92 protein-coding genes, 1 tRNA gene and 5 pseudogenes (2 of these 98 running past the window's edge) are annotated in these 115,343 nt (G+C 60.8%); 67 read left to right on the forward strand and 31 right to left on the reverse strand.

The features are described from left to right. A protein-coding gene (locus tag A0257_02570; GenBank protein AMR29596.1) for a transposase crosses the window boundary here: on the forward strand, positions 1 to 395 show its final stretch. It extends 505 nt beyond the left edge of the window; only the last 395 of its 900 coding nucleotides appear in the window; its start codon lies off the left edge, out of view; its stop codon occupies positions 393 to 395. Here A0257_02570 and A0257_02575 read toward each other — a convergent pair. Then, positions 335 to 1,621: a hypothetical protein gene (locus tag A0257_02575; GenBank protein AMR26088.1), complete on the reverse strand. Its 1,287-nt coding sequence runs from the start codon at positions 1,619 to 1,621 to the stop codon at positions 335 to 337. The genes A0257_02570 and A0257_02575 overlap by 61 nt on opposite strands. 90 nt (positions 1,622 to 1,711) lie before the next feature. Between A0257_02575 and A0257_02580 the strand changes: the two genes are divergently transcribed. Next, entirely contained in the window at positions 1,712 to 2,719 is a 1,008-nt protein-coding gene (locus A0257_02580) for a fructose-bisphosphatase (GenBank protein AMR26089.1), read from the forward strand. A 107-nt stretch (positions 2,720 to 2,826) separates the two neighbouring features. Here the strand turns inward: A0257_02580 and A0257_02585 are convergent, their stop codons facing one another. The 3 genes from A0257_02585 to A0257_02595 form a co-directional block, all read right to left on the reverse strand. Continuing rightward, positions 2,827 to 3,330, reverse strand: coding sequence for a hypothetical protein (locus tag A0257_02585; GenBank protein AMR26090.1), 504 nt, complete (start codon positions 3,328 to 3,330; stop codon positions 2,827 to 2,829). 109 nt (positions 3,331 to 3,439) lie between these two features. Then, positions 3,440 to 3,808, reverse strand: coding sequence for an energy transducer TonB (locus tag A0257_02590; GenBank protein AMR29597.1), 369 nt, complete (start codon positions 3,806 to 3,808; stop codon positions 3,440 to 3,442). A 151-nt stretch (positions 3,809 to 3,959) separates the two neighbouring features. Then, positions 3,960 to 4,577, reverse strand: a complete 618-nt coding sequence (locus A0257_02595) for a YihA family ribosome biogenesis GTP-binding protein (GenBank protein AMR26091.1) — start codon at positions 4,575 to 4,577, stop codon at positions 3,960 to 3,962. Positions 4,578 to 4,991: 414 nt separating this feature from the next. Between A0257_02595 and A0257_02600 the strand changes: the two genes are divergently transcribed. From A0257_02600 to A0257_02615, 4 genes are all read left to right on the forward strand, one after another. Beyond that, positions 4,992 to 7,229 carry a hypothetical protein gene (locus A0257_02600; protein AMR26092.1) on the forward strand — a complete coding sequence of 746 codons (2,238 nt, stop codon included), beginning with the start codon at positions 4,992 to 4,994 and terminating at the stop codon, positions 7,227 to 7,229. Between the two features lie 138 nt (positions 7,230 to 7,367). Further along, the gene (locus tag A0257_02605) at positions 7,368 to 8,096 is read left to right on the forward strand and encodes a bifunctional demethylmenaquinone methyltransferase/2-methoxy-6-polyprenyl-1,4-benzoquinol methylase (protein ID AMR26093.1); all 729 of its coding nucleotides are present in this window, start codon (positions 7,368 to 7,370) and stop codon (positions 8,094 to 8,096) included. Between the two features lie 41 nt (positions 8,097 to 8,137). Continuing rightward, a complete protein-coding gene (locus A0257_02610) occupies positions 8,138 to 8,872 on the forward strand; it encodes a hypothetical protein (protein AMR26094.1) in 735 nt (244 codons plus the stop codon). Positions 8,873 to 8,959: 87 nt separating this feature from the next. Then, complete coding sequence (locus tag A0257_02615; protein AMR26095.1) at positions 8,960 to 9,700, forward strand: NAD(P)-dependent oxidoreductase; 741 nt, start codon at positions 8,960 to 8,962, stop codon at positions 9,698 to 9,700. A gap of 6 nt (positions 9,701 to 9,706) precedes the next feature. On the opposite strand, the gene A0257_02620 is transcribed toward A0257_02615, so the two are convergent. The 3 genes from A0257_02620 to A0257_02630 form a co-directional block, all read right to left on the reverse strand. Continuing rightward, positions 9,707 to 9,898, reverse strand: coding sequence for a hypothetical protein (locus tag A0257_02620; protein ID AMR26096.1), 192 nt, complete (start codon positions 9,896 to 9,898; stop codon positions 9,707 to 9,709). A 659-nt stretch (positions 9,899 to 10,557) separates the two neighbouring features. Beyond that, positions 10,558 to 11,226 carry a YggS family pyridoxal phosphate enzyme gene (locus tag A0257_02625; protein ID AMR26097.1) on the reverse strand — a complete coding sequence of 223 codons (669 nt, stop codon included), beginning with the start codon at positions 11,224 to 11,226 and terminating at the stop codon, positions 10,558 to 10,560. A gap of 56 nt (positions 11,227 to 11,282) precedes the next feature. Then, positions 11,283 to 12,164, reverse strand: a complete 882-nt coding sequence (locus A0257_02630; protein ID AMR29598.1) for a hypothetical protein — start codon at positions 12,162 to 12,164, stop codon at positions 11,283 to 11,285. A 340-nt stretch (positions 12,165 to 12,504) separates the two neighbouring features. Between A0257_02630 and A0257_02635 the strand changes: the two genes are divergently transcribed. Next, positions 12,505 to 13,185: an ABC transporter ATP-binding protein gene (locus A0257_02635; protein ID AMR26098.1), complete on the forward strand. Its 681-nt coding sequence runs from the start codon at positions 12,505 to 12,507 to the stop codon at positions 13,183 to 13,185. On the opposite strand, the gene A0257_02640 is transcribed toward A0257_02635, so the two are convergent. From A0257_02640 to A0257_02650, 3 genes are all read right to left on the reverse strand, one after another. Further along, a complete protein-coding gene (locus A0257_02640; GenBank protein ID AMR26099.1) occupies positions 13,182 to 13,754 on the reverse strand; it encodes a hypothetical protein in 573 nt (190 codons plus the stop codon). The genes A0257_02635 and A0257_02640 overlap by 4 nt on opposite strands. A 15-nt stretch (positions 13,755 to 13,769) precedes the next feature. Beyond that, positions 13,770 to 14,027 carry a hypothetical protein gene (locus A0257_02645; protein ID AMR26100.1) on the reverse strand — a complete coding sequence of 86 codons (258 nt, stop codon included), beginning with the start codon at positions 14,025 to 14,027 and terminating at the stop codon, positions 13,770 to 13,772. A gap of 108 nt (positions 14,028 to 14,135) precedes the next feature. Next, complete coding sequence (locus tag A0257_02650) at positions 14,136 to 16,616, reverse strand: DNA topoisomerase I (protein AMR26101.1); 2,481 nt, start codon at positions 16,614 to 16,616, stop codon at positions 14,136 to 14,138. A gap of 222 nt (positions 16,617 to 16,838) precedes the next feature. On the opposite strand from A0257_02650, the pseudogene A0257_02655 reads away from it, so the two are divergent. From A0257_02655 to A0257_02680, 6 genes and pseudogenes are all read left to right on the forward strand, one after another. Next, a pseudogene (locus tag A0257_02655) lies at positions 16,839 to 20,429 on the forward strand (Two-component hybrid sensor and regulator). A 262-nt stretch (positions 20,430 to 20,691) separates the two neighbouring features. Further along, positions 20,692 to 21,210: pseudogene (locus tag A0257_02660) on the forward strand (hypothetical protein). A gap of 149 nt (positions 21,211 to 21,359) precedes the next feature. After that, positions 21,360 to 21,740: a histidine kinase gene (locus tag A0257_02665; GenBank protein AMR26102.1), complete on the forward strand. Its 381-nt coding sequence runs from the start codon at positions 21,360 to 21,362 to the stop codon at positions 21,738 to 21,740. A gap of 206 nt (positions 21,741 to 21,946) precedes the next feature. Continuing rightward, the gene (locus A0257_02670) at positions 21,947 to 23,602 is read left to right on the forward strand and encodes a chemotaxis protein CheA (GenBank protein AMR26103.1); all 1,656 of its coding nucleotides are present in this window, start codon (positions 21,947 to 21,949) and stop codon (positions 23,600 to 23,602) included. Between the two features lie 84 nt (positions 23,603 to 23,686). Next, complete coding sequence (locus A0257_02675; protein ID AMR26104.1) at positions 23,687 to 24,316, forward strand: hypothetical protein; 630 nt, start codon at positions 23,687 to 23,689, stop codon at positions 24,314 to 24,316. Positions 24,317 to 24,421: 105 nt separating this feature from the next. Further along, the gene (locus tag A0257_02680) at positions 24,422 to 25,534 is read left to right on the forward strand and encodes an agmatinase (protein ID AMR29599.1); all 1,113 of its coding nucleotides are present in this window, start codon (positions 24,422 to 24,424) and stop codon (positions 25,532 to 25,534) included. A gap of 216 nt (positions 25,535 to 25,750) precedes the next feature. Here the strand turns inward: A0257_02680 and A0257_02685 are convergent, their stop codons facing one another. Together A0257_02685 and A0257_02690 are read right to left on the reverse strand one after the other, a co-directional pair. After that, positions 25,751 to 26,326, reverse strand: a complete 576-nt coding sequence (locus A0257_02685; GenBank protein ID AMR26105.1) for a phosphoprotein phosphatase — start codon at positions 26,324 to 26,326, stop codon at positions 25,751 to 25,753. A 187-nt stretch (positions 26,327 to 26,513) separates the two neighbouring features. Beyond that, positions 26,514 to 27,509: a tryptophan 2,3-dioxygenase gene (locus A0257_02690; protein ID AMR26106.1), complete on the reverse strand. Its 996-nt coding sequence runs from the start codon at positions 27,507 to 27,509 to the stop codon at positions 26,514 to 26,516. 174 nt (positions 27,510 to 27,683) lie between these two features. On the opposite strand from A0257_02690, the gene A0257_02695 reads away from it, so the two are divergent. The 4 genes from A0257_02695 (at position 27,684) to A0257_02710 (ending at position 32,521) form a co-directional block, all read left to right on the forward strand. After that, positions 27,684 to 28,334 (forward strand): serine dehydratase, encoded by a 651-nt coding sequence (locus A0257_02695; GenBank protein AMR29600.1) that lies wholly within the window; start codon positions 27,684 to 27,686, stop codon positions 28,332 to 28,334. Between the two features lie 180 nt (positions 28,335 to 28,514). Next, complete coding sequence (locus A0257_02700; GenBank protein AMR26107.1) at positions 28,515 to 30,059, forward strand: hypothetical protein; 1,545 nt, start codon at positions 28,515 to 28,517, stop codon at positions 30,057 to 30,059. A 116-nt stretch (positions 30,060 to 30,175) separates the two neighbouring features. Then, a complete protein-coding gene (locus A0257_02705) occupies positions 30,176 to 31,567 on the forward strand; it encodes an efflux transporter periplasmic adaptor subunit (GenBank protein AMR26108.1) in 1,392 nt (463 codons plus the stop codon). Positions 31,568 to 31,681: 114 nt separating this feature from the next. Beyond that, a complete protein-coding gene (locus A0257_02710; GenBank protein ID AMR26109.1) occupies positions 31,682 to 32,521 on the forward strand; it encodes a hypothetical protein in 840 nt (279 codons plus the stop codon). A 2-nt stretch (positions 32,522 to 32,523) separates the two neighbouring features. On the opposite strand, the gene A0257_02715 is transcribed toward A0257_02710, so the two are convergent. Continuing rightward, positions 32,524 to 34,002, reverse strand: a complete 1,479-nt coding sequence (locus tag A0257_02715; GenBank protein AMR26110.1) for a DNA polymerase III subunit epsilon — start codon at positions 34,000 to 34,002, stop codon at positions 32,524 to 32,526. Between the two features lie 320 nt (positions 34,003 to 34,322). Here A0257_02715 and A0257_02720 point away from each other — a divergent pair, with 320 nt between their 5' ends. Continuing rightward, a complete protein-coding gene (locus A0257_02720; GenBank protein ID AMR26111.1) occupies positions 34,323 to 35,018 on the forward strand; it encodes a hypothetical protein in 696 nt (231 codons plus the stop codon). A 215-nt stretch (positions 35,019 to 35,233) separates the two neighbouring features. On the opposite strand, the gene A0257_02725 is transcribed toward A0257_02720, so the two are convergent. Continuing rightward, complete coding sequence (locus A0257_02725) at positions 35,234 to 35,695, reverse strand: hypothetical protein (GenBank protein ID AMR26112.1); 462 nt, start codon at positions 35,693 to 35,695, stop codon at positions 35,234 to 35,236. Positions 35,696 to 35,893: 198 nt separating this feature from the next. After that, positions 35,894 to 36,994: pseudogene (locus A0257_02730) on the reverse strand (AI-2E family transporter). 317 nt (positions 36,995 to 37,311) lie between these two features. Between A0257_02730 and A0257_02735 the strand changes: the two are divergent. From A0257_02735 to A0257_02750, 4 genes are all read left to right on the forward strand, one after another. Then, positions 37,312 to 39,222, forward strand: a complete 1,911-nt coding sequence (locus A0257_02735) for a DNA topoisomerase IV (protein AMR26113.1) — start codon at positions 37,312 to 37,314, stop codon at positions 39,220 to 39,222. A gap of 49 nt (positions 39,223 to 39,271) precedes the next feature. After that, positions 39,272 to 39,730: a hypothetical protein gene (locus tag A0257_02740; GenBank protein ID AMR26114.1), complete on the forward strand. Its 459-nt coding sequence runs from the start codon at positions 39,272 to 39,274 to the stop codon at positions 39,728 to 39,730. 221 nt (positions 39,731 to 39,951) lie between these two features. After that, on the forward strand, positions 39,952 to 42,918 hold the full coding sequence (locus tag A0257_02745; protein AMR26115.1) for a DNA topoisomerase IV: 2,967 nt from the start codon (positions 39,952 to 39,954) through the stop codon (positions 42,916 to 42,918). Between the two features lie 69 nt (positions 42,919 to 42,987). After that, positions 42,988 to 43,923, forward strand: coding sequence for a hypothetical protein (locus tag A0257_02750; GenBank protein AMR26116.1), 936 nt, complete (start codon positions 42,988 to 42,990; stop codon positions 43,921 to 43,923). Between the two features lie 61 nt (positions 43,924 to 43,984). Here A0257_02750 and A0257_02755 read toward each other — a convergent pair whose 3' ends face one another. From A0257_02755 to A0257_02765, 3 genes are all read right to left on the reverse strand, one after another. Next, a complete protein-coding gene (locus A0257_02755; protein ID AMR29601.1) occupies positions 43,985 to 44,731 on the reverse strand; it encodes a carbonic anhydrase in 747 nt (248 codons plus the stop codon). A 92-nt stretch (positions 44,732 to 44,823) separates the two neighbouring features. Further along, positions 44,824 to 46,452 carry a hypothetical protein gene (locus tag A0257_02760; GenBank protein ID AMR26117.1) on the reverse strand — a complete coding sequence of 543 codons (1,629 nt, stop codon included), beginning with the start codon at positions 46,450 to 46,452 and terminating at the stop codon, positions 44,824 to 44,826. 144 nt (positions 46,453 to 46,596) lie between these two features. Further along, a complete protein-coding gene (locus A0257_02765) occupies positions 46,597 to 48,012 on the reverse strand; it encodes a hypothetical protein (protein ID AMR26118.1) in 1,416 nt (471 codons plus the stop codon). A 257-nt stretch (positions 48,013 to 48,269) separates the two neighbouring features. Here A0257_02765 and A0257_02770 point away from each other — a divergent pair, with 257 nt between their 5' ends. Next, a complete protein-coding gene (locus tag A0257_02770; GenBank protein ID AMR26119.1) occupies positions 48,270 to 49,742 on the forward strand; it encodes an isocitrate dehydrogenase in 1,473 nt (490 codons plus the stop codon). Between the two features lie 97 nt (positions 49,743 to 49,839). Next, positions 49,840 to 50,514 (forward strand): TetR family transcriptional regulator, encoded by a 675-nt coding sequence (locus A0257_02775; protein ID AMR26120.1) that lies wholly within the window; start codon positions 49,840 to 49,842, stop codon positions 50,512 to 50,514. Between the two features lie 1,195 nt (positions 50,515 to 51,709). Here A0257_02775 and A0257_02780 read toward each other — a convergent pair. Further along, positions 51,710 to 52,387, reverse strand: a complete 678-nt coding sequence (locus tag A0257_02780; protein ID AMR26121.1) for a DNA-binding response regulator — start codon at positions 52,385 to 52,387, stop codon at positions 51,710 to 51,712. A 313-nt stretch (positions 52,388 to 52,700) separates the two neighbouring features. On the opposite strand from A0257_02780, the gene A0257_02785 reads away from it, so the two are divergent. The 5 genes from A0257_02785 to A0257_02805 all read left to right on the forward strand — a co-directional run bounded on the left by A0257_02785 (position 52,701) and on the right by A0257_02805 (position 57,522). Next, on the forward strand, positions 52,701 to 53,810 hold the full coding sequence (locus A0257_02785; protein AMR26122.1) for a hypothetical protein: 1,110 nt from the start codon (positions 52,701 to 52,703) through the stop codon (positions 53,808 to 53,810). 107 nt (positions 53,811 to 53,917) lie between these two features. Beyond that, positions 53,918 to 55,855 carry a threonine--tRNA ligase gene (locus tag A0257_02790; protein AMR26123.1) on the forward strand — a complete coding sequence of 646 codons (1,938 nt, stop codon included), beginning with the start codon at positions 53,918 to 53,920 and terminating at the stop codon, positions 55,853 to 55,855. A 218-nt stretch (positions 55,856 to 56,073) separates the two neighbouring features. Then, positions 56,074 to 56,733 (forward strand): translation initiation factor IF-3, encoded by a 660-nt coding sequence (locus A0257_02795; GenBank protein ID AMR26124.1) that lies wholly within the window; start codon positions 56,074 to 56,076, stop codon positions 56,731 to 56,733. Between the two features lie 87 nt (positions 56,734 to 56,820). Then, positions 56,821 to 57,015 (forward strand): 50S ribosomal protein L35, encoded by a 195-nt coding sequence (locus A0257_02800; GenBank protein AMR26125.1) that lies wholly within the window; start codon positions 56,821 to 56,823, stop codon positions 57,013 to 57,015. Positions 57,016 to 57,177: 162 nt separating this feature from the next. Further along, on the forward strand, positions 57,178 to 57,522 hold the full coding sequence (locus tag A0257_02805; protein AMR26126.1) for a 50S ribosomal protein L20: 345 nt from the start codon (positions 57,178 to 57,180) through the stop codon (positions 57,520 to 57,522). Between the two features lie 181 nt (positions 57,523 to 57,703). On the opposite strand, the gene A0257_02810 is transcribed toward A0257_02805, so the two are convergent. Beyond that, positions 57,704 to 57,777, reverse strand: a tRNA-Met gene (locus A0257_02810). A 171-nt stretch (positions 57,778 to 57,948) separates the two neighbouring features. Here A0257_02810 and A0257_02815 point away from each other — a divergent pair. The 9 genes from A0257_02815 (at position 57,949) to A0257_02855 (ending at position 67,264) form a co-directional block, all read left to right on the forward strand. Further along, positions 57,949 to 58,323 carry an ATPase gene (locus A0257_02815; GenBank protein ID AMR29602.1) on the forward strand — a complete coding sequence of 125 codons (375 nt, stop codon included), beginning with the start codon at positions 57,949 to 57,951 and terminating at the stop codon, positions 58,321 to 58,323. A 145-nt stretch (positions 58,324 to 58,468) separates the two neighbouring features. After that, positions 58,469 to 59,920 carry a permease gene (locus A0257_02820; GenBank protein ID AMR26127.1) on the forward strand — a complete coding sequence of 484 codons (1,452 nt, stop codon included), beginning with the start codon at positions 58,469 to 58,471 and terminating at the stop codon, positions 59,918 to 59,920. 100 nt (positions 59,921 to 60,020) lie between these two features. After that, entirely contained in the window at positions 60,021 to 60,296 is a 276-nt protein-coding gene (locus tag A0257_02825) for a 30S ribosomal protein S15 (GenBank protein ID AMR26128.1), read from the forward strand. A 201-nt stretch (positions 60,297 to 60,497) separates the two neighbouring features. Continuing rightward, on the forward strand, positions 60,498 to 62,636 hold the full coding sequence (locus A0257_02830) for a polyribonucleotide nucleotidyltransferase (protein AMR26129.1): 2,139 nt from the start codon (positions 60,498 to 60,500) through the stop codon (positions 62,634 to 62,636). Positions 62,637 to 62,805: 169 nt separating this feature from the next. Beyond that, a complete protein-coding gene (locus A0257_02835) occupies positions 62,806 to 63,669 on the forward strand; it encodes an RNA polymerase subunit sigma (protein ID AMR26130.1) in 864 nt (287 codons plus the stop codon). Between the two features lie 127 nt (positions 63,670 to 63,796). Then, the gene (locus tag A0257_02840) at positions 63,797 to 64,726 is read left to right on the forward strand and encodes a thioredoxin-disulfide reductase (GenBank protein AMR26131.1); all 930 of its coding nucleotides are present in this window, start codon (positions 63,797 to 63,799) and stop codon (positions 64,724 to 64,726) included. A gap of 431 nt (positions 64,727 to 65,157) precedes the next feature. Then, positions 65,158 to 65,943 (forward strand): peptidase M23, encoded by a 786-nt coding sequence (locus tag A0257_02845; GenBank protein ID AMR29603.1) that lies wholly within the window; start codon positions 65,158 to 65,160, stop codon positions 65,941 to 65,943. A gap of 134 nt (positions 65,944 to 66,077) precedes the next feature. Then, positions 66,078 to 66,383: a hypothetical protein gene (locus tag A0257_02850; GenBank protein ID AMR26132.1), complete on the forward strand. Its 306-nt coding sequence runs from the start codon at positions 66,078 to 66,080 to the stop codon at positions 66,381 to 66,383. A gap of 155 nt (positions 66,384 to 66,538) precedes the next feature. After that, positions 66,539 to 67,264 (forward strand): bacillithiol biosynthesis deacetylase BshB1, encoded by a 726-nt coding sequence (locus A0257_02855; protein AMR29604.1) that lies wholly within the window; start codon positions 66,539 to 66,541, stop codon positions 67,262 to 67,264. 144 nt (positions 67,265 to 67,408) lie between these two features. Here A0257_02855 and A0257_02860 read toward each other — a convergent pair. Beyond that, positions 67,409 to 69,340 (reverse strand): annotated as a pseudogene (locus tag A0257_02860) (potassium transporter Kup). Positions 69,341 to 69,386: 46 nt separating this feature from the next. After that, positions 69,387 to 71,147, reverse strand: coding sequence for a hypothetical protein (locus A0257_02865; GenBank protein AMR26133.1), 1,761 nt, complete (start codon positions 71,145 to 71,147; stop codon positions 69,387 to 69,389). 371 nt (positions 71,148 to 71,518) lie between these two features. Here A0257_02865 and A0257_02870 point away from each other — a divergent pair, with 371 nt between their 5' ends. Both A0257_02870 and A0257_02875 read left to right on the forward strand, forming a co-directional pair. Next, positions 71,519 to 71,908 (forward strand): DNA-binding protein, encoded by a 390-nt coding sequence (locus A0257_02870; protein ID AMR26134.1) that lies wholly within the window; start codon positions 71,519 to 71,521, stop codon positions 71,906 to 71,908. Positions 71,909 to 71,963: 55 nt separating this feature from the next. Beyond that, entirely contained in the window at positions 71,964 to 72,839 is an 876-nt protein-coding gene (locus A0257_02875; GenBank protein ID AMR26135.1) for an aldo/keto reductase, read from the forward strand. 26 nt (positions 72,840 to 72,865) lie between these two features. On the opposite strand, the gene A0257_02880 is transcribed toward A0257_02875, so the two are convergent. Beyond that, positions 72,866 to 74,230, reverse strand: coding sequence for a sigma-54-dependent Fis family transcriptional regulator (locus A0257_02880; protein ID AMR26136.1), 1,365 nt, complete (start codon positions 74,228 to 74,230; stop codon positions 72,866 to 72,868). Between the two features lie 97 nt (positions 74,231 to 74,327). After that, positions 74,328 to 75,341, reverse strand: coding sequence for an amidohydrolase (locus A0257_02885; GenBank protein AMR26137.1), 1,014 nt, complete (start codon positions 75,339 to 75,341; stop codon positions 74,328 to 74,330). Positions 75,342 to 75,626: 285 nt separating this feature from the next. Between A0257_02885 and A0257_02890 the strand changes: the two genes are divergently transcribed. The 9 genes and pseudogenes from A0257_02890 to A0257_02930 all read left to right on the forward strand — a co-directional run bounded on the left by A0257_02890 (position 75,627) and on the right by A0257_02930 (position 85,672). Further along, positions 75,627 to 75,980 (forward strand): hypothetical protein, encoded by a 354-nt coding sequence (locus A0257_02890; GenBank protein AMR29605.1) that lies wholly within the window; start codon positions 75,627 to 75,629, stop codon positions 75,978 to 75,980. Between the two features lie 64 nt (positions 75,981 to 76,044). After that, a complete protein-coding gene (locus A0257_02895) occupies positions 76,045 to 76,506 on the forward strand; it encodes a hypothetical protein (protein ID AMR26138.1) in 462 nt (153 codons plus the stop codon). Positions 76,507 to 76,592: 86 nt separating this feature from the next. Continuing rightward, positions 76,593 to 77,582: a fatty acid desaturase gene (locus A0257_02900; GenBank protein AMR26139.1), complete on the forward strand. Its 990-nt coding sequence runs from the start codon at positions 76,593 to 76,595 to the stop codon at positions 77,580 to 77,582. A 281-nt stretch (positions 77,583 to 77,863) separates the two neighbouring features. Further along, positions 77,864 to 79,072, forward strand: a complete 1,209-nt coding sequence (locus A0257_02905) for a galactose mutarotase (protein AMR26140.1) — start codon at positions 77,864 to 77,866, stop codon at positions 79,070 to 79,072. Between the two features lie 211 nt (positions 79,073 to 79,283). Then, positions 79,284 to 80,954, forward strand: a pseudogene (locus A0257_02910) (ribulokinase). 151 nt (positions 80,955 to 81,105) lie between these two features. Next, positions 81,106 to 81,804 carry a ribulose phosphate epimerase gene (gene araD / locus A0257_02915; GenBank protein AMR26141.1) on the forward strand — a complete coding sequence of 233 codons (699 nt, stop codon included), beginning with the start codon at positions 81,106 to 81,108 and terminating at the stop codon, positions 81,802 to 81,804. Between the two features lie 105 nt (positions 81,805 to 81,909). After that, positions 81,910 to 83,397: an L-arabinose isomerase gene (locus A0257_02920; GenBank protein AMR26142.1), complete on the forward strand. Its 1,488-nt coding sequence runs from the start codon at positions 81,910 to 81,912 to the stop codon at positions 83,395 to 83,397. A gap of 5 nt (positions 83,398 to 83,402) precedes the next feature. After that, complete coding sequence (locus A0257_02925) at positions 83,403 to 83,582, forward strand: hypothetical protein (GenBank protein AMR26143.1); 180 nt, start codon at positions 83,403 to 83,405, stop codon at positions 83,580 to 83,582. Between the two features lie 38 nt (positions 83,583 to 83,620). Next, positions 83,621 to 85,672 carry a six-hairpin glycosidase gene (locus A0257_02930; GenBank protein ID AMR26144.1) on the forward strand — a complete coding sequence of 684 codons (2,052 nt, stop codon included), beginning with the start codon at positions 83,621 to 83,623 and terminating at the stop codon, positions 85,670 to 85,672. Positions 85,673 to 85,691: 19 nt separating this feature from the next. Here A0257_02930 and A0257_02935 read toward each other — a convergent pair whose 3' ends face one another. Together A0257_02935 and A0257_02940 are read right to left on the reverse strand one after the other, a co-directional pair. Then, positions 85,692 to 86,852 (reverse strand): MFS transporter, encoded by a 1,161-nt coding sequence (locus A0257_02935; protein ID AMR26145.1) that lies wholly within the window; start codon positions 86,850 to 86,852, stop codon positions 85,692 to 85,694. Positions 86,853 to 87,012: 160 nt separating this feature from the next. Next, entirely contained in the window at positions 87,013 to 88,155 is a 1,143-nt protein-coding gene (locus tag A0257_02940) for a transaldolase (GenBank protein ID AMR26146.1), read from the reverse strand. 544 nt (positions 88,156 to 88,699) lie between these two features. On the opposite strand from A0257_02940, the gene A0257_02945 reads away from it, so the two are divergent. Next, entirely contained in the window at positions 88,700 to 89,713 is a 1,014-nt protein-coding gene (locus A0257_02945; protein AMR26147.1) for a hypothetical protein, read from the forward strand. Positions 89,714 to 89,741: 28 nt separating this feature from the next. Here A0257_02945 and A0257_02950 read toward each other — a convergent pair whose 3' ends face one another. Further along, the gene (locus tag A0257_02950; GenBank protein ID AMR26148.1) at positions 89,742 to 90,656 is read right to left on the reverse strand and encodes a hypothetical protein; all 915 of its coding nucleotides are present in this window, start codon (positions 90,654 to 90,656) and stop codon (positions 89,742 to 89,744) included. Between the two features lie 542 nt (positions 90,657 to 91,198). Here A0257_02950 and A0257_02955 point away from each other — a divergent pair. From A0257_02955 to A0257_02970, 4 genes are all read left to right on the forward strand, one after another. Beyond that, entirely contained in the window at positions 91,199 to 92,065 is an 867-nt protein-coding gene (locus A0257_02955) for an NAD-dependent dehydratase (GenBank protein ID AMR26149.1), read from the forward strand. 219 nt (positions 92,066 to 92,284) lie between these two features. Then, positions 92,285 to 93,202, forward strand: a complete 918-nt coding sequence (locus A0257_02960; GenBank protein AMR26150.1) for a hypothetical protein — start codon at positions 92,285 to 92,287, stop codon at positions 93,200 to 93,202. A gap of 45 nt (positions 93,203 to 93,247) precedes the next feature. Next, a complete protein-coding gene (locus A0257_02965; GenBank protein AMR26151.1) occupies positions 93,248 to 94,165 on the forward strand; it encodes an AraC family transcriptional regulator in 918 nt (305 codons plus the stop codon). Positions 94,166 to 94,235: 70 nt separating this feature from the next. After that, on the forward strand, positions 94,236 to 95,192 hold the full coding sequence (locus A0257_02970; GenBank protein ID AMR26152.1) for a 3-beta hydroxysteroid dehydrogenase: 957 nt from the start codon (positions 94,236 to 94,238) through the stop codon (positions 95,190 to 95,192). A 74-nt stretch (positions 95,193 to 95,266) separates the two neighbouring features. Here the strand turns inward: A0257_02970 and A0257_02975 are convergent, their stop codons facing one another. Continuing rightward, complete coding sequence (locus A0257_02975) at positions 95,267 to 95,980, reverse strand: 16S rRNA (uracil(1498)-N(3))-methyltransferase (protein ID AMR26153.1); 714 nt, start codon at positions 95,978 to 95,980, stop codon at positions 95,267 to 95,269. A gap of 151 nt (positions 95,981 to 96,131) precedes the next feature. Next, positions 96,132 to 96,545 carry a hypothetical protein gene (locus tag A0257_02980; protein AMR26154.1) on the reverse strand — a complete coding sequence of 138 codons (414 nt, stop codon included), beginning with the start codon at positions 96,543 to 96,545 and terminating at the stop codon, positions 96,132 to 96,134. A gap of 213 nt (positions 96,546 to 96,758) precedes the next feature. Here A0257_02980 and A0257_02985 point away from each other — a divergent pair, with 213 nt between their 5' ends. The 3 genes from A0257_02985 to A0257_02995 are packed head-to-tail and all read left to right on the forward strand — an operon-like array spanning position 96,759 to position 98,667. Then, positions 96,759 to 97,574, forward strand: coding sequence for a peptidase M48 Ste24p (locus tag A0257_02985; protein AMR26155.1), 816 nt, complete (start codon positions 96,759 to 96,761; stop codon positions 97,572 to 97,574). A 35-nt stretch (positions 97,575 to 97,609) separates the two neighbouring features. Further along, positions 97,610 to 98,161 carry a hypothetical protein gene (locus tag A0257_02990; GenBank protein AMR26156.1) on the forward strand — a complete coding sequence of 184 codons (552 nt, stop codon included), beginning with the start codon at positions 97,610 to 97,612 and terminating at the stop codon, positions 98,159 to 98,161. Continuing rightward, positions 98,128 to 98,667 carry a hypothetical protein gene (locus A0257_02995; GenBank protein AMR26157.1) on the forward strand — a complete coding sequence of 180 codons (540 nt, stop codon included), beginning with the start codon at positions 98,128 to 98,130 and terminating at the stop codon, positions 98,665 to 98,667. The genes A0257_02990 and A0257_02995 overlap by 34 nt, the downstream gene beginning before the upstream one ends. Before the next feature lie 217 nt (positions 98,668 to 98,884). Here the strand turns inward: A0257_02995 and A0257_03000 are convergent, their stop codons facing one another. Both A0257_03000 and A0257_03005 read right to left on the reverse strand, forming a co-directional pair. Next, the gene (locus A0257_03000; protein ID AMR26158.1) at positions 98,885 to 101,812 is read right to left on the reverse strand and encodes a hypothetical protein; all 2,928 of its coding nucleotides are present in this window, start codon (positions 101,810 to 101,812) and stop codon (positions 98,885 to 98,887) included. Positions 101,813 to 102,050: 238 nt separating this feature from the next. Continuing rightward, positions 102,051 to 102,683: a peptidase gene (locus tag A0257_03005; protein ID AMR26159.1), complete on the reverse strand. Its 633-nt coding sequence runs from the start codon at positions 102,681 to 102,683 to the stop codon at positions 102,051 to 102,053. A gap of 145 nt (positions 102,684 to 102,828) precedes the next feature. On the opposite strand from A0257_03005, the gene A0257_03010 reads away from it, so the two are divergent. The 10 genes from A0257_03010 to A0257_03055 all read left to right on the forward strand — a co-directional run. Next, the gene (locus tag A0257_03010; GenBank protein ID AMR26160.1) at positions 102,829 to 103,245 is read left to right on the forward strand and encodes a hypothetical protein; all 417 of its coding nucleotides are present in this window, start codon (positions 102,829 to 102,831) and stop codon (positions 103,243 to 103,245) included. A gap of 321 nt (positions 103,246 to 103,566) precedes the next feature. Continuing rightward, positions 103,567 to 108,027, forward strand: coding sequence for a hypothetical protein (locus A0257_03015; GenBank protein ID AMR26161.1), 4,461 nt, complete (start codon positions 103,567 to 103,569; stop codon positions 108,025 to 108,027). Positions 108,028 to 108,158: 131 nt separating this feature from the next. Beyond that, positions 108,159 to 109,364 carry a hypothetical protein gene (locus A0257_03020; GenBank protein AMR26162.1) on the forward strand — a complete coding sequence of 402 codons (1,206 nt, stop codon included), beginning with the start codon at positions 108,159 to 108,161 and terminating at the stop codon, positions 109,362 to 109,364. Between the two features lie 295 nt (positions 109,365 to 109,659). Continuing rightward, a complete protein-coding gene (locus A0257_03025; protein ID AMR26163.1) occupies positions 109,660 to 110,097 on the forward strand; it encodes a hypothetical protein in 438 nt (145 codons plus the stop codon). Positions 110,098 to 110,102: 5 nt separating this feature from the next. Continuing rightward, positions 110,103 to 111,224, forward strand: a complete 1,122-nt coding sequence (locus A0257_03030; GenBank protein AMR26164.1) for a hypothetical protein — start codon at positions 110,103 to 110,105, stop codon at positions 111,222 to 111,224. Between the two features lie 26 nt (positions 111,225 to 111,250). Continuing rightward, positions 111,251 to 111,451: an arginine decarboxylase gene (locus A0257_03035; protein AMR29606.1), complete on the forward strand. Its 201-nt coding sequence runs from the start codon at positions 111,251 to 111,253 to the stop codon at positions 111,449 to 111,451. Positions 111,452 to 111,556: 105 nt separating this feature from the next. Continuing rightward, on the forward strand, positions 111,557 to 112,270 hold the full coding sequence (locus A0257_03040; protein AMR26165.1) for an iron transporter: 714 nt from the start codon (positions 111,557 to 111,559) through the stop codon (positions 112,268 to 112,270). Between the two features lie 39 nt (positions 112,271 to 112,309). After that, positions 112,310 to 112,981 (forward strand): DNA-binding response regulator, encoded by a 672-nt coding sequence (locus tag A0257_03045; protein AMR26166.1) that lies wholly within the window; start codon positions 112,310 to 112,312, stop codon positions 112,979 to 112,981. A gap of 148 nt (positions 112,982 to 113,129) precedes the next feature. Continuing rightward, positions 113,130 to 114,479 carry a two-component sensor histidine kinase gene (locus A0257_03050; GenBank protein AMR26167.1) on the forward strand — a complete coding sequence of 450 codons (1,350 nt, stop codon included), beginning with the start codon at positions 113,130 to 113,132 and terminating at the stop codon, positions 114,477 to 114,479. A gap of 302 nt (positions 114,480 to 114,781) precedes the next feature. Further along, a protein-coding gene (locus A0257_03055) for a chloride channel protein (GenBank protein AMR26168.1) crosses the window boundary here: on the forward strand, positions 114,782 to 115,343 show its 5' portion. It continues 902 nt past the right edge of the window; only the first 562 of its 1,464 coding nucleotides appear in the window; the start codon lies at positions 114,782 to 114,784; the stop codon falls past the right edge of the window.

Below are 115,343 nucleotides of genomic sequence, written 5' to 3' on the forward strand. Positions count from 1 at the left end.
CGGGGTTGGAAGTGCGCTTAAAGCAGGTGCCGTTTGCGGTGCGTTTGTTCAAGCTGGTCGCCGCCAACGGCGACATTGAATGGGTCGTGACCAATAACTTCGCCTTCACCCTGACCCAGCAACTCGTCGAAGTCACGACCCGCACGCGCTGGCAGGTGGAAGAGTTTCACCGCAGCTTCAAGCAGCTCACCGGGGCTGAAAAATGCCAGTGCCGCCGTGCCCAGGCCCAGCGCAACCACTTGGCTTGTTGCTACCTGGCCTGGGTGTCCTTGCGCCAGTTTGCCCGCCAAACCGCCCAAACCCTGTACCAAGCCCATCAGCAGCAGTGGGCTCCTTATCTGCGCCAGTTGCTAGCCAAACCCCTCATTCCAGCGCTAATACCGACGAGTGCGTAAGTCCTATGCTTGATGGTAAACAGCGTCAGGTCCGCATTATACTGCACCCGAAACTGCCCTTGCAGCAATTCCAGCAGCCGCCGTACGCGCATTTCGACGTAATCGACGCACACTGAAAAGCTGATGGCCGAGTTTTGCATCAGATTAATTTTGAGCCGCGCCTGGGCCAGCGCCCCAAAAATCACCTCCAGATTTTCTTCCGAAATAAACGCGAAATCCTTGCTCTCAAACGACAGCAAACACTGGCCGCCCTTGCGAATAAACGCCGGCACCAACGGCGCGTGCTGACAGTCGTGGATGAGCGTGCCCGGCGCGGCCGGGTCCAGAAATGAGCGCACCCGCAGCGGAATGCCGCGCTCGGCCAGCGGCTTCAAGGTCTTGGGGTGAATGACACTGGCCCCATAAAACGCCATCTCGATGGTTTCCTGGTAGCTGATTTCGGGATACAGCACCGTATCGGCAAAGAGCTTGGGGTCGGCGTTGAGCAGGCCCGGCACGTCCTTCCAGATGGTCACGCCCTCGGCCCGTAGGCAGTAGGCGAAGATGGCCGCCGAGTAGTCGGAGCCTTCGCGGCCGAGGGTAGTGGTGCGGTGGTCGGCTGTAGCGCCAATGAAGCCTTCGGTTACAATAATTCTTGCACCACAGTAAACCATTGAGTGAATTTCCTCTTGCACTCGCTTTTGGGTTTCTTCCCAATCGACTCGCCCTTCGCGCCAAGTATCATCTGTTACAATGCCCGACCCGCGCAAGTACATGTCCGCTTCATCAGGCATGCTAGCTGTTAGGGCAGAATAAACTAAATAAGCGGAAAACTGCTCTCCAAAACCAACTATTTGGTCGTACCCTTCATCATAACTTTTATTTGGCGAAAGGTTTACCAGCCGGTGTGTGAGCTCTTTAAATCCGATAACTAAATCAGGGTCCGATTTAGTTGGGTTTGGCTCGTGATAAGTATCAGGTAACGCGCTGCTTAATTCTGCGCTGACCCGCTGGTGATAAGCCTCCAGCGCCGCCAACTGCACCGTGTAGTCCTGCCCATGATACGCCAAATCATAAATCTCCTCCAGCGCATTCGTCGTTTTGCCCATCGCTGAAACCACAATAAGCAGCGGCCCTACCCCCCCATATTCCTTCACAATGCGGCAGAGGTTCAATATCGCCGCCGCGTCCTTTACCGAGGCACCGCCAAATTTATAGACTTGCAAGCCGGTCAGTTCTTTTTCCATAGGCCCCAAAACTAGGGGGTAGGGCACGTTTGGGCCGCCGCCCCGGCAATGGTAGCTTTGCGCTAGCCCTTTAGGCCCCCGCTATTTTTCATGGACCACAATAAATTCGCCCTCCCCGTCGGCACGACCCTCGACCGCTTCATCATGCGCAAGCAGGAAGATTTCCCCTATGCCACCGGGGAGCTGTCGCAGCTGCTGCGCGATATCGCGCTGGCCGCCAAAATCGTGAACCGCGAAATCAACCGCTCGGGCCTCATCGACATTGCCGGTGCCTACGGCAGCCAGAACGTGCAGGGCGAAGACCAGCAGAAGCTCGACGTGATTGCCAACATCCGCTTCATCCGGGCGCTGCGCAACGGCGGCGAAGTCTGCACCATCATCTCGGAGGAGGACGACGACATCATCCAGACCGGCAACAACCAGGGCAAATACGTGGTGGCCATCGACCCGCTCGACGGGTCCAGCAATATTGATGTCAACGTCAGCATCGGCACCATTTTCAGCATCTACCGGCGCGTGTCGCCCACCGGCCGCGAGGGCACCAGCGCCGACTGCCTCCAGCCCGGCACCCACCAGGTAGCGGCCGGCTACGTCATCTACGGCTCCAGCACCATGCTCGTGTACACGACCGGCAACGGTGTCAACGGCTTCACCTACGAGCCCAGCCTGGGCGAATTCTTCCTCTCGCACCCCGACATCCAGACGCCCAAAACCGGCGTCGTTTACTCCATCAACGAGGGCTCGTCCGACTCCTTCTCGCCCGGCGTAGCCGCGTTCGTCAAGCACTGCAAAGACGAGAAATTCTCGGCCCGCTACATCGGCTCGCTGGTGGCCGATTTTCACCGGAATTTATTGAAAGGTGGCATCTACATCTACCCCGCCACCGCCAAAGCGCCCGGCGGCAAGCTGCGCCTCATGTACGAGTGCAACCCGCTGGCCTTCATCGTGGAGCAAGCCGGCGGCAAAAGCTCCAATGGCTACTTGCGCACCCTCGAAATTGAGCCCAAAGCCTGCCACGAGCGCTGCGCCGTTTTCATCGGCAGCACCGAGCTGGTCGAGCAGGCCGAAGCCTTCCTGGCCAAAGAAAATGCAGGGTAAGCTTTAGCTTGCCGCCACCCGAGCAACGCGGCAAGCTAAAGCTTGCCCTACGCACAAAAAAGCCGTTCCTGCCAGCAGGAACGGCTTTTTTGTGTCAAATAAAAAATCTACTTCGTGACTTCGGGGTTGCCGGAGGGGGTAGGGGCCTCATCGGCCTCGCCAATTACGCCGCCGGTGCTCAGCGGCTCATCGGCGGTTGACTCAGCTTCGGTGGCCTCTGTGTAAGGCACGAATTGGCTCACGATGCCGTACCAGTTGGTCAGCTTCTTGATGTCGGACAGGTACACGCGCTGGCGGTCGTACTCGGGCAGCACCTCACCCAGAAAGCTGGTCAGCTCCTCGTCTGGCGACTTGCTCGTTACGGGCAGGTTCGCGCCGTGCTGCTGGTGAATGCGCTCAAACACCTCCGCCAGCGACACCGTCTCGTCCGAGTCGTGGGTGTAAATGCCGATTTCGCTCAGCAGCGACACTTTGTTGCTGGCCGGAGCCAGCGAGCGGGTAGCTTTGGCATCCAGGCTTTCGACCAACACACCGTGGCGGGCCGGGCGCACCAGGCGGTAGAGGCCGGGCTGGCCGCTGATGGCCGCCAGTTCTTTCAAATCGTAAGGCATTCTTTTTAGAGTTAAGAGTTATAAGTTAAGAGTTGAGAGTTATGAGTTAAAAGTTGCGGGTTGCTGAAAAACAACTCATAACTTTTAACTCATAACTCTCAACTCTTAACTAATTTTCCACCGTATTTGCCCCGGTCATGCCGAGCTTAAAATCAATGGGTAGGCTGGTTAAAATCGGGTATTCGGGCTTCTTAAACTTGAGCAGGCGCACCACGCGGGCCGCTTCGTCGCCGGTGCCGCCACCCACCTGCTTCACAATGCGCAGGCCCTGAATGTTGCCATCCGGGTTCAGTGTGAAGCTGATAATGCAGCGCCCCTGCATCCGGTTGCGCTTGGCCAGCAGCGGGTATTTCAGTTCCTTGGCAATAAAAGCATACATGGCTTCCTGCCCCCCTTCGTAGTAGGCCGCCACCGGAATTTCGGCCGCCACGTGGTTTAGTCCGGCACCCTGTTCGGTCTGCGGCCGGTCTTTGGGCATGGGCGGGGTGTTGGATTTAGGCGTTTGGGCCTGGGCCGTGGCCAGCAATCCGCACAGGGCCAGCGGCGTCAGCAGCAGTTTTTTCATGGGTGGTGGGTAATTTAGAAAACGGGAAGACCCTGCCGTTGGGCAATTGAGGGGCCAAAAGTAACTAGGCGCTCGCCGCATCGGCCGCCACCTGCCGGTTTATCTCCTCAATAAAGTCCAACACCTCCTCGCGGCCCAGCCCCGTTTCGGCCGACGTCACGAAGTGGCGCGGCAGTTCGTCCCAGGTTTCGCCCATCTTGGTCAGGTAGGCCGCGATGAGCGCCTTGGTCTGGCTGGTCGATTGCTTGTCAGTCTTCGTAAAAATCATGATAAACGGCACGCCCGCCTCGCCCAGCTTGGTCATAAACTCCAGGTCGGCTGCCTGCGGCGCGTGGCGCGAGTCCAGCAGCACACACACGCAGGTCAGGTTTTCGCGCTTGGCCAGGTAGGCATTTATCATCTTGCTCCAGTCGGCGCGCGAGGTTTTGCTTACCCTGGCGTAGCCATAGCCCGGCAAGTCAACCAGATACCACTCGTCGTTGATATTGAAGTGGTTGATAACCTGCGTCTTGCCAGGCGTGCTCGACGTTTTGGCTAATCCCGCGCGGCCCGTGAGCATGTTTATCAGCGACGACTTGCCCACGTTGGAGCGCCCAATGAAGGCATACTCGGGCCGGGTGGGGGTAGGGCAGGCCGCAATCTGGGTGTTGCTGCTTAAAAAACTTGCTTCACGAATTAGCATATTATGGGTTACCTATGGGGCAGTGTGGGTACAAAGATGCGGCAGGCTATAAGTATTGGAGGTTAATAAACAGTGAGGCAACCTGCTCAACTACTTGCTTTTTAGAACCTGCCACTATATTTGCGCGGTCTATTGCCAGCTCCCTGGCATTCCCAAAACCACTTTATACAGAATTTCGCTGGTATTAGTGCCCGGCCCTGCACGGCTTGCCACTACTTTTTTAGGTATATTTGCTGCGCTGATGCCCCAGGCAATTGTGTTTTTTAGGTATATACGGGTTAGTTAGCCCAACCCTGTTGTTAAATTTTAGTATAAGTCGCTAAATTGAGCGCCCCCGTGGCCAACTAGTAATATCGCGGTACTACAACTACTCTTCCGCCCTCCTTTTTAAATTCTCCAAACACCCTCTTTTCAATGAACAACCTATCCAAAAGGCTGCTGCAAGCTTCCTATGCGCTGGCCCTGACCACGGCCGTAGCCACCTCGGCTCACGCTCAGAGCACGCGCAAGGACCTGCAAACCGGCAACAAGCTGTTCAACCAGGAAAACTACCGCGCTTCCATTCCTTACTACGAGCGGGTACTGGCCAAAGACCCCAACAATGCTAATGCACTGTTCCGGGCCGGGGTAGCTTACCTGTCTTTTGATAAGGAAAAAGCGAGCGACTATATCTACAAGGCGCAGAAAATTAAGCCTAAAGTTTCGAAAGATATTGAGTACTGGCTGGGTCGCGTTGACCACCTTAACTACAACTTCGACGAAGCCATCACGCACTACCAGGCTTACAACGCGACGCTGAAAAAGCGCAACGATACCCGCCGTGAGGAAGTAGCGCAGTTGATTCAGCACAGCAAAAACGCCAAAGTTCTGTTCAACTCGCCCAAGGATATCTTCGTGAAGAACCTGGGGCCGACCGTAAATACGCAGTATTCGGAGCACAGCCCGGTTATCTCTTCAGATAATAAAACGCTGATTTTCACGACCCGCGCCAATCCTACCGATATCCCTGGCCTCGACAGCAAAGCCCGCAACAAGACGGCCGCCGATGGGGAGTACTACGAGGGCATCGTGGAGACGCACCGCATCGATGCCGACAACTGGGAGAAGCCCCGCTCGCTCTCGGCCGCGCTCAACAGCAAAGGCCACGATGCTTCGGACCAGCTGTTTGACAACGACACCAAGCTGCTCATGTACCGTAGCGACGAGGATGGCGACATATTCGTGGCTTCAAAGCAGGCCGGTGGCGATTGGGGCTCACCCATTAAGCTGAACAGCAACATCAACTCGAAAGCCTACGAAGGTGACGCGTACATCACGCCGGATGGCCTGACGCTCTACTTCTCAACGGCTAAGTACTCGGAAGATGGCAACTTGGACCTCTACTACAGCACCCGCCCTGCCGGAGGCGATTGGGGGCCGGCTAAGTCGCTGGGCAGCACCATTAATACCAAATACGACGAGGATAGCCCTTACATCAGCCGCGATGGCAAGACGCTGTATTTCAGTTCGCGCGGTCACAATACGATGGGCGATTATGATATCTTCCAGTCGAAGTACGACAGCATTGGCCACAAGTGGGGCCGCCCCGAGAACATGGGCTACCCCATCAACACGCCGGATGCGGACTCCTACTACCGCTTGGCTCCCGATGGCACGTATGCTTACCTCAGTTCGTACCGCATCGGTGGCTACGGGGAGAAAGACATCTACACCATCAGCTACATCAAGAACATCAACGTAAAAGGTACGGTGTTCTCGAAGCGTGACAGCACGCAGGCTATCCCAGGGGTAGAACTGGTATTCAACGGCACGCAGGCCGACAAAACGGCCATCAGCTTCCGCGATGTGACCAAGGAAGACGGTACCTACGGCGTGAAAGTCCTTTCGGCTCGTACGTACCAAGTGGCTGTCAACAAGGACGGCAAAAACATTGAGACGCAGGAGTTTGCCGTTCCTATTTCGCTCAACGATACCACGTCAATTGTTAAGAATTTCTATGTTGATTACATAGATACGCTTAACCAGAATCCCTTCCGTTTGGATAAGATTTACTTTGACACGGATAAGTATAAGTTGCGTCCGGAGTCGATTACGGTCTTGAAGAAAATAAGCACTACGCTTCAGGCAAATACCGGGCTTAACATCTCGATTGAAGGCAACTGCGACTCGCGCAACACCGACGAGTATAACATGGTGCTGGGCCAGAACCGCGCTGATGCCGCCAAAAACTACCTCGTGAAGCAAGGTGTAGCCAGCGCCCGCCTCACCACGGTGAGCTACGGCGAGCGTCGCCCCGCCGCCCCCAACGATTCGCCCGAGAACATGCAGCTTAACCGCCGCGATGAGTTCCGGGTAGTGCTGAAGGAAGGTGAGAAGATGCCGGTTATGCCACCTACTACCACTACTACCACGACTACTATCATCGCTGTACCAATGGCACCGGCTCCGCCGCTGCCTGGCAAGAGCAAGGTGCGCATGGCCGACGGCACGAAGGTGAAAACCAAAGTAGATGAGGACAGCGACAAGGTGAAGGTAAAAACCAAGGGGGCTAATGGCTCGAAGTCGAAAACAGTTTCGAAAGATGGTGAGCTTGACTCGAAAGCCAAGGACGCTTCGGGTCAGAAAGCTAAAGTGAAAGTGAAGCCGGAGTAGGGTTTCGCACTTTGCGAAAAAAGAGAACGGCCGGACAAACAGTCCGGCCGTTTTTTTGTCCTATTAGCTGGCAACTGCTCGCAGTGAACCGAATTACGCGCAATTTTCGCGGCGCATTGCCGTTCTTTGCACTCCTCTATGGCCGTAGTACCCTACAAAGAAGACGCCGCCGATAAGAAATCGCAGGTGGCCCGCATGTTTGATAACATCGCTGGCAAATACGACTTTCTCAATCACTTCCTGAGCGCGGGCACCGATATATATTGGCGCCGTAAAGCTGTGGATGAGCTAAAAGCCCTGCGGCCAGCCCGCATCCTGGACATTGCCACCGGCACGGCCGACTTTGCCATCGAAACCCTACGGGCCGCCGCGCCCGACGCGCAGGTAACCGGCGTCGATATTTCGGCCGGCATGCTGGAAGTGGGCCGCCAGAAATTGCTTGCCAAGAAGCTCAGCCACCGCATTCGGCTGGAACTGGCTGACTCGGAAAGCCTGCCTTTTGATGATAATGCTTTCGACGCGGTAACGGCCTCCTTCGGCGTGCGCAATTTCGCGCACCTGGAAAAGGGACTGGCCGAGATGTACCGGGTAATGCGGCCGGGCGGGCAGCTGGTTATCCTGGAATTCAGCAAGCCCACGGCGTTTCCGCTCAAACAAGCCTACAATTTTTATTTCAGTCGGGTGTTACCGGTCTTTGGGAAAATGATTTCCAAGGACCAAAGTGCTTATACCTACCTGCCCGAGTCGGTGCAGGCGTTCCCCGACGGTACCGAGTTCGTGGCTATTCTGCGCCGCGTCGGCTTTACTACTCCTGCATGGCAACCCCTTACGTTCGGCATCAGCTCCATCTACACGGCTCGCAAATAGGGCGTTCCAGTCGCTGGCAAAAGCTATTGCCGTTACTACTCTTGCTGCTGGTTGCCGGCCCCGCCCTGGCGCAGCGCAAGCGGAGCGACGCCATCGACCGTGGCCGCAAAGGCCGCATTAAAGGCATCACGGTTGATAACCTGCCCAATTACAACGACCGCTTTTTTCGGCCGGGTATTTATATCGCGCCCAATTTTTCACGGTTCTTTATCGAGCAGTCGGCCAGCTACTTGCAGCTGGCGCAGCAGGGTAGGGGCCTGGCCGCCAATGCCATTATCAGCCCCGGCTTTGGGGTTGGTTTCATTGGCGATATCCGGCTTGGTAACCCCGGCACACCTTTTCACCTGCGCTTCGCGCCAGGGCTCAACTTCCTGACGCGCCGGGTGGAGTTTGGGAGCGCCGGCGCGGGCCAGGCCGATACCATTCGCACCCAAGAAGTAGGCACCACGCAACTGGAGCTGCCGCTGTTGCTGAAATACCAGTCGAACCGTCGCCGCAATACCCGCTTCTACATGATTGGCGGCCTCAAGCCCAGCTTCGCCGTGACGCAGCGCCAGAATACGCCGGCCATCAACCAAATCAGCGTGATACGCGACGACCTGATGCTGGAGTATGGGGTAGGGCTGGATTTATTTTATCCCTACTTCAAATTCGGGCCGGAGCTGCGCTTTTCGCACGGTCTGCGCAACGTATTGAGCCCGCGCGATAACCGCTATAGCAATAGCCTGCAAAGTCTGCGTACCAATACGGTAACGCTTTACTTGAATATTGAGTAGAGAATTTTGGCCGTTAGCTGACAGCGGTTGGCTACTAGCTTTTCGTTGAACAATGCTAACGGTTATTAGCAAACAGTCAAAACTTACATGAAAACTGCATTTATTACGGGCGCGTCTTCGGGCATTGGGCGCGCTACCGCAGTGGCTCTGGCCAAGGCTGGTTTTCAACTGGTTATTACCGGCCGCCGGGGCGAGCGCCTGGATGAGCTGGCCCGCGAAGTGGCCCCTACCCCCGTCCACAGCCTCACGTTTGACGTGCGCGACCGGGCAGCCGTGGAAGCGGCTGTAGCCGAGTTGCCAGCAGCGTTTGCGCATATCGACGTGCTCATCAATAATGCGGGCAATGCCCACGGTATGTCGCCCATTCAGGATGGCGACCCGGCCGATTGGGATGCCATGCTCGACGGCAATGTGAAGGGCCTGCTCTACGTGAGCCGCGCCGTGCTGCCGCGCATGGGCGAAGGCGGGTTCATCGTAAACCTGGGCTCCATCGCCGGCTACGAGGCCTACGCCAATGGCAACGTGTACTGCGCCTCCAAGGCTGCCGTAGCGATGCTCACGCGCACCATGCGCATCGACCTGCTGCCGCGCGGCATTCGGGTGGCCGAGGTGGCACCCGGCATGGTCGAAACCGAGTTTTCGGAAGTGCGCTTTAAGGGTGATGAAGAGCGGGCCGCCAACGTTTACAAGGGCGTGCAGCCCCTGCAAGCCGCTGACATTGCCGACCTGATTCAGTTCATCGTGACGCGTCCGCCCCACGTGCAAATTGCCGAGGCCGTCATTTTCCCTGCCGCGCAGGCCGCCGCCGCCACCGTGAAGCGGCAGTAGCGCTTGCTACGTGAAGAGGGGGGTAGCGTGCAGCTGGCGTAGCAGGCCGGGGTGTAGCATGTGCCCGCCCGCGAAGCCATGCGTATGTACGTCTGCTCCGTGTCGGCGCAATATATCCATCTGTTCTTGCAGCTTGGCGGGGCTCACATATTCATCCTGGTCGCCGCACACCAGCGCCACGGGCAGACCAGTTAGCAACTGACGGGCTGCTTCGGCGTCGATGTCTGAATAGCAGTAGTATTAAATTTATTTTTATTATATAGGAACTGATGCTTCGGCACATACTGACTTAATTTTCCTAAAAGCGACGCTTGTGTTTTCAACTTCTATAATTAATTCACTATAAAACTCATTTATAATTTGAATAGCAATTGTATTTTTTGTGTTTGCTACGTCCCAAAATATCCACTTGCCATTCTTTCTGTATGTCCCTGCTGTGATGACACCGGGCACACTGGTACCTAAACATCGCCACCCTTTCCACCAGCCTTGGTGGCTCTCATCATACCGCTCTGCTGCAACTACTTTTCCGACGGGCACCGTAATCTCATGCCTGAAACACCAAATTTTATGTAAACACAAAATACGAAAAGTCAACGTGTCTTGACCTGCCTTTATTTCAACCATAACGAAGGACCTTAGCTGAAGACAGGATAAACAAAATGACAAATAAAGATAGCAGTAATTTTTGAACGGCCAGTTGCAGGCTCCCCCATTAAGTGCCCGTAGCCGTGCAGCACCAGCCACAGCTGGGTAGTAGCGGGCGAAAGCTCGCCCAGCTGCTGGTAGCGCGCCGTGCGCGCTACGGAAATATGTCGTTCCAAAATAATTGAGCGGTAAGTCCTTAAAAAAGCTACCTACGCGCGACTACCAAAAATGGCGCTCCCCACTCGGATAAGCGTGCTACCCTCGGCTAGCGCCCACGCATAGTCGGCGCTCATGCCCATCGAAATTTCGCGAAACTCCTCATCCTGCGCGAAATACGTCGTTTTCAAGTGCTCAAAATAGCCGCGCAGCTGCCGGAATTCGCCGCGCACCAGCATCTCGTCGGGCAAGTTAGTGGCAATGCCCATCACGCCGGTCAGGCGCACGTGGCGCAGGGCCTGGTATTCGGCCGATTGCAGCATCTCTTCGGCCTCGGGCAGGCTGAGGCCGGTTTTAGTCGCCTCCTGCGCAATATGAAACTGAAGCAGCCCGCGAATAACCCGGTCGTGCCGGGCGGCTTGCTTGTCCAGCTCCTGCAACAGGCGCAGGCTGTCCACGCTTTCCACGGTATGCACGAAGGGCGCCAGGAATTTCACTTTATTGGTTTGCAGCTGTCCGATTTGGTGCCACTCCACGTCGGCGGGTAGCTCAGGCTGCTTGGCGGCCATTTCCTGCACCCGGTTTTCGCCAAAAATGCGCGCGCCGGCCGCATAAGCCTCTTGCAGCAGCTCGACGGGGTGAGTTTTGGTAACGACGATTAAGCGGGCATTTGTGCCGATAAGCTGCTGCTCGAAGGCGGCGATGTTGGAAGCGATGGACACTAGCGGAGGGGGTAGGGATGAATAAAATGCGTGGCTTATCACAACAGCTAACCCGGCTAATCTTCCAGCACATTACTCATAAATGTGCCTTTGAGGGCCAGCCACAGCAGCCATAGCGCCAGGCCCCAGCCCAGGTAGGGCCGGTAAAAATCCTGCACGCTGCGATAGCGCTGGGTACGAATATCCGACTTTTCAAGCCGGTTGATTTCCCCGAAAACCTGCTTGAGCGCGGCGTTGTCGGTGGCTCGGAAGAAGCGACCGTTAGCCGCCTGCGCCAGCTGGCGCATGGTGGTTTCGTCGAGGCGGGTTTGCACGTAGCGGGGCTTGCCGGTGAGCGAGTCGCGGCCGTAGGGCACGAAGCCATCCTCACCCAACCCAATGGTATAGAGCCGGATACCGTAGGCGTGGGCTAGCTGGGCGGCCAGCAGCGGGTCGAGGCTGCCCGCGTTGCTTTCGCCATCCGAGAGCAGCACGCACACCCTGGACTTGGCCCGCGAATCGCGCAGGCGGTTGATGGCCACGCCTAGCGCCGTGCCAATGGCTGTGCCCTCGTCGGCGATGAGGCCGGGCCGCAGGCTGCGCAGGTTGCTGAGCAGCAGGTCGTAATCAGTTGTTAGGGGCACCAGAGAATAAGCCTGCCCGGCAAAGGCTATCAGCCCCAGGCGGTCGCCGGCCCTACCCCCCACAAACCGGCCAGCCAGGCGCTTGGCTGCCTCCAGGCGCGTCGGCTTCAGGTCCTCAATCTCCATGCTGCCCGACACGTCAATCGCCAGCACGATATCAATGCCCCGGCCGGTCTGGGTCAGGTGTTCGCTGGGGCGCTGGGGGCGCGCCGCCGCCACCACCAGCAGCGCCAGGCTCAGGCTCAGCACGAGGGTAGGCAGGAAGCGCAGGCCGGCGCGCCAGTCGGGCCGCAGGCCGCCCGGCCCGAAGGCCACCACCACCTGCCGCCGCCGCCGCGCCAGCAGCCAGCGCAGCAGCGGCAGCAGCGGCACCAGCGCCAGCAGCAGCAGCAGGCGCGGGTGCTGCCACTCGTAGCCGGCCAGGGTGGCGTAGGAAAATAGATTCATTCAGGGTGAAATAGCAATTAAAGATTAAAACTGATAAATTAAAAATTGGAAGCTTATGCGAGGTTGATTGTCATGCATAAGCCCCCAAATTTTAATTTATCAGTTTTAATCTTTAATTCTCTCTTGAAGGTGCAAATTACGCTGCCTACTCAACTCTGGCTGCTGGCCCGGTACCTTTGCCCGAACTCATTACCCCGCCGTCGGCCGCATGATTCGTACCGTAATTTTTGACATGGATGGTGTTATTATCGACACCGAGCCCATTCACCACCAAGCCTTCGTCACGCATTTTGCCGAGCTCGGCATTCTGGTTTCCGATACCGAATATGCCTCATTTCTAGGCTCTTCCACGCGCAATGTCTTCCAGCGGCTCAAGCAGGAGCACGGCTTGCCGCAGGAAGTAGCCGCGCTGCTGCTGCGCAAGCGTGAGCTATTCAACCAGGCCTTTGACGAAGACGCCGGCCTCGACCTGCTGCCCGGCGCCCGCGCGCTCATCGAAGATTTGCAGCGCCACGGCGTGCAGCTGGTGGTGGCTTCGTCGGCCTCCAAGGCTACCATCAAGCGGGTATTCGACCGCTTCGGGCTGGGACCTTATTTTTCGCACATCGTTAGCGGCGAAGACTTTGCGCAATCCAAACCCAACCCGGCCATCTTCCTGCACGCCGCCGCGCTGGCCGAAACGCCCGTGACCGAGTGCATCGTCATCGAAGACTCGGCCAACGGCGTGGCCGCCGCCAAAGCAGCCGGCATCTACTGCGTGGGCTACGCCAGCCCGCATTCGGCCGGCCAGGACCTGCGCCTCGCTGACCGCGTAATCCAGCATTTCTCCGAGCTTTCGGCTGAGAAGGTTCAGGCGATTTCGGGGGGTAGGGACCTGACGCGCGGCTAATCGAAGCGCCCCAGCTCCGTGCTGGCAAACGTCCATTCCGGCGTGGCAAACTCGGCGGCCCCAGGCCCCGGCACGGCAAACCACGCGCCCAGCGCCGGCTGGTCCACGTTGCGCAGCAAATGAATGCTTTGGGCCGGCATGTAGCTCTGAGCCAGCAGTATATAGCGCTGGCCGGTGCGCGCATTGGTGGCCACGTCGGCTACCAGCACGGCGTGGCCGGGGCTGCCGCCATGCACCAGCACGTCGCCGGGCCGCACCTGGCCCAGCGGCACGGGCTGCACCTCGCGGCTCAGCGACAGCGTGCCCGCGTAGCCGAATACCGGCAGCAGGTAGCGCCCCAGCGCCGCGTGGGTCGGGGCCTCGGCCGGCTTGGCGGCGGGTAGTACGCTCTCACCCTTTACCCGAAACGTGCGCCCGGCCACAAAATCTGAAAACCAGGCGTCGTAGCCGGTCGTCAGGTGAAAGTGAATCTTATTTGGATTTACGCTGAATAAATACTCGGCCCGCAGCCGCATCACCGCGTCGGCGCACTGCTGCAAGTCCTTGGTGCCGACGTCGATATCCACCACGGCGGCTACTACTCCCTAATTATCTTTGAGTTGCCCGTTATATAGCCGCGCTGGCGTGCCGGCCGGCCGCAGGGGTAGCCCGCGCAGCCACTCGCCCCACGAGCCCGCCACTACGGCCACGCGCTGGCTGCCCGCCGGCGGCGGCATGCGTTGGGCCAGGCACTGCGCCAGCGCCGGCTGCGTCGCCAGCCACGGATACGCCGGGCCAGGGGGGGTAGGGGCCAGCAAAACCAATGAGCCCAAGCTGCTGATTACCAGAAAATTGATGTGCATAGAACGAAGATATATCGGCTGCCTAACGCCAAGGCAGGGCTGGCCGATATACCCAAAAAAATCCCGCCGTCGCGGGCGGGATTTCTGCGGTAGCACCAAGTGCTGCGGTTACTTGCTGGCGGTCGCTTTCTTAGGCGCGGCCTTCTTGGCGGTGGTCGCCGGCTTCTTAGCCGGAGCCTTTTTCTTGGCGGCCGGGGCTTTAGCCGCCTTTTTAGCGGGCGCGTCGGCTTCTTTGGCGGGCTTCTCGGCGACGGCTTTCTTGCCGAAGCGGCCGCCTTTGGCGGGCTTGTCGGGGGTAGCGGCGGCTAGCTCCACGCAGCGCTCCAGCGTGAGCTCGGTGGGCTCCTCGCCCTTCGGAATCTTCACGTTCTTCTTGCCGGCCACGATGTAGGGGCCGAAGCGGCCGTTCAGCACCTGAATATCCGGGTTTTCGGGAAAATCTCTGATAAGGCGCTCGGCGTCGGATTTACGCTTGGCTTCAATGAGCACCACGGCTTCGTCGCCCGTGATGGTGTATGGGTCCTGCTCCTTGGTGAGCGAGTAAAACTTGCTGTCGTGGCGGATATAGGGGCCGAAGCGGCCGAGAGCGGCAGCCATCGGCTTGTCCTCAAACTCGCCTACCACGCGCGGCAGCTTAAACAAATCCAGCGCCTCTTCGAGCGTGATGGTTTCGATAAACATGCCCTTGCGCAGGTTGGCGTAGGCGGGCTTGGTTTCGCCTTCAGTGTCGCCCAGCGCCACGTAGGGGCCGTATTTGCCGAGGCGAGCGGTTATTTTTTCGCCCGTTTCGGGGTGCAGGCCAATCTCACGGGTGCTGCTGAGCGTCCTGCGCTCAATGTCCTGCCCGCGCTCCACGCTGGCGTGGAACGGCTCGTAGAAGCCGGCCAGCATGTTGCCCCACTCTTCGCGGCCGTTGGCAATCTGGTCAAACTCGTCCTCCACCTTGGCCGTGAACTGAAAATCCACGATGGCCGGAAAGTGCTCAACCAGGAAGTCGGTGACTACCAGCGCCGTATCGGTCGGGAAAAGCTTGGCTTTATCCGCGCCGTAGGTTTCGGGGCGCTGCTCGGTTTTTACCTCGTTGCCCACCAGCGACAAGGCGTAAATCTTGCGCTCCTTGCCCTCGCGCGAGTCTTTCTCCACGTAGCCGCGCTTCTGCACCACGCTGATGGTTGGCGCGTAGGTGCTCGGGCGGCCGATGCCCATTTCCTCCAGCTTTTTCACCAGCGAAGCCTCGGTGTAGCGGGCGGGCGGGGTAGAAAAGCGCTCGGTAGCGGTCAGGGTTTGCAGCGGCAGGTTTTGGCCCACGCTAAGGGGGGGTAGGCCGCGCGAAAACGAACTTTCGCCGTCGGCCGGCTGGTCCTCGTCATCCTTACTTTCAGCGTAGGCTTTCAAAAAGCCCTCAAATGTAATGACCTCCCCCGTCGCCGAAAACGTGGTGCCCGGCTGCGTGCTGATGCCAATAACGGCCGTGGTGCGCTCAATGAGCGCGTCGGCCATCTGCGAACCCATCGCCCGCTTGCGAATCAGGTCGTAGAGGCGCTGCTCCGAGGCATCGGCCCCGGCTTTCACCTGCTTGAAATCAGTGGGCCGAATGGCTTCGTGCGCCTCCTGGGCCGAGGCCGACTTGGTTTTGAAGTGGCGCTCCAGCGCGTATTCGGCCCCGTAAGCGGCCTCAATGGCTTCGCGGGCACCCGTGCGGGCATCCTCGCTCAGGTTCAGCGAGTCGGTCCGCATGTAGCTGATGCGGCCGGCCTCGTACAGCTTCTGGGCCACCGTCATGGTCTGGGCCACTGAGAAACCCAGCTTGCGCGAGGCTTCCTGCTGCAAGGTGGAGGTAGTGAAGGGCGGCGCGGGGCTGCGCTTGCCGGGTTTTTTGTCCAGGCTATTAATACTGTATGTCGCCCCAATGCAGCGCGCCAAAAAAGCCTCCGCCTCTTCGCGGGTTTTGTAGCGGGTAGGCAACTCGGCTTCCAGCGTGGTGCCCTCGCCCACGTTGAAGCGGGCCACGATGCGGTAGGCGCTGCTGGCGGTGTGCTTGTTGATTTCGCGCTCGCGGTCCACCACCAGGCGCACGGCCACGCTCTGCACGCGGCCCGCCGAAAGGCCGGCTTTCACCTTGCGCCACAGCACCGGGCTCAACTCGAAGCCCACCAGGCGGTCGAGCACGCGGCGGGCCTGCTGGGCATTCACCAGGTTGAGGTTTATTTCGCGCGGATTCTGGATGGCGGCCAGAATCGCGGTCTTGGTAATCTCGCGAAACACGATGCGCTTCGTCTTGTCAGCCTTGAGGTTAAGCGTTTCGGCCAGGTGCCACGAAATAGCCTCGCCCTCGCGGTCATCGTCACTCGCCAGCCACACGGTTTCGGCTTCTTTCGACAGCTTTTTGAGCTGTGAAATCAGCTCGCGCTTGTCGGCATCGACCACGTAGGTAGGCTTGAAACCGTTGGCCACGTCCACGGCATTATTGTCCTTTGGCAGGTCGCGGACGTGCCCGTAGCTGGAGCGCACCACAAAATCGGGGCCGAGGTAGCCTTCAATAGTTTTGGCCTTGGCGGGCGACTCGACGATAACTAGATTCTTGACCATGCAGACGGTGATAGGGGCGGGGTAGGAGTTTTGTCAGGATGCTGAGAACGCGGGACCCGCCCGAAAAGTTGAAAACGGGGACAAAGATGCACGGTCGGGACCGACTGTGACCGGCAAGCTACCTTCGAAAAGGTTTGCATTGCCGGATTGCCCCGCGGCCCTACTTTTGTTGACTGTCCCCCGCGAGCCCGCGTTCGCCCCACCTTCACTGCTCCTTCGCTCATGGCTGTCGCCAAAAAAACAATTTCCTCCGACCTTCTCCTCAACGGCGAAACCGCGACCGACGAGACGGTGGTTTCCGAGGGCCGCACCGACCAAACCCGCAAGCGCGGCGCCGGCCGCAACGCGGACCTGACCGATACCGACTACGTGAATGAGCAGCTCAACCGGGTGCTTTTCGCCCTCGATGCCTTCAAAAAAGGCGACGTGTCGGTGCGCCTGACCAAACAAAACGACGACATCTTCTCCGAAATCGCCGAGGCCTATAACTCGATGGTGGAGATGATTGGGGGGGTAGGCGGCGAGGTATCGCGCATTTCGAAGGTGGCCGGCGTCGAGGGCAACCTCAAGGCCCGCGCCTCGGCCGAAGGGGCGGCCGGCTTCTGGCGCGACATGATTAACAATATCAACGGCCTGGTGGACAGCATTGCCGTGCCGGTGCTGGAGGTGGGTAAGGTACTGAAAAATATCAGCCGGGGCAACCTGGACGAGAGCTTTCAGATTCCGGTGTCGGGCGATTTCAAGGTGATGGCCGAAACCATCAACCGCACTATTGACAACCTCAATGTCTTCGCTGGCGAAGTAAGCCGCGTGGCGCAGGAGGTGGGCACTGAGGGTCGGCTGGGCGGCCAGGCCGTGGTGCCCAACGTGGGCGGCGTGTGGAAAGAACTGACGGACAACGTGAACACGATGGCCCTGAACCTGACTTCGCAGGTGCGCGACATCGCCAACGTGGCGACGGCCGTGGCGCGCGGCGACCTCAGCCAGAAGGTGACGGTGGAGCTGAAAGGTGAGCTGCTGCAGCTCAAGCAGAACCTCAACCAGATGGTGGACTCGCTCAACCTGTTTGCTGGCGAGGTAACCCGCGTGGCCCTCGACGTGGGAACCGAAGGTAAGCTCGGCGGCCAGGCCAGCGTGCCGGGCGTGTCGGGCACCTGGAAAGACCTGACCGACAACGTAAACAATATGGCCGCCAACCTGACCAGTCAGGTACGCGACATTGCCAACGTGGCCACGGCCGTGGCCCGCGGCGACCTCTCGCAGAAGATGACGGTAAACGTGAAGGGCGAAATTCTGGAGCTGAAGAATATCCTGAACCAGATGGTGGACTCGCTCAACATCTTCGGCGACGAGGTAACCCGCGTGGCCCGCGAGGTGGGCACCGAAGGCAAACTGGGTGGCCAAGCCGTGGTACCGCGGGTAGGCGGCATCTGGAAAGACCTGACCGACAACGTGAACACGATGGCCGCCTCGCTCACCAGCCAGGTGCGCGACATCGCCAACGTGGCGACGGCCGTGGCGCGCGGCGACCTCAGCCAGAAAATGACGGTGGATGTGCAAGGCGAGATTCTCGACCTGAAAAACATCTTGAACCAGATGGTGGACTCGCTCAACATTTTTGCCGGCGAGGTAACCCGCGTGGCCCGCGAGGTGGGCACGGAAGGCATCCTGGGCGGCCAGGCCAACGTGCCGCGCGTGTCGGGCACCTGGAAAGACCTGACGGACAACGTGAACACGATGGCCTCGAACCTGACGAGCCAGGTGCGGGACATTGCCAACGTAGCTACGGCCGTATCGCGCGGCGACCTCTCGCAGAAAATCACGGTGAACGTGCGCGGCGAGCTGCTCCAGCTCAAAGAAAACCTCAACCAGATGGTGGACTCGCTGAACGTGTTTGGCGACGAAGTGACCCGCGTGGCCCGCGAGGTGGGCACCGACGGCAAGCTGGGCGGCCAAGCCGTGGTACCGGGCGTGAAAGGCACCTGGAAAGACCTGACCGACAACGTGAACACGATGGCCGCCTCGCTCACCAGCCAGGTGCGCGACATTGCCAACGTGACCACCGCCGTGGCGCGCGGCGACCTCAGCCAGAAGGTATCGGTTGACGTGCGCGGCGAGCTGCTTGACCTCAAGGACAACATCAACCAGATGGTGGACTCGCTCAACATCTTCGCCGGCGAGGTAACCCGCGTGGCCGTGGAAGTTGGCACCGAAGGCCAGCTCGGCGGTCAGGCCAACGTGCCGAACGTGAGCGGCGTGTGGAAAGACCTGACGGACAACGTGAATACGATGGCCACCAACCTCACCACCCAGGTGCGGGGCATCGTCAAAATCGTAACGGCCGTGAGCCAGGGCGACCTGACCCAGAAGCTGATGCTGGAAGCCGCCGGCGAAGTCGCCGACCTGGCCCAGACCATCAACCGGATGGTGGACGACCTTAACCGCCTGGCCTCCGAAGTAAGCCGCGTGGCGCGGGTGGCCGGGGCCGAAGGCAAGCTCACGGAGCGCGCCACGGTGGGCGGCGTGTCGGGCTCGTGGAAAGAGCTGGTGGACACCCTCAACGCGCTGATTGAGAGCATCGCCCTGCCGGTGCTCGAAGTGAGCCGCGTGGTGCGCGCCATCTCGGAAGGCGACTTGACGCAGATGGTGGAAATTCAGACCACCGGCGACATCCTCTCCATGTCCAGCTCGCTCAACCAGGCCGTGGAAACGCTCAACGCGCTGCTCGGCGAAATCAACGACTCGGCGCAGGTAGTGGGCACGTCGTCGGAAGAGATGGTAGATAAGGGGCAGGAAATGAGCCGCGTAACGGTCGATGTGGCCCTGGCCATGCAGCAAATGGCCGAAGGCGCGCAGAACCAGGCCCTCAAAACGGACCAGGCCTTTAAGCTCATCGAGGAAATCATGACGGCCACTAAGGAAACGGCCAACAAGGCCGACGTGGTGAACAAGTCGGCCATCATGGGCGAGCAAACTTCGCAGCAGGGCCTCAAAACGGTGGCCGAAGTGGTGAAGAACATGGAAGAGATTTCCAGCGCCGCCACCCAGACCTCGCGCACCATCGAAGTGTTGAGCACGCGCTCGCAGGAAATCAGCAAGTCGCTGGGCGTCATCACCGACATTGCCTCGCAGACCAACCTGCTGGCCCTCAACGCCGCCATCGAAGCAGCCCGCGCCGGCGAGGCGGGTCGGGGCTTTGCGGTAGTAGCCGAAGAAATTCGCAAGCTGGCCGAAGGTTCGCGCAAGTCGGCCAACGAGATTGCTACCCTCGTGGAAGACGTGAAGAAGGACACGACCAGCGCCGCCAGTGCCATCAGCGCGATGGAAAGCAGGGTGCTCAAGGGCAAGAACGCCACCTTCGAGGCCAGCGCGGCCTTTAAGAACATTGCCACCAGCAGCGGCGAAACGCTGCGCACCTCGCGCGACATTCTCACGGCCACGGCCGTGCAGCAAACCTCGATTGGCGACGTGGTGAAGTACGTGGAGGAAGTAGTAGCCATCGCGGAGCAAACCGCCACTGGCACCCAGCAGGTGGCTGGCACGGCCCGCCAGCTCTCCTCCTCCATGCAGGAGCTTACCAGCTCTTCGCAGCGCCTCTCCGACATTGCCGACGACCTGCAGGATGGCCTCGAAACCTTCCAGCTCTTCGACTATTTGCCCGAACCGGAGCCCGAACCGGAGCCCGCCCGCCGCCGGGTGCGCCGGCCCATGCTGGCCGCGCCGGCCCCGGTGGCCGTTACGCCGGTCCCGGTGGCCGCCGCCAGCCGGCGGGTCAGCAGCCGGCGCGCGCCGGCCCCTACCCCCCCGCCAGCAGTGGAAGCGCCCGCCAGCAATGGCCGCGTGAGTCGGACCCACCGCCCGGCCACCGCGGCGACGCCCACCAGCAAAGCCATTGCCCGCCCGGCGCGCGATGGAGCGCCTATCCCCCCTATTTCAGCGAAAGAATCAACCGCCCCTCCGGCGCGCTCCCGTGCCAAAGCCAAGCGGGCGGGCAAATAAGTTCTCGTGTACCCCACCAGCCGTGCCTACCCCTCGGAGTAGGGCAGGCAGGTTTTTCTGATTTTAACTTTTTCTCATGGCTGATTCTGCTGCTGCCCGCCCGGCGACCATTGCCGGCCGGGCAGCTCCGGCTGCTCCCGAAGCAGTCGTCCAGCTTATCGTTTTTCGCCTGGGCGATGAAGACTACGGTATTCGTATCGAGCAGGTAAAGGAGGTAACGATTACGCCCGAAGTGGTGCGGATGCCTAAAACGCCGCCCTTCATTAAAGGCATTGCCAACCTGCGCGGCGATATTATTGCCATCGTGGACCTGGAAGAGCGGTTTCAGCTGCGGCCGGTCGGCCGGCCGGTGCCCGACTTTTCCTACACGCTGGCCGTGGAGGCGCCCGATTATACGCTGGGCCTGATGGTGCGCGAGGTGCCGCGCCCGGTCACGATTCCAGTGAGCCTCATCGAGCCGGCCCCGGAATTCGTGCAGGACAGCGGCCAGCGTGAAAAATACCTGGAAGGCATCGCCAAGCTCCCCGGCAGCCAGCACGTGATTATCGTGCTGGATATGCCCAAGCTCCTTACCCCCAGCGAGATAATGCGCCTGCCCGGCGGCCCGGCCGAGGCCCCGGCTAAACCCGCCAAAAAAGCTGCTACCCCCCCCGATGCACCCTCGGCCCCCGAAACGCCGTAGAGTGCCCAGCCGGCACACATTGCCGGCTTCGTTTCCTTCTCACTTCAAGATTCTGATTGTACATGAATAAGCGCATTCTCATCGTCGATGACTCGTTCTATATGCGGACGATGCTCAAGAATATGCTCACCGACGCGGGCTACGACGTAGTGGGTGAGGCCGCCAACGGCCAGCAGGCCCTGGAAATGGCCGTGGCTACGACTCCCGACCTCATCACCCTCGACGTTATCCTGCCCGACAACACTGGCTTGGACGTGCTTAAGGGCATTCGCCAGCAGCAACCCGATGCCAAAGTAGTAATGTGCTCGGCCGTGGGCCAGGAAACCATTGTGAATGAGGCTATTGAAAATGGCGCGTTGGCTTATATCGTAAAGCCCTTCTCCGAAGAGCGCGTGCTGGAGATTGTGGGCAATGCCCTGCAAGGCGATAGCTCCCTCGCCTAATACCCCTTGCGTATAGTTGGGCGGGTAGCCCATTACCCGCTTATCCTATTTAAAGTATCAGTAGTTTTGTTCTTTCCTCTACCCGCTTTTCTGCTTGCTGACACGTGGCCCGGCGCGCGCAGTAGCCTCAAGTGGCCGCTTGTGGCCAGCTTGAACTCGGTAGGGGGGGTAGGGAATTTCTGTAGCCGCTTAACAACCAGTTGGCTATGAAATCACGCGAGCAGGAATACCGGGAGTTGTTCATGGCCGAAGCGCTGGAGTACTACGACGCTATGTCGCGGCACCTCAGCGAGTTGGAGCGCAACCCGCAGGATGTGGCGGCGCTCAATGAGCTGTTCCGGCTCATGCACAACCTCAAGGCCAACGCCCGCGCGATGGGCTTCGTCGATATGGGCGAAGTTGCCCACAAGATGGAAACCCTGTTTGGGCAGATTCGGGGGCAGGAACGCGCTTTCACGGGTACGCTCGTAACGCTCACCTTCCGGGCCGTCGATATTCTGGGCAACATGATTCGGGCCGTGGGCGCGGGGCAGGAAGCAGTTGATGACAAGCCGCTGATTGAAAACCTGGAGCGCCTGATTCAGGGCCAAGAGCCCCTTGAAGCCCAGACTAAACCCACCGAGGAAGAAGCGGAAACCGATGCCGCCCGCAAGCTGGAGCTGTCGGACCTGGTTTATATTCCGGTCAAAAAACTCGATAACCTTCTCAACCTGGTCGGCGAGCTGGTTATTGACCGGGACCGGATTCTGACGCTGGCGGACGAGCTGAACAGCCCGGCGCTCCGCGCCACCGCCCAGCACCTGTTCCGCATTTCCGACGATTTGCAGTATTCCGTGATGGATGTGCGCCTGGTTGGGGCCGGGGTGCTACTCAATAAATTTCCGCGGGTGGTGCGCGACGTGGCCGCGTCCGAAGAGAAGCAGGTCGAGCTCACGCTGCTGGGGCAGGATGTGCAGATTGACCGCAACGTGTTGCAGCTCATCACCGATGCCCTGCTGCATATTGTGCGCAACGCCGTCAGCCACGGCCTCGAAGGCCCCGCCGACCGCAGGGCCGCCGGCAAGCCCGAAATGGGACAGCTGCGCATCACAGCCCTCACGGAGCGCGACGACGTGTTGCTACAGGTGCAGGACGACGGCCGGGGCATCGACACCGACGCCGTGCGTAAAAAAGCCCTTCGGAAGGGGGTAGTAACGGCCGAAGCCGCCGCCCTGCTTGACGAGGAGGGCGTGTGGGCGCTGCTGTTTGAGCCGGGCTTTTCGATGGCGGAGCAAATAACCGAAATCTCGGGCCGGGGCGTGGGCCTCGATGTAGTGAAGCTGGCCATCGACTCGCTGGGCGGCCGCCTGCGCGTGGCATCGGAGCTGGGCAAAGGCACCACCTTCACGCTGGTCCTACCCACCTCTATTGCCGTGAAGGGTGCCTTGCTGATTGAGCTGGACGCCCGCGCCTACGCCGTGCCGCTGCTGCACACCGACACGGTGCTGGCCCTGGCCAACGATGAAATATTCGCGGTTGGGGGCTTGCTGATGACGCGCGTGCAGGATGAAAACGTGCCGCTGGTGAACCTGCGGCAGCTGCTCTACGCCGAGGGCGACGAGCTGCTACCCCGTGCCACACGCGCCGAACTGCCCACCGATGGCAGCCGGCTGCAGGTGCTGGTAGTTAGCTACGGCAACCGGCGCCTGGGGATAGTTATCGACCGTTTCCTGCGGCAGCAGAATATCGTGGTCAAATCATTGAGCAAGCCCCTCGACACCATTGACCTTTTTGGGGGCGTAACCCTGCTGGGCAGCGGCCAGCTTTGCCTGGTGCTGGACGTGCCCGCCTTAACCCGGCTATTTCTGGCCAAACGACCCTGACGTTAGCCACGCACTGTCTTTTTTCGTATTACCTTGCCGGCCTTGGCCGCCGCTGCTACGTACTAAGCTGTTATGACTTTATCAATGAATGAGTTAGAACGCGATATTATTCGCGAAATTCTGAATATCGGCTTGGCGCGGGCGGCTGACAGCTTCGCTGTCATTGCCCAGGAGCGGGTAATGCTGGAAGTACCTAACTTGGACTTGCTGCCTAGCACCAGTATCATTGAGCGGGTGCGCGAATACCAAACGCGCTACGTAGCCATTCAGAGCGACATTCGGGGAGATTTCAACGGCTCGACGTTTATGTTCTTTTCGGGGCAGCACATTCAGCGCCTCTCCCGCGTTTGCCTGCGCATGCAGGTGACGGACACTTTGCAGCTCAACGAATTACAGGAGTCGCTGCTGTTAGAGATAAGCAATATCATTACGGGTGCCTTGGTAACGCAGCTGGCTAACATCCTGAAGGCCAATATTTACGGCGCTCCCCCAATGGCCCCCACCGGCGACCTGGCCACCGCGTTGCAAAGCCTGATGCCGGAACCCGAAGCTTTGCAGCCCCTTATTTTCTCCGTCATTACGCAGTTTTCGGATAAAGACAACTCGGTCGAATTGCCCCTCATGCTGTTTTTTGACCGGGCGACTTTCGAGAAGATTCTGGAAATAATTCGAACATACGATTTTTTAGGCAAAACCCAGTCGGCAGCTCAGTAGTTAGATTTGCATTTGGTGCTAATTACTGCCCAAATAGCTGACTATCAGCACATTTTTTAATTTTTCACGCCACCAAGCGCAAGGCGCTTGGTGTTCTTTTTTACCGTGTCTGAATCAACTCTCGCGCAAAAGATTGCCAACTTTGACCCCAACGCGCTCGGCGATGCCGCCGGCGGCCTGTTTGGCCTGCCCTTCACTTCGGAAGAGGCCCAGGTAGTAGTCGTGCCCGTGCCGTGGGAAGTAACCGTTAGCTACCGCGCCGGAACGGCGCAGGGCCCCGAAGCCATCCGCGCGGCGTCGCTGCAAGTGGACCTCTACGACCCCGACCTGCCCGAAGCCTGGAAGCTGGGCCTGGCGATGGAAGAGGAAGACGAGGCTATTGCCCAAACCAGCCGCGAACTCCGCCCCATTGCCGCTGATTACATCGGCTGGCTCGAAGCCGGGCAGCCCCAGGAGGGGGCGAGCACCCACGGCGCCGTACCGGCCCGCCTCACGGCCGAGGGCGACAAGCTGATTCAGTGGCTGAAGAACAAAACCGGCGCTCTGCTCGACGCGGGCAAGGCCGTAGCCGTGCTCGGCGGCGACCACAGCACCCCGCTGGGTTTCCTGCACGCGCTGGCCGAGCGCCACCCCGACGGCTTCGGCATCCTGCAGATTGACGCGCACTGCGACCTGCGCCCGGCCTACGAGGGTTTTCAATACTCGCACGCCAGCATTATGTATAATGCTTTGCAACTGCCGGCAGTGAAAAAGCTGGTGCAGGTAGGCATTCGCGACATGTGCCAGCAGGAGGCTGACCTCATCGAACATTCGGTGGGTAGGGTGGCCTTGTTTGGCCAGCGCTTCATGAGCGAGGAGAAATTCGCTAAGAAATCCTGGAAGAAGGTATGCGGTAAAATAATTGCCCAACTGCCTCAGAAAGTGTACATTAGCTTCGACATCGACGGCCTGGACCCCAAGCTATGCCCCGGCACCGGCACGCCCGTGCCCGGCGGCCTGGAATTTGACGAGGCCACCTACCTGCTACGCATGATAGTGCGGTCAGGTCGCACGATTATTGGCCTGGACCTCAACGAGGTAGCTCCCGGCGATACGGAGTGGAATGCTATCGTGGGCGCGCGCCTGCTCTTTCAGCTCTGCAACTGGATGGCCGTATCGCAAGGCCGCCTTGTGGCCAAAGGCGTGGAAGCAATCGAGGAAAAGAGCACTAAAAAGTAAGACGTAAACTGCTTTTTCAGGTGTCGGTAACAGCAGGTCGGCAAATAGAGCTTATTTAGGGGTTCGTTGGGCAAAGTAGATACGCAAAATTTTGCGTATCTACTTTGCTTAGACTGCTTTATTGCGCGACTAGTGTGAGGTAGAGCACCCGATGAGACTCTAACTATTGCGTCTCTACCTCGTGTACACGGACCTGAAATTTGCTGTAAAAGCGGTTTATACTACTTCATCCCGCCAATATCTTTTTTCGATAGTTCGGACGTTTTTAACTGCTCGTAAAGACAGCAAATAAGTAGCGAGGTAAAACAGCTCTTGGTCATCGCGTTCGCCCAAGAGTGGCTTAATGTAAATGGCGTTGCCATAGTGTTGGCTGACTTTTTCTGGTGTGTCATCCACTATAAGCATCTTCTTTAAGTCAAACCTGCGGCGCGTTACCTTCCTGAGCCGCTTGGCAAACTCGTATTTGCCAGCGTAGTCCAAACTAAGAAACCCTTGCTCATCTACTTCGGAGAGGCGAAACCGCGTGCAACGGGAACGCCCCCACACAAAAGCTAATTTGAGGTGGGTAGGAAATACCTGCCTCACAACTGCTTGCACATAGTCATCGCTGGCCGACGACCAGACCGCTAAGTCGAAATGCTTATCGCATTGCGTAAGAAAGGTAACTAAACCTGGGCGTTGATAAATAAAATACTGGTAAATCTGAAAATCAAAGTCCTCCCTAATTCGATTCGCTGTTGCATGAATCAATGTTTCGTCGAGGTCAAGAATAAGTAAGGGCTTCTCGTTCATAAGTACCCGTTGGTAAATACTTTATGTTAAATCAGACGGTCATGCTGAGCTTGTCGAAGCATCTCTACTGCGTAACTAACTCTAAACGTTGAGATTACTCTCGTGGTAGAGATGCTTCGACAAGCTCAGCATGACGTTCTTTTATAGCAAACTAACTAGCAACGGGTACTTACTGTAATTATAGGCATTACCCCATCTCCTCCAGCACCTTTTCTACCCAGCCCTTCCCCCATTCTTCCAGCTCCTGGGCGCTCCACAGCTGCGGGTAGAAGATGCGGCGCTGGAACTTGGGTGGCAGGTAGTTGCGCCAGTTGGTGCCGCCGGTGGCGGGCACGTCGGTGGGGTCGCGCTGGAGGTAGCGCACCGCCGACTTATAGTGCATCAGCGGCCAATTGACGTTCACGTTCACGTCGAGCTGCTTGAGGGCGCGCAGCAGGCGCGGGTGGCGGCGCTGGTCCTCGGGCAGGCGCTGCACCACGGCCCAGACGTTGCGGTGCTCAAAGTGGCGGGCGTGGGCCACGAGCTGGCCGGTATACTTGCGCTCAAACTCCACGAGAGTCAGGGCTTTAGCGCCGGTTTCTTCCACCGTGGCACCGGCCTGCCAGTAGATGCAGCCCATGAATTCTTCGTGGGTAGGGGCGTCGCCGAGCAGGCGGCGCTTCTCGGCGGGCACCAGGTTTTCGAGGGCCGTGCTGGCAAGTTCAATGAAGCGGTACTGCACGCTCTGGAAGCCCGAGGCGGGCATCAGGCTCATTCGAAATTGCAGAAACTGCTCCTTGTCCATCCCGTCCACCATCACGTCGAACGAGTCGATGAGATTCTCAAAATAGCGGTTCACGCGGCCCAGGCGCAGCACCACTTCGCCCAGCGTGGGCTCCTGCAAGTTGCCCAACTGCTCATACTCATGCAGGCAGAGCTTGAAATACAGCTCCGTAATCTGGTGGTAGATGATAAATATCTTCTCGTCCGGAAATTTGGTGAGCGGCCGTTGCAGGCTCAGCAGCGTATCCAGTTCGATATAGTCCCAATAGTTCACGTAATCAGCGTGATACAGGCCTTCGAGGTAGGCGGCCAGGTCCTGGTTGTCGGCCGCGTAGCGGGCTTGCAAACGACGCAGCTGGGCCAGCACGGCGGGCGAAAATTCGGCTTCGGGCGCGGCGGGGGGGGTAGGCGAGGGGGCCATCGGCGGGAGGTGGTGAACGGGGCAAATATCGGCAGGACCGGCCGGGCGCGGGCCAACGGCGGCCAGGCGCTACTTTTGGGGGCTATATCTGTCCTTGTGCTCGCAACAACACTAACTCACTAATCCACCTTTCACCACTCCCCGCCCGTGGCCGAAAAATCCAGCATTTTTGATATGATTGGCCCGGTGATGATTGGCCCCAGCTCGTCGCACACCGCCGGGGTAGTGCGCATTGCGCGGGCCGCCATCCGCATGCTGGGCGCGGTGCCCACCGAGGCCGTTATTACCTTTTACAACTCGTTTGCCCGCACCTACGAGGGCCACGGCTCGGACCGCGCCATCGTGGCCGGGCTGCTCGGCTACGCCCCCGACGATGTGCGCATTCGCACGGCCTTCGACCACGCGGCCGAGGCGGGGCTGGCATACACCTTTCAGAGCGTGGGCAATGCTTCGACGCTGCATCCAAACACGATTAAGCTGAATCTGACCGGCCCCGACGGCCACCGCGTGGAGGTCATTGGCCAGAGCCGGGGCGGTGGCGTTATCCGCATTGTGGAGGTCGATGGCTTTAGCTGCGACTTTTCGGGGTCGCTGCACACGCTCATCGTGGATGCCCAGGATGTGCCGGGCTCCATTGCGTTCATCGCCTCCGTTATCGCCCACGACGACTGCAACATTGCCACTATGTTCGTGTCGCGCAAGGGTAAGCGCGATGCCGCCCGGCAGTTTATTGAAATAGATAGTGCCATTAAAGAGCTGACCCTGGCCTACTTGCGCCACCTGAGCTGGGTGCAGCGCATCACCTACATTCCGACACTGGAGTAAGCAGCCCTATTTTCGCCGGCTGATAGAGGTGAAAAACCGGTGAAGCCTGGTAATGAGCTGCATTCGCCGCCGATACTACCCCCCCCGCAGCGGCTGCCCGGCCGGCAAAAATATTTGCTGGCCCGTTGCGTTTTCGCAGTGTCGGGTCTTTGTTTGTAAATACGTTAGCTCTTCCTTTCTATGACTGCACCAAGTACCCGCCTGCTACGCGCCACCCTGGGGCTGGCGAGCCTGCTGGCCGCCGGGCCACTGGCGGCCCAAACCCAGCAAGACGCGCGCCCGGCCTCACCGCCCGCCGCGGCGCTCAATTCGCCGGCGGCCGCTGCTACCGGAACCTGGACGCTCCGGCGCACCGTGGACTACGCCCTGGACCACAACCTGGACGTGCGCCTTAACCGCCTCACGGCCCAGGGCAATGCCCAGATACTGCGCCAGAGCAAGGCCGCGCTGCTGCCTACCATCAACCTGAATGCCACCCAGGGCTGGAACTTCGGTACCTACGTGAACCCGGTAACGTCGCAGTTTCAGAACGCGACGACGCGCTCCAATAACTTTTCCGGTCAGGGTCAATTAATTATTTTTCAAGGCTTTATCCTGCGAAATACTATCCGGCGCAACACGCTCGACTACGATGCCAGCGTGCAGGATATTGAAAAAGCCCGCAATGACCTGAGTCTCAACGTGGCTTCGCAGTTTCTGCAATTGGTGCTGGCGCAGGAGTTGGTGCGCGCCAACCAGCTATACGTAGATAATTCTCAGGCCCAGATTGCGCGCTCGAAGCTGCTGCTCAAGGCCGGTAGTATTCCGGAGAGTACACTACTCGATAATCAGTCGCAGCTCGCTACCAACGAGCTGAACGTGGTGACGTCGCAGAACCAGGCCAATCTGGCTCGCCTGGCGCTGCTGCAACTGCTCAACATCGACCCGGCCACGGCTCGGGATTTCGAGATTGAGGTACCCGCGCTGCCCGACCCTGACCAGGAAGCGCCCTATACGCTGGACCTGAACGCGGTGTATCAGCAGGCCACCGGCACGAGACCCGAAATCCAGGCCGCCGACCTGCGCGTGCAGAGCGCCCGCCGCAGCGTGGACATCGCCCGCGGCAGCTACTACCCCCGTTTGTTTCTCAACGGCTCGCTCTCCACGCTGTATTCGTCGTCGCAATCGTCGCGCATCTTCACCGGCGACTCCACGGCCGCCCAGTACGTGCCGGTGTTGCAGCGCGCGTCGAGCGGGGCCATCGTGCCTACCAGCTACGTAGTTACGACCGGCCGGCAGCCTAACTATGAGGTGCTGCCAGCGCGCTTTGTTGACCAGCTGAGCAACAACTACGGCAAAGCCATCCAGTTTGGCCTGTCGATTCCGATTCTCAATGGCTTGCAGGTGCGCACGGGCGTGCAGCGCGCCCTTATCAACGAGCAGGTCGTCGGGGTGCGCGCCGAGCAGGCCCGCCTCACGCTGCGCCAGGGCATTGAGCAGGCATATGCCGACGCCCGCGCCGCGCAGTTGCAATATGCAGCTGCCACGCGCCAGGTATCGGCCCTCACGCTCACGCAGCGCAACTCGGAAATCCGCTTCAATAACGGCCTGCTCAGCGGCACCGAGTTTAACATTGCCCAAAATAACCTCAACTTTGCCGTCTCTAATCAGCTGCAAGCCAAATACACCTTTATCTTCCGGCGCAAGGTGCTCGATTTTTATCAGGGCATTCCGCTGGGGCTGTAACTCAAAAATCGGTTGTCATTGCGAGCAACGCGAAGCAATCGCCCCAAAGCAAGTCGTGCGGTTGTCATTGCTTCGCGTTGCTCGCAATGACAACCGATTTTTGACTCTTTTTTTATATGAAAAATAACCGCATACTGTACATTCTGGCCGCCGTGGTAATCGTGCTCATCGGGGGCTTCGCGCTGGCCAAAAAAATGGGCTGGGTTGGCAAGCCCACGGGAGCCGAGGTGACGATGGCCGTGGCCGGACCGGCTACCATTGTGGAGAAAGTGAGCGCCTCGGGCAAAGTGCAGCCCGAAACCGAAGTGAAAATCTCGCCCGACGTGTCGGGCGAAATCACGGAGCTGTACGTGCATGAGGGCGACTCGGTGAAGAAAGGCCAGCTGCTGCTGCGCATTCGGCCCGACAACTACGTGGCGATGGTGAGCCAGCAAAGCGCCGCCGTGGGCACCCAGCGCGCCAACGTGGGCCAGGCCCAGGCCCAACTGGAGCAGCAAGCCGCCAACGCCAAGCAAACCGAGCTCACCTACCGTCGCCAGGCTTCGCTGTATAAGCAAAAAGTCATTTCGCAGTCGGACTACGAGGCGGCGCAGGCCGCGTATAATGCCTCACAGGAGCAGTTAAAGGCCATTCGGGCGCAGATAACGGCCGCCCAGAGCACCGTGCGCAGCGCCCAGGCCGGCTTGCAGGAAGCCCAGAAAAACCTCAACAAAACCACCATCTACGCGCCCGTGAGCGGCACCGTGAGCAAGCTCAACGTGAAAAAAGGTGAGCGCGTGGTGGGCACCACCCAGATGGCGGGCACCGAAATTATGCGCATTGCCAACCTCAACAACATGGAGGTGCGGGTGAGCGTGAATGAGAACGACATCATCCGGGTGCAGCTCGGCGATTCGGCCGACGTGGAAGTGGATTCCTATACCACGCAGAATGAGAAGTTTAAGGGCATCGTGACGGCCATTGCCAACACGGCCAAGGACGCGCTCACCGCCGAGGCCGTGACCGAGTTTGAGGTGCGCGTGCGCCTGCTGCCCGCCAGCTACCAGCACCTCGTAAAAACCGGCCCCAACGGCCACTCCACCGTGCCCTTCCGGCCGGGCATGACGGCCTCGGTCGATATCATTGCGGAGCGCAAAAGCAACGTGCTGAGCGTGCCCCTGGCCGCCGTAACCACGCGCTCCGACTCGGCCGCCGTGCGCAAAGACGCGCAGAAGGTAGAAGGCGCCGACGCCCGCGCCCAGGTAGTGGACCAAAGCGGGGCCGCGCCCAAGGCGAAGATTGAGGAGGTGGTATTCGTAATAAAAGATGGCAAAGCCGTGCTGACGCCCGTGAAAACGGGCATCAGCGATTTCCAGAACATCGAGATTCTGAGTGGCCTCACGGCGGGCACGCAGGTGGTGAGCGGGCCATTCCGGGCCGTGTCGAAGACGCTGAAAGACGGCACTGCCGTGCTCGTGAAAGACGCCGCCAGCCTCAGCAAAGACGCTCTGGCCGATAATGGCAAGTAGGCGGCGCGCCCTACCCCCTCCGTTTTGCGTAAGAGCGGGCTAGCATAAACTGGCCCGCTCTTTTCTTTGTGGTCTATGTCTGTTTCTACCCTTCGGTGGCCCGGCGGGCGGCCGTTGCGCCACTGCTATCTGGTGCTGATAATAAGCCTGTTGGGCCGCGTGGCCCAGGCGCAGGCCCTACCCCCCGCGCCGGCCGCCACGCCCGCCGATACCACGCTGCACAAATACCAGACGCTGCCCGGCGCGGCGTCCAGCCCCTGGTACCGGGGCAAGCTGGTGCGGGCCAGCCTCGTGCCGGCGCTGCTCATCGGCTACGGCATTAGTGTGTATGACGACCACGGGTTTTATTCTTCGCGCCAGGCGCAGGCCGACTTGCAGCGCAACTTCCCCAACTTCCGCAGCCACCTCGACGACTACGGGCAGTGGGCGCCCTACCTGGAGCTGGGCGCGGTGCTGGCCTTCGGCGTGGAGGGCCGCAACGACCGCGTGAACCTGGCGCTCATCCTGGTCAAGTCGGAGGCGCTCATGCTGGGCACGGTCGAAATCACCAAGCGCGCGACCAATCACCTGCGGCCCGATGGCTCCGACTACCGCTCGTTTCCGTCGGGCCACACGGCGCAGGCGTTTCTGGCGGCCAGCATCGTGCACACCGAGCTGCGCGACAAAAGCCAGTGGTACGGCGTGGGGGCCTACGCCGTGGCCACCACCGTGGGCGCATTGCGGATGCTCAACAACAAGCACTGGGAATCGGACGTGTTTGCCGGCGCGGGCTTCGGCATCCTGTCGGCGCACCTGGCCTACCTCTCGCACCGCCACCGCTGGGGCCGCCATCCGGCCGACCGGCCGGGGGTAGGGCTAGCGCTGCCCAAGCCGACCAAGGCTGAGTGGCAGGTCAGCCCCACATTGCTGCCCGGTGGGGGGGTAGGGATGTACGTGAGTTGGCGGGCGAAGTAAGTTTACCCGAAAATCTTCACCTGCTCGCCCTTGCGCTTGGTGCGCACGTACTGCCGGATAATCTGCTGCACGTCCTTGTTATCGGCATACGGCTTCACGGCCTCCCGAAAATCGGCCAGCTTGCGCGCCGAAAACGTCTCATCCACGTAGCCGAAGCCCACGTAGCGGCCGTTTTCAATCACGACCAGCGACTTCTCCTGGGCTTGCCGGCCGATGCCGATAATCACGAACGACTCGTGCTCGTAAGTGATGCTGTCGATGGCCTCGTCCACGCGCTGGTTGTAGCTCTCGGGCGGCTCCTGGCCCACGCACGCGCCCTGGCAGCGGTGCACCTGGTAGTCGAAGCACGCGCCCGTCGTTTTATACAGCCCGCACAGCTTCTGGCACAGGTTATACTTCGCAACCTTATGATAGAGAAAGCCTTGCGCCTTGTACTGGTTGCCAAGCGCGATAATGGGAATCTCCGAGTTGCGGGCGTCGGCGCGGCCATAGTAGAGGCACTTGTAGCCGTTTTCGTCGGTTTTGAGGTAAATGCCCGCCGGAAACACGCTGCGCCGCTGCGCCCGGTTATACGCCGGCTTGAGCTGCTTGATGAGGTGCGACTCGTAGAGCAGCGCCACCAGCTCCGAGCCGGTCAGCTCATAGGTAATATCAGCAATGGAATTCTTGAAATCCAGGCTCTTACGCGACTTCACATCCACCGCGAAGTGCTGCTGAATGCGCTTGTAGATGTTGATGCTTTTGCCCACGTAAATCACCTCGCCCGCCTCGTTGTGGAAGTAGTACACGCCCGTTTCCTGGGGTAGGGAGGCCACCAGCTCGGGCGTGATGAGGGGGGGTAGGAGGGCCGTCTTGATGGCCTGCGTCATTGCCGCCACGCGGCGCGGACTGGGCTTTTTTTCGGCGGTGGCGCTGCGGCCGGCGGGGGCCAGGGCATCCACCCGGGCCAGGGCGTCGGCGGCATTGGCCTCGGCGGCGTCGCTGGCCTGCGTTATTTTGAGCAGGCGGTCGAAGAGCACGGCGGTGGCCTCGGCGTCGCCGGCGGCGCGGTGCCGGCCCTCCAGCGAAATGCCGATATTCTGGCACAGCTTGCCCAGGCTATAGCTCGGCTGGCCCGGTATCAGGGAGCGGCTGAGGCGCACGGTGCACAGCGTTTTGCGCGAGTAGTTGTAGCCCAGGTCGGCAAATTCCTTCTTGAGAAAGGAGTAGTCAAACCGCACGTTGTGCGCCACGAATACGCAGCCCTCGGTCATCTCCACCACCTTGCGGGCCACTTCGTGGAAACGCGGCGCACCGGCCACCATGTCGTTGGTGATGCCCGTGAGCTGGGTGATGAAGGGCGGAATGGCCCGGCCGGGGTTCACCAGCGTGGTGTAGGAATCGACCACCCGCTGGCCATCGTGCACAAAAATGGCCAGCTCCGTGATGCGGTCGTTGGCCGGCTGGCCGCCGGTAGTTTCTAAGTCAATGATAGCGTACAAAGCGGGGGGGTAGGAGCGAGGCTAATGGCGGGCTAACAAAGTTAGCCCGCCGAAAGGTTGCGCCGCCCCCGGCGGCCCTGCTCGCGGCCCGGCCCGTCGCTCCCTAGCAAACGGGCCATATTCTACTTCCTCGACTGGGACCACCACCCCGTCGGCCGCTAGAGTGAAACGGCCAGGGCGGGAACAAACAAGTTGTGATAATATCTTTAGGAAAGGATTTCCAAGGGAGAAAGAAGACCGGTGAGTTGCACCGCTAATTTCGCTCGCTCCAGGGAAGTCTTTCGGATTTTAGTCCAGCTCACTCCTTCCTAAACCGCGTTATGGCCACGTTTCCCTACAGCCAACTCCGAATAGATACGCCCTTTCAGGAGGTGGATTTTCACTCGTATTCGTTGCAGCAGCCGGGGGAAGACAATTTTTACCGCCTGACTTGCCGGCTGTATCATAAACGCGAACTGGGGTTTTCCATTCTGGACGCCAGCGGAACGCGCCAGTATATTTTTACGCGGAACTGGCAAATGGACGTGATTGTGCGCCCCCGGCACCTGCTAGAATTTCGGCTCACGCCGGATGCCTGCACTGGTATTTCGGAATTTTGTTTCGACGTGGACGCCGACGACAACCGCCAGTGGGCGTATGAGCAGGACGGGCAAATCGCGTTTCCACAGGGCATCGAGGAGACGGCATGGGCCGCGCTAAATACCCGAATGCGAGCGGACTTGGGCGACACTTTTTCGCCTCTTGAAGCGTACCATTATATCCCTAATCAAACGGCGCTCCAGCGCAATCCTAACTACACCTTACGCCTGCCCTACACGCCGTTTCACCTATTGCGGACGATACTGGATGAGCAGCAGCTACCCTATGAGGTGCGCCGGGAGCCGCAGGAGCAGCCCCGTCCCGTGATATTATTTATTAACGACGAGAGCTACCTGCTGGCGCGCGACTTCGAGGTGGACATTCCTGATGCTCTCTACACGCCGACCCCCTACCCGGAGGCAAGCGATATAATTTAATAAGTTCTCGACTCCCAATCTCTCTTCTCTGAAAAAAGCTTCAGGTAAGGAAGTGGGGTAGGCAAAAAGACAGGAAGCGACCATTCCTACCCGCCTATTGCCCAAGCTGGTGGCTTAGTCCAGCACCTAACCCGCGTCTGGGTACTTGGCAAACGCAAAAACGCCTGCCATAAGGCAGGCGTTTTGGAAGTTAACCTAAAGTCAAAACCGTCGACTTACTTGTTCTTATTCATTTCCAGCCAGTTTTTGGCTTGCAGGATAGCGTCGTGCTGCTGCTGGAATACGGACTTGGCCCCGGCCGGAATATCCGAAGATGATAGCGCGGTTTCGTACGCTTTTAAGGCCGTGGCCTCGCCGGTTTCGGCCGCTGCAAGTACCGCCGAGTCATCCTGGCCGGTGATGGCTGACTTAATATTAATCCAGCCGCGGTGCACGGCGGCGGCAGCGTCGGTTACTACGCTTTCGGCCGTGTTGGTGTCGTGCGCATCAATATTATACTGCTTGGCAAAGCCTTCGAGGTCCGATACGAAGCCGGCGCGCTGCTGCGAAAACTGGCTGAGCTTGGCTTTCAAATCGGCGCTTTTTACTTCTTCGGCCGCCTCCTGATAGCCTTTCACCGATGTGCGGTTGAGGTTGAGAATGTCTGTAAGCGCGCGGGCAATGGTTTCGTTAGCCATGATTTTTGTGGAATTTGAGTAGGAATGAAAAACAGCTGCCAACAGGGTGCTGTAGGTGGAAAGCTATACGGGCAAATACTACCGGAAGGCTAAAGAAAGGCGGAATTCAGCCAAATTTTACACGTTGGCCTGCTTGCCCTGGGCCCGGCGCGTGGCCGACATCGTGGGTAGCTGCGGCTCGGGGGCCAGTGGCGGGCGCTTGCCGCGCAGCCGGTCAAGCAGCTTGGTCACGAAGTTGCGGTTGTCGGTCGGGTCCTTGGTCGTGGCCTCGCCATCGCCCACATCGCCGAGCAGGAAACCCCAGGCCTCGGTTCCCTTGTTGGCATCGAGCACCACCTTTATAACGGCCGAGATGGGCACGCTCAGAATCATGCCCGGCGTGCCCCATAGCTCACCGCCCAGGATGAGGGCGAGAATGGCCGTGAGCGGATTAAGACTCACCTTGGAAGCCGTAATCATGGGCGAGAGAATATTATCCGAAATTACCTGCACGCCCATAAACACCCCGATTACGGCCACGGCGTGGCCCGGCGAACCGGTTTCCACGAACGTAATCAGGGCCGGAATAATCGAGCCCACCGTGATACCCACGTAGGGAACGACGGCCAGCACCGACGCGAAAACGGCGAAGAAAATGGCGTATTTTACGCCCAGCAGCAGCAGCCCCACCGCATTCATAATAGCGACCAGCACGATAACCGTGAACAGACCCGTCATATAGCCCTGCACTACGCTTTGAATATTATCAACGGTATGCAGCACCGTCGTGCGCTTATCAGGCTCCACGAAGCGAAACATGAACTGGCGCAGGTGGTCGCGGTAATACAGAAAGCAGAAGATATAGATTGGCACCAGCGTCAGGGTACTGAGGATGCCAATCGTGGTGCTGAGCGTGGAGCCCAGATATTTGCTGGCGTCCTTGCGGGCCGTGTCGAGCGAAGAAGTAATAATGTCTTCGTGACTAATTGGTTGAAAGCCAAAGCGATGACTCAATTGCTGCTGCACCTGGTCGAAGTATGCCACCAGCTTGGTCTGGATGAGTGGAATCTCGTTGCGGAGGCCAATTATCTGCGAGCCAAACAAGTAGATAAGCAGCGCCAGACTGGCAATGACCAGAATAATGGCCGTGGCGATGGCCAGTGCCCGAGGCCATTTCCAAGCTTCGAGCTTGGCTACGAGCGGCATCAGCAGCAGCGACAGCAGGATGGCGTAGAGCAGGGGTAGCAGCAGGTCGTCGAGCTTGTGCAGCACGAACACCAGCAGCGACAGCCCGATAAGCAAAAAAGTGTAGTGCACCACCGGCGACTGCTTGACCTGCGCCGGAGCGTGATTGGTGGTCGGCGAGGGAACGTGGCGGGGCGTATTAAACTGATTGGCAGGAGGTAGCATTTCGAATATAAGGTGCTGGATGGAGTCCCAATGAAGGAGGTAGTAGGGCGCTTACGCAAAGCAGACCGCCGCGTTGAACCCAACCCGGCGAACCTGGTAGGGCTGACCGCTGTTAGCTAAGTACATTGGCCGAAAAAACTAAGTCGGCTGGCAAGCCGGGTAGTACTTAACTGCTATTTCTGCCGTTATTTTACCTGGCCAACGCGCCTTTTTCTGCTTTCTGCCCCATGAGTGATTCCCTACCCCCTACCCCCACCCACGCTTACGACGAAGACAGTATCCGCACCCTGCGCTGGGACGAGCACATTCGCCTGCGCCCCGGCATGTACATTGGCAAGCTCGGCGACGGCTCCAGCTATGATGACGGTATCTACGTGCTGGTGAAGGAGGTAGTCGATAACTGCATCGACGAGCACGTGATGGGCTACGGCCGCACCGTGGAGATAAAAATATCGGAGAGCAAGGTGCAGGTGCGCGACTACGGCCGCGGCATTCCGCTGGGCAAGGTCGTGGATGTGGTGAGTAAAATCAACACCGGCGGCAAGTACGACAGCAAGGTTTTCCAGAAGTCGGTGGGTTTGAATGGGGTAGGGACCAAGGCCGTGAACGCGCTCAGTAGCTATTTTCTGGTGCAAAGCGTGCGCGACGGCCAGCTCAAGGCAGCCGAGTTTTCGCAGGGCCAGCTCGTGAGCGACCCGAGTCCCCAGAAAACCAGCCAACGCAACGGCACGCTCATCACTTTCCAGCCCGACGAGACGATTTTCAAGAACTACCGCTTTATTCCGGAGTATCTCGAAAATCAGATTCGCTACTACTGCTACCTCAACGCGGGCCTGACCATCAACTTCAATGGCCAGAAATACATGTCGGAGTACGGCCTGCTCGACCTGCTCAGCGACAAAACGGACAAGGACAGCCGCCGCTACGATATCATTCACCTGAAGGGGGAGGATATTGAGATGGCCCTGACCCACGGCAACGACTACGGCGAGGAGTACTACTCGTTTGTCAATGGCCAGTATACTACGCAGGGTGGCACGCACTTAGCCGCGTTTCGCGAAGCGTTGGTGAAGACCGTACGCGAGCACTACGGCAAGGACTATGACGCGGCGGACATTCGAGCGTCCGTCATCGGCGCCATTTCGGTGCGGGTGCAGGAGCCGGTGTTCGAGAGCCAGACCAAGACCAAGCTCGGCAGCATCAACATGGGGCCGGAGAGCCCCACGGTGCGCGGCTTCATTTTGGACTTCGTGAAGGAGCACCTGGACAATTTCCTGCACAAAAATCCGGAGGCTCGGGAGAAGCTTGAGAGCCGGATAAAGCAGAGCGAGCGCGAACGCAAGGACATGGCCGGCGTGAAAAAGCTGGCCAACCAGCGCGCCAAAAAAGCCAACCTCCACAACCGCAAGCTGCGCGACTGCCGCTTTCACCTGGGCGAAAATGCCAAGGACGGCGCCGAAAAAGAGCCGCTTACTACCCTCTTCATCACCGAAGGCGACTCGGCCAGCGGCAGCATCACCAAGAGCCGCAACGTGGAGCTGGAAGCCGTGTTCAGCCTGCGCGGCAAACCCCTTAACTGCTTCGGGCTCAAGAAGAAAATCGTGTATGAGAACGAGGAATTCAACCTGTTGCAGCACGCGCTCAACATTGAGGAAGGGCTCGAAGGCCTGCGCTACAACCGCGTGGTAATCGCCACCGATGCCGACGTCGATGGCATGCACATCCGGCTGCTGCTGCTCACGTTCTTCCTCCAGTTCTTCCCCGACCTCGTGCGCAACGGCCACGTCTTTATTCTGGAAACGCCGCTGTTCCGGGTGCGCAACAAAAAGGACACCATCTACTGCTACAACGAGAGCGAAAAGCAGGACGCCATGCGCCGGCTGGGCCGCAACCCCGAGGTGACGCGCTTTAAGGGCTTGGGCGAAATCTCACCCGACGAGTTTGGCAAGTTTATCGGCGAAAACATCAAGCTGGAGCCGGTTATTCTGCAATCTGACCGCTCGGTGCAGCAGGTGCTGGCCTACTACATGGGCAAGAACACGCCCGCCCGCCAGGAGTTTATCATTGATAATCTGCGTCTTGAAAAAGACTTAGTGACGAGCGACGTGCTGCCGGTGGCCGAAATTGCGCTGGTGTAGTAGGCTATCGCATTGAAACACTGCCTTTAAGCCCACCGTACTTTGTCGCATGCTACTCCACCACATTATTTACGAAAGCCAGGCAACCCAGCCTTTAACGGAAGCTGACCTGACACTGCTTCTGCAAAAGGCGCGCGTTTATAACCAGGCCAATCAGTTGACTGGCATGTTGTTGTATGCAGCAGACGGTCGCTTTCTGCAAGTGCTGGAGGGGCCGATGGAAGCAATCCACCAGTTGTACTTCGAACATATTACCCATGACCCCCGCCACCATCGAATGCAGCTGCTGGCGGCGGGCGTGCTTGACCGGCGGCGCTTCAACGACTGGTACATGGGTTTTCGGCCCACTACCCCGGAAGCGCTGACTGAGCTGACGGGCCACCTGGACACGGCCGACGCCACGTTTCTGCTACCCCTGCTGCCCAACCTACCCAGCCCGCTGCTCGATAAGCTGCTCGACTACGTGCAGTACACCTCCCCCGATGCTGACCTCGAAGAAACCCGCTAGCTACCCTCGTGGCGCGCGCGGCTTTGTTTCTGGCTGGTAGTGGGGTAGAGTCTTTTAGGTGGGCTCATTAAGAATTGCCACTCTGGTTAGTAACCGTAACCTGGCGTGTGACTAATATTTTTGGGAACTTTGCGACTGGTATCAGTATTAATTTAACTGGTGCGTTGCCCCCTTTTTTACGGTACTTTTGACGGCAGCTTGCCGATTTTACGTTTTTTCTAGTGGCCACTTCTACTCCTTCTGCTTCCGACGCTTCTGAGCCCGACTACCTCCAGCCGGGCGATTCGCTGGATTTTGACCTGCACGGGTCGGCCAGCGCGGCCCCCGATGCAACGGCCGAAACGCCAGCGCCCGAAGTGGCCGACGACGCGGCCCAGGCCGTAGTCCACACGCTGTTTGGTGATGAAGAGGCCGATGAAGTGGAAAGCGAACAGTTTATGACCGAAGCGGAGCCCGACTCGCCCGCAGAGGTCGTCGCGGAGGAGGAGCCCAAATTTGCTCCCGGTGAGGTCATCCACGACGTAAATAACGTGCGGGGCATGTACCAGAACTGGTTTCTGGACTATGCTAGCTACGTGATTCTGGAGCGCGCCGTGCCCGCCGTGGAGGATGGGTTGAAGCCCGTGCAGCGGCGCATCCTGCACGCGATGAACGAGATGGACGATGGCCGCCTGAACAAGGTAGCCAATATCATCGGCCAGACCATGCAGTATCACCCGCACGGCGACGCCAGCATCGGCGACGCCATCGTGAACCTGGGCCAGAAGGACCTGCTCATCGACCACCAGGGCAATTGGGGCGACGTGCGCACCGGCGACTCGGCCGCCGCCGCGCGCTACATTGAGGCCCGCCTCAGCAAGTTTGCCCTCGAAGTGGTGTTCAACCCCGACATCACCGACTGGCAGATGAGCTACGACGGCCGCAAGCGCGAGCCCGTGACGCTGCCCGTCAAGTTCCCGCTGCTGCTGGCGCAGGGGGTAGAGGGCATTGCTGTGGGCCTGAGCACCAAGATAATGCCGCACAACTTTTGCGAGCTGTGCCAGGCCAGCATTGCCGTGCTGAAGGGTAGGGAATTTCAGCTGCAACCCGATTTTCCGACCGGCGGCCTGGCCGACATTAGCAACTACCAGAGCGGGCAGCGCGGCGGGCGCATCCGGCTGCGGGCCACAATTGAGAAGGTCGATAAAACGCTGCTCATCATCCGCGACATCCCGTACGGCACCACCACCACGGCGCTCATGGAGAGTATCGTGAAGGCGTCGGAAGCCAATAAAATCAAGATTAAGAAGGTCGTGGACAACACCGCCGCGCTGGTCGAGATTCAGGTGCAGCTGCCGCCCGGCATCAGCCCCGACCTCACCATCGACGCGCTCTACGCCTTTACCGACTGCGAAATATCCATTTCGCCCAACACCTGCGTCATCATCGACGACAAGCCGCGCTTTGTGGGGGTAGAGGACATGCTGCGCCTGAGCACCGGCAAAACCGTGCGCCTGCTGGAGCGCGAGCTTGAAATCAGGCAGCAGGAATTGCAGGAAAAGTGGCATTCGGCCTCGCTGGAGAAGATTTTCATCGAAAACCGCATCTACCGCAAAATTGAGGAGTGCGAAACCTGGGAGCAGATTCTTGAAACCATCGACGCGGGCCTCAAGAAGTTCGTGCGCGTGGAAGGGGAGCGGCTCAAGGCCAACGACTTACGCCTGGTAATTCGCCGCCCGGTGAGCGAAGACGACCTCACGCGCCTGACCGAAATCCGCATTAAGCGCATCTCGAAATTCGACGGGTTCAAGGCCGAAGAATATATTCAGAAGCTCGACGAGGAGCTGCTTGAAGTAGCCGATAACCTGGCCAATAGCACGCGCTACGCCATTGCGTATTTTGAAAACCTGCTCAAAAAGTATGGGGTAGGGCGCGAACGCAAAACCCAGCTCCGCACCTTCGATGTGGTTACGGCCCAGAAAGTTGCGGTAGCCAACCAGAAGCTCTACGTGAACCGCCAGGACGGCTTCGTGGGCTACGGCCTGAAGAAAGACGAATTCGTAACCGACTGCTCGGACCTCGACGACATCATCGCCATCCGGCGCGACGGCACGTTTATGGTAACCAAAATTGCGGAAAAGACCTTCGTGGGTAAGGATATTCTGCAAGTGGGCGTCTATAACAAGAACGACGACCGGCTGGTGTATAATATGGTGTACGTGGACGGCGCCAGCGGCATCAGCTTCGCCAAGCGCTTTCTGGTCACGGGCATCACGCGCGATAAAGTTTACGACCTCACCAAAGGCACCAAGGGCACTAAAACGCTGTATCTCACGGCTAATCCCAACTCGGAAAGCGAAACCGTGACCGTGCAGCTCTCGGACAAAGCGCCGGCGCGGGTCAAGCAGTTTGAGTTCGATTTTGCTGAGTTGGCCATCAAGGGTAAGGGCTCGATGGGGAACATCGTGACCAAGCAGACAATCAAGAAAATAATCCAGAAGTCGCTGGGTGACAGCACACTGGGAGGTAGGGAAGTCTTTTTTGACAGTGTGGTGGGCAAGCTCAACCACACCAACCACGGCCGCTACCTGGGCACCTTCGATACCGAGCACCTGGTGCTGGTGGTGTACAAAGACGGCTCGTATGAATTGACGCCGCCTTCCACGGCCACGCACTTCGACGTGCCCAATATCGTGCTGCTGCGCAAGCTGGAGCCCGATACCGTGGTGAGCGCCGCCTACGTCGATGGCGAAACCAAATTGCACTACGTCAAGCGTTTCCACATCGAAACCACGACGTTGGAAAAGCGCTTTAGCTTCATATCCGAAAGCAAGGGCTCGAAGCTGTTGGCCGCCAGCAGCTTTGCCGAGCCCGTGGTGGAGATAAAGCTCCAGCGTGACAAGAAGGCCAACAAGGAAACCGAAACCCTGCGCCTCGACCAGTTTATTGAGGTAAAGGGCTGGAAGGCGATGGGTAATAAGCTCAACTATTATAAAATCCACAACCTGAGCCTGCTCACCGACGAAGGCCCCGAGCCCGCCCGCCGCGAGGCCAAGCGCCGCGGCGCTGCCAAGCCCGAGGAGGGCAGCGAGGCGGCCAGCGAATCCCCCGAACTACCTATGTCCGTGGATGTTACCGAAGAAGAGGTGGCCCAGTCGCAGGCGCTGCTGCGGCGGCCCAAGGCGCAGCTGGGCCTGTTTTCTGGCTAGGAGCCGGCACGTGGCCGGGAGCCGCGACGTTATGGAGTAGCTATGCCGTTGGTTCGCGTAAAAATAGGAATGCTGGTGCTGGGCCTGGCGGGGCTGGGTGGCCCGCGCGTGGCCGCGGCGCAGAAAAGGACTACCACTTCGCAGCCCTCGCCCCCGGCCCCGCTCGAAGCGGGAGAGTTGACCAATCGCCTTCCAGCCAAGAACTCGCTGGTGCCCGACTCGGTGGCCCTGCGCCAGCATCTGCGCCAGGCCGCCGCGTTGCAAGCCACGTACAAAGATTCGGAGGCGCTGGCCCAGTATCAGGAGGCGCTCAAGCTTAATGCGCGCAATTATGTTGGGCTGTGGCGGGCGGCCGTGCTCAGCGTGAGCATCGGCAACCGCTACTCGGACGAAACCCGCAAAAAAGCCTACTTCAGCGCGGCGCGCGACTACGCTACCCGCGCCGTGGCCGTGCACCCGCTGGGCGGCGAAAGCAACTATGCCCTGGCGCTGGCCCTCTTCAGCGAGGCCGGGCTGCTAAGCGCCCGCGACCGGCTGCGCATTTTTAAAGAGTTGCGCACGCCGGTGTTTCTGGCCGTGGAGCGCCGGCCCGACCTGCCCGAAGCCTGGCAGCTGCTGGGCCGCTGGCACTACCGCGTGGCGCACTACAACGTGCTGGAAAAGACGTTTTCGCGCATCGTGCTGGGCGGCTATCCACAGGGCGCTTCTACCAGAAAAGCCATCGCGGCCCTCGAAAAAGCCCGGCAGCTCGACTCCACCCGTATTCAGTATTGCTACGACCTGGCCCGGATATACAAATATCAGGGAATGCGCTACCGGGCCGTTCGGGTGCTTGAGCAAGCCATTAAGCTGCCTACTTACACCAGCGAGGACCTGACCATGAACCGCTTGTGTCAGCAATTGCTACCCCCTCTGCTGCGGGCCGTGGCCCGGCGCGACCGCCTGCACGCCCGCTGGTACGAGCGCCTGCCCGTCACGCCGGTCACGAGCGCCACCGGCCATTAAAAAAAGCAAGGCCCGGCTACTGTAGTAGCCGGGCCTTGTTCATTAGCATAACAGGCTGATTCTAAGCGGCTATCAGCTTAGCCGAGGATTCCTGGTCGCTGGGCGGCGTGTCCTGGTAGGGGCTGCCCATCTCCTTGGGGCTGGGCTCGTTGGCCGGGGCGGGGGTAGGGTTTGCCAGCTGCGTCGCCTGGGTGCCGTAGATGTGCGCCAGGTCATTGATAACGGTCTGGCCACTCACTTCCAGGTCTTTAAGGCGCCCGTCGGCGATGTCATACACGAGGCCGTGCAGGCGGGGCGGGTCGTCGCTGCGCAGCGCGTTCTGGATAATATTGGTTTTAGCCAGATTACGCACCTGCTCCATCACGTTGAGCTCCACGAGGCGGCGCAGGCGCTGGGTTTCGTCCGGGATGCGCAGCAGCTCGGTTTCGTGCAGGCGCACCACGTCGCGAATATTCACCAACCAGTTGTCAATCAGGCCATATTGCTTGTTGGCCGCGGCGGCTGCTACCCCCCCGCAACCGTAGTGGCCCACCACCAGAATATCGCGCACGCCCAGCACTTCCACGGCGTATTGCAGCACGCTGAGTAGGTTCATGTCGCTGTGCACCACCAGGTTGGCAATGTTGCGGTGCACGAACATTTCGCCCGGCCCAGTGCCCGTGATGCCTGAGGCCGGCACCCGCGAGTCGGAGCAGCCTATGAAGAGGTAGCGCGGCTGCTGGCCATTGGTCAGGCGCTTGAAAAAATCGGGGTCTTCGGCGTTGCGCTCGGCCACCCACTTGCGGTTGTTGGCTAAAATATCCTGCACGCCGCCGGTAGCTGGGGCGGCTGCTTGGTTGAAAGACATATTCATGAGGAAAATAACGGAGGGCTAAATTAACGAAAAATGATGGCCAGCGATTAATGGGCTGCCACTGCTACCCGCCTGATACCGCGCAGCTTCAGGTCGATGCCCCGCGCCGGGGCCGCCTTCCGAAACGCTTCGATGGCTTCGAGCACATCGTGGTCGATAACGTCGGACCGGGAGCCGTCGAGCAGGACGCGGCTGCCGCTGGGTAGCTGTTCCAGCGTGGTCACGATGCTGGCTTTGTTGAGGAAAGATACGTGCTCGGGCAAGCGCAGGTGCAGCAGGCTATGGGCATCGTCGGGGTCAGCGTCAGTTTCGTGGTGCCGCAGGTAGGAGCCGGTCTTGGCATTGTCCTTCAGAATAAAAAAGAAGCCCAGCACCAGCCCAATGCCCACGCCCTTGAGCAAATCGGTGAAGAGCACTGCCACGATGGTGACGATGAACGGCAAGAACTGCGCCCAGCCCAGCCGCCACTGCTGCCGGTAGAGCGCGGGCCTGGTCAGCTTGAAGCCCACCACCAGCAACACCGCCGCCAGCGCCGCCAACGGAATTAAATTCAGCACCGTGCCCAGCAACAACAAGCTCACTAACAATAAGATGCCGTGAATAAAGGCCGATAGCTTGGTTTGTCCGCCGGCCGCGATGTTGGCTGATGAGCGCACGATAACGGCCGTGAGGGGCAGGCCGCCCAGCAGGCCGCTCACCACGTTGCCCGCACCCTGAGCCAGCAGCTCGCGGTTGGTGGGCGTGCGGCGCTTTTGCGGGTCGAGGTTATCCACGGCCTCCACGCTGAGCAGCGTTTCGAGCGAGGCTACGATGGCGATGGTGAAGGCCACGCCGTAGGTGGCGGGGTTGCGCAGGGCGCTGAAATCGGGAAACGTCATGGCGCCCGCCAGCTGGCTCAGGGAAGAGAGAACGGGCAGCTTCACGAGGTGCTCGGGATGCACGGCCAGGGTAGGGGCCACGGCCAGCAGCAACTGATTGATACCCAACGCCGCCAGCACCGCCACCAGCGCGCCCGGTAGCAGCCGCGCCCAGGGCTGCCGCCGCACCGCCGGGCTGTCCCAGAGCAGTAGCACCGCCAGCCCTACCCCCCCCACCAGCACCGAGCCGGGGCTGATGTGCGCCAGCGCCGCGCCAATGGCCGAAAAGGTGTTTTCCCCATTCAGCTGCCAGAAATCCATGTCCTCGAAATAATCCCGGTCGGCTCCCAGGAAGTGAGGTATTTGCTTCATTATCAAAATAATGCCGATGGAGGCCAGCATGCCGCGAATGACGGCCGCCGGGAAGTAGAGGGCAATGACGCCCGCCCGCGCCACGCCCAGCAGCAGCTGGATAACGCCCGCCACAACAGTAGCCGCCAGCACCGCTGGCCACGAGCCCAGCGACGAAATGGCCGCCAGCATAATGGTGGTGAGGCCCGCCGCCGGCCCGCTCACGCTCACCGCCGAGCCGCTGAGAACGCTCACCAGCAGGCCCCCCACGATGCCCGAAATCAGCCCCGCCAGCAGCGGCGCGCCCGAGGCTAGCGAAATGCCCAAACACAGCGGCAACGCCACCAGAAACACCACCAGCCCCGCCGGCGCGTCCTGGCCGAGGGTGCTGAAACGGGAGGGGGTAGGCCCCCCTGGGGCCAGGGGCGCGGAGCGCGCCGGCAACGGCGCGGAAATAACCTTAGTCATGCGAATAAATAGGATGCTTGAGCCAGCCGCCAGTACCGGGGCCAGATTTATTGTTGCAAGTCTATCGCCGCGTGATTAAGATGAAGTTAAAGTGAAATTAAAAGGAAATTAAAATTGAATAACTACTTGATAATGAGTAGTTGTTTAAGCCGACTTTCTCGGCGGAACCGGCCATTCCAGCCACACGCGGGTGCCCTGGCCGGGTTCGCTGGCCAGGCGCACCGCGCCGCCGTGCAGGGCCATGATGCGCGCCGTGAGGGGCAGGCCGATGCCGTGGCCCGGCACCGCCCGCGCCGCCGCCGCCCGAAAAAATGGGACGAACACCTGCTCTAAATCACTGGGCGACAGGCCCAGACCTTCGTCGGTTACCAGCAGGGTAGGGCGGCCGGCGGGCCGGGCCAGCGTGGCCGTGACGGGCTGCCCGCCGGCGGCCGAAAACTTGCAGGCATTGTCCAGCACGTTGAGCAGGGCCGAGAGCAGCAGCGGCTCGTTGCCGGGCACCACGAAGGCCCCGGCATCGGCGCTTTCGCCCAGGTCCAGGTCCACGCGGCTGGTGGGGTAGCGGCGGCCCACCTGCTCGTGGGCCAGCAGCAGCAGCTCGCCCAGGTCCACGGGCCGCATCGGCAGCTGTGAAGGGTCGCCGGAAGCTTGGGCGATTTGCAGCAGACCGTTGGTGAGGCTGGTGAGCTGGCGGGCCGCGTCGAGGGTGCGCTGAAGCACGCGGCGGTACTCGGGGGCGGGGCGCTCGGCTTGCAGCAGGGCCACTTCCAGCTCGCCGGTGAGGGCCGTGAGGGGCGTGCGCAGCTCGTGCGAGGCATCGCGCACGAAAGTGCGCTGGCCGGCAAACGCCGCTTCGAGGCGGTCGAGCAGTTGGTTGAAGCGCTGGGCCAGGCGGCCCAACTCGTCGGCCGGGCCGGCGGCGTGGCTCAGGCGCTGGCCCAGGTTCGAGCCCGTGATGCCGTCCACCTCGCCCACCATGCGGCGCAGCGGGCGCAGGGCCTGGCCCGCGAACACCCAGCCGCCTACCCCCGCAAAAATCACCGCCGCCAGCAGGCCCGCCCCCAGCACCCGGCGCAGTCCGCGCAGCTGCTCGCGCCCGTCCTCATCCACCGACGAGGCCAGCACGATAAGGTCGCCCAGGCGCGGGTCGGCGTAGCGCAGGCCCACGGTTTCGTGAAAATCACGCTCCGGCTCCAGCACCGCCCGGCCCGTGCGGCGCACTTCCAGGAGCCAAGCGGCCGGCACCCGGCCGCCCGCCGCCCGCTGCCCCTCCCGAAACACCAGCCGCCCCGCCGCATCGTACACCTGCCCCTCCTCGGCGGGCAGCGTGCGGTAGAGCTGCCGCAAATAGCGCCGGTAGGAAGCCGCCTGGCCCGAATCGGCCCGCGCCTGCCCGTCGGCGTACACGTGCCCCATCACCTCGGCCCGGCTAAACAGGCTTTGGGTAAATGCCTCGCGCCGCGATTGCCAGGTGAAAAAATAGATGGCGGCCAGCAGCAACACCAGCGTCACCACCAGCAACGCCCCAAACTGCAAGGCCAGGCGTAAGCGAATTGACATATAATATATAAATGTAGATGAGCGTAATTTTCCTTTTGGTTTGTAGGGCTTATCCAAAGTTGTTTGTCATTGCCACGCTGCACTCACAATGACAAACAACTTTGGGTAAGCCCTAAATAAAATTCCTACTTCAAAAGCCAGAATTTATTTTACTAACTTTTATGGAAGTAAAACTATCAAACTAAAAAGTAGTCGTAAGTTTACTGCGTTGAAATGGCTTCCCAGCCTTTGCCTCATCCTTTAACGCTACGTACCAAATGCAGCCCAAAGTACCCATCACCGTTGCGACCGGCGACGGCATCGGCCCCGAAATCATGACCCAGACCCTGCGCGTGCTCGAAGCCGCGGGGGCTGCTATCACCCCGGAGTTTATCGAGGTGGGCGAGCAGGTGTACCGCGCCGGCCACAGCTCCGGCATCCTGCCCTCGGCCTGGGATTCGCTGCGGCGCACGCAGGTGCTGCTGAAAGCGCCCATCACCACGCCGCTGGGCGGGGGCTACAAAAGCCTGAACGTGACGCTGCGCAAAACCCTGGGTTTGTATGCTAATGTGCGGCCCAGCCGCAGCCTGTTTCCGGCCGTGGCCACGCGCTTCCCCGATTTAGACGTGGTGATTATCCGCGAAAATGAGGAGGATTTGTACGCCGGCATCGAGCACCAGCAAACGCCCGACGTGGTGCAGTGCCTCAAGCTGGTGTCGCGGCCAGGCTGCGAGAAAATCGTGCGCTACGCCTTCGAGTATTGCCGCCTGCACGGCCGGAAAAAGCTCACGTGCATGACCAAGGACAATATTATGAAGCTCACCGACGGTCTCTTTCACCGGGTGTTTACGGAGGTAGGGCAGGAGTACCCCGACATCAAGCAGGAGCACCAGATTATTGACATCGGCACCGCCCGGCTGGCCGACACGCCCGAGCGCTACGACGTAATAGTGACCCTGAACCTCTACGGCGACATTATTTCCGACGTGGTGGCGCAGGTGGCCGGCTCGGTGGGCCTGGCCGGCTCGGCCAACGTGGGCGACCACGGGGCGCTGTTCGAGGCTATCCACGGCTCGGCCCCCGACATCGCGGGCCAGAACATTGCCAATCCCTCGGGCCTGTTGCAGGCGGCCGTGCTCCTGCTGGTCCACATTGGGCAGGGCGAAGTGGCGGCGCGGATTCATAACGCCTGGCTCCGCGCCCTGGAAGATGGCTACCACACGGCCGACATCTACCAGCCCGGCACCAGCCAGGAGAAGGTGGGCACGGTGGGCTTCGCCGATGCCGTGATTGCCCGCCTGGGCCAGCTGCCCCAGCACCTGCGGCCCTTCCAGGCCGGCCCGGCCGCCGAGCAGAAGCCGATGGTACTGACCCCGCGCCATGCGGGCGTGCAGCAGCTGGTAGGCATCGACGTGTTTTTGCGCTGGGATGGCTCCGACCCCAACGAGTTGGGCCACCAGCTGGAAACACTTACCGGCCACCGGCTGCAACTCAAGCTCGTCACCAACCGCGGCGTGAAGGTGTACCCCAACGGCCATCCCGAAACATTCTGCACCGACCATTGGCGCTGCCGCTTCGTGGCCGCCACCGCCCGCGTGAGCGATGGGCAGCTCGGCTACACTCCCGTACCCTTTGCCGACGTGCTGGCCCTGCAACACCGCCTGGCCGATTTCAACCTCTACATCATCAAAACCGAAAACCTGTACCTGTTCGACGGCGAGCGCGCCTTTTCGCTGGGGCAGGGCGAGTAGGCTGGCAGGCCGCGGGGGGTAGGGAGAATTGCGGGTAGTACTACGTTCTTTGGGGCGGGATTTTCCTGCCCCCCCCCTTTTAGTCTTGCTCTCTTTTATGAATGCCACGCTTCGCCTGGAACTGAACGACAAGCTGTACTTGCGCGACCCGCAGGACACGGACCTGGGCCGCCGGCTGGTGGCCGAAAGTGTGCGGCTGATTGACGAAATCGGCTTCGAGCAGTTCACCTTCAAGAAGCTGGCCCAGCGCATCGAGTCCACGGAAGCGTCGCTCTACCGCTATTTTGAGAACAAGCACAAGCTGCTGGTGTACCTGGTGAGCTGGTACTGGGCCTGGCTGAGCTACCAGATTCGCTTCCACACCCACAACGTGCCCGATGCCCGCGACCGCCTGCGCCTGATTTTGGGCATTCTCACCCAGGTGCACACCGACGACGCAGGCACGACCCAGCTCGACGAGGCCGCACTCTACCGCATCGTGGTCAGCGAAGCCTCCAAAGCCTACCTCACTAAAGACGTGGATGTGGACAACCAGGCCGGGCTATTCCGCGAGTATAAGCGGCTGGTAGCCAGTATCGGCGAGGTGGTGCGCGAGATTAACCCCGCCTATCCCTACCCCCACGCCCTGGTCAGCACCCTGTTCGAGTCGGCCCGCAAGCAGCTGTTTTTTGCCCAGCACCTGCCCTCCCTCACCGACGCGGCCACCCGCCAGGGCGAGCAAAACGCCATCCACGACTTCTTAATGAAGCTGACTTTTGCCGCGCTGGCCTAAATCTGGCCGGCGCTGCTTATTTAATAGACTTGTTGTGATTTGAAAGTCAAGGACATAGATAAAAATTCCACAACCCTGCACAAACTCCTAACACGTTGTCGTAGCGTTTCCAATCGTGCATTCGTAGACGGTCACTCAAAATCCGATAACGTTTCCAGCCACCGATAGCATGTTCCACTATAATACGTTTACTCGCCTGTTCTTTATTTAGGGCTCGCTGCTCCAGGGTCAATTCTTTTCCCTTAGGTTTTTTAATTGGTAGAAAATAGGTAGGACACTTATAATCCTTACCAAACCCCAGAAATCCTAAATCCAGGCGAACAGTAAATTTTCTAAACCACTGTTTATCAACAGGAAAGAGTTGTTTAAGTAACCCATAATCATGCTGTTTTCCCGGTTGAAAATGACTTAAAAATCCAATCCACCTAGTGGTAGTAGCAATGACTATTTCTTTTAAGGTATTCGCTTTTTTTTACCACTATACGAGTCTTTCTGAGTAGTATAATCTTGCGGTCGTTGTATCCGTTGTTCCGTTCCGTCTAGTAACAACGTTTCGTGCTGGCTAAAATAAGCTTCAAATTCGTCTACGCTAGCAAACGCTCGTTTAGGCAAATGACCAGACAGTGTTAAAGCTTCTTGAAGCACCATAATTCCTCGGTCTTGATAACGTTTAGCATTCGCGGTATCCATCCCACTTACAAAACCAAGTAAATCGTAAGTTAAACTGGTTTTAAAGCTAAATAGGGTAAATAGCAGCAGTTCTTCTTCCGTTTTAATAATGGACTCATGAATGGCAAAAGCATCACGGTCAGCTATTTGTAAATCAAATAAGCGCGAATAAGCTTGCTTAAAATGAGTCAGTAATTTTTCAAATCGAGCTTGTGTCAAGCCAGTTGCTGCTCGCCATTTACGTTCGGTAGTAAGGGTCGAAGTGGAAAGTTGCATAACCTAAGCGGAAATATATTTCTCACAAATTTACGTCACCTTGTACCTCGCAACAAGTCTAATAACTGATGTTACGCAACAAGGAGTAGCGCGAACTTTGTAGTTCGCGTTCCCGCGCCGTTAAAGCCAGTAGAACGGCGCGGGGACGCGAACTACAAAGTTCGCGCTACTCCCCGTTATCATCTCGAATAAGATAGGGCGTAACATCAGTTAATAAGCAAAGAAAAACCGCCTACCCCCCCGGCGCGGCTCACTCCTCGCGTAGCACGTAGCCCATGCCCACCAGCGTGTGGATGAGTTTGGTGGGGTAGCCCTTGTCGGCTTTTTTGCGCAAGAAGTTGATGTACACGTCAATGACATTCGACCCCGTATCGAAATTCATATCCCAGACGTGCTCCAGCAGCTCGGCCCGGCTCACTACCCGGCCCTGGTGGCGCAGCAGGTATTCGAGCAGCGCAAACTCGCGGGCGGTGAGCTGAATAGGCTGGCCGGCGCGCTCCACGCGCTTGGTGGCGGGGTCGAGGGTGAGGTCGGCCAGGCGCAGGGGCGCGGTGGCGGCCGGCGCATCGGTGCGGCGGCGCACCAGCGCCCGCAGCCGCGCCAGCAGCTCCGCGAAGGCGAAAGGCTTCACCAGGTAATCGTCGGCCCCGGCATCGAGGCCCCGGATTTTGTCGTCCGTTTCGCCCAGGGCCGTCAGCATCAGAATGGGCACGCCGGGGTCGTGGGCCCGCACCTGGCGGCACACCTCCAGGCCGCTGAGGCCGGGCAGCATCTGGTCCAGAATCAGGCAGTCGTACTGCGTGCTCTGGGCGCGGTGCAGGCCCAGCAGGCCATCGGCGGCCAGGTCCACGGTGTAGCCCTGCTCGGTAAGGCCCTGGTGCAGAAAGGCGGCCACGGAGGGCTCGTCTTCGACAAGAAGAATTTTCATGCGGGGTAGGGGTGGTTGGCGTAGTCGGCCTGCAAAAATGCAGCGGCGCGGCTGGTTCGGAGGTGTAGGGTTATTTTTGAGGCGTAACTAAGAGGGGGTAGGAATACTAAAGAACGTCATGCTCATCTGGCGTCCGCTTGTCGAAGCATCTCTGCTGCGGTCGGTGAACGGCGCGGATAAAGCAGTAGAGATGCTTCGACAAGCGGACGCCAGATGAGCATGACGTTCTTATTTTGATACTTCATTCCTAAATCTTAATTCCCTACCCCCCCCGCCACCCCCTATGCCTCGCCGGCTCCTTCCCTTTTTGGCTTTGCTGCTGGCCGCCTGCCACGCTACCCCCGCCGAGCGGCCCGATACGCTCGTGGACCTGGCCACCGTGCAAAGTGGCCCCCGCGTGCAGGCCGATGAGCTGGACGGGGCCATTCAACAGCAGCCCGATAACACGGGCCTGCTGGCCCGCCGCGCCACCCTGCGCCTGGCCGCTGGCCAGCCCGTGGCCGCGTTGCGCGATGTGGAGGCCGCCTTGGCCATCGATGACGAGGATGGCGACCTGTATTACTTGCAGGCCCGTGCCTACCGCGCCCTCGGCCGCCTGCCGCAAGCGCTGGCCGCCGCGCGCCGTGCCGCCGACGCGGGCTTCAACTCGCCCGAGCTGCCGTTGCTCGAAGGTGAAACCCGGCTCGCGGCGCGCCAATATGACGCCGCGCTAGCCAGCCTCGACCGCACGCTGCTCCTCGACCCCGACCAGCCCGCGGCGCTGTTTTACAAGGGCTTGGCCTACGCGGCCACCCGCGATACCGCGCAGGCCCTCGACTACCTGCGCGCGGCCCTGGCCCGCGACCCGCGTGAGCCCGAGATTCTGCACCAGCTGGCTTTTTTGCTCAACGCCTACCGCCTGCCGCAGGAGGCCGCCGCCTACGCCAGCCGGGGCCTGCGCCTCGACTCTGCCTCCGGCGCGCTGCACTACGACTACGGCCGCCAACTGGAGTTGCTGGGCCGCCCCGACAGCGCCCTGCGCTACTACCGCCGCGCCCTAGCCCTTGACACCACGCAGTACCGGGCTGACTATCGCCTGGCCCTGGCGGCCAGTGCCAGCGGCCAGCGGCCAGCGTCGGTTATTCCGCATTTGCAGCGCGCCTTGCGCCTCAACCCGCGCCTGCCCCAGGCTCGCGCCATCTTGGCCGAGGCGCTGGAGGCGCAGCACCGCCTGCCCGAAGCCCTGCGCCAGTATCAGATGCTCGTGCTCGAAAACCCCAGCAATCAGCATTGGACCTATAAAGTCTGGAAGATGGGCGAACAAGTACGGGCTGCCTTGCCCGATAGCTTGCGCCCCGCGCCGGTCTATTATCGCCGGCCCGTCGTGGAGCCTGCCCAACGGCCCCAGCCCGTGGCGCCGCTGTTGGCGCGGCCGGTCCGCTAGCAGGGGGGTAGGGCAGGTGCGTAAAATAGCGCCTGCCTTTACTTGCTGGTGCCCCCGGCGTAACTTGCGCCTGCTTTGCGCTCACCGCAAGCACCAGCTTAGTAGTTATGCTCCAAATCACCCTCCCCGACGGCTCCATCCGCCAGGTCGAAGCCGGCTCGACGGGCTACGACCTCGCCGCCAGCATCAGCGAAGGCCTGGCCCGCAATGCTCTGGCCGTGAAAGTAAACGGCGAAATCCGCGACCTGCACCGCCCCCTCACCGCCGACGCCAGCCTCGAAATTCTTACCTGGAACGATGCCGGTGGCAAGCAAGCCTACTGGCACTCCTCGGCCCACCTCATGGCCGAAGCCCTCGAAGCGCTCTACCCCGGCGTGAAGCTGGCTATCGGCCCGGCCATCGAAAATGGCTTCTACTACGACGTGGACCTCGGCGAAGGCCGCACCATTTCGAGCGACGACTTCCCGGCTATCGAGAAGAAAATGCTGGAGCTGGCCAAGAACAAGAGCAAGTTTGAGCGCCGCGAAGTGCCCAAGGCTGAGGCCATTGCCTACTTCACCGAGAAGCAGGACCCCTACAAGCTGGAGCTGATTGACGGCCTCCAGGATGGCCAGATTACGTTCTACTCGCAGGGAAATTTTACCGACCTCTGCCGCGGGCCGCACATTCCCGATACGGGCACCATCAAGGCTGCTAAAATCATGAATGTGGCCGGTGCCTACTGGCGTGGCGACGAGAAAAACAAGCAGCTCACGCGCCTCTACGGCATCACCTTCCCCAAGGCCAAGGACCTCACCGAGTACCTCGAAAAACTTGAAGAAGCCAAGCGCCGTGACCACCGCAAGCTGGGCAAGGAGCTGGAGCTGTTCGCCTTTTCGGAGAGGGTAGGGGCCGGCCTGCCGCTGTGGCTGCCCAAGGGCACGGCCCTGCGCGAGCGCTTGGAGCAATTTCTGCGCAAGGCCCAGGTGAAGGCTGGCTACCAGCCGGTTGTGACGCCGCACATTGGCTCCAAAGAGCTGTACGTGACCAGCGGCCACTACGAGAAATACGGCGCCGATTCGTTCCAGCCCATCAAGACGCCTAACCCCGGCGAGGAGTTTTTCCTCAAACCGATGAACTGCCCCCACCACTGCGAAATCTACCGCACCAAGCCCCGCAGCTACCGCGACCTGCCGGTGCGCCTCGCCGAGTTTGGTACCGTGTACCGCTACGAGCAGTCGGGCGAGCTACACGGCCTCACCCGCGTGCGCGGCTTCACCCAGGACGATGCGCACATCTTCTGCCGCCCCGACCAGGTGAAGGAGGAGTTTCAGAAGGTGATTGACCTGGTGCTCTACGTATTCAAAGCGCTTGGTTTCGGTGATTTCACGGCGCAGATTTCACTCCGCGACCCCGAGAACAAGACCAAATACATCGGCTCCGACGAAAACTGGACCTTGGCCGAAAACGCCATTAAGGAAGCCACCGCCGAAAAGGGCCTGACCACCGTGACGGAGCTGGGCGAGGCCGCCTTTTACGGTCCCAAACTCGACTTCATGGTGCGCGATGCGCTGGGCCGCCGCTGGCAGCTCGGCACTATCCAGGTCGATTACAACCTGCCCGAACGCTTTGATTTAGAGTATGTAGCGCCCGACAATACCAAGCAGCGCCCCGTGATGATTCACCGGGCTCCGTTTGGCTCGCTGGAGCGCTTCGTGGCCGTTCTCATCGAGCACACCGCTGGTAATTTCCCGCTTTGGCTCTCGCCCGAGCAATTTATCGTGCTACCCATCTCCGATAAATTCGCCGACTATGCTTACGAAGTGAAGGCCCGCCTCGAAGCCGCCGACCTGCGCGGCACCGTCGATGCCCGCGACGAGCGCATTGGCCGCAAAATCCGCGATGCGGAGATTGCTAAAACGCCTTATTTATTGGTAGTTGGCGAAAAAGAAGTGCAGGATGGCATCGTGAGTGTGCGCCGCCACGGCGAAGGTGACCTCGGCTCAATGCCAATCGATGACTTCATTAAAAGCGTTAATAGCCAAGTTGCCGAGGCAATGGGCTAGTTTTTACTGGGTAATGGGCAGTGATTAAAGACTAAGGGCGGGCTGTTTTCTGGCTGGCCTCCCTTAGTAATCACTGGCCATTACTCATTAATTTCTCCTATCATTTTGATTTGCCAGTAAAAAGACGGATATTTGCGGCCCGAACGATTGGCTGCAAGGCCCGTTGCTCGTCGCCTTAAAATTATTCCCCGCCACACTTTAGCAGGAGGACTTTCGCCATAGCTACCCCGAATCGTCGGTACGTGCCCCGCCAGCAGGTGGAGGAGCCGTTCAAAATCAACCAGAAAATCACCGCTCGCGAGGTTCGCCTTGTGGGGGATAACGTCGAGCAGGGTATTTACCCCACCGACCAAGCCCGTAAAATGGCCCAGGACCAGAACCTGGACCTGGTGGAGATTTCGCCCACGGCCACGCCGCCCGTGTGCCGCGTCATCGACTACTCGAAATTCAAGTACGAGCAGAAGAAGAAGACCCGTGAGCTAAAGGCTAAGCAAACCAAGGTTGTCCTCAAGGAAATCCGCTTCGGACCCAATACGGACGACCACGACTTTGACTTTAAGCTCAAGCACGCGCAGGAGTTCCTGAAAGAAGGTGCTAAAATCAAAGCCTACGTTCACTTTGTGGGCCGAAGCATTGTCTTCAAAGAGCGCGGCGAAATTCTGCTGCTCAAGTTTGCTCAGGCTCTGGAAGAGTTGGCCAAAGTGGAGCAGTTGCCCAAGCTGGAAGGCAAGCGCATGTTCCTCTACTTAGCCCCCAAGGCGGCGGTAGTGGCCAAAGCCGTTCCCAAGCCCACCGCTACTCCCGCCGACAAGGCCAAAGCTCCTGCTCCCAAGGAGAAGGAAGCAAAGCCGACGCAGGAGCCTGCCGCCACCGAATAGCTTAACCCCGTTTGTTGATGGCTGCCGTTGCCGACTAAGTAAGTCGTTCAGCGTCAGTACCAAACAATCAATAATCAACCCAACCCCATGCCCAAAGTAAAAACCAAGTCGGGTGCCAAGAAGCGTTTCAAGCTGACTGGCACTGGCAAAGTGAAGCGTAAGCACGCCTTCAAGTCGCACATCCTGACCAAGAAGAGCACCAAGCGTAAGCGCGCCCTCACCCATAGCGGCCTCGTTAGCTCGGCCGACATGAACCGGGTGAGTCAGATGCTGAATATTTAAGTTAAAAGTTAAGAGTTAAAAGTTAAGAGTTGGCTATTGCTGTCACTCCGTAGCTTCCACTCTTAACCTTTAACTCTTAACTCTCAACTCAATCACCAGGCTTCCGGCTGAAACATCCGTTTCTCAAGCAACCACGCGCCGGCTGCCAAAAACAATCAGGTTATGCCAAGGAGTGTAAACCATGTGGCCTCGCGCCACCGCCGCAAAAAAGTAATGCGCCTCGCCAAAGGCTACTATGGCCGGCGCAAGAATGTCTGGACCGTTGCGAAAAACGCCGTAGAAAAGGGCTTGCTCTATGCCTACCGCGACCGCAAGGTAAAGAAGCGCGAATTCCGCGCCCTCTGGATTCAGCGCATCAACGCCGGTGCCCGTGAGCATGGCCTATCGTATTCGCAGTTGATGGGCGGCCTGAAAAAGGCTGGCATTGAGCTCAACCGCAAAGTGCTTGCCGACCTCGCCCTGAACCACCCCGCAGCTTTTGCGGGCATCGTTGAGAAAGTGAAGTAAGGTGGCCGGGCTACGCACGTAGCCCGCGCCTTTCGACTGACCCTGAAAAGCGCTTGCCCCCAAAAGAGGAGGCAAGCGCTTTGTCATTTTAATCGATAATAAAACGATTGGTTCACAAAGGGTTAGCACTTATAATTGAGGAGCCCCACTCCAGCCTAAGCTAAAGTGGGGCTCAAAAAAGTAGCGGGGACGAGAGTTGAACTCGTGACCTCAGGGTTATGAATCCTGTGCTCTAACCAACTGAGCTACCCCGCCAGTTGGTGGTTTGGGAGCGCAAAGGTACAAAAAAAACCTTTCTTCGCAAGCCTTCGCTTAAAAAATACTTGTTTTCCTGCCCGCAAAGCCGCTTTTAGCGATTAGTGACGGGCCAATTTCCTCTTACTCATTCACATGGCTATGCCCGCCGCCGCAAAGCGCCGCTTCGAGATGGAATACTCGATTAACGCTTCTCCCAAAATCCTCTTTCCCTACATCGCCTCCGCCTCCGGTTTGTCGCAGTGGTTTTGCGACGATGTGCGCCTCTACCCCGACCACCGCCTCGATATGGTGTGGGACAAGCAAAGCCACTTCGCCGAAATCGCTACCCAGCGCCCAGGACGCAGCATTCGCTACGTGTTTCTAGATGAGCACAAGCGGCCGTTGACTGACGCGAACTACCTGGATTTTGTCCTGGAGTCATCGAGTATTACGGACGAAGTCTTTCTGCGGGTCACGGACTACTCCGACCACCTCGATACGCAGGAGCATTCGGAGCTGTGGGAAGGGCTCGTGGGCAAGCTTCGGGAGCAAGTAGGGGGGTAGGCACTATCCCTGAGAGTAATTGCGTTAGGCTGTGCGGTAAGCTTTCGCTTGCCGTTGTTCGTCGGGGCGCTTTTATTTGGCTAAAAACGGCAAGCGAAAGCTTACCACACTTTTCCCGGCAAGCTGAAGCTTACCCTACACGTTTGTGAAAAAGCTAGACAAACTCATTCTGAAGGCCTTTGCCGGGCCATTTTTACTCACGTTTGCGGTAGTGGAATTCATTTTCCTTACCCAGACGCTGTTGAAATACCTGGACGATATTATCGGGAAGGACCTGGGGCTAACGGTAATTCTACAGCTGCTGTTTTTTCTCAGCGTCACGATTATCCCCATTTCCCTACCCCTGGCGGTGTTGCTGTCGTCGCTGATGACCTACGGCAACCTGGGTGAACACCATGAGCTAACGGCCATCAAAGCCTCGGGCATTGCCCTGACCCGCATTTTGCGGCCGGTGTGGCTGGTGAGCACGGTGCTGGCCCTGTGCGCCTTTTGGTTTAATGAGCGCATCGTGCCCAAAGCCAACCTGAGTGCCTACAGCCTGCTCTGGGACGTGCGTCAGAAAAAGCTGGCGCTGGACATTCGGCCCGGCGTTTTTTACAACGGCATTCCCGGCTACACCATCAAGGTGGACAAGAAAGTGGGTCCGAATAAGGACATTCTGATGGGTGTCATGATTTATGACCACACCCAAAAGACGGGTAATGCCACGGTGCTGCTAGCCGATTCGGGCCGCATGTTTACCCGGTTCAATGGGCAGTACCTTGGTTTTGAGTTATTTAGGGGGCATGAATACGTGGAGCAGCCCGATGCGCAGAATCGTGCGGCGGCCTCCTTTATCCGGCAGGCTTTCAAGCGGAACATGATAACCTTCTCGCTGGCTTCATTCGACCTGAACAACACGAAGAAAGAGCTATTCAGCACCAACCGGATGATGCTGAATATTCCGCAGCTCTTTCACGCCTCCGATTCTATTCAGCGCACGCTGGCTCGCGAACGCCGCATGCTGCCGGCCCGGCTGGGCGGCTACTACACCTACCTGCGGCTCGATACCACGGGCCGCACCCAGGACCGCAAGCTCGCGGTTTTGCAGGTGCCCGCTTCGCGCCTACCCCCCCTCACGGCCACGCAAGTCGAGCAGGCGCTCAACCGGGCCCGCAACGTGAACTCGTTTATTACGGCCACCTCACAGCGGCTCTACGAGGTTGCCCGCGAGTCGGCGGAGTTTCGCATCGAGGTCTATCGCAAATACACGCAATCGACGGCCGTGCTTCTAATGTTTCTGATTGGGGCACCACTCGGGGCTATTATCAAGAAAGGCGGCCTGGGAATTCCTATTCTGGTATCTATTCTGTTCTTCATCGTTTTCTATGTGTTCGATACGATGGGCTCGAAATACGGTCGCGACTTCGTGCTGCCGGTGGGGGTAGGGATGTGGCTATCGAACGCCATTCTATTTCCGTTCGGGGCTTTCTTTCTTTACCAGGCTTACAACGACTCGGGGCTGCTGGAGCTGGATTTCTGGCGTCGGCTGGCGCAGCGGCTGCCCCGCTTTCCGAGGCTGCGCCGGCTGGCAGCTCCCATTGCGGAAGGAGGATAGGAATTGCGCTCAAAACTCCGTACCTTTGCACCCGCCCCGAGTTGTGGGGCACGCATTTCTCCTATTTTTTCAATCTAAGACGGGTTCTCCCTATCTGCCGATGATACTCTCGACCGAGGCCAAGCAGGCCATCTTCGAAAAAAACAGCCTTCAGAAAGTTACCACCGATACCGGTTCGGCCGAGTCGCAAATCGCGCTCTTCACGCACCGCATCACGCACCTCACGGAGCACCTGAAAGTTAACAAAAAAGACCACAGCACCCGCCTGGGTCTGTTGAAGCTGGTAGGCAAGCGCCGCCGCATGCTGGATTATCTCCAGCACCGCGAAATCAACCGCTACCGCGCCATTATCAAGGAGTTGGGTATCCGTAAGTAAGCCCACCCGCTGAGAGTAGGGAGCCTTCCAAGCGAGGGTTCCCTACTCTTTTTTTTGCCCATTTTGAGTAGGGGCGGGGCTTGCCCCCGCCCGTCGTTGAACCGAAGCTGGCCCCGGCCAACGCCCGCCGTTGAACGATACCCGTTGCAGTCGGTTCAACGACGGGCGGGGGCAAGCCCCGCCCCTACAATTCTTTTCCCCATGCCCGCTCCCCACGCGATTACCAAAACCCTGGCGCTGCCCGACGGCCGCCAGATTTCCATCGAAACCGGCAAGCTTGCCAAATTTGCTGACGGTGCCGTTGTCGTGCGCCTCGGCGACACGATGTTGCTGGCCACCGTCGTGTCGGCCCCGAGCCAGCGCGAAGGCGTTGACTTCCTGCCGCTGTCGGTGGACTACCAGGAAAAATTCGGCTCGGCCGGTAAGATTCCCGGCTCGTTTCAGCGCCGCGAAGGCCGCCTGAGTGACTATGAAATCCTCATTTGCCGCCTCGTGGACCGCATTCTGCGGCCTATGTTTCCCAAAGACTACCACTACGAGGTGCAGGTAATGATTACCCTTATTTCGGCCGATAAAGAAGTGCAGCCCGACGCGCTGGCCGCGCTGGCCGCCTCGGCCGCGCTCTCGATTTCGGATATTCCGTTTGCCGGACCGATTTCGGAAGTACGGGTAGCCCGTATCGACGGTCAGTTCCAGATTAACCCCAAAACCAGCGACTTGGCTCGTGCCGATATGGACCTCATCGTGGGGGCCACTGCCGACTCAGTAGCGATGGTGGAAGGCGAGATGAATGAAGTGAGTGAGGAAGAGATGGTGGCGGCCATTGCTTTCGGCCACGAAGCCATTAAAGCCCAGGTGCAGTTGCAAAAGGACCTGGCCGAGGCTGTAGGCCGCACCGCCGACTCGCCCACCCGCGAGTATCCGAAGTACGAGGAGAATGAGGCGTTGAAAAAGCGTGTTCAGGACGGTATCTACCAGGGTGCTTACGAGGTGGCCCGTTCGGGCAACGCCAGCAAGGCTGGCCGCAAAGAAGGCTTTACGGGCGTGAAAAAAGCGTTCCTAGAAAAGCTAGTAGCCGAAGACGCTGAGCTGAATATGAAGCAGTTCAGCCGCTACTATTCGTCGGCGGAGAAGAAGGCTATTCGCGATATGATGGTGAAGGAGCGCGTGCGCCTCGACGGACGTCAGCTCACCGAAATTCGCCCTATCTGGTCGGAAATCAACTACTTGCCCGGTGCCCACGGCTCGGCCATCTTCACCCGCGGCGAAACGCAAAGCCTGACTACGGCTACTCTCGGCACCAAGCTCGACGAGCAGATTGTGGACCAGCCGCTGACCAAGGGCTACTCGAAATTCATGCTGCACTACAACTTCCCTGGTTTCTCAACTGGCGAAGTGAAGCCCAACCGGGGCGCCGGCCGCCGCGAAATCGGCCACGGCAACCTGGCCGCCCGTTCGCTCAAGCGCGTGCTGCCACCCGACGACGAAAACCCCTACACCATCCGTATCGTGTCGGACATCCTGGAGTCGAACGGCTCCAGCTCGATGGCCACCGTCTGCGCCGGCTCGCTGGCGCTGATGGATGCCGGCGTGAAGGTGCGCGCCGCCGTGGCGGGCATCGCGATGGGCCTCGTGCAGGACAAGGAAACCGGCGAATACGCCGTGCTGAGCGATATTCTGGGCGATGAGGACCACCTCGGCGACATGGACTTCAAGGTAACCGGCACGGAGAAAGGCATTTGCGCTTGCCAGATGGACATCAAAATCCAAGGCCTCAGCAATGAGATTCTGACCGCCGCGCTGCACCAGGCCCGCGAAGGCCGCCTGCACATTCTGCGCGAGATGGCCAAGACTATTGCCGCCCCGGCCGCCGAGTTGAAGGCGCATACCCCGCGCTCGCACAAAATGCTGATTGACAAAGAGTTTATCGGTGCCATCATCGGGCCGGGCGGTAAAGTCATCCAGCAGATTCAGAAGGATACCAATGCTACGGTAATCATTGAGGAGAAGGATGAGAAGGGCCACGTGAGCATTTACGCGGCTAACCAGAACGATATGCAGGGTGCCATTGACCGCATCCGCGCTATCGCGGCGCAGCCCGAAATAGGCGAAACCTACAAGGGCAAGGTGCGCAGCATTCAGCCCTACGGCGCGTTCGTGGAGATTATGCCGGGTAAGGATGGCCTGCTGCACATTTCGGAAGTGACGCACGAGCGCATTGCTTCGCTCGAAGGCGTGCTGGAAGTGGGTCAGGAAATCGACGTGAAGCTGGTTGACATCGACAAGAAAACCGGTAAGTATCGCCTCTCGCGCAAAGTGCTGCTCGAAAAGCAGGCGTAATTTTTGAGCGGGGGTAGGGCGATGAAACCGTTGCCTTACCCCCTGCCAAATGACCCAAAAGAACTTTCGCTCGTATAGCCTTGTTAATTTCGGTTAGATTGGAATAAGCTCAAAAAATCATTATCCTCCGAATAACTTCTTTAGAATTACCCAGTTAGCGCCATTACCGATGAGACAGCTAAAAATCAGCAAGCAGATTACCAACCGCGAAAGTCAGTCGCTGGATAAATACCTCCAGGAGATTGGCAAAGTGGACCTGCTGACACCCGACGAGGAGGTGACGCTGGCGCAGCGTATCCGCGATGGCGACCAGAAAGCGCTCGAAAAATTGACCAAAGCCAACCTGCGTTTCGTGGTGTCGGTAGCAAAACAATATCAGAACCAAGGCCTTAGCCTGGGTGACCTCATCAATGAGGGCAACCTTGGTCTTATCAAAGCAGCCAAGCGCTTTGACGAAACCAGGGGTTTTAAATTTATTTCCTACGCTGTTTGGTGGATTCGCCAGAGCATTCTGCAGGCTTTGGCCGAGCAGAGCCGCATTGTGCGCCTACCCCTCAACCGAGTAGGTTCGCTGAACAAAATCAGCAAGTCGTTCTCGGAGCTGGAGCAGAAGTTTGAGCGGGAGCCCTCGCCTGAAGAAATTGCCGAAGTGCTCGAATTAACGACTTCGGAAGTCGTGGACACCCTGAAAATCTCGGGTCGCCACGTATCCGTAGATGCGCCTTTCGTGCAGGGCGAAGAAAACCGCTTGCTTGACGTGCTCGAAAACGAGGACGAAGAAAAGCCGGATTCAGGCCTGATGAACGACTCGTTGCGCAAGGAAGTGCAGCGGGCACTCTCGACGCTTACCAAGCGGGAGGCTGACGTGATTACGCTCTATTTTGGGCTGAATGGCGAAGCGGCTTTGACGCTGGAGGAAATCGGCGAGAAGTTCAACCTCACTCGTGAGCGGGTGCGCCAGATAAAGGAAAAGGCCATTCGCCGCCTGCGCCACACGTCGCGCTCGAAGGCCCTCAAGCCTTACTTAGGCTAGTTTTTGTCTTATTTTTGCCTGAAACCCTGACCGTGAGGTTGGGGTTTTTTGTAGGGTAAGCTTCAGCTTGCCGCGCTCAAAAGAGATTGAATTTTAGAAAACGGCAAGCCAAAGCTTACCCTACTTTATGGAACACATTCATTGCCTGATTATTGGGTCGGGCCCGGCGGGCTATACGGCCGCTATTTATGCTGCGCGGGCGGGCTTGAACCCCGTGATGTATCAGGGCCTGCAGCCCGGCGGGCAGCTCACGATTACCAACGACGTGGAGAATTTTCCGGGCTACCCCGACGGTGTCATGGGCCCGGAGATGATGGAGGACCTGAAAAAGCAGGCCGCCCGCTTCGGCACGGACGTCCGCTACGGCATTGCCACGAAGGTTGACTTTTCGGGCCATCCGCACAAAATCACGGTGGACGAAACGGTGGAGCTAACGGCCGATTCGGTCATTATCGCCACCGGGGCTTCGGCCAAATGGCTGGGGCTACCCTCCGAGGCGCGGCTGAACGGCTCGGGCGTATCGGCGTGCGCTGTGTGCGACGGCTTCTTCTACCGCGGTAAGGAGGTGGCCATCGTGGGTGCCGGCGACACCGCTGCCGAGGAGGCCAACTACCTGGCCAACCTGTGCTCGAAAGTCTATATGCTGGTGCGCAAGGACGCCATGCGGGCGTCGAAAATCATGCAGAAGCGGGTGCTCGACAACCCCAAGATTGAGGTGCTGTTTGACACGGCTACTGATGAAATTCTGGGTGAGCACGCCGTGGAGGCCGTGCGGGTAAAGAACCTGGTGACGCACGAAACGCGCGAAATCCCCGTTCATGGGTTCTTCGTGGCAATTGGCCACGAGCCCAACTCCAAGATTTTTCACGATTACCTGCACCACGATGAGCAGGGATACTTGAAAACCCTACCCGGCACCTCCAAGACCAACGTGGATGGGGTGTTTGCCTGCGGCGACGTGCAGGATTTTACGTACCGCCAGGCCGTGACGGCGGCCGGCACGGGCTGCATGGCCGCGCTCGATGCCGAGCGCTACCTGGCCGGTTTGCACGGTTAAACAAAGCTAACTGGGCGCGCTTCAACGCCCCGGCCGGCGACTTCTAGTCAACACGCGGTAGTGGCCCGCTTTACCGGGCCGCTACTGTTACTTAAGGGCTGCATTTGAATCTTCCCAAGCCTCTTTTTCGCTTCCTCGCGCCTCTGCTCTTGCTGGCCTGCTGGCTGGGGGGTAGCGCGCCAGCGCAGGCGCAACGCCATAAGAAAACGCCCGCTCCCAAGGCGCGGGCCGGCACGCCGCGCAACCGCGACTTCTTTCGTATTCGCACGCCCACTATGCGCTACGTGAAGCCCGATACGACCAGCATCATCGAAACGGAGGAGATACCCGATGATAAGTCGGACGCCGCCAAGTCCATCTTCAACCCGGCCCGCAAACTCAGCATCGTGAGCGAGGATACAACCACGCTGAATGAGGGCGGGCAGTCAATTGTGGAGATGTCGGACGAGGTGCTGATTGACTCTTCGTGGGTGAAAGTGGCGGGCTATTATGCCATTTGGGACACGTATAATATTAATCCCTACCGGGTAGATGGCCGCCGCATCCGCGATACCCTCACGCTGCGACTGGTTGAGCCCGAGCGCCAGCGCTTTGCCAGGATGCCCCTCGTCACTACCCCCGTTACCTCGGGCTTCGCCTTCCGTTGGGGCCGCTGGCATTTTGGGGTCGACCTCGACCTGGAAACCGGCGATTCCGTGCGCGCGGCCTTCGACGGGGTTATCCGCATCAGCAAGTGGGACGGTGGTGGCTACGGTAATTATCTGCTTGTGCGCCACTACAATGGCCTCGAAACCCTCTACGGTCACTTGAGCAAGCCGTTGTTGCCAGTGGGTACTTTCGTGCGGGCCGGGCAGGTGATTGGGTTGGGGGGTAGCACGGGCCGTAGCACGGGTTCGCACCTGCATTTTGAGGTGCGCTACGAAGGCAATCCTATCAACCCAACCTATCTGTACGATTTCCCCGATTACAAGCTGCGCGGGGAAACGTTTACCATTACTTCGGCACTGTTTAACTACTACAGTCACGCTTTGCACCGCGGTAGCCGGAGCCGGGGTGAGCCCACGGCCGCCCGGCGCGTGGCCACGCACAAGATTCGCTCGGGCGATACACTGTCCGAAATTGCTGACCGTTACGGCGTGCGGGTGAGCACGCTAAAACGCCTTAATCCGAACCTGCACGGTAAGCTTCAACCAGGTAAAAAATTGCGAATCAAGTAATAGTATAGAAGCTGTTCGCTTATTATTTAATTCGTAGTATAAATTATAAATTAAATCAGCTCTAAAAAAACCGGTCAATCAACCAGTTTTTTTAGAGCTGATTTAATTTAGCGAAGCGTAGGCTAAGTTGCCTAGTGCGCCCGCTCGCGGTGAATCTGGCGGCTGTCGTGGTTCAGTTCGCCGTTAAGTTGCTGGCGCTGACCGGCAGTGAGGCGGCCTCCGTCGGCGCGACGCTCAGCGTGCGCCTGCGCCTGAATACCACGGTCTTCGCCCCGCAGCTTACGGGCCTGGTGGCGGTTCAGCTGGCCGTCGGCCCGGCCGGCGGCAACACGGTCGCGCTGATTTTCAACGCGTTGATTAATCGTCTGGGCTTGGCTAGTGAGAGCCAGGGCGAGTCCGCAGGCAAGCGGCAACAGGAACTTTTGCATGATAGAAGATAAAGGTTGGTTGGGTTACGGTGTTTTGATGAAGGGCTCCAACCAGAGTTTAAGCTACCGGTACAAAATTTATTTTGCAGACTGATTAAGACGGGAAATTGTCGGGCGGTGGCAGCGATACCTTTGTAGCAACCAGCCAATATGCTGGTATTTGCATTATGAAGCTTGCTGTTTTGGCCTTGGGGGCCCACCCCGACGATGTAGAGATGTCGTGCGCGGGTACGTTGCTGGCCGCCGTGGCGGTGGGTAAGAAAGTTGGTATCGTGGACTTTACCCGCGGGGAGCTGGGCACCCGCGGCACGCCCGAAACCCGCGCCGCCGAAGCCGAAGCCGCCAGTAAGATTTTGCAGCTCAGCGCCCGCGAGAATCTGGGCATGGCCGACGGTTTTTTCCAGAATGACCGGGCGCATCAGCTCCTGCTCATCGCGGCTTTGCGGCGCTATCAGCCTGATATCGTATTGGCCAACGCCATCACGGACCGGCACCCCGACCACGGCCGCGCTGCCCAGCTGGCTACCGAGGCGTGCTTTCTGAGTGGTCTGCGCATGATTGAAACCTTCGATGAGCACGGCCGGCCGCAGGAAGCCTGGCGGCCCAAACACGTGTACCACTACATCCAGGACCGGCAAATAGCGGCCGATTTTGTGGTGGACATTACCCCCCACTGGCCCGGCAAGTGGGCAGCTATCAACGCCTACGGCAGCCAGTTTTTCAACCCCACCGCCGACCCGGCCGCGCCCCAGACTTACCTGTCGAGCCCGGCCTTCGCCAGCTTTATGGAGGCGCGGGCGCGCGAGTTTGGCCATTTAGTGGGGGTAGAGTTTGGCGAGGGCTTCACCAAAGAGCGGACACTGGGCGTGAAGGAATTGGGCGACTTGATTTAGCCGTTTGTCCTTGCGCTCGCAAGGACAAATGGGGGTAGCGTCTTATACCTTCACCGCCGCTCGCTCGGCGCGGATTTCTTCCACGGGTACGGGGTCTTGCGCTTGTTCGGGCGGGTCGCGCAGGAGGTCGTGAGTAGCGGTGGCGGGCTTCACGGTGAGCGGTACTTTTTCGAGGGCTACGTCGCTGGTATCGAGGCCAAAGAGCTGCTGGTCGGAGATGGCGAAGCGGTTGACGAAGAAGTAGCCGTTCAGAATGAAGCGCTCCTTGAAGCTGAGCTGGTTATCGTAGCTAAGCACCTTTTCGAGCACCACGAAGCGGAAATCGCCGGGCATCTGGTAGCGGGCCAGCGAGTCGTAGCGCGAGGTAATGTCGATTTCACCCTCCTTGCCCATTTGCTCCAGCACGCGGCGAAACAGCAGGTTGAGGCGCGGCTGCACCCGGAAGCCCAGCTTGAAATTGATTTTGTAGGCCACGCCGGGTACCAGCTCTTCCACCGAGTAGCGGGTCGAGTACGGGTCAGTGAGGATGCTCATGTTGATGAACCAGTAGCGGTCGGCGCGCTTGGGCTGCTTGCGCAGGATGGAATACATGATTTCGTTTTCCAGCTCGCCGGGCTTTTTGCTGTGGGTGAGGTACACGAGGTTGCTGGCGTATTTGGTTACCGACTCATCCTTGCTCAATTCGAGGAGGGTAGGCCGAGTGCCAGCCACCGACACCAGGCTCAGCAGGCTGTTCTTGATTTCGCGGCCGCGGTAGCCCACGTACATCATGAGAATCAGGCCCCACTCGAAGACCAGGATGCCCAGCCGGTTGAGTAGTTTGGTGACGTTGGCGATGAGAAAGGACGATTCGACGGTGAAAAAGACCAGCATAATCAACGTCACGACCGGAATGGACCAGTGCTTGACGCCGCGTAGGTACTGCGACAGCAGAATGCTGGTCATGAGCATGGCCACCGTGATGCTGAAGCCGTAGGCCGCCGTCATGGCTTCCGAAGTTTTAAACCAGAGCTGCACGCACACGCAGCCGAACCACAGCAGCCAGTTAATGCTGGGCACGTAAATCTGGCCGCGCTGGTCGGTCGGGAACAGCACCCGCACCTTGGGCCAGAAGCGCAGGCTCACGGCCTCCGAAATGAGCGTGTAGGAGCCCGAGATGAGCGCCTGCGAAGCGATAATGGTGGCCATCGTGGCCAGGATGATGAGCGGCACGAGGGCCCACTGCGGCGCAATCATGAAAAACGGATTCTGGTTCGAGGCCAGCGTGTGGCCCAGGTGGCCCATCGTCCAGGCAGCCTGGCCCAGGTAGTTGAGCACTAGGGCAGTCTTGACGAAAACCCAGGACGTGCGGATATTTTTGCGCCCGCAGTGGCCCAGGTCGGAGTAGAGCGCCTCGGCCCCGGTGGTGCAGAGAAATACCGCGCCCAGCAGCCAGAAGCCTTTCGGATATTCGGTTAATAGCCGGATGGCGTATACCGGATTGAGCGCGGCCAGCACACCGGGATAGTGCAGAATCTGGGCCAGGCCCAGCGCCGCGATAGTCGAAAACCAGACCAGCATTATTGGCCCGAAAGCCGCGCCCACTATCTTGGTGCCGAACTGCTGAAACGCGAACAGCAGCGTGATAATGGCAATCACGACGATGACAATCGTCTCCGTGTTGAGGGCGGGGTAGAGAATTTTCAGGCCCTCAATGGCCGATGATACCGAGATGGGTGGCGTAATAATGCCATCGGCCAGCAGGGTGCCCGCCCCGATGATGGCCGGAAACAGCAGCCAGTGCCCGCGCTTTTTCACCAGCGAAAACAGCGAAAAAATGCCGCCCTCGCCGTGGTTGTCGGCCTCCAGCGTGAGCATGATGTACTTGATGGTGGTCTGGAGCGTGAGCGTCCAGAACACGGCCGACACGCCGCCGTACACCAGCAGCTCGCTCACCGGCCGGTCGCCGATGATGGTTTGGAACACGTAGAGCGGCGACGTGCCAATGTCGCCGAAAATGATGCCCAGCGTGACCAGCAACCCCGCCGCCGTGACGCGGCGCAGGTGAATGTTGTCTTCGGTAGGAAGGGTAGACATAGGGTAATGGGTGATGGGGAATAAGTAATGGGGTAGGCCGGTATGCTCAGGCCACGGGCAGTGTGAAGTAAAAAATACTGCCCTGGCCGGCGGTGCTCTCCACGCCCAGCTCGCCGCCCTGGCTGGCAATAAACTCGCGCGAGATGCTCAGGCCCAGGCCGGTGCCGTGGTCGTCGGCCGCGCCGGCGGGGGTAGGGGCGGGGCCTTGGGCGAAGCGCTCGAAAATGCGCTGCTGGTCGGCCGCCGCAATGCCGGGGCCGTGGTCCTGCACCTGCACGCGCACGGCCCGCAGGTCGGGGGTAGGGGCGGCGCTGAGCAGAATGTGCCCCTGCTCGGGCGAGTAGCGCACGGCGTTCACCAGCAGGTTGAGTAGCACCCAGGCGGTTTTTTCGTGGTCGGCGCGGATAGGCGGCAAGTCGGCAGGTAGCAGGGTGTCGAGGGTGAGGTGGCGTGCCCGCAGTTGCCCTTGCAGGGGCGTGGTGGCGGCCGCCACCAGGTCGGCCACGGCCAGCGGGCGCGAGTCGAGGGCAATGCCCTGGCCCACGTCGAGCTGCGCCACGGTCAGTAGTTCGCCCACCAGGCGCAGCAGGCGCTGGTTTTCCGCCTTTATGGTGGTGACAATCTCCTGCTGCTCCGCGTTGAGGCCACCCACGCGCGGGTCGTGCAAGAGCTTGAGGTTGAAGTTAATGCTTGAAAGCGGCGTTTTCAGCTCGTGCGCGGCCGTGGCCAGAAAGTCAGATTTAGTCTGGTCGAGCTGCCGAAAAGCCGACACGTTGCGCAGGGCCAGCACCGTGCCCACGGCCTCCATCTGGTCGCGCGCCTCATTGAAGGCCACCGCCTCATGCACGGCCAGCTGGTAGTGCGCCGGCGTGCCATCGGTCCCCACCACTGAAAAGGGCTGCGGACCGGCGGGCCGCTGGCCCACCGGCAGCAGCGCCGGAGCCAGCAGCTGCGCAAAAACCGGGTTGTCCTGGGCCAGCTCAGTGGCCGGGCGGCCCAGAATGCGGCCTTCGGGCAGGTCCAGCAGGGTGCAGGCGGCGGGGTTGGCCACGAGCAGCCGGCGGCTGGGGTCAAGCAGGAAAATCGGCTCGCCCAGGGTTTGCACGAGGCCACTGGTGCGGTTGCGCTCCGTCACGACATCGGCCAGGCTGTGGCTGCGAATGTCCTGCACGTGTACCAGCAGGCGGTTGAAGGCGGCTGTCACCTGGCCCACCTCATCGCTGCTCTCGATGGGCACGGTGGCCGCGAAGTCGGTGCGCGTGGCGTGGTCGAGGCTGGCGGCCAGCTTGCGCAGGCCGCCCACGGCCGCCTGTGGCACGCTGCCCACCAGCATCAGGCCCACCAGGGCGCTCAGCACACTGAACAGCAGCAGGTAGTTTTTGGCCTGGGCGGCGGCGTGCATTGCCTGGCCGTTTTTGCGGGCCAGGGCCGTCAGGTTGAGCCCCACCACGCGGTGCGTGAGCTGGCGCAGCCGCGCCTGGCTGGCGGCGGCATCCGGGCCGGGGTAGGCGCTCAGCACCTGGGTAAGGCTATCAACGAGGCGGCGCTCGCCGGGCTCAGTGATGTTGGCAGCCTCGCGGGCCAGCAGGCCGTGCAGGCGGCCCAGAGCCGGCGCGGCGGCCGGGACGGCCGCCAACTCATCCAGAGCCTGCAACATGCCCTGACCCAGCTGCACCGAGTAAAAGTTGTCCTGCAATACCGTCCGGTTGGCCCGGTCGAGCCGGCTCAGCGTGACGGAGGCGTAAAAGGAAATGCCCAGCAGCAACCCCAGCATAGCCAGGAAACCCAACGTTATTTTGGTGTGCAAACGCATAATGGCAACCGGTATGCGCCGCTGATGCGGTGCCGGTAAGCCAACAGTAGCGAATGAAGGGCCTTACAAGAAAAAGGAGGGGGTAGAGATTATTTTTATGCTGATAATCAGCTTGATAAATTTGTTATTATCGAATTTCGACGCAGGGCCTCACCTGCCTGGTGGGTCATTTTGACCCGGTGGCCAGGTCAAAATGGGGCACGAATACCAGGCCAAATCGCCGGTCATTGCGAGCCTGCGAAGCAATCGCACCCAGAATGAGTCGTGCGTAAAAGCTAGGCACCAGCATTTAGCAAAAACTTGATACCTCACCATTTTAAGAAAATGGGCCTTCCTAAATTTGCACCCGCAACTTCAGACGTAATATGACGGCTAAACTTCCCGACCTCTCTATTTCCCGGAAAGCGGAGATAGTTGCCCAGTTTAAGCAGGTGCTGGACAGTCATTTGACTGACTTCCTGGCCGGACGGGTCACTAAAATGTACGAACTCAAGGAGATTGCCGGAATCATCTGCCTGCATCCCATTCACTTAAGTAAGGTAATCAAGCTGGAAACGGGACATCATGCCTGCTACTTCTATCAGCAAAGAATCTTGCTCGAAGCCAAGAAGTTGCTGAATGATAGTAGTTTGCCTATCAATCAAATCGCGCACAAGCTGGATTATGACGTTTCAAACTTCACCAAGTTCTTTAAAAAGTTTGCGGGCCTGACACCCTCTTTATACCGGAAATCTATCGAGCGGCCCGCTACCTAAACAAGTAGTAGACATCTCCACTAACAAAAAAATAAAACTCGTTAACTGCAAGAAAATGAGCAACAAGATAATTACTATTGGCGCGGATACGACCAGCCCGCTAACCGCTCGCACCCCCGGTTACGGAACCATGCGGCTGACCGGAGAGGAGATATGGGGGGAGCCGCGCGACCGTGAGGGGGCCATTGCCCTCTTGCGAAGAGCCGTGGAGCTGGGAGTTAACTTTTTTGATACCGCCGATTTTTACGGGCCGGGGGTAACCAACAAACTGCTCGCGGAGGCTTTGCACCCTTATCCGGCCGACCTGATTATCGCAACCAAAGTGGGCGGAACACGGGGAGCGGACAAAAGCTGGCTGCCTTATGCGAAGCCTGAGGAACTACGGAAAAGTGTCGAAAACAACCTGCACGAGTTGAAACTGGAGCAACTGCCCCTGGTGCATTTTGGTATGGCCGTGAATAATCCGGGTGCCTATGAGGAATCATTCGCCACCATGCTAGCGTTGCAGCGCGAGGGTAAAATTCTGCACGTCGGCCTGACGAACGCGACTATTACGCAGTTTGACACCGCCCGCAAGCTGGGTAAAGTTGCCAGCGTCGAGAACCTGTACAGCTATACGCAGCGGCTTACTGACCCGAACAATCCTTTTGGAATGCAGGGTGGGGAACTGCTGCCCTTGTGCGAGAAACACCACATTCCCTTTATTCCATTTTTTTCCCTCCAAACGTCCTTGCCAACCGGGCAAAACAAGCTGCAGGAGATAGCCGCTGCCAAAGGGGTGACGGTCGCGCAGCTCAACCTGGCGTGGCTACTGCATCAGTCGGCGTGGATATTACCCATTCCCGGCACAACCTCCATCCGGCATCTGGAAGAAAACATAAAAGCCGCGGACATTTCGCTCTCAAAAGAGGAGTTGATGTTCTTGGGCTAACGTGCTGAAAAAAACAAGCTACGTCTCTACTCCCTACCCAGCCCAAATTCCTCAATCTTGCGATACAGCGTCTTCACGCCGATACCGAGCTGGCGGGCGGCCTCCATCTTGTTGCCGCCGGTTTCGCGCAGCACCTGCCCGATGTGGCGGCCCTCCACGGCGCGCAGGCTGCGGTCGGCAGGGTCAGGGGGGGTAGGGGCGGCGGGCAGGTGTTGAAACTCGGGCGGCAGGTCGTCCACGGTCAGGGGCTGGTTGTCAGCGGCCAGGATGGCGGCGCGCTCCAGCACGTTCTTTAGCTCGCGCACATTGCCCGGCCAGGGGTAGCGTGCCAAGCGGGCCAGCGCTTCGGGCTCGAAGCCGGGCAGACGCTTGCGCAGCTTGGCAGCAAAGAGGCGCAGGAAGTGCTCGGCCAGCGGAGCCACGTCGGCGGGCCGGGCGCTGAGCGGCGGCACGGCCAGCTCAAACACCGCGAGGCGATAGTATAAATCGGGCCGAAAGTGACCTTCGGCGGCTTCCTGGCGCAGGTTGCGGTTGGTAGCCGCAATGAGGCGCACGTTCACTTTAGTGGGCCGGGTATCCCCAACCTTAGTGAATTCCTGGGTTTCGAGCACCCGCAAAAACTTGGCCTGCACGGCCAGGTCCAGCTCCCCGATTTCATCCAGAAAGAGCGTGCCGCCGCTGGCTTCTTCCAATAAGCCTTTTTTATCCGAAAGCGCGCCCGTAAAAGCTCCTTTCCGGTAGCCAAACAGCTCCGACTCCAGCAAGTCTTTTGGAAAAGCGCTGCAATTGACGGCTACCAGCGGCCGCCCGCGCCGCCCGCTGGCCTGGTGAATGGCCTGGGCAAACAGCTCCTTGCCCGCGCCGGTCGGCCCTTCGAGCAGCACCGTGCTGTCGGTGAGGGCCACGCGCTCGGCCAGTGCTTTGGCTTTGCTCAGCGCGGCCGACTGCCCAATCATGGCCGCGAAAGTGTACGGCTGGCTCACCTGCTTCTCCAGTTCGGCCACGCGGCGGCGCAGCTGGGCTTTCTCCATTGCGCGGGCTACCACCACCACCAGCTGGTCGTCAGAATCGCCTTTCGTTAAGTAGTCAAACGCGCCCTGTTTCATGGCCTGCACCCCGTCGGGCACGGTGCCGTAGGCGGTGAGCAGGATGATTTCGGCCAGCGGCGCGGCGGCTTGGTAACGCGGCAGCAGGGCCACGCCGTGGCCGTCGGGCAGCTTCACATCGGAGAGAATGACCAGGATTTCGTCGGCGTGCTCGGCCAATAGTTGCAGGCCGCGCCGGGCATCGGGGGCTTGCAGCACGAGGTAGCCTTCCAGCTCCAGCACCCGCGTCAGTACCTGGCGCAGGCGGGTTTCGTCGTCAATCAGAAGCAGGGCAGGCGGGGTCATGGGGGGTAGGGCGGGAGCATGAACTTAGTAGCTCGCGTTCTCGCGCAGGTTGGGCGGATAAACTAACGGCGCGCGAACGCGAACTACAAAGTTCGCGCTACCGCAAGCCCAGCACCCGGTCGGCGTTGCCGTAGGCGAGCTTGGCAACGTCGGCGGGCGGCAGCTCCAGGCCCGCCAAAAACGCGTGGCCCGCCGCGTTGGGGGCGAAGGGGTAATCGACGGAAAACAGTATATTATCTAGGCCAAACGTCGCCAATGCGGCTTCCAGTGGCGGGCGCGTGAAGATGCCGCTGGTGGTAATATACACCTGGTCGCGCAGCGTCTGGCTGATGCTGCGCGGCAGCTTGGTCTGGCTGGGAGGCATCGTCTGGTCGGCGCGGGCCATCATCACGGGCAGCATTTCGCCCATGTGGCCAATAAGGAGCTTGAGGTGGGGGTAGCGTTCCAGCGTACCGCTCACGATGAGCCGTAGGATGTGAATGGCGGTTTCGGCGTGCCAGCCAAAGCCCGCCATGCCCAGATTCTGGCCTAAGCCATTGGGTAGATTTTCGTAATAAATGGCCCGCACCGGGGCGGGCGGCACCCCAGGATGCAGATAAAGCGGCACGTTCAGTTCCTGGGCCTGCGCCAGCAGCGGCGCAAACTGCGGGCTGTCGAGAAATTGATTTTGAACGGTACCGCTAATCAGCGCCCCCCGAAAGTGGTGTTCGCGCACGGTGCGCGTCAGCTCGCTGGCCGCCGCCTCGGGGTTGGTGGTGGGCAGGTGGGCAAAGCCAGCAAAACGGTCAGGATGCGGGGCAATGAGGCCGGCCAGCCGGTCGTTGTATTCGCGCGCGAAAGCCGGGCCTTCTTCCGGTGACAGCAGCTCGGCCCCCGGCCCCGAAATGGACAGCACCTGCATCGTGATGCCGGCCTCGTCCATCAGGCGCAGGCGCTCGGGGCCAACTTCGGCCAGCTTTTGCTGCTGTTGCTGCACGGGTGAGTTTGGGTCATCGTCGGCGGGCCAACCTGATTGCTGCCGGGCGGCCGGGCTGATGCGCTTAATCATGTCGGGTAGCGAAACATGTTCTTCGAGCGCTATAATGCGCTGGGGCAGGGGTAGGGAAGGCATAAAAAGCAGGGTAGAAAAGTGGAAAAGGAGTTGGCTACAAACGGCTAGCTTGCTGCCAGCGTTACGGGCTTTGCTCACTATACAAAGGAGAACTGCGGAACAAAAAGGAAAAATTTCCGTTTTGTAAAGAAAAATTTCCCATCTTTGCCGGGTCTTAGCCCAGTCGTATGGGTCTAGGCCACTTTTATTTATCCTATGCTTGCCACGCCAACCTACGTTTCCAGCCACCTGCCGGCGGCGCTGACCAGCCTGGCCGCCGTTGTCACCGATTCGTTCGCCCTCGTGATGGAGGCGCGCTCCGGCGTGCCCGCCAAATCGGCCTTCGCCGTGGCTAACTTATTGCTGCTGAGCACCGACGAGCTGGCCGACCTGCTGCACACCACCACCAAAACCCTGCGCACCTACCGCGACGCCAACAAGCGCCTCGCGCCCGCCGCCAGCGAGCAGGTGCTCAAGCTATTGGCCCTGGCCCGGCAGGGCGGCGAGGTATTTGGCGAGCCCACGGCGTTTCGGCGCTGGCTGGGTAAGCCCGCGTTTGGCCTCGACAACCAGCCGCCCCTCGCCCTGCTCCAAACCAGCGGCGGCATCGACCTGGTAGCCGAGGAAGTAAGCCGCATTGCTTACGGCGACTTTGCCTGATTTTTTTTAAGCACTTAGCTTTCGTTCAGGAAAAAAGCCCACAGCATACCAGCCAGATTCACTAGTGGAAATCTACCGCATTTGCCTGACCAAGTACGCGGGCGAGCTGGTGGCCTCCGGTAACTCGGGCCGCTGGAACGAGCGCGGGCAGTTCGTTATTTATGCCGCCGGCAGCCGGGCCCTGGCCTGCCTCGAAAACGTGGTGCACCGCAGCGGCGAAGGATTGAATAACCTATTCACGGTCATACGGATAGCCGTGCCGGATGAATTGTTGGTAGAAGAGTTAACCTTGGACCAGCTACCCCCTGATTGGCAGCCGACCAGCGCCTACGCCCGCTGCCAGCCGCTGGGGGCAGCCTGGTACCGTCGGCAGGCGGCGGCCGTGCTGCGGGTGCCTTCCTCCATCATCGCCCACGAGCACAACTACGTGCTCAACACCCGGCACCCCGACTTTAGCCAAATTCGCATCGCGGGCCGCGAGGATTTTGCCTTCGACCCCCGCATCAAGGCCCCGGAGCCAGGGTAGGGAGGTAGGGTGCCGGCAAACTTGCGCGCCGAAAAGGGGTTACCTTAGCAGTCCCAGGCTGCTTTTGCCGGGTCCCCCTACTCTTTATGGCTACCGCCCCCCTCGCCTACATTCCTACCGCCGAGCCGGTATCGCACCACGTGCGCGCCCGCCAGCTGCTCAAGGCGCACCCCGAAGTAAAGCGCCTGATGACCCGCAACTCCACCACGGCCCTCATCACGGCGGGCTGCGTGGCGGCCCAGGTGCTGCTTACCTACCTGCTGCGCGGGCAGGCCTGGTACTGGTCGCTGGCCGTGGCCTACCTGGTGGGCGCGTTCATCTGCCACACGCTGTTCGTCATCATTCACGAGGCTACCCACAACCTGGTTTTCAAGGGCCAGTGGGCCAATGCGGCGGTGGGCATCGGGGCCAACCTGCCGATGGTGCTGCCCACGGCCATGAGCTTCCGCAAGTACCACCTCAAGCACCACTCGGCGCTCGGCCACTTTGAGCACGATGCCGACCTGCCCGACCACTACGAGGCCAAGCTTATTCAGCACTATGCCATTGGCAAGGCCGTGTGGCTGTTTTTCTTCCCCATTTTTCAGCTGGTACGCACGTTTCGGTGCCGCAGCGTGGTGCCGTTCGATAAGTATATCGCCGCCAACTGGGCGGCCCAGATTGCCTTCAACCTAGGCATGTACCTGTGGCTGGGGCCGTCGGCATTTATCTACCTGTTTTTCAGCTTCTGGTTTTCGGTGAGCCTGCACCCGGTGGGCGCCCGCTGGATTCAGGAACACTACCTCATGCTCAGCCCCGAGCAGGAAACAACCTCCTACTACGGCCGCCTCAACGGCGTGCACCTCAACATCGGCTACCACAACGAGCACCACGACCTGCCCGGCGTGCCCTGGAACAAGCTGCCCGAACTGCGCAAGCTGGCCCCCGAGTTCTACGAGCCGCTGCTGCACCACACCAGCTACACCAAAGTGCTGCTCCGCTTTCTCTTCGACCAGGAAATCTCGCTCTACTCGCGCCTGGTGCGCGGCGAGCACGTAGCCAGCAAGCTGGCACCTATGGTACCCGTGGCCAAGTAGCCCGGCTACCCGTCATCCCTGGCTAATTGACTAGCAATCCCTACCCCCCCTACGCAGCCTGAAACGGCTGGTAGTGGGGGTTTTTTGCGTTGGCCGGTGCCTGCCGCCGCGCGCACTGGCCATCAATAGCCGGGGCCGAAGCCGGCTATTGGTTTACACAATCGTTAATGTGAGTAAGTAGGAGAGGAGAAATAATTTTTCCGGTGGCTATATGGTGTATGCCTCGAAGGGGGCATATTTACGCAAAAAGCGTCCGTTTTTTAATCTTTCCCTCCTCGTTCATGCTCACCACCCCGCGCCTTCGCGTACTTGCCGTTGGCTTCGGCAGCGCTCTACTGCTGGCCGCCTGCTCGTCCAATTCTACCACCAGCCAGGAAGCGGCTACCACTTCGGCCCCGGCCGAGGCGACTGCGACCAGCACTAGCGCTTCCGCCACCATGCCTACTTCCACTGCGTTTGGCAAAACTGCCGACTGTACTGAAATTCAGCTATTTACCCTCGCCAACGCCCACGGCCTCCAGGCCACTGTCAGCACCTATGGCGGCACGCTCACCAGCCTGCTCGTGCCCGACAAGGACGGCAAGCTGAGCGACGTTATCCTGGGTTTTGATAAAGCGGATGGCTACCTCAGCCCCGCGTTTAAGAAGGCGAACCCGTACTTCGGCGCGCTCATCGGGCGCTACGGCAACCGCATCGCCAAGGGCCAGTTTACCATTGATGGCAAGACCTACCACGTCGGCATTAATAATAATGGCAACTCGCTGCACGGCGGCAACGTGGGCTTCAACCAGAAGGTGTGGGCCGCCAAGCCCGGCACCTCGGCCGATGGCCAGACCCTGACGCTGACTTACCTCAGCAAGGATGGCGAGGAGGGCTACCCCGGCAACCTGCACGTGACGGTGGTCTATACCCTCACCGCCGACAACGCCCTCAAAATCGACTACACCGCCACCACTGACAAGGCCACGCCGGTCAACCTCACCAATCACTCCTACTTCAACCTGGCCCTGGGCCAGAGCAAGGACGTGCTGGCCCACATAATGACCATTCCGGCTGACCGCTACACGGTGGTCGATGCCAACCTGATTCCGACCGGCGAACTGCGGCCGGTGAAAGGCACGCCCTTCGATTTTACTACCCCCCACGCCATCGGCGAGCGCATCGCGCAGGTGCCCGGCGGCTACGACCATAACTGGGTGCTGAACCAGGCCACCGGCCAGCACAGCGCCGCCACCGTGTATGAGCCCACCACCGGCCGCACCCTGGAAGTAACCACCGACCAGCCCGGCGTGCAGTTCTACACCGGCAACTTCCTCGACGGCTCGTTGACCGGCGAAGGGGGGGTAGTGTATGGCAAGCACGCCGGCTTCTGCCTCGAAACCCAGCACTTCCCCGACTCGCCCAACCAGCCGAAGTTTCCGAACACTATTCTGAAGCCGGGCGAAACCTACCACACCACTACCAGCTACACGTTTGGAGTGCGGAAGTGAGGATTAATTATGAATTAGAAATTATGAATTATGAATTGAAAAGGGCCAATGGACACGGTTAGCCAAAATGCTGTTTTTCAATTTATAACCCATGATTTCCAATTTATTAGGACTTATGCAAATCGTTTGTCGTGGCGAGCGCTGCGAAGCCATGACAAACGATTTGCATAAGTCCAATTCATAATTTCTAATTCATAATTCAAAAAACACCATGCCAACTCAATCCGCCTCTCCGGCTTACGTCATTGGCCTCGACTACGGCACTGACTCGGTGCGAGCGCTGCTCGTGGATGCCCGCACCGGTGCCGAAGTGGCGCAGGCCGTGCACTACTACCCCCGCTGGAAGCAGGGCCAGTACTGTAACCCCGCTAAAAACCGCTTCCGCCAGCACCCCCTCGACTACCTCGAAGGCCTTGAAGCCACGGTGCGCGAAGTGGCGCTGAAAGTGCCCGTCGCCCAGATTCTGGGCCTCGCCATTGACACCACCGGCTCCACGCCCGGCCCCGTGAACGCGCAGGGCCAGCTGCTGGGTATGCTGCCCGAATTCGCGGAAAATCCCAACGCGCTGTTCGTGCTCTGGAAAGACCACACGGCCCTGGCCGAGGCCGCCGAAATCAACCACAAAGCCCGCACCTGGGGCAGCGAGGATTTTACGAAATATTCCGGTGGCATCTATTCCTCGGAGTGGTTTTGGGCCAAAATACTGCACGTGGTGCGCGAGGATGAGGCCGTGGCCCGCGCCGCCTATTCCTGGATGGAGCACTGCGACTGGCTGACGCTCACGCTCACCGGCCAGCCGCTGGCCGGGTTCAAGCGCAGCCGCTGCGCTGCCGGCCACAAGGCCTTGTGGCACGCCAGTTGGGGCGGCCTACCCCCCGAGGATTTCCTGACGCACCTCGACCCAAAGCTGGCCGGTTTACGCAATCGATTGTTTACGGAAACGTACACCGCCGACCAGGTAGCCGGGCATTTATCCGAAGAATGGGCCGCGCGCCTGGGCCTGACTACCAGCACGGTAATCGCCGTGGGCTCGTTCGATGCCCACGCGGGCGCGGTGGCCGGCGAAATCGAGTCGTACTCGATGGTGAAGGTGATGGGCACCAGCACCTGCGACATTGTAGTGGCCCCGACCGCCGAGGTGGGCGACCACCTGGTGGCCGGCATTTGCGGGCAGGTCGATGGCTCGGTGATTCCGGGCATGGTGGGGTTGGAGGCCGGGCAGTCGGCCTTTGGCGATTTGCTGGCCTGGTTCCGGCAGATGCTGGAGTGGCCTTTGCAGGCCGCTACGCTGGCCCACTCGCAGGTGCTGAGCGCCGAGCAGCTGGCCCTGTTTCACCAGGAGCTGAGCGACAACCTGCTGCGCCAGCTCACGCAGGCCGCCTCGGAAGTGGACCCCGCCGAGAGCAGCGTCATCGCCCTCGACTGGGTGAACGGCCGCCGCACGCCCGACGCCAACCAGGCCCTCAAAGGCGCGCTGCTGAACCTGACGATGGGCACCTCGGCCCCGCAGATTTTCCGGGCGCTGGTCGAGGCCATCTGCTACGGCTCGAAGCAGATTGTGGAGCGCTTCGAGCGCGAAGGCATCCCCATCCGGCAAGTGATTGGCATAGGGGGGGTAGCAAAAAAATCGGCCTTCGTGATGCAGACGCTGGCCGACGTGCTCGACCGGCCCATCAAAATTGCCGTGTCGGAGCAAGCGCCGGCGCTGGGCGCGGCCATGTACGCGGCCGTGGCGGCGGGCATTTACCCTGATGTGCTGGCCGCCCAAAAGGCAATGGGTAGCGGCTTTGCCGAAACCTATATCCCTACTCCCGCCCGCGTGGCCGACTACGCCGCCCGCTACCGGCAGTACCAGGCATTGGGGCAATTTGTGGAAAGCACCATCTCTCAAACTACTACCGAACGTCATGCTCATCTGATGTACGCTTGCCGAAGCATCTCGCGTGCAGCACTAACCCAATCGTTCAACGACGCGAGCGAGATGCTTCGGCAAGCGTACATCAGATGAGCATGACGTCCTTATTCGCTTAAAAATGAGTTCATACCAAGACTTAAAACAAGCCTGCTACGAGGCCAATATGCAATTACCGGCGTTGGGGCTGGTGCTCTTCACTTTTGGCAACGCGAGCGTGGTGGACCGCGCGCGGAGCGTGTTCGCCATCAAGCCCAGCGGCGTGCCCTACGCCGCGCTGAAGGCGGAGGACATCGTGATTGTCGATTTCGACAACACCGTGGTGGAGGGCACCAAACGCCCCAGCAGCGATACCAAAACGCACGCGCTGCTCTTCAAAGAGTGGCCCATGATTGGCGGTATCGTGCACACGCACAGCACTTACGCTACGGCCTGGGCGCAGGCGCAGCTCGATATTCCGATTTTGGGCACTACCCACGCCGACCACCTCACCGCCGACGTGCCCTGCGCCCCGCCCATGAGCGACGAGCTGATTGCCGGCGACTACGAGCACCAGACCGGCTGGCAAATCATCAATGAATTCAAAAAGCGCGGCCTCTCGCCCAGCGAGGTGGAGATGATACTCGTGGGCAACCACGCGCCCTTCACCTGGGGAAAAACCGTGGAGAAAGCCGTGTACCACAGCGCGGTGCTCGAAGAAGTGGCCCGCCTGGCCTACCTCAGCTGCACGCTGCGGCCGGGGGTAGCGCGGCTGAAAGAGGCGTTGATTAACAAGCACTACGAGCGCAAGCACGGCCCTACTTCCTACTACGGGCAGTAGGGGCGGGGCTTGCCCCCGCCCGCCGTTGAACGATGACGGCCAAGCAACACCCAAACTACCCATACGACGGGCGGGGACAAGCCCCGCCCCTACACCCTACTTTCCATGATTGACATTTCGCATTACGAAGCCTGGTTCATCACTGGTAGCCAGCACCTCTACGGCCCCGAAACGCTGGAGCAGGTGGCCCGGCACTCGCAGGAAATTGCTAAAGAGCTGGGCACCAAGTTGCCCATCAAAATCGTGTACAAGCCGGTGCTCACCGGTCCGGCCGAGATTTTCAAGCTGATGCAGGAGGCCAATACTACGCCGAACTGCGTGGGCCTGATTGCCTGGATGCACACTTTCTCGCCGGCCAAGATGTGGATTAACGGCCTGAAAATCCTGCAGAAGCCGCTGGCCCACCTGCACACGCAGTACAACCGCGACATTCCCTGGGATGCCATTGACATGGATTTCATGAACACCAACCAGTCGGCGCACGGCGACCGCGAGTTTGGGTTTATCGTGTCGCGGATGCGCCTGAGCCGCAAGGTGATAGTGGGCCACTGGCAGAGCGCCGACGTGCACGAGCGCCTTGGCATCTGGAGCCGCGTGGCCTGCGCCTGGGCCGACTGGCAGGGCGCGCATTTCGTGCGCTTCGGCGACAACATGCGCTACGTGGCCGTGACCGAGGGCGACAAAGTAGAGGCCGAAATCAAGTTTGGCTACGAGGTGAATACCTACGGCATCGGCGATTTAGTAGCCGAAGTAAACGCCGTGACCGACGCGCAGATTGCCGATTTGCTAGCTACCTACGAAAAGGAATACGAGCTGGCCGACGACCTCAAACAAGGCGGTGCCAGGCGCGAAAGCCTGCGCGACGCGGCCCGCATCGAGGCCGGCCTGCGCAAGTTCCTGACCGACCGCCACGCCAAAGGCTTCACCGACACCTTCGAAGATTTGCACGGCCTGAAACAGCTGCCCGGCATCGCCACCCAGCGCCTGATGGCCGATGGCTACGGCTTCGGCGGCGAGGGCGACTGGAAAACCGCCGCCCTGGTGCGCGCCATGAAGGTGATGGGCACGGGCCTGCCTGGCGGCAACTCGTTTATGGAGGACTACACCTACCACTTCGCGCCCGGTAACGAGCAGGTATTGGGCTCGCACATGCTCGAAATCTGCCCCAGCATTGCCGCGGGCAAGGTGCGCGCCGAGGTGCATCCGCTGGGCATCGGTGGGAAGGAAGACCCGGTGCGCCTGGTCTTCAACTGCCCGGCCGGCGAGGGCCTGAACGCTACCATCGTGGACCTGGGCAACCGTTTTCGGCTGATTGTCAACGAGGTAGTGGCCGTGGCCCCCGAGCACGAGCTGCCCCACCTGCCCGTCGCTCGCATCCTCTGGCAAGTGAAGCCTGACCTGAAAACCGGCGTGGCCGCCTGGATTCTGGCCGGCGGCGCGCACCACACCGGCTTCAGCCAGAACCTGACCAGCGAATACCTGGAAGACTTCGCCGAGATGGCGGGCATCGAGTTTTTGCTTATTGATGCCGATACCAAGCTGCGGACCTTCAAGAACGAGTTGCGGTTCAATGAGGTGGCTTTTCGGGGGTAGGGTCGTTGGCGCGGGTGGACAATGGCCCCAAGCTTATTAGCCACCTGTTGCAGACCTGGTGCCAGAGCCAGGGGATAGAGGTGCGGTGCATTCAACCCGATTACCTCCAGAAAGTGGGGGTAGTACTCAGCGACCACGACGCCGAAGCCCTTACCAGCCACGTGCTGGAAACAACGGCGGAGTAACCCCGCCAGAACGCAGCAGCCTTAAAGCCCTACCCCCTATGTTGCCACCTAAGCCCTTCCTGCTCATCCTCAGCCTGGCCGCCGCGCTGCCCGCCGCCGCCCAAAAACTTGATTATCCCATTCAGGCAGTGCCGTTTACGTGGGTGAAGCTCACAGACAGCTTCTGGCTGCCGCGCCTCAAAACGAATACGGACGTGACCATTCCGGCCTCGTTTGCGCGCTGCGAAAGCACCAACCGGGTGAAGAACTTTGAGATGGCGGCGGCTCACAAGGGCAAGTTTGCCACCGCCTTTCCTTTTGATGACACCGACATCTACAAGACCATCGAGGGCGCGTCATATTCGCTCAGCGTGTACCCGGATGCCAAGCTGTCGGCTTATATTGATGAATTGATTGCCAAGGTCGGCGCGGCGCAGGAGCCCGACGGCTACCTCTACACCGCCCGCACCATTGACCCTGCCCACCCGCACCCGTGGTCGGGCCCCACGCGCTGGAGCCAGGAGCGCGATGCCAGCCACGAGCTATATGATGCCGGCCACCTCTACGAGGCCGCCGTGGCGCACTACCAGGCCACGGGCAAGAAAACCCTGCTGAATATCGCCCTCAAAAACGCCGATTTAGTGTGCGCGGTGTTCGGTCCCGGCAAGTTGCGCGTGGCCCCCGGCCACGAAATCGTGGAGATGGGCCTGGTGAAGCTCTACCGCGTCACGGGCAAGCCCGAATACCTGCGCACGGCCAAGTTCTTTCTCGATGCCCGCGGCCACTACCCCGGCTACGACCCCAAGAGCCCCGACACCTGGAAAAATGGCTCGTACTGGCAGGACGACAAGCCCGTGATTGACCAAACCGAGGCCGAAGGCCACGCTGTGCGCGCCGAATATCTCTATTCGGCAATGGCCGACGTGGCCGCCCTCACCAGCGATAAGCCGCTGCTGGCGGCCGTGGATACCATCTGGAACAATCTGGTAGCCAAGAAGATGTACGTGACGGGCGGCACCGGCGCGGTGCCCGGCGGCGAGCGCTTCGGGGCCAACTACGAGCTGCCCAACGCCACGGCCTACAACGAAACCTGCGCTTCGGTAGCCGACGTGTTCTGGAACGAGCGCATGTTTCAGCTGCACGGCGACGCCAAGTATATTGATATCATGGAGAAGGTGCTCTATAACGGCCTGATTTCGGGGGTAGGGCTCGATGGCAAGTCGTTTTTCTACTCCAACGCCATGCAGATAAAGAGCAGCGCCGGTTTCCCTAAAACCGAGCCGGCGCGGGCGGGCTGGTTTGAGTGCTCGTGCTGCCCCACCAACCTGGCCCGCCTCATGCCCGCGCTGCCCGGCTACGTGTATGCCGAGCGGGGTAGGGCTCTGTACGCCAATCTGTTCGTAAGCGGCCAGGCCAACCTCACGGTGAACAAGCAATCGGTGCAGCTTACCCAGGAGAATAATTACCCCTGGGACGGCGACCTGAAATTCACCGTGGACCCGGCTAAGGCAACCGCCGATTTTGACCTGCTGGTGCGTATTCCCGGCTGGGCTCGCAACGAGGCCATGCCCTCGAATCTGTACACCTTCGAGCAGCCTTCGGCCGAGCGCGCTACTATCAGGGTAAATGGTAAAGCCGTTGATTATCAGCGGCAAAATGGCTATGCCGTGCTTAGCCGTAAGTGGCACAAGCGTGATGTGGTGGAAGTCCGCCTACCCCTGGCCGTGCGCCGCGTGCGGGCCAACCCGCTCGTGAAGGACGACCTGGGCAAGGTGGCCTTGCAGCGCGGCCCGGTAATGTATTGCGCCGAGTGGGCCGATAATAATGGCAAAACGAGCAACATCGTGGTGCCGGCCGGCACCCAGTTCGCGGCCAGCTACCAGCCGCAGCTGCTGCACGGCATCACGACCCTCACGGCCACCGTGCCGGTGGTGGTGCTCGATGGCAGCGGCACGAGCGTAAGCACCACGCCGCGCACGCTGGTGGCCATTCCGTACTACGCCTGGGCCAACCGTGGCCAGGGCGAAATGACGGTCTGGTTTCCCGAAAAGCTCACCAACCTCGACCTGCTCAGCCAGCCCGCCACGGCCGAGGTGACGGAGCCGAAGTAGGGGGGTAGGGCCTGGCAGCCTACCCCGCCAGCTGCGCTGCCCGCACCGGCACGGGGTTCGGCAGCGAGGCCAGCACCCCGATGCCCGCCGCCACGATGGCCACCAGCCCGAACGCCACCCGCAGCGTAAAAAGCTGCGCCAGGAAGCCAATCAGCGGCGGCCCAATCAGAAAGCCCAAAAAGCCGATGGTGGACACCAGCGCCAGCGCCACACCCGGCGACACCGACGTGGCCCGCCCCGCCGCGCTGTACGAGAGCGGCACTACCGACGCGATGCCGAAGCCAATGAGCAGGAAGCCCGCCACCGCCGGCACCAGGTGGGGTAGGGCCACGGCCAGCGCCAGGCCGCTGACAATGAGCGCACTGCTGGCTTGCAGCATCCGCACCGCGCCGAAGCGATGGGTGAAATAATCGGAAATGAAGCGGCCCAGCGCCATCGTGCTCATGCAAGCCACGTAGCCGGCCGTCACGAGCGCCGCGTCGGGCCGCACCACTTTCTGAAAATACACCCCCGCCCAGTCAAACATCGCCCCCTCGCTCATCATGCCGCAGAAGGCAATCAGGCCGATGCGCAGCAGGTAGGGGTCGGGCCGGCGCAGACTTAGGCCGGAAGTCGGGCCGCCCACGTCCTCGCGCAGCGTGCCGCCGTAGGCGGCCGCCGCGATGCCCAGGCACAAGCCCAGCACCAGCAAAAAATGGTGCAGCGGCGGCTGGTGCCGGCCAATGAGCAGCGTGCCCAGCGCCCCGCCCAGAAACCCCGCCAGGCTCCAGAGCCCGTGAAAGGAAGCCATGATGGGCTTGCCGTAAAACTGCTGCACGCCAATGGCTTGCGTGTTGATGGCGATGTTGAGCAGGTTGCCCGCCAGCCCAAACAGCGCCAGCGCCGGGGCCAGCGTCCAGAAGCTGCCCGCCCAGCCCAGCAGCGGCAAAAAGCAGGCGTAGAGCACCGAGGCCAGCAGGACCGTGCGCCGGCTGCCCCAGGTCGAAACCAGCCAGCCCGCCAGCGGCAGCGACACCAGCGAACCCGCCGGAATAGCCAGCAGCAGCTGCCCCAGCTGCCCGGAGTTCAGGCCCAGCTTGGCGCTGATGTCGGGGATGCGCGAGGCCCAGCTGGCGAAGCACAGGCCGGGCAGAAAAAAAAAGGCGCTCACCGCTACCCGGTTCCGCGTAATTGCCGTCATAAAATAGTATTGGAATCGCTATAAATAAAAAAAGAACGTCATGCTGAGCTTGTCGAAGCATCTCTACCGCGTAACTAATTCCTGACGTTAGGAGTTACTTACGCGATAGAGATGCTTCGACAAACTCAGCATGACGTTCTGTTAATCAACGGCTTAAAGTCTATGCCGGCTGCTTGGCCGCGCCTGCGGCGGCTTGGCGCTTTTTCTCCACCGAGTCCAGCAGCTTGCCGAAGGGCTCGATAAATTTCTGCACGCCTTCTTTTTCGAGCTGCTCCGTCTGGGCATCTAAGTTAATGCCAACTTTGGGCAGGTCAGCCAGCACCTTTTTGGCCTGGTCGAGGCCCTGCTCCAGGGTGTCGGCGGGCTTGCCGCGCTCCTTGAAAATGGCCATTGTCTCCACCGGCACCGTGTCCACGGTTTTGGGGCCGATAAGCCCTTCCACGTACATCAGGTCGTCGTATTTAGGGTTTTTATTGCCCGTGCTGGCCCACAGCAGGCGCTGGGTGTGCGCACCTTTGTCGGCCAAAGCCTGCCAGCGCGGCCCGGCAAAAATATCCTTATACATCTGGTACGCCACCTTGGCGCTGGCAATGGCCACTTTGCCAATCAGCGGCTCGGCCAGTTGGGCTTTATCGCCGCCTGCGGCCACGATTTTATCCAGCTGCGGGTCAATCAGCACGTCGATGCGGCTCAGAAAGAAGCTGGCCACCGAATCAATGCGGGCCAGCGGCTGGCCGGCTTTCACCCGGTCTTCGAGACCCGAGATAAAGGCTTCCGTTACCGCTTTATAGCGGCCCAGCCCAAAAATCAGCGTCACGTTGATGTTGATGCCTTCCGAAATCAGGGTGCGGATGGCGGGCAGGCCCTCCAGCGTAGCGGGCACTTTTATCATCACGTTGGGCCGGCCCACGGCTTTCCAGAGCTGCCGGGCCTCGGCGATGGTGCCCTGGGTGTCATTAGCCAGCCGGGGCGATACTTCCAGGCTCACGTAGCCGTCGCTGGAGTTGTCGTGGCTGTCGTAGAGCGGCCGAAACAGGTCGCAGGCGGCCTGCACGTCGGCTACGGCCAGGCCCACGTAGATTTCCTCCGCCGATTTGCCCTGCCGGGCCTGCTCCTTAATAGTGTCGTCGTAGTCGGCCGAGCCGCCAATGGCTTTCTCAAAAATGGAGGGGTTCGAGGTCACGCCGCGCAGGGCGTCCTCGTCAATGCGCTTTTTCAGCTCGCCATTCTGCAAAACCTGGCGGCTGATAAAGTCGAGCCACAGGCTCTGGTCAAAGCGGCGAATGTCAACTAACGGATTCATGGTTGGGGGAGCTTGGGTGAAACGAAGGGGGTAGGCGCGGCCCTGGTTGGCGGGCCGGCCGCATAGCTACTACGTACGTTCCAACAGTTTGGGCGGGGGTAGGGTAAACGCAGGAATAGAAACAACGTTGTTTTAAGTGGTGAAGAACACTTTCATAACGGTTAATTTCCCAACCCACTGCTTCACAAAGTTTTCTTGGATGCTGCAAAAGCAGTAAGCTATTCACTGCTGTTACGCCCTATCTTATTCGAGATGGCAACGGGGCGTAGCGCGAACGTTGTAGTTCGCGTCCCCGCGCCGTTCTACTGGCTTTAACGGCGCGGGGACGCGAACTACCAAGTTCGCGCTACTCCCCGCTACGTAACAGCAGCTATTCAGTCATGCGTTTGCCTTGCCTTGTCACTGCCTGCCACCGCTATATGCACTGGTTTAGCCTAAATTTGTCGGGATGCCCGCCCAGGCTAGTCCGGGTCTGTGGCTGATTATTCTTCGAATGGGTTCCCCCAAAAAACCAACGCCGGGCGCTGCCCCGCCCGCCGTTTCGATGGCCGACCTGGCCCGCGAGCTGGGCGTGTCGATGACGACTATCTCGCGCGCGCTCAGCGACCACCACAGCATTGGGGCCGCCACCAAACAGCGCGTGCTCAAGCTGGCCAAGAAGCTCAACTACCAGCCCAACCACCTCGCCGCCGCCCTGCGCAAAGGCCAGAGCCGGCTGCTGGGGATAGTGGTGCCGTATATTGAAGGCAAGTTCTTTCCCTCTGTTATTCAAGGGATTGAGCAGGCCGCCAGTAAAGCCGGTTTCAGCGTCATCGTGTGCCAGTCGCACGAAGATGTGCAGCTGGAGCGCCGCAACATCGAGACGCTGCTCAATGCGCAAGTGGCCGGCGTGCTGGTGTCGCTGGCCCGCAACACCCAGGACTACCACCACTTCGACAAGGTGCGCAGCCGGGGCGTGCCGCTGGTGTTTTTCGACCGCATTCCGGCCGGCAAGCAGGTCAATTCGGTAGTGCTTAACGACCGTGAGGGCGCTTTTCAAGTCACCAGCCACCTGCTGGCGCAGGGTTGCCGCCGCATCGCCCACCTGGCCGGCCCCGCGCACCTCAACATCTACCAGCACCGCCGCCAGGGCTACCTCGACGCGCTGGCCGCCTACCACATCGCCCCCGACGAAGCGCTGATTATCCGCTCCGATATGAGCCTGGAAGACGGCAGCCAGGCCATGCGCCAGCTGCTGGCCCTGGCCAATCCCGTCGATGCCGTGTTCGCGGCCGGCGACTCGGCCATCCTCGGTGCGCTCCAGGTGCTGAAGGCGCAGGGCATCCGCGTGCCGCAGGATATTGCCCTGGCCGGCTTCAGCAACGAGTTTTTTACGGCCATCACCGAGCCCCAGCTCACCTCCGTGGACCAGCGCTGCGAGGAAATGGGCCAGGCCGCCGTGCGCCTGTTTCTGGAGCTGGCCGCTGCCCCCAATGCCCCCTTCGTGCAGCGCCAGGTGGTGCTCCAGCCCGAGCTGTTCGTGCGCGAGTCGTCGCGCCAGGGTGAGGGGGTAGGGTAGTTCTGGTGGGTCGCCCTGCTAGCAGGGGTCAGGACATGAGGTGCCGCCTGCCCACCCGAAACAGCCGCCCCCGCTCATTGCTCAGCACCAGCTCGCGGTCATCCAGAAACAGCACTGCCTCGGCCTGCCCGGTGGTAGGCAGCCGCCGATACGTTTTGGCTTGGTCGAAAAGCCGCGACCCAGGCGACCCAGCGAACAAAAACAGCCCGCCGTAGCCCAGCAGCGCCACCCGACGGCCATCGGGACTCAGCGCCGCGCCCGTCACGAGGGTGCGTAGGCGCAGGCTGTCGCGCAGCGTAGCCACGTAGCGGCCGGGTCGCGCGGGCACCACGTAGTAGCGCGTGCGGTGCGTTGGGCCGCGGTCTTTGGTAAAGAGGTGCAGCGTGTCGTGGTAAAAAACCATCGCCTCGCAGTCGAAGTGCCGCCGGGCCGGCACCGGCGGAAAAGCCGTTTGGTCGGGGTAGCGAAAGGCAATGGTATCGACCCGCGCCCCGCCCGTGCCTGGCGTGACGCGGTAGATGGCCAGGTCGCGCCGGTCGTTGCCATTGTTGCCAAAGTCGCCGATGTAGAAGCGGCCGGCCGGGTCGCGGGTCAGCTCCTCCCAGTCGTGGTTGGGCAGCGGGGCCAGGGGTAGGGAGCCCCGCAAGCGCCCGTCGAGGCTGGCCCGGTAGAGCGTGGCCGGGGTGCCGCCGTCGCCGTGGGTCCACACCTGCCCCGCCGAGTCAGCCGCCGCCAGCCCCGAGCTTTCGGCAATGGGAGGGGGTAGGCGCGCCAGCCGCGCCACCCGGTAGTGCCGCAGGTGAGTAAAGCGCCCGTGGCCATCGTTGGGCGGCACGCCCGCCAGCAGCGCGTGCAGAAATACCAGCACTGGGAAGAGGTGGTAGAGCATTTTATAGGAAGTGACCTGCTCTAGCGTGAATTTAGTGTAGCATAACTCGCGCAAATACAGCTAAGTAATGAGCGTATTAACAAAGAAAGGGTTAGCTCATCTTGCTTTTGAGATAAGTACCACGAATTTTGAATGGAATGTTATTTAATTCAGGTTAAAACAGACGGTCATGCTCATCTGGCATCCGCATGTCGAAGCATCTCTGCTGCGTTCCTAATTCTAAACGTTGCGGTTACTCTCGTGGCAGAGATGTTTCGACGAGCGGACGCCAGATGAGCATGACGTTTCAATAAGTAAAAATAATTAATAATGAGTATTTAATATTAGGTACGAGCGCCGCAACTCGGCGCTCGCTTGCCAGACCCCCTAACCTTTTACCTTCAGCAACTTAAAAATATCATCCTAAACTGTCTAGGCTAACTGGACTACCTCAGGCATCGCTTTAAAGCTTCCGCATCACCTGAGCCGCAAACACCGCCACCACCGCCGTTTCAGTGCGCCGCGCCACGCGGCTTTTGGCTACAACAACCCCGGATTTGGCTACAAGTACCGTGCAGGGAACGTTGGACCTTTGCAGCGTACTAAAACCAGGCTTTATGAACATTGTGGTAACCGGTTCTTTGGGCAGTATCAGCCAGCCGCTGGCCGAAGCGCTACTCCAGCAAGGCCACGCGGTGACCGTCGTCAGCCGGGAGCCGGCGAAGCGGGCAGCCATTGAAGCCCTGGGCGCGACGGCCGCCATTGGGTCGCTCGAAGACGGGCCGTTTCTGGCGGCCACCTTCGCCGGGGCCGATGCTGCCTACTGCATGACGCCCTTTGATTTTAAGGCAGCCGACCAGGGCGCGTACTTCCGCACCATCACGCATAACTACGTGGAGGCCATCCGTCAGGCCGGCGTGCTGCGGGCGGTGGTGCTGAGCGGCTGGACGGCGGGCGTGCTGCGGCCGGGCAGCGCGGAAGATGCTTTCCGGGAATTGGTGGGGGTAGGCATCACGTACCTGCGGCCTGCTTATTTCTACAGCAACTTCTACGGCCTGATATCGCTGATAAAGGAGCGCGGCCTGATTGCCGCCAACTTCGGGGGCGACGACCCGCTGGTGCTGGTGTCGCCGCACGATATTGCCGCCGCCGCCGCCGAGGAGCTGCAAACCCCGCTCACCGGCCCGAAAGTGCGCTACGTGGCCAGCGACGAGATGACCTGCTCCGCGGCGGCCCGCATCCTGGGGGCCGCCATTGGCCAGCCCGACCTGCCCTGGGTGACGCTGACGGACCAGCAAATGCAGCAAAGCCTGGAAACGGCCGGCTTTCCGCCGCAGCTCGCCCACGGCATGGTCGAAATGCAGGCCGCTATCCACAGCGGGGCCGTGGTGGAGAATTATCATCGGCACCAGCCGGTGTTGGGCCAGGTGAAGCTGACCGATTTTGCCCCGGAGTTTGCCGCAGCTTATGCGGCGGCTGGCTAAGCGCGTGACCGGCCGTTGGTTGTGACTGATTCAGAAGGTGGTAGCCGCTTATATAGGGCTTACGCAAAAGCCATTTGTCATTGCGAGCGCAGCGCGGCAATCGCACCAGAACGAAGGACGAACGAGCGGCGCGGGTGTCGTTCTGGGGCGATTGCCGCGCTGCGCTCGCAATGACAAATGGCTTTTAATTAAGCTCCACTTACAGATTAAGACGCTAACATGAAAAAAATTCTGGTTATCGGAGCCTCGGGATTTGTGGGCAGCCACGTGGCCCGCGCCTTGCTGGCCGCCGGCTACGCCGTGCGCGGCGTGGCCCGCCAAGCCGATAAGATGCAGGAGCTGGCCGCGGCGGGCGGCGAAATCATACCAGCCGATATGGCCGACGCCACCGCCATGCAGCGCGTCGTGGCCGGGGTAGCAGCTGTGTACATCGCCGTGCATACGCTCTCGCCCCAACCCGGCAGCACGGCGGCGCTGGGCTTCATGGACGTGGAGCTGGCTGGTTTGCAGCACATTGTGGCGGCTTGCCGGGCGCACGGCGTGCGCCGCGTGGTGTACGTGACCTTCCTGGGGGCCGCGCCCGACGCGCCGAGCGCCTGGGTGCGCGGGCGCTGGCAGGCCGAGCAGCTTCTGCTGCGTAGCGGCCTGGACGTGACCATTATCCGGCCGGGCCAGATTGTGGGCCTGGGCGGCCAGGGCTTCAAGATGATGGTGGGGCAGGCCAAAAGCCGGGTGGCTTTCGTGCTGGGCAGCGGGGAACAAAAGTTTCGCAACATCGCGGTCGGCGACCTGGTGTACTACCTCGTAGGTGTGCTCGACGACCCGCGCACCTACGGGCAAGCCTACGACGTGGGTAGCGATGACGTGCTGACGTATAACCAGATGATTGACGTAGGGGCCGACGTGCTGGGTCGCCCGCACCCCACCAAGCTGCACCTGCCGCCGGCGCTGCTTGGCACCTTCGCTTCGCTCATCGAGCGTATTACCAAGCTTCCCAAAGGGGCAATTAAGGGAATGTTGGATAGCACCAAGGCCGACATGGTGAGCGACCCCGCGCCCATCCGCGCCCTGCTGCCGCGCCCGCCGCTGCCCTATCGCCAGGCCGTGGCGCAGGCCGTAGCCGACCTGACGCCTTAACGGCCGCCCGCCGTTTTCCCTACCCCCTGCTTACCCGCGCATCTGATGACCACCCAGCCCTACCGCATCCCGACGATTACCGAGTATCACCGGCTGACGGGGCTGCCCAAGCCGGCGCACCCGTTAATCAGCGTCATCCGGCTGGAAACCCTGACGCCGCCCGTGACCGAGGGGCCGGTCAGCCTGGTGTTTGATTTTTATTGCATTTCCCTGAAAAGGGTTTTCAATACGGCCTTCAAATACGGTCAGCAGGCGTGCGATTTTGACGAGGGCGTGCTGTTTTTCATGGCACCGGGCCAGGTTATCAGCTTTGAGCCGGAGAAAAATGCTACCCAACCGCCGGCGGGCTGGATGATATTCATTCACCCCGATTTCCTGTGGAATACACCGCTGACCAAAATCATCAAGCAGTACGGCTACTTCGGCTACTCGGTGCACGAGGCCCTGTACCTGTCGGATAAGGAGGAAACCCTGCTGACTGGCATGGTGGACTACATCGAGCAGGAGTACCACGCCAACCTGGACAAGTTCAGCCACAGCATCATTATTTCGCAGCTGGGCTCATTGCTCCAGTACGCCGAGCGGTTTTACGAGCGCCAGTTCCTTACCCGCCGCCAGACCAATCATCAGCTCCTGGAGCGGCTGGAAGCCTTGCTGGCGGCCTGGTTCGCGGCCGACGACCTGGGCCGCCAGGGCCTGCCGACCGTCGGCTACCTGGCCGAAAATCTGCACGTATCGCCCGATTATTTAAGCAGCTTATTAAAGACGCTCACCGGCCTGAACGCGCAGCAGCACATTCACCAGCAACTGCTGGAAAAAGCCAAGGAAAAGCTGTCTACCACGGAGCTGTCGGTCAGCGAAATTGCCTATCAGCTGGGGTTCGAGCATCCGCAGTCGTTCAGCAAGTTATTCAAGGCCAAGACCAACCTTTCGCCTTTGGCCTTCCGGCAGTCATTTAACTGATAGCCGACCGGGAAAGCGCGCCAAATAAAGCGGGCTTGCCAATCCAGTTTTCACTCAAAACCAAGTCATCATGCGGGTATTCTTAACGGGCGCTTCCGGCTTCATCGGCTCTGCCATCACGGCCGAGCTGCTGGAAGCCGGCCATCAGGTATTGGGGCTGGCGCGCTCGGAAGCAGCGGCCAAGGCGCTGCGGGCGGCAGGGGCCGACGTGCATCAGGGTTCCCTCGATGACCTGGCCAGCCTGCGCAGCGGCGCGGCCGCGGCCGACGGCGTGATTCACACCGCGTTTATTCACGCCTTTTCGGGCGTCAGCCTGGGCACCCGGCTCCGCATTATTTTGGGCGGGCTGCCCGCGGGGATAGCCGGCCGCTTCCTGGCTACCATCGCGGCCACGGACCGCCAGGCTATTGAGGCGTTGGGGGAGGCGCTGGTTGGTTCCGGGCGGCCGCTGGTCGTCACGTCGGGCACGCTGCTGCTGCCGCCGGGCCGCCTCGTAACCGAGCATGACGACCCGGACCCTACCTCCCCCGCCGCCTACCGGGCTCCCGCCGAGGCGGCCGCCCTGGCCCTGGCCGCGCGCGGGGTGCGCACCGCTATTGTGCGGCTGCCGCCCACCGTGCACGGCGCGGGCGACTACGGCTTCGTGCCGCAGCTCGGGGGCCTCGCGCGCAAAAAGGGGGTTGTCGCCTACGTGGGGCCGGGCCTGAACCGCTGGCCAGCGGTGCACCGCCTGGATGCCGCCCGCCTCTTCCGGCTCGCGCTGGAGCGTGGCACCGCCGGAGCCCGCTACCACGGCGTGGCCGAAGAGGCCATCCCGTTTGGGGAAATCGCGGCCGTGATGGGCCAGCAGCTGGGCCTGCCGGTGGCCGAAAGGCCCGCCAAACACTTCAGCTTTTTCGGCCCTATCGTGGCGGCCGATAATCCAACTTCCAGCGCCTTCACCCAACAGGAGCTGGGCTGGACGCCCACGCAACCGGGGCTTCTCGCCGATTTGAAGCAGGAAAATTATTTTGCTCCTAAAAAATAAAGGAAGGTAAGGACCCGTTGGGGAAAGCCTAAGTCTGGGCGCTATTGCCAGGTAGTCACGAATTCAGGGCTTGCTCAGGCGGGCAGCTGCCCCACCACCTGCGCCGTGAACACCGCCGCCAGCGCCGCCGTTTCGGTGCGCAGCCGCGAGTCGCCGAGCGTGACGGGCCGCACGCCCCGGCCGAGCGCCAGCGCAATTTCGGCGGGCGAAAAGTCGCCTTCGGGGCCGATGAGCACGCAGGCGCGGGCGGTGCTGGCCAGCGCCCGCGCCAGGGGTAGGCGCTCGCCGGCTTCGAGGTGGGCAATGAAGGTGGCAGACGCGTCTATTTCTTCAATAAAAGCCTCGAAATCAAGCATCTCATCGAGCTGCGGCAAATACGCCTGGCCCGACTGCTTGAGGGCACTAATCGCAATTTTTTCCAGGCGCTCCAACTTCAGCTCGCGACGCTCGGAGTGGGCGCAGCGCAGGAAGCTGAGGCGCTCCACGCCCACTTCCACGGCTTTCTCTACCAGCCACTCCATGCGGTCGAGGTTTTTGGTGGGGGCCACGGCCACGTGCAGATAGGTGGCGCGTGGTGCAATAACTTCTTGATTAACAACGTATAGTGAGCAGCGCTTGGGGTTGGCGTCGGCTACGGTGGCGGCGAATATGGTGCCACGACCGTCCACGAGCGTCACGGGCGCGCCGGGGGGTAGGCGCAGCACGCGCACGGCGTGCTTGCTTTCGTCTTCGGAGAGCGTGTAGGTGGGCTGGCCGGGGAGCAGGTCGGGGGCGAAACAGGTGAGCATGGCAACAACTAAGCGGGCCACGAAGGTAACGGTCCTCTTCATGCGCACCCAAGCCAATTGCCGCCGGCCGAAAACCCCGGCAGCACGGCCGTCGGTAACGGCTGGCACCAGCGAGCGCGGCGCCCCCACCTGCTCCGGCAGGCGTCGGCGTTTAGGGGAGGGGTAGGGGGTCAGACTGCACTTCCGTGACGGTGCCCAGCGGCCCGAAGTGGATGCTCAGGCGCGGGGTGGTGGCGTGCGGATGCCGGGGGCCGCACTGCGCGCCCGGCACCAGGTAGTAGTGGTATACTTTTTCGGTTTGGGCCAGCAATTCTTCCTCGTCGGGGCGGCCGAGCACGGCCGTCACATCGTTGGCGCGCGCTTCGTAGAGGCGGGCACGAGCGGCCAGAATGGGGGGTAGGAGCGCCGCCCGCTGGCCAGCGCACGCATAGCGGTCGGCGCGCCAGGCGGCGGCGTTCAGACCCGGAATGTCGGGCAGGGCGTGGCCGCAGCCGGCCAGCGCCAGCAGGCCCGCCAGGGGTAGCCGCCGGAAGCGGGCCGGGCCGCGAAAAAAGAAGAAAATCATAGTGTACTAGGGCGAGTTTCCCGGCCGCGCGGCGCTTGCCCCGTGGCCAGTGACGGCTAAGCTAGCGCCAAAAGCCGGCATCAACGCCGGGCGGGGGGTAGGGGGCATAACCTACCCGGCAGCGGTCCGTTACAGGGCGTTCGGATTGGCCGGACGTTAGCCGGGCTACCACTCACTCTATTCACCTTCTTTCACCCCTCATTCTTCTTTCTCATGCGTCTAAATCTTCGCGTTATCATTGGCCTTGTTATCGCAGTGGTCACGCTGCTGGGCTATTTTTTCAATACCTCGACTAACCCCGTGACCGGCGAAAAGCAGCACGTGAACATGAGTGCTCAGCAGGAAATCGCGCTTGGCGTGCAGGCTACCCCCGAAATGGAGCAGCAGTACGGCGGCGAAAGCAGCGACCCCCGCGCCGTCGCCGCTGTGGAGCAAGTGGGCCAGCAGCTGGTTAAAGCCAACGGCCTCGACCAGAAAACCCAGTACCAATACCGCTTTCACCTGCTGGCCGACGACCAGACTATCAACGCCTTCGCCCTGCCCGGCGGCCAGGTGTTCATTACCCAGGGCTTGCTCAAAAACCTGACGACCGAGGGCGAGCTGGCCGGCGTGCTGGCCCACGAGATTGGCCACGTGGTGGCCCGGCACTCGGCCGAGCAGGTGGCCCAAAGCCAGCTCACCCAGGGCCTGACCGGGGCCGCCGCCATTGCCGCCTACGACCCCAACAGCCCCGGCAGCAGCGTCGCCCGCGCCGCCGCCGCCGCCATGATTGCCAAGCTCGTGACCCTGCGCTTTAGCCGCAACGACGAGCTGGAGGCCGACAAGTTTGCCGTGAAGTTTACCCCCGCCGCCGGCTATAACCCCGCTTCCATGATTAACGTGATGCAGATGCTTCAGAAAGAAGGGGGTAGCGGCAACCCGCCCGAGTTTCTGAGCACTCACCCCAACCCCGGCAACCGGATTGAGGAACTGCAAAGCGATATCAAGCAGCTATATCCGCAGGGCCTGCCCGCCGGCCTGAAGCAGTAGCGGCGGCTTAGCCCGCAGCGGATATATTTGCGGCTATGCTTCCCAAAATTACCACTTCCGCCGCCGGCCGGCCCCGGCTGGCTCCCCACTGGCAGTTTGTCCTCGCGGCGGCGGGCCTCTACGCGCTGTGGCTGATTAGCTACGAAGGATTTATCGGCCCCGACGGCCGACTTGACACCTGGCTGTCCGTCAACATTGCCGCCGCCAGCGCCGGGCTGCTGCGGCTGCTGGGCTTCACCTCGTCGGTAGCGCCCGGCTCCACGTTGCTGCTGATGGACGGGCTGCCCGCCGTGTTGGTGGGGGCACCCTGCGATGGGCTGGTGCTATACGCGTTGTTCGCTGGTTTTATCATTGCCTTTCCGGGGCCGGTGCGCCCCAAGCTCTGGTTTGTTCCTTTGGGAATAGTGATAATTTACCTGCTTAATATCGTGCGGGTTGGAGCCCTGGCCCTCAATCATCACTACGCCCACCGCTCGGTCGATTTCAACCACCACTACACCTTCGCCTTCGTGGTCTATGCCTGCATCTGTGCGCTCTGGATGCAGTGGGTGCGGTGGTACGGCTCGCCAGCCAGCGCGGCCGTATGAGCCCCTACGTGCGTGCGCTGCCCGCCGCCCCCATGACGCCCGCCCGCTGGGTGCTGGCGGTACTGCTGGCGGCCGTGTTGTTTTTGACCGGCATGGAGGTAGAAGCCGTCTTCGCGGCGCTGACTCAGCTGTGGCAGGTCGTGTTCAGGGGGGTAGGGTTCGCGGGCGTTCTGGCCCACTGGCAGCAGGGCACCAGCCAGCTGGTCACGACCCGCAGCCTGCCCGCCGTGGCCAGCTACAGCGTGCTCTACGCGGCGGTGTCGGTGCTGCTGCTGCACGTGCTGCTGCGCAGCGCCGCCCGCACGCGCTGGGTAATGCAGGTCTATCTGGGGCTGTTTGGGTTGTATGCTTTGCTGATGCTCATCGGCAAGCTCGGCGGCGATTTGGGCTGGGCCTACCGGGTGGCGCGGCATGTTATTGACTTTCTAATATCGCCGCTGCCCGTGATGCTGCTGCTACCCCTGCTGTGGCCGGGCATGCGACGCACAGGTCTGGCAGTGAAGTAGTTATTGCCAGCGGGTGGCAACGCGACTCGCACAGAAGGGAGCGGCGGCCCCGCTGCTTGCGTCTAGGGCTATTCAGACATTTGTCAGAACGTCATTCCTCGGCAAGCTCGGAATGACGTTCTGACAAATGTCTGAATAGCCCTAGACGCAAGAAAGCCCCGCTGAAACTCAGCGGGGCTTTCTTATGCAACTTGAAGTAAGTGGCTCTAGTTAGCTACTACTCAATAACCAGGCGCTTGGCTACCTGGCCGGCCACCGTGGTGGCGCGCACCGTGTAGATGCCGGCCGCCAAGCCCGTCAGGGGCAGCTCGATGGCGTCGGCGCTGCCGGGGGCAACGGTGCGGGTGAGCACGGCTTGGCCCAGGGTGTTGAGCAGTTGCACCGTGCTGGGGGCGTTGCCGCGCAGCGCCTGGGGCAGCACCAGCGTGGCCTGGCCGCTGGCCGGGCTCGGATAAACCGAGGCCAGGGCCGCCAGAGCGGCCGGGGCCGTGGCCAGGGGCGACACATTGGTGAACACCACCGCGAAGCGGCCGGTGGCCGCGCCGCTGGCCAGGTTCAGGCTAAGGCTGGGGGTAGTGGCCAGGTCAGTGTAGGTGTTGAGCACCGCGTCGCGCAGGAAGGCGTGGTAGCCGGCGGGCAGGTTGGCCAGGTCGGCGGCCCGCAGCGAGTAGGTGCCGGCCGTGGCTACGGCCAGACGCAGCGGCACCGTCACGGCCGCGCTCAGGGCCGGCTGGCCGTTGATGGCCAGCACGTTGTTGCCCGCCTCCGAAGCCAGCGTCAGGCCATTGAGGAAGGGTAGGGCCGGGGCATCGAAGGCATTGTCGAGGCCAGTGGTGGCACCCTGCTCAAAATAAATATCGGTTTGCGAAGCCAGCGTGCCGTTGCCCAGCTCCAGCAGCAGCTGGGGGCGCGTGTCGGCGGCGGTGCGCTGGAAAGGAGCCGTGCTGGCCGTCGTGATGCGCTGCGCATCGGTAAAGTTGAGGTTGCCCGTGGCCCCGACCGCACTCGTTTGCACGAAGAAGCCCTGCGCCACCGGCACCACGTTGGTGCCGCCGTTGGTGCCCTGGCCATTCAGGTACGAAGCGTAATTGCCCGAATACTGCCCGCTGCTTTTCACCACGTACAGCGCGGGGCGAATATTGACCAGGCCGCTGGCTACCACTTGGTTCCAGTCCAAAGAGCTGGGGTAGGGGTTGCCCAGCAGCTGCCAGCCGGCGTTGGCCCCGGCGCCGCGGCCCTGGCCGGCGGTGCTGACGTTGCCCGTCGTGAGCGTGCCCACGAAATCTACCAGTTCGCTACCCCCCAGGTTGACCGTGTAGCCCGTGCCCGGCGTCCAGGCATCGCCGGCGGCCGGCGAGTAGAAGCCCTTGTCGAAATCGGGCGTGCTGGTGGTGGCCGGCGAGTTCTCGTAGTGTGCTTGGTCATAGCCATACACCGTGGGGAAGGGCGTGGTGGTGCCAGGGGTAGGGTTGGTGTTATAAGCCGGGTTGAAGATGGGCATAAACGAGGCCGTAGCCAGGTCATCAACCGTCGTGTTCGCCACCGGGGCCGAGTAGTGGCGGTAGCCCAGGCCGGGGTTGGTGGGCGTGAGGTAGCGCTGCACCGTGGCGGTGCCGGTGGCCGCCCCGCCGGTGTTCACCACGTAGGCCGTGCCGCCGGCGTTGGAAAGCAGCGTGAAGGGCTGCCCACTGCCGATGGCCAGGCTGCCCGTCAGCGTGAGGCCGCCCTGCACGGTGGCTGGCCCGCTGAGCGTGGCCCCGGCCGCCCCCACGCGCAGGTTGCCGAACTGCGACAAGGCCGGCCCGCTGATATCCTGGCTGGCCGCCCCCGTCAGGGCGATGGTGCCGGAACCCGCCAGGCTGCCGGCAGCATTCAAAAAGTCGCCCGCCACGCTCAGCGTGCCGGCCGCCGCAGTGGTCAGCACCGCCGGCGTGCCCTGCCCGCCGGTGCTCAGGATGACCGTGCGGGCCTGCTGCGCGTTGCTCACGGTGGGCTGCCGCAACACCGCGGGGCCCAGGCCGGCGATGAACACGTCGGTGCCGGCTCCGGGCACCCCGGCGGGATTCCAGTTGTTGGCCGTGCCCCAGTCGGTGCTCACGGCCCCGGTCCACACGGCGGGCGGGTTGGCGGGCGCAGCGGCGATGTTGGTAAAGCGCAGCGGAATCAGGCCGCTGATGATGTTATTAATCCGCACCGCGTTGCCGGTGCTCAGGTCAAAATTGTAGAGATTGGCGGTGCCGGGCCGGCTGGAAAACTTGTCCGTCAGCTCCAGCAGATAGGCAAAGTTGCGGGCGGGCTGCGCGCCGGCATCCGTAAAAATATCGAGGTCCAGGTCAGCGCTGCCAATGCCGTAGGTGCCCGAACTCGTGAGCGTGATGCCGGCCACGGTCGTCAGCGTGCCGCTGCTGGCGGGCGTTTGGCTTTGAATGGAAAGCACCCCGTTGTTGGGCGTTTCGTCCACGTCGTAGAGCGTGGTGCCGCGCGGGCCGATGGCCGCGTTGGTGTAGGCCACCGTGCCGATGAGCGGCGGGCCGGGCGGCGGCACCGCGTTGCCGGTGGCGGCGTAGGCCAGCGGGTTGTCAGTAGCCACCAGCTGCCCGCTGGCCGGGCTCAGGCGGTAGTTGGCCCCGTTGCGGCCCGTCACGCGAATCAGGTCGGCGCGCGGGTCAAAGTCGAAGCCTACCCCCACCACCAGGTTGTAGCCGTCGAGGTCGGTGCGGTTGCTCAGGCCCAGGGCCAGGGTAATGGGGCTGCCCACCGGCTGGGCCACCACGGTAGCCCCCACGATAGTCATTACATAAAGCTGCGCGTTGGGCGAAGCCCCGGCTGTGTTGTCGTAGCCCAGCGCGTAAAGCTGCCCGGTGGTGGGGCGCGTGTCGAGCCCCACCAGCTGCTGGCCGGTCGCCACCCGCATAACCAGCAATAAATTGGAGGGGTCGGGGTTGCTGGCCGCGAGCGGGGCCAGCACTTGCGTGCCCTTCGTCGCGCTCTGGCCCCCGTAGCTAAAATCCCTGGTGAAAGTGCCCAGCGCGTAAATAGTGCTGGCCTGGCCGTGGGCGGCCCGCGCGCCGGCCAGCAGGCCCAGGGCCAGCGCGGCCGCGCGCAGCTTGGTGGAAAACGATTGGGTGGGGAAAAGTTCGCGCATAAAAATCTGATTGATAAGCGTAAAGCCGGGCCAGTGCTGCTAGTCCGCCGCGTGTCAGCAAGGTACGCAATTCTCCCCGTTCTGAGTTAAGACCTGCTGTTACGCTACGGGGAGTAGCGCGAACGTTGTAGTTCGCGTCCCCGCGCCGTTAAAGCCAGCATAACGGCGCGGAGACGCGAACTACAACGTTCGCGCTACTCCCCGTTACCATCTCGAATAAGATAGGGCGTAACAGCAGTTAAAACTGCGGCGGCTGCAGGTGCTTGAAGTGCCCGTTCTGGCGCACGCGCTCCTTGAGGCGCTCGGCCTCCAGCACGGCGGGCAGCAGGCGCTCCAGGTGCTCGCGCACCAGCTCCTGGCGCTCCTGCTCGGCGGTGGTGCCCAGCAGCTGGTATTCCTGCTCGGTGCTGAGGCCAATGTGGTGGGCCACGTCAAAAATCCGAAACTCGGGGTCCAGCTCCAGCAGCAGCTTGCGCAGGCCCAGCGCCTCGTAAAGCTGGCGCACCTGTTTGGCTATCTGCTGGCGCAGCACCAGGTCGGGCTCCTCATCCTGCACCACGTCTTCGACCTGGCCGGCGGCGTAGAGCTTGCCCGGTGCCTGGCGAAAAAACTTTTGCACCCGAAAAATGCCCACGGCCTGGGTGCGAATGTCCATCTCGCCGCCGGCGTGCGTTTTTTCCACGCTCAGCAGGCGCATCTCGGTGCCCAGCTCCTGCACCGCGTTGTCGAGGTAGGGTGTGATGCCAAACGAGACGCCCTCGGTGAAGCAGTCGCGCACCAGCTCGCGGTAGCGGGGCTCAAAGACGTGTAAATTCAATTTCTCACCCGGAAAAGCCACCAGGCTGAGCGGAAACAACGGTAGTAGACGCATAGTAGCGCAAGAATAAGCCGGTGGGGCAAATGTTTTGCGCGAAGTGCTTCGCCCTGAGCTGCCCAACCCGCTGACTCTTAATTTACCCTTAATTTTGGGCATTAAATAAACCTTCCCTACCCCCCGCCGTTTTGGAAAATAAGATATGAAAGCGGTGGTTTCCTTTTTTCTGGCTTGCCTGATGCTGGTGGGCAGCCTCATTCCGCAGAACGACCTGTCGGAGCTGAGCAAGCTGCCCCAGCTGCTGGAGCACTACCGCTACCACCACTCGGCGGCCGGCGGCGGCCTGTCGCTGGCCGAGTTTCTAGCCGAGCACTACGGCGCGGGCGAGAAGGCGCACTTCGGCTGCACCTGCTCGCCGCGGCACCAGCAAGACCACCAGGGCCTGCCCCTGCACGGCCAGCACACCTGCGATGGCCACATAGCTTTCCTGCTGCTGGCCCCTACCCCCTTCAGCGGGCGGCAAGCCACCGCTCTGCTGGCGCGCGCCTATCGCCCCGCCGCCCCCGCGCCCTGCCCCGAAGCGCCGGCTCCGGCGCTGCTTCAGCCACCCCGAGCCTAAGCTCCGCGCCGCCCCTGGGAAGCATGTGCCTGCTAGGAGCTGACAGCTCTGGCATTCGGCTAGAGGTTTTTAGCCCGCAGAAGCCGCAGAGGGTTGCGCGGAGGACGCAGAAGCAGACGACCCCTTTAGCTTGGGCGGTTGACGCAGCTAGCGGCTAGCTTTTTACAAATTTTGGAGACATAGCCAATGTCCGCCGGTTCGGCAGGGCTCCAAGCAATTATTCTGGGTTTGAGGTTGATAACCCCCTTTGCCGCCTGGATGGCAGGGAGGGGGTAGGCGCACCGCGGAGCGCCGGCCTCCGCCCCGCATCCTTTCGTTTTTATGTTAGCAAAAATCATTGCGGCCAGTGTCCGCAACAAGCTGCTGGTGGGCCTGCTGCTGCTGGCGCTCATCGCCTGGGGCGGCTATTCGGCGGTGAATATCCCGCTCGACGCCATCCCCGACGTCACCAATAACCAGGTGCAGGTCATCACGCAGAGCGACGCGCTGGCGGCCCAGGAGGTCGAGCAGCTCATCACGATTCCGCTCGAATTGCAGCTGCGCACGGTGCCCGGCGTCACGGAAATCCGCTCCATCTCGCGCTTCGGGCTCTCGGTGATTACCGTCGTCTTTCCCGACGACATGACCACCTACCAGACCCGGCAGCTGGTGGCCGAAAAGCTCAAAGCCGCCGGGGCCGACCTCGCGGCCGGGGCCGGCCCGCCCACGATGGCCCCCATCACCACGGGCCTGGGCGAGATTTACCAGTACACCATTCGGGTGCTGCCCGGCTACGAAAAGCAGTTTTCGCTGGCCCGGCTGCGCGACGTGCAGGACTGGATAGTGAAGCGCCAACTGGCTGGCGTGGAAGGCATTGTGGATGTGAGTAGCTTCGGCGGCTACCTGCGCCAGTACGAGGTGGCCGTGGACCCCGCTCGCCTGGCCGCCAACGGCGTGACGATGGCCGAGCTTTACCAGGCCCTGCAGGACAACAACGCCAACACCGGCGGGGCCTACATCGAGCGCGGCCCCAACGCCTTCTTCATTCGGGGGGAGGGGAGGGTCAGCTCGCTCGATGACCTGGGCGCGACCGTTATCAAGCAGGCGGCCAGCGGCGTGCCGCTGCTGGTGCGCGACGTGGCTACGCCGCGCATGGGCCACGCCGTGCGCTACGGGGCCATGACCCGCAACGGCCAGGGCGAAACCGTGGGCGCGGTGGTGCTGATGCTGAAAGGGGCCAGCTCGGAGCAAACCATCAAGAACGTGAAAAAGCGGGTGGCCGAAATTCAGAAAACCCTGCCCAAAGGACTGGTTATCACGCCGTTTCTGGACCGTACCAAGCTCATCGACAAGGCCATTGCCACCGTGGAGCACAACCTCATCGAGGGCGGCATTATCGTGCTGGCGGTGCTGCTACTGCTGCTCGGCAACTGGCGCGCCGCCGTGGTGGTGGCCCTCATGATTCCGCTGTGCATGCTCTTCGCGCTGGGCCTGATGAGTGTGTTTGGCGTGTCGGCTAACCTGATGAGCCTCGGGGCGTTGGACTTCGGGCTGATTGTGGACGGGGCCGTGATTATCGTGGAGGCCGTCATCTTTCACATCGTGCACCAGCGCGCGCAGGCCGCCCACGAAACGATGGACGACATGACCGAGAGCGCCGCCACGCGCCTCATGTCGTCGGCCCTGTTTGGGCAGCTTATCATCCTCATCGTGTATTTCCCCATCCTGTCGCTGACGGGCATTGAGGGCAAGATGTTCCGGCCGATGGCCCTCACGGTGAGCTTCGCCATTATCGGGGCCATGATTATGTGCCTCACGTTTGTGCCGGCGGCCACGGCCTGGGCATTGAAGAAGGACATTAAGGAGGAAGGCACGATTGCTTACCGCATCATGAAGTTTCTGCACCGCGGCTACGACCCCATTATCCGGGCGGCGCTCGGCTTGCGGTGGGTAGTGGTGGGCGGCGCGGTAGCGCTGCTGGTGCTGGCCGGCTTCATTTTCTCCAGAATGGGCGGCGAATTTATTCCGCAGCTCGATGAGGGCGACATTGCCCTGAACGTGACCCTTTCGCCCGGCTCGTCGCTGAGCCAGACCATTGCCACCAACCTGCGCGTGCAGCAGATTCTGAAGGCGAAATTCCCGGAGATTGAGCAGATTGTGGGCAAAAGCGGCACCTCCGAAATTCCGACCGACCCGATGTCGCTGGAAGACAGCGACGAGATGGTGATTCTCAAAGACCACAGCGAATGGACTTCGGCCAGCACCCGCGAGGAGCTGGCGGGCAAGATGCAGGCCGCGCTGGCCGGTATTCCGGGCGTGAGCATGGAGTTTCAGCAGCCCATCCAGATGCGATTCAACGAGCTGATTTCGGGCGTGAAATCGGACGTGAGCATCAAGATTTACGGTGACGACCTGGCCGTGCTCTACGAGAAGGCCAACGAAGCCGCCGCGCTTATCCGCCCGCTGGGGGGGGTAGGCGACCTGAAAGTGGAGCAAATCGCGGCCCTGCCGCAGATGCGCGTGACCTACAACCGCCAGAAGCTGGCGCAGTATGGCCTCAAGGTGAGCGAGTTGAACATGATACTGCGGGCATCTTTCGCCGGCGACATCGCCGGGCAAGTGTACGAGGGCGAGCGCCGCTACGACCTCGTGATGCGCCTCGACAGCGCCCACCGCGCGGGCCTGGCCAACCTCCGGGACCTGTACGTGGACACGCCCGGCGGCCAGAAAATCCCGCTCGATGAGGTAGCCACCGTGGCGTATAAGAACGCGCCCATCCAGATTTCGCGCGATGACGCCCGCCGCCGCATCAACATCGGCATCAACGTGCGGGGCCGCGACGTGCAGAGCCTGGTGCAGGAAATTCAGCGTAAGCTGAACACCGGCCTCCAGCTGCCGCCCGGCTACACCATCACCTACGGCGGCCAGTTTGAAAACCTGAACCACGCCATTAAGCGCCTGAAAGTGGCCGTGCCGGTATCGCTGCTATTGATTTTCCTGCTGCTCTACCTCTCATTTCGGTCGGTGAAGCAGGCGCTGCTCATTTTTACGGGCGTGCCGCTGGCCACCATTGGCGGCATCGTGGCGCTGTGGGCGCGCGGGATGCCGTTCAGCATTTCGGCGGGGGTAGGGTTTATCGCGCTCTTCGGCGTGGCGGTTTTAAACGGTATCGTGCTGCTGGCCAGTTTCAACGAGCTGGCCGCCGAGGGCGTGGCCTCGGTGCGTGACCGTGTGCTACGCGCCACCGAGGAGCGTTTCCGGCCGGTTATTCTCACGGCCAGCGTGGCTTCGCTGGGCTTTTTGCCGATGGCCCTGAGCACCTCGGCCGGCGCGGAGGTGCAAAAGCCGCTGGCCACAGTCGTCATTGGCGGCCTGCTTTCGGCCACGCTGCTCACGCTGGTGGTGCTGCCGGTGCTCTATATGCTCTTTACTAAAGACGGCGAGCCTAACCCCCGCGATGCCGCCCAGGCCCAGGAAGACGCCAAGCACGCCGCCGAGAAAGGGGAGGAGCCCGGCCAGCATCAGACCCCAAAACCAGACCAGCACCCCACCAAAAAGCCCGCGCCCGCCGTGGTCACGGCCGTGCTACTCTTAGCCTGGCTGGGGGGGGTAGGGCGCCCGGCGCTGGCCCAAAACACGCTCGGCTCCACGGCCGGCCAGTCGCTGAACCTGAGCCAGTCGCTGCAAGCGGCGGGCCTCCAAAACCAGTCGCTACAAAATGCCGGCCTGCAAACCCAGCAGCAGCGGGCGCTCATCCGCACGGGCATTGAGCCGCCGCGCACGGTGGTGGATTTCCAGCTGGGCCAGACGTCGAGCAACCTGACTGACCACACCTTCAATATTATTCAGCAGACGGCTTTTCCGGGGGTGTACATCGCGCAGCGTAAACTGCTTGAAGGGCAAGGAATTACAGCTGAGCAGCAAGCTGCGGTGAGCCGCCGCAACCTGGTGCAGTCCGTTCGCTCGGGCTACTATGGCCTGCTCGTAACCTACCGCCGGGTGGCCCTGCTGCGCCGCCAGGACAGCCTGTATCGCCGCGCCGCCCACGCCGCCCTCATCCGCTATAAAGTGGGCGAAACCAACCGCCTGGAGCAAGTCGCCGCCGAGGCCCGCGCCCGCGAGCTGGAAAACCGCCTGCTCACCGCCCTCTCCGACCTGGAAGTGCAGCGCGAGCAGCTGGGCCAGCTGCTGGGCCGCCCCACGCCCGCCGCCATCGACACCACCGACGCGCTCATCGCCCCGCTCACGCCTGCCGACACGGCCGCCCTCTCGCCCGAGAGCAACCCCACCCTGGGCCTATTGCGCCAGCAAATTGCCGTGAGCCAGCTGCAAACGCGGGTCGAGGAATTGCGCCGCCTGCCCGACCTGCGCGCCGGCTATTTCCAGCAAACCATCCGGCCCGAGTTTAGCGCGCTGCACGTGGGGCAGCTGGGGCTGGCCATTCCGCTGCTGGGCCAGGCCGGGCGGGCGCGCGTGGCGGCGGCCCGCCTCGGCGAGCAGGTGGCGCAGGGCCAGCTGAGCTACGCCACCAGCCAGCTCAGCACCCAGCTCAGCACGCTGCGCCGCCAGCTGCGCCGGGCGGCAGCCTCGCTCGCCTATTACCAGAAAACGGCCCTGCCCCAGGCGCAGCTTATCCTGACCACGGCCGAAAAAAGCTTCCGGGCCGGCGACATCGACTACGTGACCTACGTGGTGAATACCGACCCGGCCTGGCAGATTCAAACCAATTACCTCGACCAGGCCCAGCGCTATAATGACCTGGTAGTGAGTGTGCAGGCGCTTACTGGCCCGGATAAGCCGTAGGGGCGGGGCTTGCCCCCGCCCGCCGTTGGACGACCACCGTCCGCGTCGCCTACCCATTCCTACCCCCTCCTTGTCAACCAGCTGGCTAAAATCATTCAACGACGGGCGGGGGCAAGCCCCGCACCCTACTTATGCCTTTCAACCTCAACCTCTACGTCCTGGCTGCCAGCCTGGCCTTCCTCACCGCCTGCGGTGCCAAGCCCGACGACGCGGCTACCAAAGAAGCCGGCGGTAAAGCTGGCAAAGCCGCCGCGCCTACCTCCCCCGCCAACCCCGACCAGGTGATGATAAGCCCCGCCCAGGAAAAAGCTGCCGGCATCACGTTCGGCACCTTCGAGCGGCAGAACATGACCACCGAAGTGCAGGCCAACGGCTCGGTGGAGGTGCCGCCCGGCAACCGCGTTTCGCTCACCGCCATCATGGGCGGCTACGTGCAAACCGTTGACGTGCTGCCCGGCGAGCACGTGCGGGCCGGCGAAACGGTGGCCACTCTGCGTTCGCCCGAATACCTGACCCTGCAGCAGAACTACTTGCAGAGTAAGGCTAGAGTGCGCTTCCTGGCCGAAGACCTGGAGCGTCAGCGCATTCTGGACGTGGAGGACGTGGGTGCCAAGCGCAAGCTGCAACTGGCCCGCGCCGACTACGCCACCGAGCAGGCCGCCCTGCGCGCTACCGCCGCCCAGCTGCGGCTGCTCGGCATTTCGGTGGCGCACCTCGATGCCACGGGCCAGATTGTGAGCCGCGTGCCGCTCACTACCCCCATCGCCGGCTTCGTAAAGGCCGTTAATATCAACCCCGGCCAGTACGTGGGGCCGCAGGATGTGCTGGTGGAAGTGCTCAACCGCGACGACCTGCACCTGGAGCTGAAGGTGTTTGAAAAGGACGTGGCCCAGGTGCATCCTGGCCAGAAAATCCTGTTTCAAATCAAGGGGGCCGGCCGGCCCGACGAAGTGCTGACCGCCCGCGTGTTTCTGGTGGGGCAGGCCTTCGACGACGACGCGCGCACCGTGCGCGTGCACGCCCACCTGGAGCCCGAGCGCACCGATTTGCTGCCCGGCCAGTTCATCGCCGCCCGCATCCAGACGGCCGGCGCGCGGGTGCGCACCCTGCCCGAAGCCGCCCTCATTCAGGCCGGCGAGCTGAGCTACATCTTCCGCCGCGTCGGCACCGACTCGGGCCGCACCATCTTTCGGCGCGTGAAGGTGCGCGCCGGCCTGCCCCAGCACGGCGACGTGCCCGTGACCGTGCTCGACCCGCTGCCCGATACCACCGGGCTGGTGCGCCGGGGCGCTTATTTTCTGGATGCCGAGCTGCGCAAAGGCGAAGGCGGCGACTAGGGCCGTAACGAGGGGGGTAGGGCCAGCCTGAACAGCGGTGGCCCGCTCTAATAGCCCGATTGAGGAATTGCCTTAAGCAAACTTTAAGGCAAAAACCGGGTCTTCCTGCAAATTCATTCGCCAGTATTCTCGTTCAACCCCCGGCTCCCCGACCAGTCAGCCACTCCTGCGCCGGCTGGCGAAGCCGTAAAAAATAGCGGTGGCCCGGCGTAGGGGTAACGGCCGCCGTCCGTATCTTCTCCCTGGCCAGCCGTTTGCCAGCCGCCCTACCCCTCACTTTCCTATGCGTTATCTATTGCTGGCCGGCCTGGCCTTGGCTGCCACTTCGGTCGCGGCCCAAACGGCCCCTTCCTGGACGAATTCGCTACCCGTGGCCCTGGAGCAGGCCAAAGCCAGCCAGAAGCCGGTGCTGGCCGTGTTTTCGGGCTCCGACTGGTGCAAGCCCTGCATGATGCTCAAGCAGGAAGTATTTGACCAGCCCGAGTTTGCGCAGTATGCCAAGGGCAAGTTCGTGCTGGCGCGCTTCGACTTTCCGCGCAACAAGAAAAACCGCCTCGACCCCGCCCAAACCAAGCTCAACGAAGATGCTGCCGCCCGGCTCAACCAGGAAGGCGCGTTTCCGGCCGTCGTGCTAATTTCGCCCGAGGGCAAAATCCTGGCCCGCACCGGCTACCGCCCCGGCGGCGTCACCGCCTACGATACCTACCTGGAGCAGCTGCTCGCTAAAAAATAAGGCCGATGCCCAAGTTGTGGACGTTGCTGAGTAGCAGGGGGGTAGGGCCGCTGGCCGCCGGCCTGTTGCTGTGCGCCGGCCTGCCGGCCCACGGGCAGGCACCCACGGTGGCCGCGGCCCACCAGGCCCGCGCCTACACCCGCGAGGCGCACCTGATGGGCTCGCATTTCACCTTCACGGCCGTGTCAGGCGATGACTCGCTGGCCTGGCGCGCCCTGCGCGCCGGCTTGCGCGAAACCTGGCGCATCGACCGCCTCTTTTCCTACTGGGATTCGACCTCGCAAGTGGTCAAAATCAACCGCTTGGCGGGCATCCGGCCGGTGGTGGTGGACCCGGAAGTATATGACCTTATTGAGCGTACACTTAAAATCTCCCAGCTCAGCGGCGGCGCGTTCGACATCACGTTTGCCAGCGGCGATAAGATTTATCAGTTTGATAAAACCGAGCACGCCAGCCTGCCCGACTCGGCCCTCGTGCGCCGCTCCATTCGGCGCATTGGCTGGCAAAAGGTGAAGCTCGACCCGGCCACGCACGCCGTGTTTCTGCCCGAAAAGGGCATGCGCATCAATCTGGCGGGCATTCTGCAAGGCTATGGCGTGCGGCGGGCCGAAGAGATTATGAAGAAGATGGGTATCGCGGGCGGCCTCATCAACGGCTCGGGCGACGTGTATTGCTGGGGCAAGCAGCCCGACGGCGCGGGCTGGCGCATTGCCATCGGCGACCCGGCCCGGCCGCACACCGTGTCGTCGTGGCTGACAGTCAGCGACATGGCCGTGGTCACAGCCGGCAATTATGAGCAGTATTTCACCGTAAAAGGTAAATACTACGGCCACATTATTAACCCGCACACCGGCTACCCGGCCACGGGCCTACGCTCGGTCACCATCATTTGCCCCGACGTGGAGCTGGCCGACGCCCTCGACGACGCCGTATTCGTGCTGGGGGCCGGGCCGGGCCTGGCCCTGATAAACCGCCTCAAAGGCGTGGATGCCACCGTGATAACCGACGATGGCCAAACGCTGGTGTCGCGCGGGATGCAGCTCAACGCCTACCACAGCGCCGCGCCGGCGGCCCCTACCCCCTCCGCCGCGCCCCAAGCCAAACGCTCTTCTCCACCCCAGCCATGAAATCTTTCCCCTTTCGCCCGGCCCTGCTGGGCCTGCTGCTGGCGGGCAGCGCCCTGCTGCCAGGCTGCGTGTCGGTGGCGGCCTACCAAAAAGCTTACCTCAACGACGAGGATATGAAGCTGGCCACCCGCAAAGTCGAAACCTCCGAGGTCAACTTCGAAAGCTACCGCGAGGGCGGGGGCGGCGCCAACGGCGGCAAAGTAGGCGGCGGCTGCGGCTGCAATTAACTAATGTTACGCGGAGGTTGTCGTCCACCGCGTTCACCCCATTTACTTAATACCAATCAGTTTCGTCCTTTCCTTCGTAATGCCCTATCCCTCTTCTTTTCCCCGATGAACCCCATTGTTACCGCCCCGGCTGAACACCACCTCACCAGTTCGGCCATGCTGCAAGATATTGTTATTGGCTTGTCCGATGGCCTCACGGTGCCGTTTGCGCTGGCGGCCGGCCTGAGTGGGGCGGTGCAGTCGTCGGGCCTGGTCATCACGGCGGGCCTGGCCGAAATCGTGGCTGGTTCCATCGCGATGGGCCTGGGCGGCTACCTGGCCGGCCGCACCGAGGTGGACCACTACGCCGCCGAGCTTACCCGCGAGCACGAGGAAGTGCGCACCGTGCCCGACACCGAGCGGCAGGAAGTGCAGGAGCTATTCGTAGAAATGGGCCTCTCCGAAACCACCGCCGCCCAAGCCACCAACGAGCTGGTGAAAGACCCCGAGCAGTGGGTCAAGTTCATGATGAAGTATGAGTTGGGCCTCGAAGAGCCCGACCCTAAGCAGGCGTTCAAGAGCGCTTTTACCATTTCCGCGGCCTACGCCGTGGGCGGCCTCATCCCGCTCAGCGCCTATTTCCTGACCGCTACCCCCCACGAAGGGCTGCTGTGGTCGGGCCTCATCACGCTGGTGTGCCTGCTGGTATTTGGCTATTTCAAAAGCCGCCTGACGGGCCAGGCCCCGGTAGCGGGAGCCATCAAGATGGCGGCTACCGGCGCGGCCGCCGCCGCGGCGGCCTTCTACGTGGCGCGGCTGGTGCAGGGCCACGGCGTGTAGTTTTGTAGGGCGCGGGGCCAGCCCCGCGCCCTACCCCTTATGAAAATATTACTGGTTGAAGACGAGCCCAAGCTCAGCTCCTTCGTGCGCAAAGGTTTGGAGGGCGAAGGCTACTGGGTGGAGGCGGCTTTCGATGGCCAGCTGGGCCTGAGCATGGCCCTGAACGGCGACTACGACCTGGTGATTCTCGACGTGAACCTGCCCCAGCTCAACGGCTTTGAGGTGTGCCGCCGCCTGCGCGCCGAGCGGCCTCAGGTGGCCGTGCTGCTGCTCACGGCCCTGGGCAGCATCGCCCACAAAACGGAGGGCTACGACGCCGGCGCCGATGACTACCTGGTGAAACCCTTTGAGTTTCAGGAATTACTGCTGCGCGTGCGCGCCCTCTACCGGCGCTACCACGACGCCGGCCCCGGCCGCGTGCTGCGCGTGGCGGACCTCACGCTGCACCTGGCCACCAAAAAAGTGGCGCGCGCCGGCCAGGCCATCACCCTCACCGCCCGCGAGTACTCCCTGCTCGAATACCTGCTGCTCAACCACGGCCAGGTAGTGTCCAGGGTCGATATCGCCGAGAAGGTCTGGGACCTGAATTTCGATACCAACACCAACATCATCGACGTCTATATCACGTATTTGCGCCGGAAGATTGACAAGGATTTCGCGCCCAAGCTCATCCACACGGTGGTGGGCATGGGCTATGTTTTGAGGGAGTAGGGGGGGTAGGGAGTACTAAAGAACGTCATTCCGAGCTTGCCGAGGAATCTCGCCCGCCTTGTTGAACGAAGCCCGAACGACTGCGAGCGAGATTCCTCGGCAAGCTCGGAATGACGTTCTTTATTGCCCCACACTACCCCCCCCAAACATGACCATCCGCGCCCGTCTCACGCTCTTCTTTGCCGGCCTGATGCTGGCGCTGGTGGTGGCGGTGTCGTGCGGGGTTTACTTTTTTGAGCGCAACAGCCAGCGCGACATCTTCGCGCAGCGGCTGCTGCGCAAGGCCGAGGCCACGGCCCAGGTATATGTGCGCAAGCACGACCGCCTGGAGCCGACCGACGCCATTCTGCTGCTCACCCAGCAAAACCAGTACGAAGCTATCTACAACGAGGCCAATGAGTTGGCCTATACCAGCCGGGCCAATCCCAGCCTCATCATCACCTCGCGCTTTCTAGTGCAGGTGCGCACGGCGGGCCGCCTGCTTTTCAATCACGAAGCAGCTCAGGGGGTAGCGCTGTATGCCAACGACGAGGGCGAGCGGTTTGTGGTCATCGTGACGGCGGAGGACAGCTACGGCCACGATGGCTTGCTGCGCCTGCGCAACAACCTGCTGGTTAGTGATTTGCTGGGCATGGTGCTGGTGGTGCTGCTGGCCAACCTCTTTGCCGGGCGGGCGCTGCGCCCGGTGCAGCAGCTGAGCCGCGAGATTCAGGGGCTATCGTCGCGCACGCTCGACCAGCGCCTGAGCACCGGCAACGGCCGCGACGAGCTGGCCCGCCTGGCCGCGCAGTTCAACGCCCTGCTGGCCCGCCTGGCCGACACGGTGGCCCAGAACCGCAGCTTCGTCAACCACGCCTCGCACGAGCTGCGCACGCCGCTGGCCAACCTGCTGGGCACGCTCGACATCTCGCGCGCCTACGACGAGCGGCCCCAGGAGCTGCGCGCTACCCTCACCTCGGCCACCGAAGAAGTGCGCCGCCTCATCTCCCTCACCAACGACCTGCTGCTGCTGGCCGAGCTCAGCCAGGAAAAGCCCGCCTCCGACCTGCCCCTGGTGCCCGTGCTGCTCATCGAGCCCCTGCTCGACGCCGTGCAAACCGTGCAGCGCCGCTACCCCGGCACCAGCATCGAGCTGCAATTGCCCGAGGCCGTGGAAGACTGCCAGGCCCGCGCCCACGCCGAGCTGCTGACGCTGGCCCTGGTCAACCTCCTCGATAATGCCTGCAAATACTCGCCCGCGGGCTCGGCCGTGCACGCCAGCCTCGCCGCCGGGCCGCGGGGCTGCGAATACGGCGTGCGCGACGCCGGCCGGGGCATTGACCCCGAGGCCCTACCCCATATTTTTGAGCCCCTGTACCGGGCCGAGGCCGTGCGGGGCCAGGTGCCGGGCAATGGCGTGGGCCTGAGCCTGGTGCAGCGCGTGGCCGAGCTGCACGGCGGCGGCATCGCCGTAAAGTCGGGGGTAGGCGAGGGCACCGAGTTTCGCCTGTGGCTGTGAGCGGTGGCCCAGGCTTTTCGGTGCCCGGCAACTACCGGCCAAATAGCCTGGGTTTTATTAAATTAATTAATTTATTGGGGATTTATCCAGCCGGCCTTCATCTAAAACCCTGGGGTAGGGGGCTACCTTCGTAGTAGCTATGTGGTTGCCCCAACGGGCTGCCCGCTGCCGACGGCGGTCTCTACCCGGCGTTTAGTAGGTGAAAAGCCGGCCGCGACGCGGGCTGGCGCGGGCAAGTAGCTTTTGGCTGGCTGCTGCCCGGTAGCGCGGCTTCTGGAGCCGCGCCCCCAGCGTGCATTCGTATGTCCGATTCCAAGCTTACTACCCGCTACGAACAGGCCCTGGCCTGGTTCGACCACTACCTCATTCGGCCGCTGTACACGGCGCGGGTGCGGCGGCTCATTCTGCAAAGCTTCCCGTTCTGGATTGCTTCGCTGCTGACCGGCGCGATGGCCGTGGGCTACGAGCGCGTCTTCAATTGGGCCGAGCAGGTGAGCTTTACCTGGCTCAGCAAAGTGCCGCTCCAGGCGTTCGGGCTCACGCCGGTCGCGTTTTTGGCGGCCTGGGCGCTGATTCATTACCTGGCCCCGGCCGCCAGGGGCAGCGGCATTCCGCAGGTGATGGCGGGCATCGACCTCTCCAACCCCTCGCAGTATCGCCACACCGAGTATTTGCTGAGCCTGCGCGTGGGCATCGTCAAAATAGTGAGCAGCGTGGTGCTGCTGCTGGGTGGCGGCATCATCGGCCGCGAGGGGCCCACCATTCACGTGTCGGCGATTATCTTCCGCACTATCAATCGCTTGCAGCCGGCGGGCTGGCCCCAGCTCTCGCGCCAGATTGCGCTCGTGACGGGCGGCGCGGCCG

The sequence above is a fragment of the Hymenobacter psoromatis genome (assembly GCA_001596155.1).
Taxonomy (GTDB): Bacteria; Bacteroidota; Bacteroidia; order Cytophagales; family Hymenobacteraceae; genus Hymenobacter.

Excerpts from the sequence above, each read along its gene's own strand:
- A0257_02815 (AMR29602.1), top strand. The coding sequence starts at position 57,949 with ATGGAATACTCGATTAACGCTTCTCCCAAAATCCTCTTTCCCTACATC.
- A0257_03030 (AMR26164.1), top strand. The coding sequence starts at position 110,103 with ATGCCCAAGTTGTGGACGTTGCTGAGTAGCAGGGGGGTAGGGCCGCTG.
- A0257_02880 (AMR26136.1), bottom strand. The coding sequence starts at position 74,230 with ATGACCCCGCCTGCCCTGCTTCTGATTGACGACGAAACCCGCCTGCGC.
- A0257_03015 (AMR26161.1), top strand. The coding sequence starts at position 103,567 with ATGTTAGCAAAAATCATTGCGGCCAGTGTCCGCAACAAGCTGCTGGTG.
- A0257_02665 (AMR26102.1), top strand. The coding sequence starts at position 21,360 with ATGAATAAGCGCATTCTCATCGTCGATGACTCGTTCTATATGCGGACG.
- A0257_02645 (AMR26100.1), bottom strand. The coding sequence starts at position 14,027 with ATGCACATCAATTTTCTGGTAATCAGCAGCTTGGGCTCATTGGTTTTG.
- A0257_02825 (AMR26128.1), top strand. The coding sequence starts at position 60,021 with ATGATACTCTCGACCGAGGCCAAGCAGGCCATCTTCGAAAAAAACAGC.
- A0257_02770 (AMR26119.1), top strand. The coding sequence starts at position 48,270 with ATGCAGCCCAAAGTACCCATCACCGTTGCGACCGGCGACGGCATCGGC.
- A0257_02670 (AMR26103.1), top strand. The coding sequence starts at position 21,947 with ATGAAATCACGCGAGCAGGAATACCGGGAGTTGTTCATGGCCGAAGCG.
- A0257_02955 (AMR26149.1), top strand. The coding sequence starts at position 91,199 with ATGAACATTGTGGTAACCGGTTCTTTGGGCAGTATCAGCCAGCCGCTG.
- A0257_02960 (AMR26150.1), top strand. The coding sequence starts at position 92,285 with ATGAAAAAAATTCTGGTTATCGGAGCCTCGGGATTTGTGGGCAGCCAC.
- A0257_02805 (AMR26126.1), top strand. The coding sequence starts at position 57,178 with ATGCCAAGGAGTGTAAACCATGTGGCCTCGCGCCACCGCCGCAAAAAA.
- A0257_02855 (AMR29604.1), top strand. The coding sequence starts at position 66,539 with ATGAAGCTTGCTGTTTTGGCCTTGGGGGCCCACCCCGACGATGTAGAG.
- A0257_02970 (AMR26152.1), top strand. The coding sequence starts at position 94,236 with ATGCGGGTATTCTTAACGGGCGCTTCCGGCTTCATCGGCTCTGCCATC.
- A0257_03045 (AMR26166.1), top strand. The coding sequence starts at position 112,310 with ATGAAAATATTACTGGTTGAAGACGAGCCCAAGCTCAGCTCCTTCGTG.
- A0257_03010 (AMR26160.1), top strand. The coding sequence starts at position 102,829 with ATGAAAGCGGTGGTTTCCTTTTTTCTGGCTTGCCTGATGCTGGTGGGC.
- A0257_02975 (AMR26153.1), bottom strand. The coding sequence starts at position 95,980 with ATGCTCACCTGTTTCGCCCCCGACCTGCTCCCCGGCCAGCCCACCTAC.
- A0257_02930 (AMR26144.1), top strand. The coding sequence starts at position 83,621 with ATGTTGCCACCTAAGCCCTTCCTGCTCATCCTCAGCCTGGCCGCCGCG.
- A0257_03040 (AMR26165.1), top strand. The coding sequence starts at position 111,557 with ATGAACCCCATTGTTACCGCCCCGGCTGAACACCACCTCACCAGTTCG.
- A0257_02615 (AMR26095.1), top strand. The coding sequence starts at position 8,960 with ATGAAAACTGCATTTATTACGGGCGCGTCTTCGGGCATTGGGCGCGCT.
- A0257_03000 (AMR26158.1), bottom strand. The coding sequence starts at position 101,812 with ATGCGCGAACTTTTCCCCACCCAATCGTTTTCCACCAAGCTGCGCGCG.
- A0257_02900 (AMR26139.1), top strand. The coding sequence starts at position 76,593 with ATGGCTACCGCCCCCCTCGCCTACATTCCTACCGCCGAGCCGGTATCG.
- A0257_03020 (AMR26162.1), top strand. The coding sequence starts at position 108,159 with ATGCCTTTCAACCTCAACCTCTACGTCCTGGCTGCCAGCCTGGCCTTC.
- A0257_03005 (AMR26159.1), bottom strand. The coding sequence starts at position 102,683 with ATGCGTCTACTACCGTTGTTTCCGCTCAGCCTGGTGGCTTTTCCGGGT.
- A0257_02580 (AMR26089.1), top strand. The coding sequence starts at position 1,712 with ATGGACCACAATAAATTCGCCCTCCCCGTCGGCACGACCCTCGACCGC.
- A0257_02870 (AMR26134.1), top strand. The coding sequence starts at position 71,519 with ATGACGGCTAAACTTCCCGACCTCTCTATTTCCCGGAAAGCGGAGATA.
- A0257_02675 (AMR26104.1), top strand. The coding sequence starts at position 23,687 with ATGAATGAGTTAGAACGCGATATTATTCGCGAAATTCTGAATATCGGC.
- A0257_02750 (AMR26116.1), top strand. The coding sequence starts at position 42,988 with ATGCTGGTGCTGGGCCTGGCGGGGCTGGGTGGCCCGCGCGTGGCCGCG.
- A0257_02875 (AMR26135.1), top strand. The coding sequence starts at position 71,964 with ATGAGCAACAAGATAATTACTATTGGCGCGGATACGACCAGCCCGCTA.
- A0257_02605 (AMR26093.1), top strand. The coding sequence starts at position 7,368 with ATGGCCGTAGTACCCTACAAAGAAGACGCCGCCGATAAGAAATCGCAG.
- A0257_02920 (AMR26142.1), top strand. The coding sequence starts at position 81,910 with ATGATTGACATTTCGCATTACGAAGCCTGGTTCATCACTGGTAGCCAG.
- A0257_02760 (AMR26117.1), bottom strand. The coding sequence starts at position 46,452 with ATGACTAAGGTTATTTCCGCGCCGTTGCCGGCGCGCTCCGCGCCCCTG.
- A0257_02705 (AMR26108.1), top strand. The coding sequence starts at position 30,176 with ATGAAAAATAACCGCATACTGTACATTCTGGCCGCCGTGGTAATCGTG.
- A0257_02650 (AMR26101.1), bottom strand. The coding sequence starts at position 16,616 with ATGGTCAAGAATCTAGTTATCGTCGAGTCGCCCGCCAAGGCCAAAACT.
- A0257_02940 (AMR26146.1), bottom strand. The coding sequence starts at position 88,155 with ATGAATCCGTTAGTTGACATTCGCCGCTTTGACCAGAGCCTGTGGCTC.
- A0257_02890 (AMR29605.1), top strand. The coding sequence starts at position 75,627 with ATGGAGGCGCGCTCCGGCGTGCCCGCCAAATCGGCCTTCGCCGTGGCT.
- A0257_02635 (AMR26098.1), top strand. The coding sequence starts at position 12,505 with ATGATTCGTACCGTAATTTTTGACATGGATGGTGTTATTATCGACACC.
- A0257_02935 (AMR26145.1), bottom strand. The coding sequence starts at position 86,852 with ATGACGGCAATTACGCGGAACCGGGTAGCGGTGAGCGCCTTTTTTTTT.
- araD (AMR26141.1), top strand. The coding sequence starts at position 81,106 with ATGAGTTCATACCAAGACTTAAAACAAGCCTGCTACGAGGCCAATATG.
- A0257_02585 (AMR26090.1), bottom strand. The coding sequence starts at position 3,330 with ATGCCTTACGATTTGAAAGAACTGGCGGCCATCAGCGGCCAGCCCGGC.
- A0257_02965 (AMR26151.1), top strand. The coding sequence starts at position 93,248 with ATGACCACCCAGCCCTACCGCATCCCGACGATTACCGAGTATCACCGG.
- A0257_02595 (AMR26091.1), bottom strand. The coding sequence starts at position 4,577 with ATGCTAATTCGTGAAGCAAGTTTTTTAAGCAGCAACACCCAGATTGCG.
- A0257_02725 (AMR26112.1), bottom strand. The coding sequence starts at position 35,695 with ATGGCTAACGAAACCATTGCCCGCGCGCTTACAGACATTCTCAACCTC.
- A0257_02840 (AMR26131.1), top strand. The coding sequence starts at position 63,797 with ATGGAACACATTCATTGCCTGATTATTGGGTCGGGCCCGGCGGGCTAT.
- A0257_02790 (AMR26123.1), top strand. The coding sequence starts at position 53,918 with ATGCTCCAAATCACCCTCCCCGACGGCTCCATCCGCCAGGTCGAAGCC.
- A0257_02780 (AMR26121.1), bottom strand. The coding sequence starts at position 52,387 with ATGAAAATTCTTCTTGTCGAAGACGAGCCCTCCGTGGCCGCCTTTCTG.
- A0257_02690 (AMR26106.1), bottom strand. The coding sequence starts at position 27,509 with ATGGCCCCCTCGCCTACCCCCCCCGCCGCGCCCGAAGCCGAATTTTCG.
- A0257_02835 (AMR26130.1), top strand. The coding sequence starts at position 62,806 with ATGAGACAGCTAAAAATCAGCAAGCAGATTACCAACCGCGAAAGTCAG.
- A0257_02905 (AMR26140.1), top strand. The coding sequence starts at position 77,864 with ATGCTCACCACCCCGCGCCTTCGCGTACTTGCCGTTGGCTTCGGCAGC.
- A0257_02590 (AMR29597.1), bottom strand. The coding sequence starts at position 3,808 with ATGCCCAAAGACCGGCCGCAGACCGAACAGGGTGCCGGACTAAACCAC.
- A0257_02775 (AMR26120.1), top strand. The coding sequence starts at position 49,840 with ATGAATGCCACGCTTCGCCTGGAACTGAACGACAAGCTGTACTTGCGC.
- A0257_02600 (AMR26092.1), top strand. The coding sequence starts at position 4,992 with ATGAACAACCTATCCAAAAGGCTGCTGCAAGCTTCCTATGCGCTGGCC.
- A0257_02765 (AMR26118.1), bottom strand. The coding sequence starts at position 48,012 with ATGTCAATTCGCTTACGCCTGGCCTTGCAGTTTGGGGCGTTGCTGGTG.
- A0257_02830 (AMR26129.1), top strand. The coding sequence starts at position 60,498 with ATGCCCGCTCCCCACGCGATTACCAAAACCCTGGCGCTGCCCGACGGC.
- A0257_02990 (AMR26156.1), top strand. The coding sequence starts at position 97,610 with ATGCTTCCCAAAATTACCACTTCCGCCGCCGGCCGGCCCCGGCTGGCT.
- A0257_02735 (AMR26113.1), top strand. The coding sequence starts at position 37,312 with ATGAGTGATTCCCTACCCCCTACCCCCACCCACGCTTACGACGAAGAC.
- A0257_02695 (AMR29600.1), top strand. The coding sequence starts at position 27,684 with ATGATTGGCCCGGTGATGATTGGCCCCAGCTCGTCGCACACCGCCGGG.
- A0257_02885 (AMR26137.1), bottom strand. The coding sequence starts at position 75,341 with ATGCCTTCCCTACCCCTGCCCCAGCGCATTATAGCGCTCGAAGAACAT.
- A0257_02740 (AMR26114.1), top strand. The coding sequence starts at position 39,272 with ATGCTACTCCACCACATTATTTACGAAAGCCAGGCAACCCAGCCTTTA.
- A0257_02685 (AMR26105.1), bottom strand. The coding sequence starts at position 26,326 with ATGAACGAGAAGCCCTTACTTATTCTTGACCTCGACGAAACATTGATT.
- A0257_02985 (AMR26155.1), top strand. The coding sequence starts at position 96,759 with ATGCGTCTAAATCTTCGCGTTATCATTGGCCTTGTTATCGCAGTGGTC.
- A0257_02700 (AMR26107.1), top strand. The coding sequence starts at position 28,515 with ATGACTGCACCAAGTACCCGCCTGCTACGCGCCACCCTGGGGCTGGCG.
- A0257_02575 (AMR26088.1), bottom strand. The coding sequence starts at position 1,621 with ATGGAAAAAGAACTGACCGGCTTGCAAGTCTATAAATTTGGCGGTGCC.
- A0257_02945 (AMR26147.1), top strand. The coding sequence starts at position 88,700 with ATGGCCGACCTGGCCCGCGAGCTGGGCGTGTCGATGACGACTATCTCG.
- A0257_03050 (AMR26167.1), top strand. The coding sequence starts at position 113,130 with ATGACCATCCGCGCCCGTCTCACGCTCTTCTTTGCCGGCCTGATGCTG.
- A0257_02800 (AMR26125.1), top strand. The coding sequence starts at position 56,821 with ATGCCCAAAGTAAAAACCAAGTCGGGTGCCAAGAAGCGTTTCAAGCTG.
- A0257_02720 (AMR26111.1), top strand. The coding sequence starts at position 34,323 with ATGGCCACGTTTCCCTACAGCCAACTCCGAATAGATACGCCCTTTCAG.
- A0257_02980 (AMR26154.1), bottom strand. The coding sequence starts at position 96,545 with ATGATTTTCTTCTTTTTTCGCGGCCCGGCCCGCTTCCGGCGGCTACCC.